Below are 113,234 nucleotides of genomic sequence, written 5' to 3'. Positions count from 1 at the left end.
GAGCGTCGTGTCTCAAACGATGTGAACTGCCGATAATGTATTATCGATGCGCCAGTTCGGCGTCTTCTTCGCTATCGAGGATGGTTTTATCGGTCTGCTTCAGCCACTGGCTGGTCAGCGTACCAGCGGTCATTGAGCCGCTCACGTTCAGTGCGGTACGGCCCATATCAATCAACGGTTCGACGGAGATTAACAGCGCGACCAGCGTGACCGGTAAGCCCATGGCAGGCAGCACAATCAGCGCGGCGAAGGTCGCGCCGCCGCCAACGCCGGCAACACCCGCCGAACTTACGGTAACGATACCCACCAGCGTGGCTATCCATACGGGGTCTAAGGGGTTGATGCCGACCGTCGGCGCAACCATTACCGCCAGCATCGCAGGATAAAGACCGGCGCAACCGTTTTGACCGATGGTTGCGCCAAAAGAGGCAGCAAAGCTGGCGATGGACTCCGGCACGCCCAGGCGGCGGGTTTGCGCTTCGACATTTAGGGGAATGGAGGCGGCGCTGGAGCGGCTGGTAAAGGCAAATGTCAGCACCGGCCATACCTTGCGGAAATATTTCAGCGGGCTAATCCCGTTCACGCCCAATAGTATGCCGTGAACCACAAACATTATCGCCAGACCAAGATATGACGCTACCACGAAGCTTCCAAGCTTAATGATGTCCTGCAGGTTAGAGCCGGCAACCACTTTAGTCATCAGCGCCAGTACGCCGTAAGGCGTAAGTTGCATCACCAGACGCACCAGCTTCATCACCCAGCTTTGCAGGGTATCGATAGCAACAAGCACGCGCTCGCCTTTTGGCGCATCATCTTTCAGCAGTTTGAGCGCGGCAACGCCCAGAAACGCGGCGAAAATCACCACGCTGATAATAGACGTAGGGTTTGCGCCAGTCAGATCCGCAAACGGGTTTTTCGGCACAAAAGAGAGCACCAGTTGCGGCATGCTGAGATCGGCCACTTTGCCGACATAACTCGTCTCAATGGCATTCAGACGCGCGGTTTCCGCGCCGCCCTGAACCAGTCCTTCCGCCGTCAATCCGAACAGGTTGGTTACCAGCACGCCCACCAGCGCCGCGATAAGGGTAGTAAATAGCAGCGTGCCAATAGTCAGAAAACTGATTTTTCCCAATTGAGAGGCATTATGCAGTCGTGCCACGGCGCTTAAAATAGAGGCGAATACCAGCGGCATCACAATCATTTGCAGCAATTGCACATAACCGTTGCCGACAATATTGAACCACTGAATGGAGTCTTTTAACACCTGACTGTCAGCGCCATAAATGGTGTGCAGGGCCAGACCAAAGATCACGCCCATCACAAGGCCGACAAGTACTTTTTTAGCCAGACTCCACTGTTTATGACGGGCCTGCGCCAGTACAAACAGCAGAATGACGAACACCGCAATGTTCGCGATTAATGGAAAATTCATCCCCGTTCTCCTGATTTTTTTATTATGAAGCGCTGTGTTTTAGCGATTCTGTTGGCGCAAGATTAGCAGAACTGTGAGCTGGCTCTTATATTCAAATGGAATGGTTTATGCCAAAAATGACTTTGGCGTTGATTTACTAATCAATCTGGTGATTTATAAAACGATTGAACTGCATTTGCAGGATAGTGATCATCTGCGAAGACCAGCGTATGGCACTATTTTCCGGAATCGACTGCGGCATCCACACCGCCCAGGCAAACAACGCCATACATAAAAATCGCTCCAGTTGATTGCCTTTGCGCGGCGCCAGAATAGGCAGGCGGAAACGCCAGCGGCACGGCCACAGTAAGGGAACGCCCGCGGGCGTGAGCATATCCGCGACGATATGGCTTAAATAGCCGAGTACCATGCCTTGCAGCGCATCCGCCGGGATAATCCACGTATCCGGTACCTTGAGATAAAAGGTCGCCAGTAGGGCAAAGACCGCCAGCAGGCTATGGGTAAACCCCCGGTGACCGAATGCTCGGGCGATCGGTTTCGATACCCATTTCAGGCGCTGACCCAGAAAAGATTTGGGGTGGTCGATATCCGGCAGCAGGCAGGTCAAAATAGCCGAAGGAATAATATGCCACCAGTCGCCCTGCGCAAGGACAGGCGTTAACTCGGCATTCTTGGCGAAAACCGCGCTGGCTATAGAAAAAAGAAGATGTCCTTCCGCCGTCATGATAAAACCCACCAAACTGTCAATTCATACAGTATAGGGTTTTTATACAGTAGGCGGAAGTGGTGACGTTGTAACTCTTTGTCTCTGTCAAAGCCGCTTGCCACCTGGCTCAGCGGCTAATCGACGGTTGACTTCGTTTCGGAAACATCTTAACCGAGTAGATGCGTCGCCGTCAGCCCCGTCAGCGAGTTAAGTTTGACATTCGCCAGCGCAAAGCGCGGATCGTGCTGGCTCTCTTCTGCCGGCACTACAATAGCGCGCATTCGTGCCGCCTTTGCCGCGATTAAACCATTCACCGAGTCCTCCAGCGCCACGCAGGTTAATGGATCAACGCCTAATTTGGCCGCACAATCCAGATAGACCTGTGGGTGCGGTTTGCTGTAGGGCAATTTTTCCGCAGAAGCCAGTGCGTCAAAACTGTCGCGTAGTTCAAACATGGTGAGCACTTTTTCCAGCATATGTAGCGGCGATGCCGAGGCCAGCCCTACTAATAGCCCCTGCGCTTTGCACAGCGCCACGGCCTCACGCACGCCCGGCAAAAGAGGGCGTGTCTCTTCGATAAGCGTAATCGCGCGGGCAATAACACGGTTTGTCACTTCCTGGCGATCGGGGCCGTTCCACGGTTGCTGCGCAAACCAGAGGTCCACAACCATATCAATGCGTAGCCCAAGCGTGTCGGGCATCTCATGGCGTCGAGTAATATCTACGCCTAAACTTGCTATCACATCCAGTTCAGCGCGATCCCAGAGCGGTTCGGAATCGATCAGTAGTCCATCCATATCGAAAATTGCCGCAAGAATTTGACGCGGGGTTGACATCACAACCTCTCCTGTTGAGATTAAAAAATAACGGATTAAGCGTTCATTATGACTATGTTCTTAGTATATCGCCCTTAAAGATCAGGCGAAAATGGGAATCAACAGGTAGACTTAGGCCAAAACGACGCGTCTTTATCAAGGGGAACTCATGACGTATCAACAAGCTGGACGCATTGCAATCCTAAAAAGAGTTGTAGGGTGGGTTATTTTTATTCCAGCGCTGCTTTCTACTCTCATTTCAGTCCTTAAATTTATGTATGCGCACAGTGAAAAGCAGGAGGGGATAAATGCGGTAATGCTGGATTTTACCCACGTAATGATAGACATGATGCGCGTGAATACACCGTTTCTGAATGTTTTTTGGTACAACTCGCCGACGCCAAATTTTCAGGGAAGCCTGAATATCGGTTTCTGGCTGATTTTTATCCTGATTTTTGTCGGGCTGGCGATGCAGGATTCCGGCGCCAGAATGAGCCGCCAGTCGCGTTTTTTACGTGAAGGCGTGGAAGATCAGTTGATTCTGGAAAAAGCAAAAGGCGCGGAAGGGTTAACGCGTGAGCAGATAGAGTCACGTATCGTGGTGCCGCACCATACCATCTTTTTACAGTTTTTCCCGCTCTATATTTTGCCAGTCATTATTATCGTGCTCGGCTACTTTTTCTTTTCTTTATTAGGTTTCATGTAATCTGAAAAATGCCGGATAGCGTGTGGTATGCGAAGCGTATCCGGCATAGATCCGTACCTATACCGCAAGCAACCGATCCATCGCTTTTTGCGCAATGACCAGTTGTTGACCGCCAAACAGCCTTGCCCGATTAAGCAGGGTGTAGAGCTGGTAAATCGGCTGCCTGTCGAGAAAATCCAGCGGTAACGGCGAAACGGACTGATAGCCGTCATAAATCTGCGGTGGCTGATCGGTATGCAGCGGCAGCATTGCCAGATCACATTCTCTGTCGCCCCAATAGCAGGCTGGATCAAAGATATAGGGGCCGTCAGGGCCAAGCGCGCAGTTCGCTGACCATAGATCGCCATGCAAAAGAGAAGGCTGTGGTTGATGCGACGCCAGACGTTGCTGAACATGTTCAACAATGGCGTCAATATTACCAAAGGTAATGCCTTTTTCCGCGGCGAGTTCAAGCTGCCAGCCAATGCGCTGTTCGGCGAAAAAAGTCGACCAACGGCGCTGCCAGGTATTCGGCTGCGGCGTGGTAGAGAGCGCGTTGTCAAAATCGAGACCGAATTGTGGTTGATCGCTCCATTGGTGCAGGCGGGCTAGCTGTTGCCCAAGAATAAACGCATTATGGGCATCCAGCGGGCGGGGCGGGAGATAGTCCATGACTAAAAAGCTGTAATCCCGATCCGAACCTACCGCCCATACCTTAGGCACAACAACGGTTTTACTGCGGGAGAGTAGCTCCAGCTGATCGGCTTCAGCGGTAAAACCGCGAAGCATTTCTCGTTCATCGCACTTCACGAAAAAATCATGGCCTGCATAACGTAAATGCCATGCGGCATGAACTTCTCCGCCAGGCAGTTCATTACGCAGTTCGATTTCGCCTTCACCGACTTGCTCGCTTAAAAGACGACTGATAGCTTGCCACATAATGTCTCTCCCCACGTTGTCAGCCAGATCATAAGGTTAGCGCAAAAATGCGGTTAAAAAATACGAACTAACGCACATCGCGGACGTGCCGCGGCGGGAATGGCACTTATTGTGCGTTTTTACTCCACTCCTCCCAGGTCGCTACGGTAATGTCGACATCCTTATCTAACGCGCTTTTCGCCAGTCCGGCGACAAGCGCTTTGATTTCATCAGCGCTCTGAGTGCTAATAAAGCCGAATGTATTGGTGCCGAGTTCATGCACATTTCCTTCATCGTCCGTTAACGTCAGCAAAAAACCGCTGCGCGTCAGATGGTTATTGAGTTCGTTAATCTCGGTCAGGGAATCTTCATGGAAGGTTACGGTAATCACATAACGGGTAATATCGCCACTGGCCATCGTTCACCTCGTTGGAAGTAAATGTGTTTTTAACAGAGGCGGATACGCCGCCCGTCAACCGATTTTCCGATTTCCCCCTCGGCGAGGGGGAGGCGATTATTGCGCGGAAAGATAGGCGTATATTTTTTGGGTATCGTCACGAGAACACAGACGCGTACCCTGATTGAGCGTAGCGGCGCTGCCTGCCGCCACGCCAAAGCGCACCATCTCTTCCAGCGACGCGTCTTGCGCCAGTTTTAACGTCATAGCACCCACCATACTATCACCTGCGCCGACGGTACTTTGACTTTTCACCGGGGGAGGAACAACCTGGATGCAATTCTCGCTGTCTACACCCAGCGCCCCTTGCGGCCCCAGAGAAACAACTACCCGGCGCGCTTTGCCGCTTTGCACTAATTCCCTGGCCGCTTTACGCACATCATCAGGCTGCGTCAGATCACGATTGACCAACGCGCTCAATTCTTTCAGGTTAGGTTTCACCAGTTCGATATCGCCAAGCGCCAGCGCGGCAGTGAGCGCGTCGCCAGAGCTATCAATAATGCAGCGAATACCTTGCTTTTGCGCGGCGGAAATCAGTTGTGTGAGTTTCTCGACCTTAACGCCGGGCGGAAGGCTGCCGCTGATAACCAGGATTGCCCCGGATTCAATTTCCAGCACCTGTTCTTCAAGCTGGCGAAATTCGTCATCGTCCAGCGTGGCGCCGGGCATAACAAAACGATATTGCTCGCCGCTGGACTCGACGTGGACGTGCAGGTTCTGACGCGTCCAGTCTTTCGCATCGACGGTAACAACGGGGACATTTTCGTCAGCCAGTAGTGCGACCAGGTGTTCGCCGGTAGCGCCACCGGCCGGAAAAATCGCGGTCGCGGTGCCGCCAAGATGCGCAATGGCGCGAGCGACATTAATACCGCCGCCGCCGGGTTCGAATACCGGCGCGGAGCACCGCAGTTTACCTTCGGGATAAATTTGCGGCGTGATTGTTGCGCTATCGAGAGAGGGCGCAAGCGTCAACGTATAGATACGTACCATCGTTACCTCCTGTTAGGCTGATTTCAGTCTGGCACTTAATCCCCGGAAAGTGAAGGAATTAACGATATGATTTTCCGAATCTTTATTTAAAAAAGTACGGTATAAAGATATATAAATAAATTAATGCTTTGGGAGGGTTCTTATTCAAAAAATGAAATAGTAATTGATTGCTATGTTATTCGGGGCTTCTTATAATTCGCTACCTTTCCAGGGGCGTTTGTCATTGATCCCTATGAAAGTTTCCGGGACCGTCGTGGTCTCTTTTTTAGTTGTACGGACTCTTTATAAATGAAGCTTTTGAAGACAGTACCCGCTGCAGTTATGCTGGCGGGTGGCGTGTTCGCGTCTCTGTATGCTGCCGCCGATGATTCCGTTTTTACTGTCATGGATGATCCCTCTACCGCGAAGAAACCTTTTGAAGGTAATCTGAATGCGGGTTACCTTGCCCAGTCAGGCAATACCAAAAGTTCTTCCTTAACGGCTGACACAGCGATGACCTGGTACGGACAACGTACCGCCTGGTCATTATGGGGCAATGCCAGCAATACCTCCTCTAATGATGAACGCTCTTCAGAAAAATATGCGGTAGGCGCGCGTAACCGTTTTAATATGACGGATTATGATTATGCCTTTGGCCAGGCCAGTTGGCTGACAGACCGTTTCAACGGTTATCGTCAGCGCGACGTACTGACCGCCGGTTACGGGCGGCAGTTCCTTAATGGTCCAGTGCACAGCTTTCGTTTTGAATTCGGTCCGGGGGTTCGCTATGACGAACATACGGACGATACCACTGAAACGCAGCCGCTGGGTTATGCTTCCGGCAGCTATGCCTGGCAGTTAACTGACAATGCTAAGTTTACGCAGGGGGTGTCAGTATTTGGCGCAGAAGACACCACACTAAATTCGGAAACGGCCCTCAATGTCGCCATTAACGAACATTTTGGCTTAAAGGTGGGGTATAATTTGACGTGGAACTCGCAGCCGCCTGAATCAGCGCCTGAACATACCGATCGTCGCACTACGGTAACGCTGGGCTATAAGATGTAATCTTGCTCCGGGTTACGTTGCGTAACCCGGTTATTCCGTAGCGACGTCTCAGAAGAAGAAGGTGATGTCGCCGTTTATATAAGAATAGTCGTCTCCGGTGCGAAATTCCGACGTGACTTTGTTTAAAGAAAGAGAAAATGCGACGGGAGAATAGCCGATGGTAGCACCGACGCGATATTCATCCACGGTTTTATTAATGTCCACCGTTTCCATTTTTGTTTGCAGCGTTTTCCCCTGTAACGTGTAGTTTTTATCAACTTCCCTGCGCTCAACGCCAGCAAATACCTTATATATCAATCCCTCTTTTTGACTATGCATTAACCCTCGGCGGGACAGTAACCCAAACCCATTATCAGAGTTGAAGGTCTTATCATTTCCCAGCGCAACGGTTGCGCCGTAACCCAAATACTGGAAGAGATTGCCGCCGACAGCAGATATCTCTGGATAGAGGCCCACATTGACGCCAAGAATATCAATACTTGGTGTAAGGGACACCATTCCTTTTGCCGTATAACCATAACGGTTTTCAATTTGATCCTGCCAGGCGGGATATTTTTCTGCGCCTATTATTCGGTGCGCTCGATTCTGAACTTCCTGACCGCCTGCGTCAGGACCAATAACACCGATATCGGTACCAAAACGATAACGTAGCCAATTCGTGGCTAATGAATTCCACTCCAGTCCGGTATGAAGAAATGCGCTGAAGGCACGGTCGCCTTTGACGGCTTCGGGTTTTCTCTTGTTAGCGCCTGACGGAGAATAAATATCTTGGGCGATATGAAAAGAGAGCTGACTGGCGTCTGTGAGATCGTGGCTGTAACCTAAAAATAGCCCGACGGTATAATCACCCCGGTCTGCAGCCTGGCGCCCATAAAGGGCATTTAAGGATGGTTGAAATATACCTGCATCATCATTCGCCACTGAAATAGCAAGGCTACTGGCATTAGCCATTGTGGTCGTACTGAGTATGGCGGCAAGCATCGTTGCGCAATAGCTGTATTTGTTCACTTTTTACCCCTGAATATGAAAGTGAATAATCTTATTTTCACAAAGCAATAAGCACAGCGGCATGATGCGCAGTGCTTATTAAACCGCTAATATAACTAAACTCCTGCCAGCAGCGAGTCATTGAGAGGATACGTTGTCTTAATGTTGAAAAATGGTGTTAAAAAATCTGCGCCAGATGTTATTGAATACCCATTTTCTCATTCACTATCTGAGTGCGAACAACGGTTGGTTTCACGATTATGCATATAATATGATGCCCTTCGGTATCAACATGAATATCATGTTGTATTCTTTTAAGCTCATTTTCTTTTATGATTTTAATGTTTACCTGTTATTAATTTTTGCTGTGGTAGAGTTGTCCTTAATGATGAGGTCACTTAACGACTGGTAGGTTAATATAACCAAATTCTTACCTCCTTAATTATTAGGGTGGTTATTATTAAGGAATGCAGAGTGTATAAAACCATTAACCTATTAAAATTACTGCCCGTAATTTTATTAAGCGCATGTGCAACATCGTATCACCCCCAGGATACAACATCGGCACCCGAGTTACCCCATCGTAAAATACTCGCTCAGCAACCTGATAACTGTAGCGTTGGTTGCCCTCAAGGAGGAAGTCAACAAACAATCTACCGCTATGCGTATACGCTCAATAATAATAGCGCCACGAAATTTGCCAACTGGGTTGCCTATAGCGTGACAAAAACCAGCCAGGCAAGCGGTCGCCCGCGAAACTGGGCGCAAGATCCCGATTTATCGCCCTCGGATACGTTGGCACCTTCCGCCTATAAAAATGCCCATGCACTATTAAAAGTCGATAGGGGACATCAGGCGCCGTTGGCGGGATTGGGCGGCGTATCTGACTGGCCGTCGTTAAATTATTTATCGAATATTACGCCGCAGAAATCCGCCCTGAACCAGGGGGCATGGGCTTCACTGGAAAACCGGGTGCGCGAACTTGCCAAACAGGGTGATATATCCGTAGTACATGTGGTGACCGGTCCTCTTTTTGAACGGCATATCGCTACATTGCCAGAAGATGCTACGGTAGAAATTCCCAGCGGGTACTGGAAGGTTCTATTTACCGGAACGGCGCCGTCAAAAAGTGAAGGAAATTATGCCGCGTTTATCATGGATCAGAATACGCCCCGTTCAGCAAGTTTTTGCGACTATCAGGTTACCGTGGACACTATCGAACGTAAAACGAAGCCAGTGCTGACGTTGTGGTCTGCCTTGCCTGAAGCGGTAGCCAGCGAGGTGAAAACAACAAAGGGGAACCTGGCGCAGAAGTTAGGTTGTCGATGAGAAGCGCTATGCGGAACGTAGAAAGATAACGGGGAAATCCTGTCAAAGACCTTGATTTGATACAGAGTGATGCAATCTCCCTTTTATTAATGTTACCATCGTCATGCCGGACGAAAATATCGATTTTCGTCTGTGCCGAAGGTTGTGCGCCAATTTAGCAATTGTTGGTTAGATGGATACACAACTCACTGTCAATAAATTAATTTTCTCTTTGTATGTGATCTTGCGTATGGGTCACCACTGCAAATAAGGATATAACATGCCTGTTATTACTCTTCCTGATGGCAGCCAACGCCATTATGACCGCCCTGTAAGCCCGATGGATGTTGCGCTGGACATTGGTCCTGGCCTGGCGAAAGCCACCATTGCGGGCCGTGTGAACGGCGAGCTGGCTGATGCTTCCGATTTGATTGAAAATGATGCGACGCTTTCCATCATCACCGCAAAAGATGAAGAGGGTCTTGAGATCATTCGTCACTCTTGCGCGCATCTGTTAGGTCATGCCATCAAGCAACTCTGGCCGCACACGAAAATGGCGATCGGCCCGGTTGTTGACAACGGTTTTTACTATGACGTTGATCTTGACCGCACGCTAACCCAGGAAGATGTCGAAGCGCTCGAAAAGCGGATGCATGAGCTCGCCGAGAAAAATTACGACGTTATCAAGAAAAAGGTGAGCTGGCACGACGCGCGCGAAACCTTCGTGAAGCGCGGCGAGACTTACAAAGTGGCTATTCTTGATGAAAATATCGCCCATGATGATAAGCCTGGCTTGTACCATCATGAAGAATATGTCGACATGTGTCGTGGTCCGCACGTGCCGAATATGCGTTTCTGCCATCACTTTAAACTGATGAAAACCGCCGGCGCATACTGGCGTGGCGACAGCAATAATAAGATGTTGCAACGTATTTACGGTACGGCATGGGCAGATAAAAAAGCCCTGAACGCCTATCTGCAGCGCCTGGAAGAGGCCGCAAAACGCGACCACCGTAAAATTGGTAAGCAGCTCGACCTGTATCATATGCAGGAAGAAGCGCCGGGCATGGTGTTCTGGCATAACGACGGCTGGACTATCTTCCGCGAGCTGGAGGTCTTTGTTCGTTCTAAACTCAAAGAGTACCAGTATCAGGAAGTTAAAGGCCCGTTCATGATGGACCGTGTGTTGTGGGAAAAAACCGGGCACTGGGACAACTATAAAGATGCGATGTTCACCACGTCTTCAGAAAACCGCGAATATTGCATCAAGCCGATGAACTGCCCGGGCCATGTTCAGATCTTTAACCAGGGTCTGAAATCCTATCGTGATTTGCCGCTGCGTATGGCGGAATTCGGTAGCTGTCACCGTAACGAGCCATCAGGCGCTCTGCATGGTCTGATGCGCGTGCGCGGCTTTACGCAGGATGATGCGCATATCTTCTGTACAGAAGAGCAGATCCGCGATGAAGTTAACGCTTGTATTCGTATGGTCTACGATATGTACAGTACTTTTGGCTTCGAGAAGATCGTCGTCAAGCTTTCCACTCGTCCTGATAAACGTATTGGCAGCGATGAGATGTGGGATCGTGCTGAGGCGGATCTGGCGGTTGCGCTGGAAGAAAATAATATCCCGTTTGAGTATCAACTGGGTGAAGGTGCATTCTACGGTCCGAAAATTGAATTTACCCTATATGACTGCCTCGATCGTGCATGGCAGTGCGGTACAGTACAACTGGACTTCTCCTTACCGTCTCGTCTGAGCGCTTCCTATGTAGGCGAAGACAACGAGCGTAAGGTGCCGGTAATGATTCACCGTGCGATTCTTGGGTCGATGGAACGCTTCATCGGTATCCTGACCGAAGAGTTCGCTGGTTTCTTCCCGACCTGGCTTGCGCCGGTTCAGGTAGTGGTGATGAATATTACCGATTCGCAGTCTGAATATGTTAACGAATTGACGCAGAAACTACAAAATGCAGGCATTCGTGTAAAAGCAGACTTGAGAAATGAGAAGATTGGCTTTAAAATCCGCGAGCACACTTTACGTCGTGTCCCTTATATGTTGGTCTGTGGTGATAAAGAGGTGGAAGCAGGCAAAGTTGCCGTTCGCACCCGCCGCGGTAAAGACCTGGGCAGTCTGGACGTAAATGACGTGATTGAGAAGCTGCAACAAGAGATTCGCAGCCGCAGTCTTCAACAACTGGAGGAATAAAGTATTAAAGGCGGAAAACGAGTTCAAACGGCGCGTCCGAATCGTATTAATAGCGAAATTCGCGCGCAAGAAGTTCGCTTAACAGGTCTGGAAGGCGAGCAGCTTGGTATTGTGAGTCTGAGAGAAGCTCTGGAAAAAGCTGAAGAAGCCGGAGTAGACTTAGTCGAAATCAGCCCTAACGCCGAGCCGCCGGTTTGTCGTATAATGGATTACGGCAAATTCCTCTATGAAAAGAGTAAGTCTTCTAAGGAACAGAAGAAAAAGCAAAAAGTTATCCAGGTGAAGGAAATTAAATTCCGTCCTGGGACAGATGAAGGCGACTATCAGGTAAAACTCCGCAGCCTGATTCGCTTTCTCGAAGAGGGCGATAAGGCCAAAATCACGCTGCGTTTCCGCGGTCGTGAGATGGCCCACCAGCAAATCGGTATGGAAGTGCTTAATCGCGTGAAAGACGATTTGCAAGAACTGGCAGTGGTCGAATCCTTCCCGACGAAGATCGAAGGCCGCCAGATGATCATGGTGCTTGCTCCTAAGAAGAAACAGTAAGGCCTTCAAGTAACAATTCTGTGAAGCCTTCGGGCTTCACAGGTTTTGTTCGCCTATGTTTCGTTTATTAACAATGCGAAGTGGAAGTTATTAAAATGCCAAAAATTAAGACCGTACGCGGTGCTGCTAAGCGCTTCAAAAAAACCGGTAAAGGTGGTTTTAAGCACAAGCACGCTAACCTGCGTCACATTCTGACCAAAAAAGCGACTAAACGTAAACGTCACCTGCGTCCGAAAGCCATGGTTTCTAAAGGCGATCTGGGCCTGGTTATCGCGTGCCTGCCGTACGCATAAGCCGTTAACGTTTTTAACTTTTTAATTAGAATAGATACAGGAGAGCACATATGGCTCGCGTAAAACGTGGTGTAATTGCACGCGCACGTCACAAGAAAATTTTGAAACAAGCCAAAGGCTACTACGGTGCGCGTTCTCGCGTATACCGCGTTGCCTTCCAGGCAGTTATCAAAGCTGGTCAGTATGCTTACCGTGACCGTCGTCAACGTAAGCGTCAGTTCCGTCAACTGTGGATTGCGCGTATCAACGCAGCAGCACGTCAGAACGGTATTTCTTACAGCAAATTCATCAACGGCCTGAAAAAAGCCTCTGTTGAAATCGACCGTAAGATCCTGGCTGATATCGCCGTATTCGACAAAGTCGCGTTCACCGCGCTGGTTGAAAAAGCGAAAGCAGCTCTGGCATAAGCCAGTGAAAAGAGGGAGCCTGGCTCCCTCTCTTTTATTTACTGTTCAGTGAGTTGACAATTGACCTGTAACCCTTTTCAATAAAGGATATCCGGTTTTACCACATAAGGTAACGCAAGCATGAACGCTGCTATTTTCCGTTTCTTTTTTTACTTTAGCACCTGATCTCAGGAGGCTAGCGCGTGAAAAACGAAACGAAAAACAGCGCAAAAAAAGCCTCCTGATGGAGGCTTTTTTTGTACCTGAAATTGAGAGATTACGTCCAATGAACCGGTGTCTTCACCGACACAATGAGGAAAACCATGTCACATCTCGCAGAGCTGGTTGCCAATGCAGCGGCCGCCATTAACCAGGCGTCAGATGTTGCCGCGTTAGACAATGTACGCGTCGAATATTTGGGTAAGAAAGGGCATTTAACCCTTCAGATGACGACCCTACGCGATCTGCCGCCGGAAGAACGTCCGGCAGCCGGGGCAGTCATTAACGCAGCGAAAGAGCAGGTACAACAGGCTCTTAACGCGCGTAAAGCCGAGCTGGAAAGCGCAGCGCTTAATGCCCGTCTGGCCGCTGAAACCATCGATATCTCCCTGCCGGGGCGCCGTATTGAGAACGGCGGTCTGCATCCGGTCACGCGTACCATTGACCGTATTGAAAGCTTCTTCGGCGAGCTTGGTTTTACCGTGGCGACGGGCCCGGAAATCGAAGATGACTACCATAACTTCGATGCGTTAAACATTCCGGGTCATCATCCGGCCCGCGCCGATCATGATACTTTCTGGTTTGACGCGACCCGTCTGCTGCGGACCCAGACATCCGGCGTCCAGATCCGGACGATGAAAGCGCAGCAACCGCCGATCCGTATTATTGCGCCGGGCCGCGTATACCGTAATGACTACGACCAGACGCATACTCCGATGTTCCATCAGATGGAAGGCCTGATTGTTGATACCAACATCAGCTTCACCAACCTCAAAGGTACGCTGCACGACTTCCTGCGTAATTTCTTTGAGGAAGATCTGCAGATTCGCTTCCGCCCCTCTTATTTTCCGTTTACCGAACCTTCTGCAGAAGTGGATGTGATGGGTAAAAACGGCAAATGGCTGGAAGTGCTGGGGTGCGGGATGGTGCATCCGAATGTGCTGCGTAATGTCGGTATCGATCCGGAAATCTATTCCGGCTTCGCTTTTGGTATGGGGATGGAGCGCCTGACTATGTTGCGTTACGGCGTCACCGACCTGCGTTCATTCTTCGAAAACGATCTGCGTTTCCTCAAACAGTTTAAATAAAGGCAGGATAAAACAATGAAATTCAGCGAACTGTGGTTACGCGAGTGGGTTAACCCGGCAATTGATAGCGATGCGCTGGCCAACCAGATTACGATGGCTGGCCTGGAAGTAGACGGCGTTGAGCCGGTCGCGGGAAGCTTCAATGGCGTTGTGGTTGGGGAAGTGGTTGAGTGCGCCCAGCACCCGAACGCTGACAAATTGCGTGTAACGAAAGTCAACGTCGGCGGCGAACGCCTGTTGGATATCGTCTGCGGCGCGCCAAACTGTCGTCAGGGGCTGAAAGTAGCGGTGGCCACCATTGGCGCCATCCTGCCGGGCGATTTCAAAATTAAAGCGGCGAAACTGCGCGGCGAACCGTCTGAAGGGATGCTGTGCTCCTTCTCCGAACTGGGGATTTCCGACGATCACAGCGGCATTATCGAACTGCCGGCGGATGCGCCGCCAGGTACCGATATTCGTGAATACCTGAAGCTTGACGACAATACCATCGAAATTAGCGTCACGCCGAACCGTGCGGATTGCTTAGGCATCATCGGCGTCGCGCGCGATGTGGCTGTACTGAACAAAGCGCCGCTCCAGGAGCCGGAAATGGCGCCGGTTACGGCAACCATCAGCGATACGCTGCCGATTATGGTAGAGGCCGCTGATGCGTGTCCACGCTATCTTGGCCGGGTGGTAAAAGGCATCAATGTTAACGCGCCGACGCCGCTGTGGATGAAAGAGAAACTGCGTCGCTGCGGTATTCGCTCCATCGATGCGGTGGTTGACGTCACGAACTATGTGCTGCTCGAACTGGGTCAGCCAATGCATGCTTTCGATAAAGATCGCATTGATGGCGGTATTGTCGTGCGGATGGCAAAAGAGGGTGAAACCGTCGTCCTGCTGGACGGTAGCGAAGCGACATTAAATGCGGACACGCTGGTGATCGCCGATCACCATAAAGCGCTGGGGATAGCCGGTATTTTTGGCGGCGAACATTCCGGCGTGAACGGCGAAACGCAAAATGTGCTGCTGGAGTGCGCGTACTTTAATCCGCTGTCTATCACCGGTCGCGCTCGCCGCCACGGTCTGCATACCGATGCGTCTCATCGCTACGAGCGCGGGGTGGACCCGGCGCTGCAATATAAAGCGATAGAGCGCGCCACTCGTCTGCTCCTTGATATCTGCGGCGGTGATGCGGGTCCGATAATTGATGTGAGCAACGAAGCAACGTTGCCGAAACGCGCCACCATTACGCTGCGTCGCAGTAAACTGGATCGCCTGATCGGACATCATATTGCGGATGAGCAGGTCAGTGATATTCTGCGTCGTTTGGGCTGTGAAGTGACCGAAGGTCAGGACGAGTGGAAAGCCGTGGCGCCGAGCTGGCGTTTCGATATGGAGATTGAAGAAGATCTGGTGGAAGAGGTCGCCCGCGTCTACGGCTATAACAATATTCCGGACGAGCCAATCCAGGCGGGTTTAATCATGGGTACGCACCGTGAAGCCTCTCTGTCGTTGAAGCGGGTTAAAACGATGCTGAACGACAAAGGCTATCAGGAAGTGATTACCTATAGCTTTGTCGATCCTAAAGTACAACAGCTCATCCACCCAGGTGCAGAAGCGCTGCTGTTGCCAAACCCTATCTCCGTTGAGATGTCGGCGATGCGTCTGTCTCTGTGGAGTGGATTGCTGGCGACGGTGGTTTATAACCAGAACCGTCAGCAGAATCGCGTGCGTATTTTCGAAACCGGTTTACGTTTCGTTCCGGATACACAAGCCAATCTGGGTATTCGGCAGGATCTGATGCTGGCTGGCGTGATTTGTGGCAACCGCTATGATGAGCACTGGAACCTGGCAAAAGAGACCGTTGATTTCTATGATTTGAAAGGCGATCTGGAGGCTGTATTGGATTTAACCGGCAAACTGGGTGAGATCCAGTTCAAGGCGGAGATGAATCCGGCGCTGCATCCGGGACAGTCTGCGGCGATTTATCTGAAAGATGAACGTATTGGTTTTATTGGGGTTGTTCACCCTGAACTGGAACGTAAACTGGATCTGAATGGTCGTACGCTGGTGTTTGAACTGGAATGGAATAAGCTGGCAGACCGTATCGTGCCTCAGGCGCGGGAGATTTCACGCTTCCCGGCTAACCGTCGCGACATAGCGGTTGTTGTTGCAGAAAACGTTCCCGCAGCGGATATTTTATCCGAATGTAAGAAAGTTGGCGTAAATCAGGTAGTTGGCGTAAACTTGTTTGACGTGTACCGCGGTAAGGGTGTTGCGGAGGGTTATAAGAGCCTCGCTATCAGCCTGATCCTTCAGGATACCAACCGTACACTCGAAGAAGAGGAGATTGCCGCTACCGTCGCCAAATGTGTAGAGGCATTAAAAGAGCGATTCCAGGCATCATTGAGGGATTGAACCTATGGCGCTTACAAAAGCTGAAATGTCAGAATATCTGTTTGATAAGCTTGGGCTTAGCAAGCGGGATGCCAAAGAACTGGTTGAACTGTTTTTCGAAGAGATCCGTCGTGCTCTGGAAAACGGTGAGCAGGTGAAACTCTCTGGTTTTGGTAACTTCGATCTGCGTGATAAAAATCAACGTCCGGGGCGTAACCCGAAAACGGGTGAAGATATTCCTATTACAGCACGGCGCGTGGTGACCTTCAGACCCGGACAGAAGTTAAAGAGCCGGGTCGAAAACGCTTCGCCCAAAGAAGAGTAATCAGATCCAGGCATAACATCCATCAGGGTGCATTGCGGCAGATACGCTGCCATTCCGAAAGTAGATCAGCGGGATGACAGCGTATCTGTCAGCCTGAAAGATGACGCGTATAACTAAAAAGGCCGCATTGCGGCCTTTTTTCTTCATGTAACTTATTGATTCTTAATTGTTTTTGCGCTTGAACAATCCTCAAGGTGACCACGTTTTTAAATTCAGAATGCAAAAAAAGCCCACGGTTTGACGTCGTGGGCTTCGACTTTTTGACTTCGTACATACCCGGTAGAGAAAGGGTGCCTTACGATTGTCACCTTAAACAACCGAATGACGAGGGATTGCACCCCCGTCGCGGTTTCCTTACTGCTTACATTGTAAGAACGCCGCAAACTCCGCTCCCCAAAACTTCATACGCACTTCACATAACGATCCATGCAGCATGGAGAATGTGAGGACTATCACCACAAAAATTGTGATGACCAGTAACGGTTTTTGCAGCATGGTGCTTGCTCGTTTTTCGGAGAGGCACTAACCTATCACTTGCTTAGGGTAGACGGTTAGGGCCTCGGTTAACAGTAATGTTTCCGGGGCCTTTCCAGTGGACCTCCGACCAGCATCGAAGGCACCCGCGACTTGGTACACTGAATCCGGTAGGGATGTTTATGCCTTCCGGTGCGGGGAGGTCTGCCACATCATTAATCCCGATATCAGTCAGGAGATCTACGGAATGCTTGAATATATCGGGGCGTTGCTGTCGGCCAGTCTCTCACGTTCTGCGGATCAGTTTCGCAAATACTACTATGACAACGGCTCACACGCGGGCTGCATTATCCACATCGGAACAGCCGCCGTTAACCGCGAGAGCATGGAAGCGCTGAAAAAAACGTTAACGGAATCGCGGGGCGGCGGCGCGTTTAAAAACCTGCTGATCCCGAACACTGGCGGGGGCAAAGACGGGGTGTAGATCCTGCCATTCCAGCAAATCACCGCCAAAGATGAGTTTATGAATATCAAAGCGTCTTCGCGTGATGATGTGCCGACCTTTCATCGCGTACCGCCGCAATTGCTGGGTGCTATGCCGGGCGAGAAGGGATGTTTGGCGACATTGAAAAAGCAGTGCGCGTCTTCGCTATCAATGAACTTAATCCGGCAATGGAAGCCCTCAAATATATCAATGACTGGCCTGGCGAAGAGGTGGTACGGTTTAACCCTTACGCACTACTGGAACAGAACAGCGTCTGATACCTCTGGTAGGTTATCGCTGACCATGACCTGCCACACTATACAGCATCAATTTTTTTCACTATCCCTGCCTGCTTTCTGCTTATTAACCTGCCGGATCTCTGCACGTTAGCGGCCACGCCTTCACTTAATCTCTCTTTAAAAATAACGCCTCAGCATCACGCAGACAGGTGCACGCCTTAGCAATCGAATGCGAGCCAGTTCGTCGTACACAAAGGCGCTCACACGGCGATTTAGCTATGTTTTCGACGGGTTGCCTTCCAGCCGCCGTTGCGTGGGCTGTTCCCCCGTCACCTGCGCGCGGCAAACGCTTTTATTCAGGTTGCGGCGCGTAAATGTTCAGGTCATCAGTAATTCCGCTTCCTCGCCCTGGCAGACTCACCGCTGCGCGGTTCGCTAATCTGGGCTTGCGGCGAGCGGATCAGTGAACCGATCCTGTGTATTCATAAAGAGGAACCATTGACGAACGAAAAAATAAAAGTTGGTGGTAGTATTATTTGAATTATTATTTTCATTGTCAATGGCTTCCTTTCTGATATTTATCATATTACTTCTGATTGCTAATTTATTGTTTTTACGTGGTTTCTCCGTCTGCTTAGGTCGATAGCGGGAAGCATGGTTTGGCTTGAATAAAATCATCTGAAATGGGGGTTTCACCTGAGGAAGAAATTGTGGGGTAGATATTGTTGTTTTTTAAAAAATTACTATCAAATAAATTATTTGTATTTATTAGTTCTACTAACGGGACAGAAAAAATGCAGAGTAAATTAAAACTCTTACAAACATTCGTAGTTACAGTGTTTCCGATGCTAATAGCCATTTCAATCTCCTTAGTCATTTCGTAGTGTTTTCTGTATCAATTATACGTTCTATTAAATTCATATTAGAAGAATTTAAAATTGAATTCGCTAATGCAATGTTTCCTGAAGATGATATTTCAACAGTTATAGAGTTATTGTTGATATTTGGGCAGTCGACTAACTCATCCAATAGTTGACTATTAGTTATATTCAAGACTGGAACGTGGTTTGAAGAGTTTTGTGTTATTACATTGGCGCTGTTTTCTACAGTGATTGATATAGGGTTATTATCACTAATATTATTGGAACAGTCGATAATCTCATCGATCAACTCACCATTTGTTAAGGTAAAAGTGTGACCTGCGTTATTTCCAATATATGATGCACAGCCACTAGTGGTTAATTTTATTTCAATTTTTGAATTTGTTATCTCATTAGTGTCTATTATCTCATCTATTAATTCCCCTCCTGTAATAGTCATTGTCGCTGAGTAGAAAGCATTTGCGGAATTAGTGATTGTTGCATCAATTTTACTGTTTCTGATATGGTTTTTAACGTCCATTGTTTCATCGAGCAACTCCCCTTCTGTAATAGAAATTGTATTTGCAGATGTTGATACAGATGATGATATTTTGATTTTAACAGAGCTATCTGCAATGGATAAACAATCTATTAACTCATCCACTAACTCTCCTTCAACTATATTTATAGAGTTGACATGTGCGTTTGCACTGTCTTTTATTTTGATATTTATATTACTCTTGTTTTTTATTTCCCCACAATCAAGTATTTCGTCTATTAACTGACCATCATTTATAGAAATAACTCCACACTCCTTATTATCTTCTGGACAATGAATGTTAGCGCAATTTATTAATTCTACATCTAGTTTAAAATTATCAAGAGGGTTGTCCCCATCATCTATATTAATTATTTCTTTAATTAGATCGGCGTCATTAATAATTAAGCTGCTATCTTGCGCATTGAGTATGATATTGGCCGAGTCTACAATTAATATTTTTAAAGTTACATTACGTCCTATGGTTCCAGTAATGACTGAATCAATAAGGGCAGCTTGTGACTTGCTTCCATTTTGATTAATGGAGGAACCTAACGATAATCTTTTGTTAATGATGACATTTGAACATTGTGTTATTTCTATTTTAACTTTTGCATTATTTCCTATACTTGTTATAAGCGAGGGGAGTAAAGTTTTTTCGTGAGAACTCCACCGCTCTTCGTCAACAAGGGTAGTGTCATTGCCGGCAACCTTGATAAGAATGTCCTGGTTTGCAGGAATTGTTACTGGAAAAGTAACGTCGGGTTGCAATTCATATTTACAATTATTTTTTATGAAATATTCTTTTATATTGTTATTAAGTGTTGTTGTCATTTTATACCTCCTGAGTGAACGCGTTAAAACACATGGTTAATCATCTTACAAAATTTTGAGTTGCCATCATGAAACCTTGTCTTGATTGAGCGAGTACAGCATTTGAAAACTTCAATGATCAAACAAACTATTACGATTATGAGCTAATTGGTATTATCATCTGGATTAACTAAATAATGCTTAAATAACATATAAAAAGAGATGTTTAATAATATCGAGGCATTATTGTTACCTGCCACGATTTGCAGGATTGAAATTTACTGAAGATTTTTATGCTGCGAATTTTCTCCTGAAAGCTGGATACTGACTGTAGTAGGGTCAGTCCACAAATGGACAAGCGCTGCGAGCGGATTGCGGAGGACGTGAACAGGCGGTTCGATAGAGTTGATGACAATACAAAATGGAAATGGAGTGCGATTATTATTCCTGTAGGTTCCGTCATTGTGACCGCTGTTGTTGCTTTTCTGATAGCAAAATATGTTTCGCATTGATCCACAAAGTGACCGCTTCTATAGTACAATCCGTGTTTATGTGTGGTTTGTTGTTTAAGTAAGTGGTTGTTTTAAATGTAAATTATTGATTTTACCGGGACTAATATGGCAGCATTACGGCCTTTTTTCTTTCAAGTAGGGAATACCCACCGTAAAATCACGCTACCTCTTTTCAGCTAAATGGATAACATGCTGACTTTTGCCCGCCAACAACAGCGACGAAACCTTCGCTGGCTTCTGAGCCTGTCACTGCTGGTGCTACTGGCTACACTGCTGAGCTTATGCGCAGGCGAACAGTGGATTGCTCCAGGTGACTGGTTAAGCGCCCGGGGAGAACTGTTTGTCTGGCAAATTCGTCTTCCCCGTACGCTTGCGGTACTACTGGTTGGCGCTGCGCTGGCGCTATCTGGCGCCGTGATGCAGGCGCTGTTTGAAAACCCGCTTGCCGAACCGGGCCTGCTCGGCGTTTCGAATGGGGCTGGTGTTGGGCTTATTGCCGCCGTCTTGTTGGGGCAGGGGCAACTGCCAGGATGGTCGCTGGGGCTGTGCGCCATAGCCGGCGCGCTCACTATTACGTTAATTCTGCTGCGTTTTGCGCGCCGCCATCTCTCTACCAGCCGCTTGCTGTTGGCGGGCGTCGCGCTGGGCATTATCTGTAGCGCTCTGATGACATGGGCTATCTATTTTTCCACCTCTTTCGATCTGCGGCAATTAATGTACTGGATGATGGGAGGATTTGGCGGCGTTGACTGGCAGCAGAGCTGGCTGATGATTGCGCTCATCCCGGTGCTGATCTGGATATGTTGCCAGTCGCAACCGATGAATATGCTGGTGCTAGGGGAAACCTCGGCCCGTCAGCTCGGCCTGCCGCTGTGGTTCTGGCGCAATCTGTTGGTCGTCGCTACCGGCTGGATGGTGGGCGTTAGCGTGGCGATGGCGGGGGCGATTGGATTTATTGGCCTGGTTATTCCGCATATCCTGCGTTTATGCGGTTTAACCGATCATCGGGTTTTACTTCCCGGCTGTGCGCTGGCCGGGGCTATCGCCCTGCTATTAGCTGATGTGGTCGCCCGGCTGGCGCTGGCGTCGGCTGAACTGCCTATCGGAGTTGTCACCGCCACGTTGGGCGCGCCGGTGTTTATCTGGCTGTTGCTCAAATCCGCGCGTTAGCGCATTGGTAAACAACTGTTTTCATCATTCGCAGTCTATGATTAAAGGCTAACGATGAAACCCACTATTTTACCGACATCAGGGAGACACCATGCAAAACTCGCTTCTTAATACTCACGTTACGACGATTGATGGAGAGGCCACTACGCTTGAAAAATACGCCGGAAAAGTGCTGCTCATTGTGAATGTCGCCTCCAGATGCGGTTTGACGCCACAATATGAACAGTTGGAAAATATCCAGAAAGCGTGGGCAGATCAGGGGTTTGTTGTGTTGGGCTTCCCCTGCAACCAGTTTATGGGGCAGGAGCCAGGCAGCGAAGAAGAGATTAAAACCTACTGCGCCAGCACCTGGGGCGTAACATTCCCGATGTTCAGCAAAATCGATGTGAATGGCGAAACACGCCATCCTCTGTATCAAAAACTGATAGCCGCTGCGCCAACGGCCGTTGCGCCGGAGAAGAGTGGTTTTTACGAACGGATGGTGAGCAAAGGGCGTACGCCACTCTATCCGGATGATATTCTGTGGAATTTTGAAAAATTTTTGGTAGGCCGGGATGGTCAGGTGGTACAGCGTTTCTCACCGGATATGACGCCTGAAGATCCCATTGTGATGGAAAGTATAAAAATCGCGTTGGCAAAATAATGTCTCAATTGATGCAATTAAAGGATGTCGCCGAGAGCACCCGCCTGGGGCCGCTTTCCGGCGAAGTAAGTGCAGGAGAGATTCTTCACCTTGTTGGGCCGAACGGTGCCGGGAAAAGTACTCTGCTGGCGCGTATGGCGGGGTTAACCTCCGGTGAGGGGAGTATTAGATTTGGCGGAGCGTTGCTGGATACATGGGCGGCGGCAAAGCTTGCCCAACACCGTGCTTATCTTGCGCAACAGCAAAATCCGCCGTTCGCCATGCCAGTCTGGCATTACCTGACATTGCATCAACCTGACAAAATGCGAACCGGGCAGCTTAACGAGGTGGCCGATATGCTTGGATTGGGCGACAAACTGGGGCGAAGCGTCAATCAGCTTTCCGGCGGCGAGTGGCAGCGTGTTCGCCTTGCTGCTGTCGTACTACAAATTCATCCCGACGCTAATCCGGTCGGTCAGTTATTGTTACTTGATGAGCCGATGAATAGCCTTGATGTTGCGCAACAAAACGCTCTGGACCGGGTATTGCATCAATTGTGTCAGGCTGGAATCGCGATTGTAATGAGCAGTCATGATCTGAACCACACGCTGCGCCATGCGCATAAAGCCTGGTTACTAAAGCGCGGTAAACTCATTGCCTGCGGCCGCCGGGAGGAGGTGCTCACCCCCTCTTATCTGGCGCAAGCTTACGGAATGTGCTTTCGACGACTCGACGTCGAGGGGCATCAAATGCTCATATCGGCCACTTAAGTGAAATCGTTTCTTGAAAAGCAGGTAATTTCGACGCTAAATTAATACCAGAATAAAAACAGAGGATTGTTGCGGCATGCGTTTTTGGCTTCTTGTTATCACAGCATTATTCCTGGCAGGATGCAGTACTCATCAGGCACCGGCACCAAATGCCAGGTTATCAGACTCGATTACCGTCATTGCAGGTCTTAACGATCAGTTGCAGTCCTGGCGCGGCACGCCATATCGCTATGGTGGTATGAGTCGCAGAGGCGTGGACTGTTCCGGTTTTGTGGTCGTCACTATGCGCGACAAGTTTGATTTGCAGTTGCCGCGCGATACGCGTGAACAATCAAAAATTGGCACCAGAATCGATAAAGATGAATTGCTTCCCGGAGATTTGGTTTTCTTTAAAACCGGTTCGGGCGAAAGTGGTTTACACGTTGGTATTTACGATACAAATAATGAGTTTATTCATGCCTCTACCAGCCGTGGCGTGATGCGTTCATCGCTGGATAATGTGTACTGGCGGAAAAGCTTCTGGCAGGCACGACGAATTTAATCTCGCAGGCGACATAATTTTTATGGTCTATTTTTAGCATATCGCTGGTTGAACTTATGACGTCTGCTGTCATCCTATATAATGATATAACCGTAGCATTTACAAACATACTTCTATTAAAAATGGGCATGTTCACGCCCTGTTAAAAGTACAACGTTGGATATTGGTTTATAATCAGAGTAAGTTAAAAAAGGAACCGGTTTACCGGTAAAAAGAAAAATGATGACGCTTCAATTAGTATCTGAAGTTACGTCTGTTTCCGTCCGTAGTGACTGGATGGCGAATAACGCCCTAACTATGGGACTGGCGTAATGATTGCTTCACTTGATGAGCTTTACCATTCCGAACTCTTTTTCCTTCCTGCAATGGATAAAAACGCTCGGCTTGCTGGCTTAGAAATTATTGCGACGTTTGCTACTGAAGACGGTGCTGTGCGGATGCCGACTGAGTTGGTAGTGCCACGCCTTTCGGTGGAGGAACAATACTGTCTGTTTGTTGAAAAACTTGCACTGTTAGAAACGTGCCAACACTTTTTTATTCAGCATAAACTTATTGCATGGCTTAATTTACCCCCCGCAATTAGTGGCTTATTATTATTAGATAGCGAACTTTTTTCCAGGGCGGCGCGTTTTCCGTTTCTTGAATTGGCTATAAATGAGAATTATCCTGGATTAAACCAGGGTAAAGAGAATGAAACGTTAGCCAATCTGGCAATGCATTTCCCATTAATGCTGGCAAATTTTGGGGCAGGAGAAGCGTCAACTAAAGCTATTTTCGATGGGCTTTTCAAGCGAGTCATGTTGGATAAAAATTTTATTCAGCAGCGTGCTGAAATGATCTCATTCGAACCGTTCATGCACGCTATAGTTGCACAGATCTCCTCTAGCTGCGAATCTCTGATGATTGCCGGCATTGATAATGAGGCGATGTTTGCACGCGCTGCGCCATTGGGATTTAGCGCATTTCAGGGAGGACTATGGCCTCCGGTGCCGGTAAGCCAGCTAATTAAACTCGTTCAGTGATAACCTTTCTGTTTGCCGGTGTTTAACCGGTGATTAACCGTCTACACTGGAGACAGGAGGCCCTATGACCCTGTCTTTTACTGCCCGTTGGCGCGATGAACTGCCAGCAACGTATACCGCGCTTTTACCCACACCGTTAAAAAATGCGCGTCTGATTTGGTATAATGACAAACTGGCGCAGCAGTTAGCCATTCCCGCTTCGCTATTTGACGTTACAAACGGCGCTGGCGTTTGGGGCGGTGAAATCTTATTGCCCGGCATGTCGCCTGTCGCGCAGGTATATAGCGGGCATCAGTTCGGCGTCTGGGCCGGGCAACTCGGTGATGGACGCGGTATTTTGCTGGGCGAACAGCTCCTGGCGGATGGCTCGGTCCTCGACTGGCATCTGAAAGGCGCCGGATTAACACCCTATTCGCGAATGGGGGATGGACGCGCCGTCCTGCGTTCAACTATACGAGAAAGCCTTGCCAGCGAAGCCATGCATTATCTGGGTATCCCCACTACACGCGCGTTATCTATCGTAACCAGCGATACGCCTGTTCAGCGAGAGACGCAGGAAGCGGGCGCGATGTTAATGCGACTGGCGCAAAGTCATATGCGTTTTGGTCATTTCGAACATTTCTACTACCGCCGTGAGCCGGAAAAAGTTCAGCAACTGGCCGATTTCGCTCTTCGTCATTACTGGCCGCAATGGCAGGATGCGCCGGAAAAGTATGATTTGTGGTTTGAAGAGGTGGCGGCGCGTACCGGAAGACTCATCGCCGAGTGGCAAACCGTCGGTTTTGCGCACGGCGTTATGAATACGGATAACATGTCGATTCTGGGGCTGACCATCGACTATGGTCCCTTTGGTTTTCTCGACGACTACGATCCTGGCTTCATTGGTAACCATTCCGATCATCAGGGACGTTACCGCTTCGATAATCAACCGGCGGTGGCGCTGTGGAATTTACAACGTCTGGCGCAGACATTAACCCCTTTTATTGAGATCGACGCTTTAAACAGAGCGCTGGATCGCTACCAGGATGCGTTGTTAACGCACTACGGGCAGCGAATGCGACAGAAGCTGGGCTTCTTTACCGGGCAAAAAGACGATAACGTTTTACTGAATGAATTGTTTAGCCTGATGGCGCGCGAAGGGAGTGATTATACCCGTACATTTCGGATGTTAAGCCATACGGAGCAACAGAGCGCCTCATCGCCGTTGCGGGATACGTTTATCGATCGCGCGGCGTTCGATGCCTGGTTCGACCGCTACCGGGCGCGATTGCGCACAGAGGCGGTGGATGACGCGCTGCGTCAACAGCAGATGCAAAGCGTGAATCCCGCGGTAGTATTGCGCAACTGGCTGGCGCAACGCGCGATAGATGCGGCTGAACAGGGAGACATGGCGGAACTGCATCGGTTGCATGAAGTTTTACGACAGCCTTTTACCGATCGAGATGATGACTATGCCAGCCGACCGCCGGAGTGGGGAAAGCGGCTGGAGGTCAGTTGTTCAAGTTAGCCTGACGCCAGCAGAATAGTCTGCTGGCGGGAGCGTTATTTGGTTAACAGTAGCTTGCCGGCCTGAGTTTTGCGCAACAGATACTCCTGACCGTTGTGATCGATAATGACTTTGCCGTCCGGACCTAATAGCGCCTGACTGTTGACGCGCCGTTCAGCGGCAGGGAGAAGCGTTTCATTGGCTATTTCCTTAGGGTGGGGCAATTCGGTGTTATCCATACGCGGCATGATGTTTATCAATAATCAAACTCACAATGATTATTATTATCAATAATTAATGCGGTAACAGCAAGTGCTAATTCTGTGAGGGAAGCGTACGCGCGTAGAGAAAAGGGCAGGCAAAGCGTCGAAGAAATGCCCATCCCGGCAGGATGGGCGGGGTATTAAAAGCGGCTGTCTACCGCAGCGGCGAGTTTTTCCAACAGAACTTCCGTATCTTCCCAGTTCAGGCAGGGATCGGTAATGGACTGACCATACACTAATGGTTGGCCGCTGATAATTTTTTGCGTGCCTTCCCGCAAAAAACTCTCTGCCATAATCCCGGCAATCCCCGTGGAACCATTACGAATCTGCTGGCAAATATCATCACATACGTCCAACTGGCGGCGATGCTGTTTTTGACAGTTGCCGTGGCTGAAGTCGACGACCAGATGTTCCGGCAGATCAAATTCATGCAACGTATCGCAGGCGGCGGCAATATCTTCAGCGTGGTAGTTCGGTTTTTTACCGCCGCGCATGATGATGTGCCCATACGGATTTCCACTCGTCTGGTAGATAGTCATCTGTCCGTCTTTATCCGGCGAGAGAAACATATGGCTGGCGCGGGAGGCGCGAATGGCGTCAACGGCAATGCGAGTGTTGCCATCCGTACCATTTTTAAAGCCGACCGGGCAAGAGAGCGCAGAGGCCATTTCCCGATGGATCTGGCTTTCGGTGGTACGCGCGCCAATCGCTCCCCAACTGATCAGATCGGCAATAAACTGGCCGGTGACCATATCAAGAAATTCTGTGGCGGTCGGTACTCCCAGTTCGTTCACCTGCAATAGCAAGCGACGCGCCAGTTCAAGCCCATGATTGACGCGGTAACTTCCATTCAAGTCGGGATCGGAAATCAGGCCTTTCCATCCCACTACGGTGCGCGGTTTTTCAAAATAGGTGCGCATTACGATCTCCAGACGTGCCTGATGCTTTTGGCGTTGCGCCTGGAGCTGCGTTGCGTATTCCATGGCAGCATTCAGATCGTGAATCGAACAGGGGCCAATAATGACCAGTAGCCGTGGATCTTCACCATTTAAAATTTTTTCTATCCGGCGTCGGGAGTCGGTGACGTGACTGGCGACGGAGGTAGATACAGGATACCGCTGCGCGAGTTCGGTCGGTGTCACCAGGCTGTCGATACGCGCAGTACGGAGTTCGTCGGTTCTGTTCATTACAAGTCTCAGAAATTTGTTGCTTCAACGGCAGGACTACCGGGAAGTGATGGGCATCACGATAAACCAATCCCTGCTGATTTCAAGTGCGAGGCGTGTCACACCCCGCAGGCAGAACGGCATGATAACAAAAAACAATCCATTGAACTAGTTTATTAGTACATTCTGCGATTAAGCCCCATAATGTCGAGAATTTTGGTGGCTATCTCTTCAACGGAATAATTGGTACTGTTCAGGCAGGGGATCTGATTTTTGCGATACAGCGCTTCGACTTCCGCCACTTCCATGCGGCACTGACGCAACGAGGCGTAGCGACTGTTTTCACGGCGTTCTTCGCGAATAGCCGCCAGGCGTTCAGGGTTAATCGTCAGTCCGAACAGTTTATGTTGCAAAGGTTTTAACGATGTCGGCAGCGTCAGATTATCCATGTCATCGGCGATAAAAGGGTAGTTAGCCGCGCGAATACCAAATTGCATCGCCAGATAGAGGCTGGTGGGCGTTTTTCCACAGCGCGAAACGCCAAGTAAAATCACCTGGGCTTGATCGAGGTTGCGCAACGAAATGCCATCATCATGCGCCAGGGTATAATCGATAGCGGCAATACGGGCGTCATACTTGTTCAGATTACCCGGATTAAGCCCATGAGTACGATGAGCGATCGGCGTCGGGTCCAGTTTCATCTCCTGCTGAAGCGGCGCCACCAGCGCCTGGACGATATCCTGGCAGAACCCTTCGCTCTGTAAGATGATGGCGCGAATTTCAGGTAAAACAATCGAGTAAAACACCAGCGGGCGAACGCCGGTTTGTTGATAAATGGCGTCAATTTGGTCTTTGACGGCGCGGGCGCGACTTTCGTTTTCCACGAATGGCAGCGTGATGCTGCTGATCGTCACCGGAAACTGCGACATAACCGCGTGACCCAGAACCTCGGCGGTGATGGCGGTACCATCAGAAATATAGAAAACATGGCGATCAACAACATTATCCATTCTGTTCATCCTGAAGAGTAAACATAATTATCTGAAAGCATAAATTAAAAGTAACGGGAAACGTATAAATTGTCGCTTATTTTATAAAATGACATATGCTTTTTATAATTAATGAAAAGTGCGTTTCATTTCCTGGAAACGCAGTTTATACCGAGGGTTATTAAGGGAATGCCGCGCCATGCGTGGGTTTGCGCAAATACGTAAACAATCTGAAAAAATGAAAAAATAAATTTGCTTGAACGATTCACCGTTTTTTTCGCGGGTTTAAGTATGCCAGGATAAATACGCAATTATGTGTTTCTTAAACTCGTTCATTTATCACAAAAGGATTGTTCGATGTCCAACAATGGCTCGTCACCGCTGGTGCTTTGGTATAACCAACTCGGCATGAATGATGTAGACAGAGTTGGGGGCAAAAATGCCTCCCTGGGTGAAATGATTACTAACCTTTCCGGCATGGGCGTATCCGTACCGAATGGTTTTGCAACTACTGCTGATGCGTTTAACCAGTTTTTGGATCAAAGCGGCGTAAACCAGCGCATTTATGAACTGCTGGATAAGACGGATATTGATGATGTCTCCCAGTTGGCGAAAGCGGGCGCGCAGATCCGCCAGTGGATTATCGACACTCCTTTCCAGCCGACGCTGGAAAACGCTATCCGCGATGCCTATGCGCAGCTTTCGTCGGATGATGAAAATGCCTCTTTTGCCGTACGCTCCTCCGCTACGGCGGAAGATATGCCAGATGCTTCGTTTGCGGGTCAGCAAGAAACGTTTCTTAACGTTCAGGGCTTCGATGCGGTACTGGTAGCAGTGAAACACGTATTTGCTTCTCTGTTTAACGATCGTGCCATCTCTTATCGCGTTCACCAGGGATATGATCATCGCGGCGTAGCGCTTTCCGCTGGCGTGCAGCGAATGGTTCGCTCCGATCTCGCCTCGTCAGGGGTGATGTTCTCTATCGATACCGAATCCGGCTTTGACCAGGTGGTCTTTATCACCTCGGCATGGGGTTTGGGTGAAATGGTGGTGCAGGGCGCGGTTAACCCGGATGAATTTTATGTGCATAAGCCAACCCTGGCGGCAGGCCGTCCGGCCATCGTGCGGCGCACCATGGGGTCAAAAAAAATCCGCATGGTTTACGCCGCCACTCAGGAACACGGCAAGCAAGTGAAGATTGAAGATGTGCCGCAGGAACAGCGCGACATTTTCTCGCTCACCAACGGAGAAGTGCAGGAACTGGCGAAACAGGCGGTGCAGATTGAGCAGCACTATGGTCGTCCGATGGATATCGAATGGGCGAAAGACGGTCATACCGGTAAGCTCTTTATTGTGCAGGCACGTCCGGAAACCGTGCGCTCTCGCGGCCAGGTGATGGAGCGTTATACGCTACATGCGCAGGGGAAAATCATTGCCGAAGGTCGCGCCATTGGTCATCGTATCGGCGCGGGTACGGTGAAAGTTATTCATGATATCGGCGAAATGAACCGTATTGAGCCTGGTGATGTCCTTGTCACCGACATGACCGACCCGGACTGGGAACCGATCATGAAAAAAGCGGCGGCGATTGTCACTAACCGTGGCGGGCGAACCTGTCACGCGGCGATTATCGCCCGCGAATTGGGCATTCCGGCGGTAGTCGGCTGTGGCGACGCCACCGAACGCATGAAAGATGGCGAAAAAGTGACCGTCTCCTGCGCGGAAGGTGATACCGGTTATGTTTATGCTGACATGTTGGATTTCAGCGTAAAAAGCTCCAGCGTAGATACCATGCCAGAGCTACCGCTGAAGGTAATGATGAACGTTGGCAACCCGGACAGGGCATTTGACTTTGCCTGCCTGCCGAATGAAGGTGTAGGTCTGGCGCGACTGGAATTCATCATTAACCGTATGATTGGCGTTCACCCGCGCGCGCTGCTGGAGTTTGACGACCAGGATGCCGCGCTGCAAAACGACATTCGTGAGATGATGAAGGGGTTTGACTCGCCGCGTGAATTTTACGTTGGTCGACTGACGGAAGGGATCGCGACGTTAGGCGCGGCCTTCTACCCGAAACGCGTCATCGTTCGCCTGTCTGACTTTAAGTCCAACGAATACGCCAACCTGGTCGGCGGCGAACGCTATGAGCCGCATGAAGAAAACCCGATGCTGGGCTTCCGCGGCGCGGGTCGTTACGTCGCAGAAAGTTTCCGCGATTGTTTTGCGCTGGAATGTGAAGCGGTGAAACGCGTGCGCAACGATATGGGCCTTACCAACGTCGAAATCATGATCCCGTTCGTGCGGACGGTCGACCAGGCGAAAGCGGTCGTCGAAGAGCTGGCGCGTCAGGGGCTCAAACGCGGCGAGAATGGGTTGAAGATCATCATGATGTGCGAGATTCCGTCCAATGCCTTGCTGGCTGAACAGTTCCTCGAATATTTTGATGGATTCTCGATTGGTTCTAACGACATGACACAACTGGCGCTGGGGTTGGATCGCGATTCCGGCGTGGTTTCCGAACTGTTTGACGAGCGTAATGACGCGGTGAAAGCGCTGCTGTCGATGGCGATTCGCGCGGCAAAAAAACAGGGCAAATATGTTGGAATTTGCGGTCAGGGGCCGTCTGACCATGAAGACTTTGCTGCCTGGCTGATGGAAGAGGGGATCGACAGCCTGTCGCTGAACCCGGATACCGTGGTTCAGACCTGGCTGAGTCTGGCGGAACTGAAGAAGTAAACCGCGGCCAGATAACGCTATGCTTATCCGGCCTGCACAAGAAACATGTTGTGTAGGCCGGATAGGGCGTATGCCGCTCGACGCCGGCATTATGCCGGGTCAGGCGTTGTGCAGAATCATTAATACGCTGCGTAGATCATTAACGGCGATTTGCCCCGGCGCCGAAGCCTGCTTCACCGCGCCAAACGTGGCGGCAGAGCCAAACACTTCCCCTGCCAGACGTGAAATGACACCCTCTTTCGCCATCGACATAGTAATTACCGGACGGTCGGCGTAGCGTTGCTGCATCTCCAGCGTGGCAGTGAGTAACGTTAATACATCATGCTTGCTTTGCGGCATAACGGCAATCTTGGGAATATCCGCGCCGAGCGCTTGCATTTTACGTAGCCGCCGAACCATTTCCTCTGCGGACGGCGTCTGGTGAAAATCGTGGTTAGACATCACGACATAAACATTATGCGCGTGGGCATAATCGACAGTGGCTTTAACGTCAGCATCACCGGTAAATAGCTCAAGATCGATCATATCGACCAGGCCGCTGTCGATTGCGGCACGATTAAGCGCGAGATAATGCTGAGTGGTTATCGTCTGCTCGCCGCCTTCTTTGGCGCTGCGGAAAGTAAACAGTAACGGAATGTCAGGCATCGCATCGCGGATAGCACGCGCAGCGGTAAGAACGGATTGAGTCGATGCGATATCCATAAAGTGATCCACGCGCCACTCCAGAATATCGAATGTGGCTTCGCGGTAGGCCAGCGCTTCCGCTTTCACGCTGTTGATGTCTCTCCCCATCAACGACACGATAATTTTGGGCATCCCTTCGCCAATGATAAGATTTTTTACGGTGACGGTTTTCATGCGTGTCCTGTCGGTTTTTTTTCTTCTCGCCATTATGAACGGTGAGGCTGGCCGCTTGAAGTAAAAAAAAAGCCCATCGTGGGAGACGGGCAAAGACTACACACAGCAATTCGTTGTTTCACTCAGGGGATTTCCATGCTTATAAATCAATGCGTTGATTTATAACCGTGTGCTAATAGTAGGCATGAGCACTTTTTGCGTCGATCAGATTCGTCTCAATAGTTTAAAAACTGTAACGAATTTGAGACAGAAATGAGATGTGGTGGGGAGCAGACAGGCGAATCAAAATGGGGAGTGCGTTGAATTGATAAACGTCGCTAAAGCATCGGGCGGCGATGCCGCCCGACTGGATTATGACTGTTTGTTGGCTTCCTCGATTTCATCCAGCTCTTCAAGGATCTCCTCTGGTTCATTCGTTGGCGCCGGAATTTCATTTACCCACGCGGAGAACAAACGCCAGGTCACGGCCAGAAGCACCGGTCCAATAAACAGACCAATCATGCCGAATGCAATCAGGCCACCGATCACTCCGGAAAGGATCAGAAGCAGCGGTAAATCGGCGCCCATGCGGATGAGTACCGGGCGAATCACGTTATCCAGAGTGCCGACGACGGCGCTCCATACCAGCAGTACGGTGCCCCAGGTGGTGTCGCCTGTCCAGTAAAGCCAGATAATGGCTGGAATCAGTACCGGCAACGGCCCTAATTGAACCAGACACGAAAGGATCATCACTACCGTCAACAGGGTAGCGTAAGGCACGCCGGAAATCGCCAGCCCGACGCCGCCAAGTACTGCCTGTACCAGCGCGGTGACAACCACGCCAAGCGCCACGGCACGGATCGCCTGGGCAGCCAGCAGAACCGCCGCATCGCCGCGTTTAGCCGCGAGACGACAGGCAAAATGGCGTATTCCCATCGCCACTTGTTCGCCGCGCCAGTAAAGCAGGGCGCTAAACAACAGCATCAGGGCGCAGTGCATCATAAAGCGTCCTATATGCGCCGCCTGACCGACAAACCAGGTCGTGGTTGTGCCAATATAAGGCCGCACTTTCGCCATAATAGCGCTACCGCCCATATCCAGCAGACTATGCCATCCGGCATACAGTTTGGCGCCAACCAACGGAATATTATTTAACCATGCAAGATCGGGTAGCGTCATATCGCCGCCAGTCACTGCATGGATGAGCGGGCCGCTACCATCGACAATGCTGTTAACCAGCAAGGCGACGGGAATAACGAAGAGCAGCACTAACAGCAACGTCATGACCAGTACGGCAAGCGAGCGGCGGCCCCACAATATTTTTTGTAATTTCAGCAAAACGGGCCAGGTCGCGATAACAATCGTACCTGCCCATGCAAACCCTAAAATAAAAGGCTGTACTATCCACAAACAGGCCACAATCATGATGGCTAAAAACAGCACCGATAGCAGCACTTGCGCAATATCCCTGGGCTGACGAACATTTACCATAAATACTTTTCACCTTTGTCTTTGCGCCAGAACGTTGGCGCGACGTGAACATGCAAACCACACCCTATAATGATGAGCAATTTCAGCGGTTTTTAACAGGCCGATTCTGCATGTAATTCTGTTGGGCGCACAGGAAAAAAATGTGATACAACAAATAACGCAACACGCAAACGATTAAGCATCCCTTCCTGTGCGTAGACCGCTCGCGCTCGCCGGGTTGGGCGCCACCGTTCACAACATAGACCGCAGGAAAGGGTCAATATAATGATTCCACAAATTTCTCAGGCACCCGGCGTCGTTCAGCTGGTGCTCAATTTTTTGCAGGCGCTGGAGCAGCAAGGGTTTACGGGCGATACGGCAACCAGCTATGCCGACCGTCTGACAATGTCGACCGATAACAGTATCTACCAGCTTCTTCCCGATGCTGTTGTGTTTCCTCGTTCTACGGCGGATGTCGCGCTTCTTGCCCGTCTGGCGGCGGAGCCGCGCTTTACGTCGCTGATATTTACCCCGCGAGGCGGCGGTACTGGCACTAATGGCCAGGCGCTAAACCAGGGCATTATTGTTGATATGTCCCGCTATATGAACCGCATTATTGAAATTAATCCTGAAGAGGGATGGGTGCGGGTAGAGGCGGGAGTTATAAAAGATCAGCTTAATCAGGCGCTAAAGCCGTATGGCTATTTTTTTGCGCCGGAGCTTTCCACCAGTAATCGCGCAACGCTGGGCGGTATGATTAATACCGATGCTTCCGGTCAGGGCTCGCTGGTCTATGGAAAAACGTCAGATCACGTCTTAGGCATACGGGCCGTATTGTTGGGGGGCGATATCCTTGACACGCAATCGATGCCCGTAGAGCTTGCCCAGACGCTGGGTGAAAACACGACGACGCCAGGCCGCATCTATCAGACCGTCTATCAGTCCTGCCTGGAAAATCGTCAACTTATCCTCGATAGCTTTCCAAAGCTCAATCGCTTCCTGACAGGCTACGATTTACGCCACGTCTTTAACGATGACATGACCCGCTTCGATCTCACCCGCATCTTAACAGGGTCGGAAGGGACGCTGGCGTTTATTACTGAAGCCCGGCTGGATATTACCCCGATACCCAAAGTCCGCCGTCTGGTGAATGTAAAATACGACTCCTTTGATTCCGCGCTGCGTAATGCCCCTTTTATGGTTGACGCGCGCGCCTTATCCGTCGAGACGGTCGATTCTAAAGTCCTTAACCTCGCGCGGGAAGATATTGTCTGGCACTCCGTTAGCGAATTGATTACCGATGTGCCGGATAAAGAGATGCTTGGCCTGAATATCGTGGAATTCGCGGGTGACGATGAAGCGCTTATTGACGGACAGATCGAGGCGCTGTGCCACCGGCTGGATGGCCTGATGGCGCGTGCGGAAGCGGGTGTGATCGGCTGGCAACTTTGTACCGATTTGACGGGTATTGAGCGTATTTACGCGATGCGTAAAAAAGCGGTAGGGCTGCTGGGTAATGCGAAAGGTGCTGCTAAACCGATTCCTTTTGCGGAAGATACCTGCGTGCCGCCTGAACATCTGGCCGATTACATCGCCGAATTTCGCGCCCTGCTGGATGGTCATGGATTAAGCTACGGCATGTTCGGTCACGTGGATGCCGGGGTGCTGCATGTGCGTCCGGCGCTGGATATGTGCGATCCGCAGCAGGAACTGTTGATGAAACAGATCTCCGATGAGGTCGTCGCGCTGACCGCCAGATACGGCGGGCTGTTGTGGGGCGAGCATGGAAAAGGCTTCCGTGCGGAATACAGCCCGGCCTTTTTCGGGGAAGTCCTGTATGGCGAGCTGCGCAAAATAAAAGCGGCTTTTGATCCGCACAATCGACTTAACCCGGGTAAAATTTGTCCACCGCAGGGGATAGAGGCGCCGATGATGAAGGTGGATGCGGTAAAACGCGGCACCTGGGATCGTCAAATCCCGCTGGCGGTACGGCAGACCTGGCGCGGCGCTATGGAGTGTAATGGTAACGGCCTGTGTTTTAATTTCGATGCGAAAAGCCCGATGTGCCCGTCGATGAAAATTAGCCTTAACCGAATCCACTCGCCGAAAGGGCGGGCGACGCTGGTGCGGGAATGGCTCCGTCTATTGGCCGATCGCGGCGTCGATCCGTTGAAGCTGGAAAAGGATCTGCCGGAAAAACGCGCCAGCTTGCGCACGCTGATTGCCCGTACCCGGAATAGTTGGCACAGACGCAAAGGCGAGTATGACTTTTCCCATGAAGTTAAAGAGGCCATGTCCGGCTGTCTGGCGTGTAAAGCCTGCTCGACCCAGTGTCCGATTAAAATCGATGTTCCGGAGTTTCGTTCACGTTTCTTACAGCTTTACCATACGCGTTATCTGCGTCCGGTTCGCGATCATCTGGTGGCGACGGTCGAGACCTATGCGCCGCTGATGGCGCGTGCGCCAAAGACCTTTAACTTTTTTATTAACCAACCGATGGTTCGTAATCTGGCGAAAAAACATATCGGTATGGTGGACTTACCGCTGCTTTCCGCCCCCTCGTTGCAACAGCAACTGGTGGGCCATCCGTCCGCCAATATGACGCTTGAACAACTGGAGCGCATGAGCGCTGAGCAAAAAGCGAAAACGGTACTGGTGGTTCAGGACCCGTTTACCAGCTACTACGATGCTCGGGTCGTGGCGGATTTTATCCGCCTGGCGGAAAAACTGGGCAGGAGACCGGTATTGTTGCCGTTCTCGCCGAATGGTAAGGCGCAGCATATTAAAGGTTTTCTTAATCGCTTTGCGAAAACGGCGAAAAAAACCTCTGAATTTCTTAATCGGATCGCCGCGTTGGGGATGCCGATGGTGGGCGTCGATCCGGCGCTGGTGCTATGTTATCGCGACGAATACAAACTGGCGCTGGGCGAACAGCGCGGCGATTTTCATGTGTTGCTGGTGAATGAATGGTTGGCGCAGGAAATAAATGCAAGACTGTCCGTCAAGGTGAGCGGCGAACCGTGGTACTTTTTTGGCCATTGTACGGAAGTCACGGCTTTACCCGGCGCGCCTGCGCAGTGGGCCGCCATCTTCGCCCATTTTGGCGCGAAGCTGGAAAATGTCAGCGTAGGCTGTTGCGGTATGGCGGGTACTTATGGACATGAAGTAACCAATCATCAAAATTCGCTGGGAATTTATGAGCTATCCTGGCATCAGGCGATGCAACGTCTACCGCGAAACCGTTGCCTGGCAACCGGTTATTCCTGCCGAAGCCAGGTCAAACGCATTGAAGGTACGGGCGTGCGTCACCCGTTGCAGGCATTACTGGAGATTATGGGATGATCTGGAAACGCGAAGTGACCCTCGATGCGCTAAATGCGATGGGGGAAGGGAATATGGTTGGCCTGCTTGATATCCACTTTGAGCATATTGGGGATGATACGCTGGAAGCGACAATGCCCGTCGATCATCGCACCAAACAACCGTTCGGCTTGCTGCATGGCGGAGCGTCTGTGGTACTGGCGGAAAGTATCGGTTCGGTCGCAGGCTATCTGTGTACGCAGGGGGAGCAAAAGGTGGTGGGTCTGGAGGTGAATGCCAACCATGTACGGTCGGCACGTCAGGGGCGCGTGCGGGGCGTCTGTAAAGCGTTGCATATCGGGGCTCGCCATCAGGTCTGGCAGATAGACATCTTTGATGAACAGGGACGTCTGTGCTGTTCTTCGCGTCTTACTACAGCGATTGTGTGACGTTGTCACCGTAAAAGTGTGATGCATATTGCTTTTGGTCAAAATATGCGCAGAAAAAGGTGATATACTGTGCACGTTTACACATAAGCGAGGATGATATGTCTACTGATTTAGACCCAACCCAACTGGCGATTGAATTCTTACGCCGTGATAAAACCGAACTTTCTCCCGCGCAGTATCTGAAACGTTTAAAACAGCTGGAGTTAGAGTTTGCCGATCTCCTCACCCTCTCTGCAACCGAACTGAAAGAAGAGATCTATTTCGCCTGGCGGTTGGGCGTGCATTAATAAAGTCTGTGTAGGCCGGATAAGGCGTTCGCCGCCATCCGGCTATGTTGCCAGGCAATCTCACCAGACAATTTCATCTGGTAATATGCAATCCCCTTGATTTTGTTTAAAAAAACACAGATCGCCATTTGTGCTAAAAAGGCGTGCTCTCTTTATGAGATTATTCTTATGCCCCTTCAAGAGCTAAGCCATTAAGAGTGCCGGAGATAAGCGCCGGATGGGGCCGGAACCCTTAAGCCTGTATTGAACAGACTTAAGGGTTTTTCTTTTCCCGGGCGCGCAAAAAACTAAGGTCTATCAATAACCGCTGGCATGTCGTCAGCCGTGTTATTGTTCAAAATACGGTTAGCCAGCACACCTGACATCATCGATCCGTTAACGTTCAGTGCCGTGCGGGCCATATCAACGATAGGTTCGATGGCAATAAAAATACCGACCAGCGCAACGGGAAAATTCAACGTCGACAGGACAATCAGCGCCGCGAACGTACCGCCGCCGCCGACGCCGGCTACGCCAATGGACCCCAGCGCAATAGCGGGCAACATCGCGACCAGAAAATGCAGCGAGAGCGGATCAATTCCGATGGTGGGCGCAATCATCGCCACCATAATAGCCGGATAAATCCCGGCACAGCCATTTTGTCCCATACTGGAGCCAAACGAAGCGGAAATATTGGCAATGGTGCTTTGTACGCCAAATTTTTCCTGAGCGGAAATGGCCAGCGGAATAGAGGCTGCGCTGCTGCGGGAAACAAACGCAAAGGTTAAGACAGGCCAGACCATTCTGAAATAACGTGCTGGATTATTACCGCTGAGGACCAGCAAAATGGCGTGCACGATAAACATCATTAAAATCGCAATATAACAGGCGCCGATAAAACCAAGTAAGCTGGCGAATTGTTCAAGGCGGTATGATGAAAATACGGTAGTCATTAATGCCATGACGCCATAGGGCGTTAATGCAATAACGATACGTACCATCTTCATCACCCAGATCTGAATAGCGTTAATGCCTGCGCTTAATTTCTGACCTTCTTGCGGCGCCTCTTTTTTGACTTTTAACAGGGCGATCCCCGCTATTAGCGTGAAGATAACGATTCCGATAACGGAAACACTTCTGGCCCCCGTAAGATCAAGAAAAATATTCGTCGGGATCAGCGATGTTATCAACTGGGGAATCGACACGGCGGCAGTTTTGTTGACTTCTTCGGTGGTCAATGTTGACGGCATGTGCACAAAAGCGCTGGCGTCAAGTCCCAGTATATGAGCGGTCAGTAATCCGATAAAACCGGCAATCATCACCAGGCATAACATGCACCCGACGATCGTCAGCGACATTTTTCCGATGCCGGCGCTATTTTCCAGTTTATTGATGGCAGAAATAATAGAAATAAAAATTAGCGGTATAGCGACCAGTTTTAACAGGTTGACGTAACCATTGCCGACGATGCTGTACCATTCGATAATAGTTTTAGTGTGATTTGCTGAAATAAAATGCAGGGATAAACCAATAACAGCCCCTAAAAAGATAGCGATAAAAACGCTTTTCGACAGGGAGTCGCTTTTTTGATTAATTCTGAAGATGACCCACGAGAAAACCAAAAAAAGTGCGATATACGCGAGCGTGACAACCATATTTTAAGCCTCTTGCCTCATTCAGCACCTGAAATGCCGGAAAGAGTTAACATAAACCTATAGCCCAAACTGAGTTATAGAACCGTTGCGGATTATAAAGAGTGGAACGCCAGGTATCCATACAAAAAATGGGGTTCTGACCTCGCAGCCCAACAACGTCGACAGCCTATTAATTAAATAGTCATTTTCTATACATCTTTTCGTTTTTGACCTGTCAGAACGGTCAATATCTTTTAACTCATTAAATATCAACATATTAAATGAATTTTTGTCTGTCTTATGGCCTGGCGGACAGGGTCTATGCTTAATAAAAGGCGCTCAATCTGACCGTTTGTCGGAAAGCCCCTGTGGTTAAGGGGTTGAAGTGATAATCATTATCACTAACATGCTGTTATATCCTGGTGATTAAGAACGCGAGGTAACCCTATGGAATTGCATTCAGGAACGTTTAACCCGGAGGACTTCCCCTGGCAAGGGCTGACGTTAACGCCAGCGGCGGCGACGCACATACGTGAACTGGCGGCAAAGCAGCCGGGCATGTTGGGCGTGCGGTTAAGCGTAAAACAGACGGGATGTGCCGGATTCGGCTATGTTCTGGATACCGTTCGGGAACCGGATAAAGACGATCTGGTTTTTGAAGTCGAAGGTGCAAAGCTCTTCGCGCCGTTACAGGCGATGCCTTTTATTGACGGAACAGAAGTGGATTACGTACAGGAAGGGCTGAACCAGTTATTTAAATTTCATAACCCCAAAGCCCAGAATGAATGCGGCTGCGGCGAAAGTTTTGGGGTATAGGCGGTACTATGTCTCGTAATACTGAAGCAACGGAAGAGGTCGGCATCTGGACAGGCGGACGCCTTAATTACAAAGAAGGATTTTTCACGCAATTACCCACTGATGAACTGGCAAAAGGCATCAGCGAAGAGGTGGTGCGTGCGATTTCCGCAAAGCGTAACGAACCTGAGTGGATGCTGGAATTTCGTCTCAATGCCTATAGAGCCTGGCTGGAAATGGATGAACCGCACTGGCTGAAGGCGCACTACGATAAACTGAACTATCAGGACTACAGCTATTACTCTGCGCCATCATGCGGAAACTGCGACGATAGCTGCGTTTCCCAGCCGGGAGCCGTACAGCAAACAGGCGCGAATACTTTTCTGAGTAAAGAGGTTGAAGACGCCTTCGAGCAGCTTGGCGTTCCCGTTCGCGAAGGGAAAGAGGTCGCCGTAGATGCGATTTTTGACTCTGTCTCCGTGGCGACCACATACCGTGAAAAACTGGCGGAGCAGGGCATTATTTTCTGTTCTTTTGGTGAAGCGATACACGATCACCCTGACCTGGTCAGGAAATATCTTGGCACCGTCGTTCCGGGGAACGATAACTTTTTTGCCGCGCTGAATGCGGCGGTCGCTTCCGATGGGACGTTTATCTATGTTCCCAAAGGCGTGCGTTGCCCAATGGAGCTATCCACTTATTTTCGCATTAACGCCGAGAAAACCGGTCAGTTTGAGCGCACGATTCTGGTGGCAGATGAAGGCAGCTATGTGAGTTATATCGAAGGATGCTCCGCGCCCGTACGCGACAGTTATCAACTCCACGCCGCGGTAGTGGAAGTCATCATCCATAAAGACGCTGAAGTAAAATACTCCACCGTACAAAACTGGTTCCCGGGCGACAACAACACGGGCGGCATTCTGAACTTTGTGACCAAGCGTGCGTTGTGCGAAGGGGAAAACAGCAAGATGTCCTGGACTCAGTCGGAAACCGGTTCGGCGATTACCTGGAAATACCCGAGCTGTATTCTGCGCGGTGATAATTCTATCGGCGAGTTCTATTCCGTGGCGCTGACCAGCGGACATCAGCAGGCTGACACCGGCACCAAAATGATCCATATCGGTAAAAACACGCGCTCGACCATTATCTCAAAAGGCATTTCCGCCGGGCACAGCCAGAACAGCTACCGTGGGCTGGTAAAAATTATGCCGACGGCGACCAACGCCCGAAATTTCACACAATGCGACTCCATGTTGATTGGCGCGGACTGCGGCGCGCATACGTTCCCGTATGTTGAATGCCGTAATAACAGCGCGCAGCTAGAGCACGAGGCGACAACATCACGCATCGGTGAAGATCAGCTTTTCTATTGCCTGCAACGCGGCATCAGCGAAGAAGACGCTATTTCGATGATCGTCAACGGTTTCTGTAAAGACGTTTTCTCGGAACTGCCGCTGGAGTTTGCCGTTGAAGCGCAAAAACTGCTGGCGATTAGTCTTGAGCACAGCGTCGGTTAATGATTAAGGAAAACCCATGTTAAGCATCAAAGAGTTACAGGTCAGTGTGGAAGAAAAAGCAATTTTGCGTGGCCTGAATCTGGAGATTCGCCCCGGCGAAGTTCACGCCATTATGGGGCCGAACGGTTCCGGAAAAAGCACGCTCTCCGCTACTCTGGCGGGACGTGAAGATTATGAGGTCACTGGCGGCTCGGTTACGTTCAAAGGTAAAGATCTGCTTGAACTGTCGCCGGAAGAACGGGCGGGCGAAGGGATTTTTATGGCCTTCCAGTACCCGGTAGAAATCCCCGGCGTCAGTAACCAGTTTTTCCTGCAAACCGCGCTGAATGCCGTGCGCGCCTACCGAGGGCAGGCGTCGTTGGATCGCTTTGATTTTCAGGATCTGATGGAAGAAAAGATCGCATTGCTGAAAATGCCGGAAGATTTACTGACCCGTTCGGTAAACGTCGGTTTTTCCGGCGGGGAGAAAAAGCGCAATGATATTTTGCAAATGGCGGTGCTGGAGCCGGAACTGTGCATCCTTGATGAGTCTGACTCCGGACTGGACATCGATGCGTTGAAAATTGTGGCGGAAGGCGTCAACGCGCTACGCGACGATAAACGCGCTTTTATTATCGTGACCCACTATCAGCGCATACTGGACTACATCAAGCCCGATTACGTCCATGTCCTCTATCAGGGGCGAATTGTCCGATCCGGCGATTTTACTCTGGTCAAACAACTGGAGGAGCAGGGTTATGGCTGGCTTACCGAACAGCAGTAAAGCGCTACAACAATGGCAGCATCTCTTTGAAGAGAAAGGAGAAAGTCGAACTGAGCAGGCAAGACAACATTTACAACAGATGTTGCGTCTGGGATTGCCAACGCGTAAACATGAAGACTGGAAATACACACCGCTGGAGGGCTTAACTCATAGCCAGTTTATCCAGCAGTTTGCGACTATCAGCGCCGTACAGCGTGATGCGTTGGCGTTGCAAATCGATGCCGTGCGGCTGGTGTTTGTCGACGGGCGGTTTATGCCAGAGCTCAGTGATAGCACGCAAAACAGCGGATTTGACGTTAGCGTCATGGATGAGCGCCAGACGCTTGCCGCGCCGGTACAGCCCGAGGTTTTTCTGCATCTGACGGAAAGCCTGGCGCAATGTGTTACGTATATACAGGTACGGCAAAATCAGCGTCCGACCAGACCGCTACTGTTAATGCATATCACCCAGGGCGTGGCTGGCGACGAGCTAAACACTGCGCATTATCGCCACCATCTGGCGCTGGCGGAGGGCGCGGAGGCGACGGTTATTGAGCATTATGTCAGCCTTACAGAGGCAAAACATTTTACCGGCGCGCGTCTGACGATGAAGGTTGCAGGGAATGCGCAACTGCGCCATATCAAACTGGCGTTTGAAAATGCGTCCAGCTATCACTTTGCGCATAACGATCTTCTGCTGGCGACAGACGCCTCGGCGTTTAGCCACAGTTTTCTGCTGGGCGCCGCAGTACTACGTCACCACACCAGCACACAACTGAATGGCGAAAACGCGACGCTTCGACTTAATAGCCTGGCGATGCCGGTAAAAAATGAAGTCTGCGATACGCGGACATGGCTGGAACATAACAAAGGCTACTGTAACAGCCGCCAGTTGCACAAGACCATCGTCAGCGACAAAGGACGCGCGGTCTTTAATGGTCTGATCAACGTGGCACAACACGCCATTAAAACCGATGGTCAGATGACCAATAATAACCTGCTATTAGGGAAACTGGCCGAAGTCGATACCAAACCGCAATTAGAGATCTATGCCGATGACGTGAAGTGCAGCCACGGCGCGACGATCGGGCGTATTGACGATGAGCAGATGTTTTATCTGCAATCACGCGGCATCAGGCAGCAGGAGGCGCGGCACATGATTCTTTACGCGTTTGCCGCAGAGTTAACGGAAGCTATCCATGATAGCGCCCTTAAACAGCAGGTACTGGCGCGAATTGGCCAGCGACTGCCCGGAGGCTTAGCATGACATTTTCTGTTGAAAAGGTACGGGCGGATTTTCCCATATTGCAACGTGAAATTAACGGCCTGCCGCTGGCTTACCTGGACAGCGCAGCCAGCGCCCAAAAACCCAATCAGGTGATTGACGCTGAATCTGCCTTCTACCGTCACGGCTACGCTGCGGTACATCGTGGTATCCATACGTTAAGCGCGCAGGCGACCGAAAGCATGGAGAATGTGCGTAAGCAGGCGTCGCGGTTTATTAACGCCCGCTCCGCAGAAGAACTGGTTTTCGTGCGCGGTACGACGGAGGGCATTAACCTTGTCGCCAACAGTTGGGGAACGGAAAATATTCGCGCCGGGGATAACATTATTATCAGCGAGATGGAGCATCACGCTAACATCGTTCCCTGGCAGATGCTGTGCGAGCGCAAAGGCGCTGAACTGCGCGTGATCCCATTGAATCCTGACGGTACGCTACGGCTGGAGATTTTAGCAACGCTGTTCGATGACCGAACCCGACTGTTGGCCATTACCCATGTTTCCAACGTGCTGGGGACGGAAAACCCGCTGCCGGACATGATTGCGCTGGCGCGCCAGCATGGGGCGAAAGTGCTGGTGGATGGCGCACAGGCTGTGATGCATCATGCTGTTGACGTCCAGGCGTTGGACTGCGATTTTTACGTTTTTTCCGGCCATAAACTCTACGGGCCGACCGGCATCGGTATTCTGTATGTTAAAGAGGCGTTGCTGCAAGAGATGCCGCCGTGGGAAGGGGGCGGGTCGATGATCGCGACTGTTAGCCTGACGCAGGGAACGACATGGGCGAAGGCGCCCTGGCGTTTTGAAGCGGGAACGCCGAATACTGGCGGTATCATCGGTCTCGGCGCGGCAATTGACTATGTGACGTCGCTGGGCCTGGATAAGATTGGCGATTATGAGCAGATACTGATGCACTATGCGCTGGAGCAACTGGCGCAGGTGCCTGATATTACGCTATATGGTCCGGCGCAGCGGTTGGGCGTCGTCGCTTTTAACCTGGGTAAACACCATGCTTATGACGTTGGCAGCTTCCTTGATAATTACGGTATCGCGGTACGAACGGGGCATCACTGCGCGATGCCGCTCATGGCCTGGTATGGCGTGCCGGCAATGTGCCGGGCTTCGCTGGCGATGTATAACACCCATGAAGAAGTGGACCGACTGGTGGCAGGATTAACGCGTATCCACCGTTTATTAGGATAACAGTGAGGTTTTATGGCTGCGCTACCGGATAAAGAAAAATTGCTGCGTAACTTTATGCGTTGCGCTAATTGGGAAGAGAAATATTTATATATTATTGAGTTGGGGCAGCGCCTGGCGGAATTAAATACGCAGGATCGTAATCCGCAAAATACGATTCAGGGCTGTCAGAGCCAGGTGTGGATCGTGATGCGGCGAAACGCTGGCGGCATTATCGAATTGCAGGGCGACAGCGACGCGGCGATCGTCAAAGGCCTTATGGCGGTGGTGTTTATTTTGTACCACCAAATGACGGCGCAGGATATTGTGCATTTTGATGTACGGCCATGGTTTGAAAAAATGGCGCTTGCACAGCACCTCACGCCTTCCCGTTCTCAGGGGCTGGAAGCAATGATTCGCGCAATTCGCGCTAAGGCCGCCACTCTTAGCTAAACTATACAGACAGCGTTCTACCTGATGTCAAATCCTTTGCCGGACGGCGACGTCGCTTTATCCAGAGTGGACAGAGCGTGTATTTTGTTGTTCTGATAAGCGAAGCGCTATCAGTCGTCGCAGGGGGCATCACCAGGAATACAGGAGGTTTGGTATGAAACGTGCGTCTTTCGTTACTCTTACATTTATCAGCGCGTATAGCGCGTTACAGGCGGCCTGGGCGGTTGATTATCCATTGCCGCCCGAAGGCAGCCGTCTTATTGGTCAGAATCAAACCTATACCGTACAGGAAGGTGATAAAAACCTGCAGGCTATCGCCCGGCGTTTTGATACGGCGGCGATGCTCATTCTTGAAGCGAACAATACGATTGCGCCGGTGCCTAAGCCTGGTACGTTAATTACCATTCCCTCGCAGATGCTATTGCCGGATGCGCCCAGGGAAGGCGTTATCGTCAATCTCGCGGAGCTACGGTTGTATTATTACCCGCCGGGAGAAAATCGCGTTCAGGTGTATCCCATCGGCATCGGTTTGCAGGGACTGGAGACTCCCGTCATGGACACCCGGATAGGGCAAAAGATCCCCAACCCGACGTGGACGCCGACGGCGGGCATACGCCAACGTTCGCTTGAGCGGGGGATCACGCTACCGCCGGTGATCCCTGCCGGGCCAAATAACCCGCTGGGACGCTATGCGCTGCGTCTGGCGCACGGTAATGGAGAATATCTTATTCATGGCACCAGCGCGCCGGATAGCGTTGGCCTGCGCGTGAGCTCCGGTTGCATTCGCATGAATGCGCCTGACATTAAAGCGTTATTTGCGCAGGTCAGAACGGGGACGCCGGTAAAAGTGATTAACCAGCCGGTGAAATTCTCTGTCGAGCCGAATGGCATTCGTTATGTAGAGGTGCACAGGCCGCTATCACCGGAAGAAGAGCAAAACGTGCAGACGATGCCTTACGCGCTGCCTACGGAGTTTACCTCGTTCAGAAACGCGGAAGGGGTGGATAGTCGCCTGGTCGATAAGGCGCTATACCGGAGAGCCGGGTATCCTGTCAGCGTGAGCGCCAGGCAGACGTCGGGGGCAAATACGACAGCAGTCGAATCCGCTCAGAACGGTTTTGTCGGGGAAGAGGGGCAAACGCGCGCGACGCAGTAGCTTTCGCGGCAAACAGACGGACAAAAAAATGGCGCACAATGTGCGCCATTTTTATTACGCAGGTACTATTACTTACGGTATTTAGTAGCCTGGTTGTCCAGACGCTGGTTAGCGCGAGCTGCGTCGTCTTTAGCAGCCTGAACGTCGGAACGCATTGCGTTCACGTCGTTGCTCAGCTGGTCAACTTTAGCGTTCAGAGTCTGAACGTCAGAAGACAGCTGATCGATTTTAGCGTTGCTGGAGCAACCAGCCAGCAGAGTAGAACCCAGGATTACCGCGCCCAGTACCAGTTTAGTACGATTCATTATTAATACCCTCTAGATTGAGTTAATCTCCATGTAGCGTTACAAGTATTACACAAACTTTTTTAGGTTGAGAATATTTTTTTGATGGGAATGCACTTATTTTTGATCGTTCGCTCAAAGAAGCATCGAAAAGCATGAAAGTCCCTAAAAACCGAAATAAAACAGGGGGCTTCCATCGGATTCTTCTTAGATAATCTGCAATTAGATAGTAAAATCCGATTTGATTTTTTATTAATAGCAGCTATCGATTAAATAAAAAAAGCGCCGCGAGGGCGCTTTTTTAAACAACTTAATTCACATAACAATTATTACAGTACGTGAACAGAGGCGGTGTTAGTGGTGCCGCTTGGAACCAGCGCGCCGGAGACCATCACTACAACGTCGCCTTTCTGGGCGAGGCCGCTTTGCAGGGCGACATCTTTGCCCAGACGGTAGAAATCATCAGTAGAATTAATTTCTTTCACCAGCTGCGACACCACGCCTTTGCTCAGCACTAACTGACGGGCGGTCACTTCATTGGTAGTCAACGCCAGGATGGTGGCGTCCGGGAAGTATTTACGCACGGCGCGAGCGGATTTACCGCCCTGGGTCGCTACCACGATCAGCGGCGCTTCCAGTTTCTCGGCGGTTTCTACCGCGCCGCGGCATACCGCTTCCGTAATGCGCAGTTTACGGCTGTCGTTGTTGTAATCCAGACGGCTGCTCATGACGCGGTCGGTACGTTCGCAGATGGTCGCCATGATAGAAACGGCTTCCAGCGGGTATTTTCCTTTTGCAGATTCGCCGGACAGCATAACTGCATCCGTACCGTCGAGGATGGCGTTCGCAACGTCGCCTGCTTCCGCGCGGGTCGGACGCGGATTTTTGATCATGGAATCCAGCATCTGAGTCGCCGTGATCACGACTTTACGTGCGCGGATACATTTTTCGATCATCATCTTCTGCGCGAAGATCACTTCTTCAACCGGGATTTCTACACCCAGGTCGCCACGCGCAACCATGATGCCGTCGGAAGCTTCGAGAATTTCATCGAAGTTGTTCAGGCCTTCCTGGTTTTCGATCTTGGAGATAATCTGGATGTTTTCGCCGCCGTGGGTTTTCAGATGCTCGCGAATTTCGACAACATCAGAACGTTTACGGATAAAGGAAGCCGCAACAAAGTCAACGCCCTGTTCGCAACCAAAGATCAGGTCCTGTTTGTCTTTTTCAGCCAGTGCGGGCAGAGCGATAGAAACGCCCGGCAGGTTAACGCCTTTGTTTTCGCCCAGATCGCCGTTGTTCAGCACCTTACAAATCACTTTATTGCCTTCGATGGCGGTTACTTCCATACCGATCAGACCATCGTCAACCAGTACGGTGTTGCCAACTGACAGATCGGAGGTGAAGCCTTCATAGGTGACGGCAACGATTTCATTATTACCGATCACGGATTTGTCGGTGGTAAAAGTAAAGGTCTGACCCGCTTTCAGAGAAACGTCGTTGCCGCCCTCCAGTTTAATGGTGCGGATTTCTGGTCCTTTAGTATCAAGCAGAATAGCGGCTTTTTTACCGGTCTTGCTCATCACGTTGCGCAAGTTCTGGATACGCTGACCGTGTTCTGCATAATCGCCATGAGAGAAGTTCAGACGCATCACGTTCATGCCCGCGTCCAGCATTTTGGTTAACATCTCTTCGGATTCGGTTTTCGGACCGATAGTACAAACAATTTTCGTCTTTTTCATGACAGTCTTAGTCTTTAAGTTGAGGAGGATATGAAAATCTGGCTTCAGGCGCGCATGGCCCGGAAGCTAAGCCTGTGTTGCTAAAGTGATGATGCCTCGCTCTAAGGATAGGTGACATCGAAAGAGCGTGCAGAGGAATGTGTGCTCGCGTTTCAGCCCAACGGAAAGGGGATAGTTTTAGTCGTTGAGTTTTACAGTCCAATGCGCTGAAACCATTCAAGAGACAATTGGCGCGCATTATACGCTGAAATTTACATAAAAGGAAAATGAAAACCCTGTTTCACAGGACATCTGTGCAGATCCACAACGGTTTGTTATTACAATGTTTACAATGTATCTGGCGATGACGCCGCCCGATCATGGTCGGCGTTGCGCAACAGGGAGTATTGTTGCGTATGATGTCAATCAAGCAACTTTTTGCCTTCCAGGTCGATGGCGATGTTTTGGTTGTGCGCTTTTCGATAGCACAGAATCGCTATCCCGATCGCCGCCCAGCTAATTCCGAGTATCAAAGCGTGAATGTTCATGTTTAAACAGACGTAGCCGATGACGATCATCCCCATGATTGGCGAAATAACATGGGCAAAAATGCGCCGCTGGGCTTTCATCCGGAAATTAAACAGAATAAACACACACAGGTTCACGACAAAAAAAGCGAAAAGTGCGCCAAAGTTCACCAGCGTGGAGATAGATTCAATCTTGCCGGAAAACAGGTAGCTGAGCAGCAGGGTGACGCCGCCGGTAAACAGAATGGCATAATCCGGCGTTTTACGCGTGGTATGGATGTGAGCGAGGAAGGCGGGCAACATTCGGTCGCGCCCCATTGAAAATAGCACTCTGGACACCGCCGTTTGCGCAGTAATAATGTTGCCGACGGCGCACACAAACGCCACGATGATGGAAAACGCCACTTTAAGCCAGATACCGCCAACGTTGCCGGCAATGGTGAAAAATGCTTCATTCGTCGCATTACCTTCCGCGAAGCGGTCGACGTTACCGGTGGCGAAAGCCGCAAACGCCACAACGATAATAAACAGTACCGTCGCTAAAACTAACGCTAACAGCGTTGCTTTACTGACGGCGCGCCCCCCGCCTTCGCTTTCTTCACTTAATGTACTGATAGCGTCAAAGCCGAGAAAATTCAGCGCAGCTACCGAAATCGCCGTCGCGATTAGTCCGGGGGTGAACCACTGTGAATCGAAAAAAGGCCGGAAGGAAAGCGTTATCTGACTACTGTCCAGCATCATCAGACGTACAATCAGTAGAACGAAAATCGCCAGAATACTGAGTTGAATAACGACCAGTAACTTATCGAATTTCGCCGTTTGCTGTATACCGAGATAGTTGATTCCGGTGCCGATAGCCACATAAATCAACGGCCAGACCCAGACCGGGATTTGCGGTAAAATAGCGTGGACCGCGACGCCGCCCAGCACTGCCACGAGTGTAGGGAACAAAAGATAATCCAGCAATAATATCCATCCGGTAAGAAACCCTGCGGCGGGATTAATGCATACGCCGGCATACGCATAGGCTGAACCCGACGATGAAATATGCTGCGATAAGGTAGAGTAGCTGTATGCAGTAAAAAACATCGCAATAGCGCCAATAATATAAACCAGTGCAACCATACCGTGCGAAAGATTATAAACGACGCCATAAAGAGAGACTGGCGCGATAGGCACCATAAACACCAGACCATAAAGCACTAAATCAGTGAGAGACAATTTTTTGACTTTTTTCATGATAAATACCTTAATGGCTTTTTATGCCAGGTCGCGTAAAAACGCGCTTACCGCTGCGAGGCAGGGCGCGATATTTTCTTCATGCGGGTTATGGCTGCTGTGGGGAATAGTGACCGCGCGGCAGTCTGAAATGTGAGAGAGAAGCGGAGAGACGACGCGCTCGGTTGCCTGATCGTTTTCGCCGCGTAGCACCAGAACAGGGCAACGTATCTGGCGCAAATGGGGCGTAATATCCCAGTTGGCAAGCTTGCCATTTACCGCCAGTTCATTGGTTCCCCATAAAATGTGATAACCCGTAGGGTCGGCGGCGAACTGCGCATTAGAGATCTGAACATGAACGGTTTCTTCCGCGAGGGTATAAACGTGTCTGGCATAGTAAGCGACGAGCTGTTCTGGTGGGTTTTGATAAATGACGGCGGGCATAATGACGTCTTTGATATTGTCATCGGACATCGGCGCCAGGGCGTTAAAGAGCCGCATGGCTTCCTGTTGCCACAGGGCGATACTGGCCGGTGAACTGGCCAGTATCGCCCCGCGAAGCCCGGCAGGCTGTAAGCAGGCGTGCTCTGCGGCAAGCATTCCACCCCAGGAATGTCCCAGTATAGAATACCCGAGCCCAATACCCAGGTGATCAATTAATTGGGTTAATTGACGGAGGTAACGCGCAATAGTCCAGAAAGACGCATCGGCATGAGGAAAATGTGTTGAACGACCGCAACCATATTGATCGTAAAATATTACCATGCGCCCGTCATCAGCCAGACGACGATAATTTAATAAATAATCAAAGCCGCCAGAAGGGCCGCCATGAAGGATAATTAGCGGCGTGAGTAATGATTTTCTGTTGCCATAAATTCGATAGCTCGTCAATATGCTTTCAGAAAACATTTCGCCATAGAGATAAGTATTATTCATATTTTTAACTACTCAGTGTGTGGCAGGGAAGGCGAAATCCATGTTCGCCTGGGTAATATTATTTTTTTATCGCGAGTAGAACGTTACACCAGAATGTGGCGTAGTGTTCCCATTGCAGAAATTGTGGGCTTCCCCAGTGCGGCGAACAATCACTGGCAAAGCAACATACTTTCCCTTTATTATAGGTGCCCATAACTAACAGCGGATCGCCATTAATTTTAGCAAGGGTATGACTTTTTTCTTTGGCGATAAGCTTGTTATAGCCTAACAGCGGCGGCCATTCGCTAAACGGCTGGGTAATAACGTGTTCTACCGCTGTATTTACTGCTTTACATCCTTGCGGTAATTCTACGCGGTCATCTACGTCCAGCATATCAACCGGCAATACCTCCGCCAGAATTGTATTTTTATAATTGGCTTTCGCTTCTATTCCGGTAAAGGATAAATACCCGCCGATCATCAACAGGCCGCCGCCCTCAGCAACATAATCTGCGATAAGTTGTAACGCATCAGGAATAATATTCATAGTATAAAACGTTCTGTTTTGTAACAGGAAGGTATTGCTACCAATATCACTGATGACGATCGCATCATAGCAGGCTAACGCTTCGGCGGTTTGTGGAAAACGAGTTTGCACAATATGGGCAGGCATATAGTCCACATCGATATTACCCTGGCGTAAGCAGGATAATAAATAGTCTGCGCCTTCTTCATATTTGTTCGATGTAAAGCTATCAAAACCTTTAGAGTGAATCATATGAATGTGCCATGACTCGCCAATAAATAAAATTTTCATTATGTCACCTGTTAATTAATGTTAATTACTTTATTAGATTGGGTACGCATTCGATGTAAAACCTGCAAGTGCTGAGGCATACTCGACGCACCGACTTGTTCCACCGCCAGAGAAGCGAAAGCGGAGGCATATTGAATGGCAGCGACCAGGTCTGCTTGTCGCGCCAGCGCGGCGGCTAAAGCGCCATTAAAAGCGTCGCCGGCCCCAGCGGCATCTTTTACCACGGCGCTCCACGCAGGAATATACAACGTGCGGGCGTGCTCACAGAGCAGAGAACCACGGGCGCCAAGGGTAATGATGACTTTTTTCACCCCGGATTGCAGAATAATATTTCCGGCTTTTTTCCCATCATTAATATCAGTAATGGTTACGCCGGATAAAAAAGAGGCTTCAGTTTCATTCGGCGTGATGATGTCAATATCAGATAATAAATGCGTCACCTGTTTTGTATAGGGGGCAGGATTCAGGAGAATTGTTTTATTTTCTTGTTTTCCCAACCGAATAAACTCAGTCAGTGCTTCAATGTTTGTTTCGAGCTGCATTAACATAACGTCAGACTCGGCGATATAACGGTATTGTTCGTTAATCTCTTGCGTGGTGAGCATCATATTGGCGCCAGGATAGATGGCGATAATATTATCGCCATCAACGGAGGAGACATAGATCAATGCGCTGCCGGTTGGCGCTTTATCTGTTTGATATGCGCTGTATGAGGCGATGCCTGATTGAATAATATGATTCATCGCAAATGCGCTGAACTGATCCTTGCCCACTTTAAAAATAAAATGTGCCGCAGCACCGGCATTGTTTGCCGCCAACGCCTGGTTGGCTCCTTTACCGCCAGGATAGAATCCAAAATGACTGGCCAGAATGGATTCTCCGCTTTGCGGAAACCACGGCACGGTTGCTGAGACATCAATATTAAATGAACCTAAGACACATACCTTGCCTGCTTTTTTGTGCTTTCCCGGCGCAGTTTTGCATCCTGATGGATTGGCGTGGCGATAGTGCTGGAGATATCAATCTTATTTTCAGTGATAAGCTTACTAAGCGCGTCATGGTTTAAAATCCCTCCGCCATAGCAACGCTGAAGCATACCGGATTTCTGAAAAAAGCGCAGATCGGAACGAATAGTCTCCTGGCTGACCTTATAAAGGCCTGAAAGTTTACTGACGCTAACACTATTATCTTTTATCAGTAAATTAATGATGGCATGACGTCTTTCTTCTTTAAAAATATTGCCTCCGGGTAGTGAGTTGAATTGTATTTATGGCAATGTTGTCATGCGGTGAATTCAATCACAGATTATGCGCTGAACCGGAAGTAACCCCAAATAAGTGTAAATAACCAGAAGCGCAGGCAATGTGTTAAATATTAATTGCTTACAGAAGGGGGGAATAGTTTTATGAGTGTTGTCATATATTTTCTATGTAATATGACGGCATGAACTTAAAATAGTTGGGCTTGCACGATTCAGTGAGTATACGAAGCCGGACAGCGTTCGCTTATCAGTCGATGAAATAAACGATGTCGCTCTCCGGCCCCGGGGTTATATACGCTCGATTTTTGCCGGCAGCCCCTGACGTACCGCTGCGCCGGAAACCCAGTCGAGCCACGTATTGTTGACGGTTCTTGTCGGATCGGCAAAACCCAGATCGTTAAGGTTTATGCCTGCCCTGATTTGCGGATCATACGGCATGGGCGCGCCGTCCAGAGAGTGCTGCGCTGCGCCCATCTCGCGGTGGCCATATCCGTGTTCGATGGCGATGACGCCAGGCATCACGCCATTTAACAAACTGATTTGCGCCACGACCTGACCGCCCGGCGTAATGATCCGTACCCGATCGCCATGTTGCAGTCCATAACGCTCGCCGTCTTGTGGATTCAGCGCCACCAGGTTTGCTGGCTTCACATGGTGTAAGCGCGGGATGACGGCAGTTGAGCTGGACATGGTATTGGATTTAAATGAAATCAGTTTCAGCGGCCACTGCCCAACGGGAAACTGGTCGTCAATCGCTCGTCCATCCGACAAACGTGCCGGATACCAGACCGGGCAACCGCTGAAGCGCTCCCCGGTGATGGCGTGACGATGGGCGGCGACATCCGCATTCCAGACCTGTAAGGGTTTTTCCCAGGCGTTACCCAATCGTTGATCCGTATAGCCGCTACCCTCTGGCGCAAACCGGCCACCACGGGAGTAGATAAACGCTACGCGACTGACCTCATCAGGTTTAAGCGTGTGCTGAATCGCTGGCAGAATGCGGGTGACGCCGGTAAGCGTAATATCTTCCTGATTTGCCGGCGCAACTGGCGTCTTGCCCATAAAGGCGATATTAGCGGCTACGCGCAGATAGAAGTCTTCCGCCCGGTTCAGTGGAAAAGCGTTGCCCTGCGAATCGGTTATCGCCCGGTCGCCGAAGCCGGGCAGACGGAGCCGTTTTGCTACCGCAATACAAAATGCTTCCATTGAGACAGGTTGCCCGTCCGCCGTTCGGCGGGTGGCGGGGGCGACAACCGGCCAGCGGGCGGTAGTGGCTTTACTGGCTACGCCGCCCCAGGGCGCCGTAAAGCCCCAGCTCTCAAAATTATGCGTATCCGGCACAATGTAGTCCGCCAGCGCCGTCGTTTCATTCATAAAGGCGTCAATCGCGATAAAGAGCGGCAGTCGACGAGGGTCTTTTAGTTTTTCTTCCGCGACGGCGCGTAGACCGGGAACACCGTAAAACGGGTTACTCATATTGGAAATCCAGGCCTTAAGCGGATAAGGATAGCCTTCGAGCGCAGAGGTCAACAGTTCGGTAAGCTGGCCTGCCACAAAGGGATACCATGGCGCTTTGGCTGGATAAGGGGATTGCCCGGCGGCAATTTTGTCGCGGTACTCTTCCGATGTTTCATAAGCGGTTTTGCTACGGGCAATACTTAACCCGGACGGTTTCACTTTTCCGGCAAAACTGTTCATGTTGTAGCGGGGGCCGTCGCTTACGCCGTTGAATTTGCCACCGCCGACAAAGACGCCGCCGGACAGGCTGAGGTTGCCGATCAGCGCGTTAAGCATCATGACCGACCAGGCGTTATAAAACCCATTGCCGGCCATCATGCCGCCGTGACTGATGACCGCGGCTTTACGTCCGTGACCGGTAAAGGTTTCCGCCAGCGCGATAATTTGCGCTTCCGGCACGCCGCACTGTTCGCTGTATTGCGCCAGCGAGAGTTTTTCTGCCGCCTCTTTCAGGCGTTGCAACCCGCTCTTCACCGTGACCCGTTGGCCATCAGCGAGCGTAACGTACTGCGTCACGAAAAGCCGCGCCTGTTGACAGGTGGACGCAGCGACCAACTCGCCGTCGGTATTAAGCACGACGGGGGTCTCTTCGCCATCGGGCGTAAGATGCCGCAGCGTCAGGTGTTGTCCGGCAAGCGTCGGAAGTTCATCCGCAATGACCAGGTGCGTGGCGTTGGTCCAACTTTGCTCTCCGGCCTGCTGCATCGCCTGTACGCCGGGAATCGCCAGATAATCAGCATTATAACGTTGATTATCCATGATCCAGCGGATCATCCCCATTGCCAGCGCCGAATCGCTGCCGGGCAGGACCGGTTGCCAGCGACCGCGAGGATCGGCCTGCACAGTTGATAACGGTAGCGCGGGGGCGACCACGACGTATTGAAAATTCTCACGCAGCCGGGCGCTCGCCAACTGGCGCGCCTGGCGTTTAAATGGATTGCCGGACTGTGCCGGGGAGGTGCCCATAAATAGCGCAAACTCTACGTTTTCCCAGTCGGGTTTGACATGCGGGTTTTTATCCAGATCACCCATCAGCGCCCCGGAGCCAGCCCGGTAAGCCAGTCCACAGTAGGCGCCATGCGCGCCGAAATTTTTGCTGCCGAAGCTATTTAGCGCAAAACGACGCAGAAACGCATCGCGGCCTTCGTCGCTGGTATTCGTGACCAATAACTGATTGGTTTTTGGCCCGAAACTGGGGTGCTTTGCGTCGATTGGCGTATCCGGCGCATGAATAGCGCGCAGTCCGTCCACATGACCTTCGCCAAACAGATCGCCGCCTTCCACAACTTCTTCAATAAGCTGCTCAAAGCTGATGCGCTGCCATTTCCCTTCGCCGCGTTTACCCACGCGTTTCATTGGTTCAAGCAGTCGTAGCGGACTGTACAGGCTTTCCAGCAGCGTGGCGCCGCGCGCGCAGGCGGTTGAGCGGGCGTCAAGACCGCTTTCTCCCGCCAGTTGCTCCATGGCTTTGCTAAAAGGGACGGACGGATCAATCGGGTGTTCCTGCGACAAGGGGTGATATGGATTGCCGGCGATGCGAATCACTTTGCCATCTGCATCAACCCGGGCGCGGATACCGCACTGTGTCCAACAGCCGAAGCATTGCGTCATGGCGATGGTTTGTTGTGGGTTTTGCTGCCAGTGCGTTTGCGCCTGCGCCTCCGGAATTAACGCATTGCCAAAGATGCGGTCGCGCGTTACCTTGCCGGACGTCCCGTTTAACAGGCCATCAATTGCGCGTTTCGCCACATCACGGTAGCTCAAACCAAAAGTGACCATCCCACCGACGGCGAGACCGACTTTTAGCCACTGACGACGGGTTAAATTAGCCATGTTGTAATCTCCTGGTGAGTCCGTTCAGCGTTTCACGAATAATAATCAGTAGCGCGATCCACAGGCCGAAGGTGCCGAGAATAGCCAGCCAGCCATCCGTTCCGCCTGGTAACGAGTAAGGGTTAAATTGCGCGTTGAACTTGGGTACGGTTTGTACCTGAATCAACAATGTCCAGCGCATCAGCCAACATAACGCCAGTGCACTCAGAACCAGCAGGACGCGTCTTAGCTGCGATAAGGGATGACGTAGCGCCAGGCTACAGAACAGCAGTGTTAATACCCACAGCGCTATCCAGCCGACAGCGTAATATTTGGCTGACAGGGCGACGGTAATCCACTGACGGATTGCCGTGCCGGAAAGGGTATCGCCGCTGACCCACATGGCCACAAGCAGCCCCAGCGCCGCCAGCGTCCAGATTTGTCCCCACAGTATTTTTGGCAGCCTTACCGAGTCGCGTCGGGCGGCGACAATCATCAGGGCGAAGAATGCCTGTAAGGCGCTAAGAAACATCGCCACGGGGAAGGCGTAGCTAAACCAGATCGGGCGCGCCAGCACAACGGAGACTTCGCGGCCGGTATAAATCAGCAGACCCACCGCGCAAAGCGCGCTGGCTAACGCCAACCATTTAGTGACGTTGTAACTTTTATTCAATAATCGTTTCATCTGCTGCGCCAGGAACCACAGGGCGAGAAATCCGGTAAACAGCGGCAGGAATAATGCTCCCCAGGGCATCCACGACCAGGGGGTCGGCCAGGCATAGAAATGCCAGACGCGCGCGGTCTGGTGCAGATCCGCCGTCAGCGCCAGCGGTGCGGTAATCGCACAGGTAATGGCAATCAGTAATGCCCGATTTTCTTCTGTCGCGGCGTCTTTTTTCCGCCAGTGAAGATAACAGGCAAACAGTGCGGCGCAGGCGGCAATGCCAATAAAAAAGAAATATTGTACTGCCCACGGTAGCCAGCTAATGTCCTGCGGGTGAGCCAGCACTTCTTCAATGATGAGTGAATGCGTCATTCAAACCTCCTGCCAAAGCGCGGGCTGCGCACGGCCCATTAAGGGGGTGACAAAGGCGTTGTCCAGACCCAGGTAGAAAACATGGGGCGACGTGCCGTTTTCCGGCTTTAATACCTTGATAGCGTCGCGATGTTGATGAAGCATGGTGGCGATGCGGCTATGGGGATCTTTGATATCGCCAATAATACGCGCGCCGCCGACGCAGGACTCTACGCAAGCGGGTAGCAGCCCGGCTTCCAGACGATGGACGCAAAACGTGCATTTATCGGCAGTTTGCGTTTCATGATTGATAAATCGGGCGTCGTAAGGACACGCTTGTACACAGTAGGCGCAGCCGACGCAGCGTTTGTTATCCACCACCACAATGCCGTCTTCCCGCTGAAAGGTGGCTTGTACCGGGCAGACCGGCACACAGGGAGGGTTATCGCAATGGTTGCACAGACGCGGTAATAGCACATTCGTGACCTCCTGGCTGCCTTCACGCTGGACCTGGTATTGGTTCACTGTCGTACGAAACGCGCCCTGCGGCGTTTGATTTTCAATAGTGCAACTTACGGTACAGGACTGGCAGCCGATACAGCGTCGCAGGTCGATAAGCATGGCGTAGCGGTGTTGGGGAGAGCCTTCATGTCGCTCCGGCGAAAAAGGAAATTTCGCTTCAGCCAGCGGAACCAGTGAGGCGCCAGCGGTCAGGACGCCAAGTTGCTGGAGAAATTGCCGTTTACTGCTGTCCATATTGACTCCCGTCCACATTGCCAACAATGAAACATTTGTCACGATGTTGGTTCATGTGTAATGAATAAAGAATGTCGATGATTTACAGTGTAAAAATCGAGACGGGGAGAGCTCTATTGTGGTTAACCACATACCCGGCTTGTTGTTGATCTAAAACAACATAATTGACAGGGATATTGGGGTGAGAGGTAAAACCGTAAGTCGCCTGGCGGTGTTGGCGGCAGTAGGGCTAATTTGTCATGGCGCATGGGCAGGGACGTGGAACATCGGTATTTTGGCCATGCGCGGCGAGGCGTCTACGCGCAGCCACTGGCAGCCGTTGGCAAAGACATTAAATCAACAGCTTCCCGGCGAAACCTTTCACATCCAGCCGCTGGATCTGCATCAAATGCAGGAGGCCGTTAACCGGGGAACCGTGCAGTTTGTGATAACCAACCCGGCGCAATTTGTCCAACTGAACAGCCATGCGCCGCTCCGCTGGTTGGCTTCCCTGCGCTCTACGCGCGATGGGAAAACGATTGGCAATGTCATTGGTAGCGTGATCCTTACCCGGCGCGATAGCGGGATCACCACGGCGCACGATCTGATCGGTAAGACAGTCGGCGCGATTGATGCTCAGGCATTTGGCGGTTATTTATTAGGCTATAAAGCGCTCAGCGACGTGGGCTTACGCCCGGAGCGCGATTTCCATCTCCGTTTTACCGGGTTTCCTGGCGATGCCTTAGTCTATATGCTGCGCGAAAAAGCGGTGCAGGTGGCAATTGTGCCGGTGTGCCTATTAGAAAATATGGATCAGGAAGGATTGATTAATAAAAAGGATTTTATCGCGCTGCTTTCCCGACCGACGACCCTTCCTTGTTTAACCAGTACGCCGTTATATCCTGACTGGTCGTTCGCGGCGCTACCCGCGGTAAGTGATGCGCTGGCGGATCGCGTAACGCGGGCGCTATTCAACGCGCCCGCCGCCGCGTCATTTCACTGGGGCGCGCCTGCGTCAACCAGTCAGGTGGAAGCGTTGCTGCGTGATGTTCGTCAGCACCCTCAGCAGCGTCGACTGTGGCTGGATGTCAAAAGTTGGTTAATTCAACATCAGTTGATGGTTGGCGGCATGACGCTGGCATTTCTGTTGCTCACGCTCAATTATATTTGGGTCATGCTGCTGGTGCGTCGACGCGGAAAACAACTGGAACGTAATAGCGTGGTACTCCATCAGCATGAGCGGGCGCTGGAGACCGCCCGGCAAATGAGCGTGTTAGGTGAAATGACCTCCGGATTTGCCCATGAACTTAATCAACCGCTTTCCGCGATTCGACATTACGCCCAGGGGTGCCTGATTCGGTTGCGCGTTGCAGATGAACAGCATCCCTTGCTGCCGGCGCTGGAACAAATTGACCAGCAGGCGCAACGCGGTGCGGACACTTTGCGTAACCTGCGTCACTGGGTCAGCCAGGCGCAGGGCAACCCGGTGCTGACCGAAGAGTGGAAGGTGATAGCCATTCGCGAGGCGATTGATCACGTCTGGCAACTGTTGCGTATGGCGCAGCAGTTTCCGTCAGTGACTCTGCATACCGAGGTTAGCGCCGCGCTGCGCGTAACGCTGCCGTCAGTGCTGCTGGAACAGGTGCTGGCGAATATCATTCTTAATGCGGCTCAGGCAGGCGCCACCCATTTATGGGTCGTGGCTGAACGCACTGAAAATGGCGTCAGCATTGTTTTACAGGATAACGCCGGGGGAATCGATCAGGCGCTATTACGTCAGGCTTTTCAGCCGTTTATGACCACTCGCAAAGAGGGGATGGGCTTAGGGCTGGCGATTTGCCAGCGGCTGGTGCGGTATGGTCGTGGCGATATCAGCATCAGGAACCAGACCGCACCGGACGGCCTGGCGGGAACGGTAGTCACGATACATTTCTTACATGAAAATGGAGGCAGGGATGGCGATAATTCATCTATTGGATGATGATACGGCGGTTACTAACGCGTGCGCGTTTTTACTGGAAAGTCTGGGATATGACGTAAAATGCTGGAGGCAGGGGGCGGATTTTTTGGCGCAGGCCAGTCTCTATCAGACCGGTGTAGTATTACTGGATATGCGAATGCCGGTCCTGGATGGACAGGGCGTTCATGATGCGTTGCGCCAGTGCGGAAGTACCCTGGCGGTTGTTTTTCTTACTGGACATGGCGATGTACCGATGGCCGTGGAGCAGATGAAACGCGGCGCTGTCGATTTTCTGCAAAAACCGGTATCGGTAAAACCGCTACAGGCGGCGTTGGAGCGTGCGCTGACGGTTTCATCGGCAGCGGTGGTGCGTCGTGAGATTATGCTTTGTTACCAGCAATTGACGCCGAAAGAGCGTGAACTGGCCAGCCTGGTGGCAAAAGGATTTATGAACCGTGAAATTGCGGAAGCGATGAATATCGCGGTGCGTACCGTAGAGGTGCACCGCGCCAGAGTAATGGAAAAAATGCAGGCCGGTAGCCTGGCGGAACTGATTAGGCGTTTCGAAAAACTGGCCTCGCCAGAGACCAGAATACGAACAACGTATGATTCATGAATAATAAACTGCGTCATTTCTTTGATTTGCATCAAATTTTGTTTAATAGCGAAGACTGTTATATTCTGTTGGTTTGAGCTGGCGACGAGTAAAACGTATGGCAAAACCGACAAAAGATGACGAACTGTACCGCGAGATGTGCAGAGTGGTGGGCAAAGTCGTGCTGGAAATGCGCGATCTGGGGCAGGAGCCGAAGCATATAGTTATTGCGGGTATGTTACGAACCGCGCTGGCGAATCAACGTATCCAACGTAGCGCGTTAGAAAAACAGGCTATGGAAGCGGTGATTAACGCTCTGGCGGGGTCATAGCCAGTATCATGGTGGAAACGGCCTGTTGGCAATAACGAAATGATAGTAGTATCGCCTTTGAGCATTCGCGATATTGTCATCACGGCGGGCTATTTGCCCGCCGTTAGCGATGCGTAGGGTTATCAGGTGATGGCTAAACGCAACCCTAACGTACCAGGGTACGGCTCAAAATAATTCTGCGTGCGCAGATAGTCATCCGGATGTTCCGCCAGGTAGTGCTTCAGTAGCGTTAACGGCGCGAGGATCGGTAGCTGGCCCGCGCGATAGCCGAGAATCACCTCGCGCAATTCCACGCGTTGCCTGCTGTTCAGCGCGCGGTGAAAATAGCCCTGGATATGCATCAGCACATTGGTGTGATTTTTACGTGAAGCGGGATGGCGCAAGATAGCCATTAGTTTTTCCCGGTAGCAGACAAAGAAGGCATCCAGATCGTCCCACTCATGCAGATGCGCAACAAAAGGGCCAATTTCGCGGTAGCCAGCCTGGTGGTGCGCGAGAAGCTGTAGTTTGTATCGGCTATGAAATGCGAGCAAACTGTGACGACTCAGGCCCTGCGCGCGTAGCGCATTTAATTCATGTAGCGCGAAGATGCGTGCGATGAAATTTTCGCGTAATACCGGATCGTGCAGACGACCATCTTCTTCTACCGGCAGCCAGGGATATTTGGCCATTATTGCGGCGGTAAACAGTCCGGTACCAGTTTTGCGGCCCCGATTACCCTTTTCATCATACAGGCGAACGCGCTCCATTCCGCAACTGGGCGATTTTGCACACACAATAAACCCCGTCAGTTCGCCCATCGTTGGTAAAAACCGATCGGCAAAGGCGTTCATCCGATCGGTGACGTCATCGTGCGGGACATGACTATAGCGCATCCGAATGTCGCCGCAGGTCATCTGGATAAGACGCAGCGCAGGGCGAGGAACGGGCAGGCCGATCGCAACCTCCGGACAGATCGGTTTGTAGGTCACCCACGGCGCCAGAGAGTTCATGAGGAAATCCATACGTTTATGTCCGCCATCAAAGCGTACCGCGGCGCCAGTCAGACATCCGCTAATGCCGACTACGGGTTTATTATTCATGATTTCCCCCTCATTGAAAGCACGACGACTGACGCCGAATGGCGCAAGATGTTATCTTGCATTGATTTAAAACTTACACAATTTTGTTTTTTTGTCTAAGTTTTCGTGAGGATTATTTTTTATGTATTGGAATATCAATGAGATAGAATGAAGGTGGAAAGTGCATTTAAGGGCTTATAGCGTGATAACCTCAAGCGAAACGACAACGTTGCGCCATTGGGCAAGCTGCTTTTTCTGCCCGGCAGTGAGCTTTCCGGTAGTCACCAGAAACCATTTTCTCTGGGCGAAAAGTTCGGGCGCCAGTACGGCTGGTGGGGAAGGAAGAACATCGATCCGCAACCCTTGTCCGGTACGTGTCAACGCTTCCAGCCAGATTTCGCACTGATCTGAGAGATGCCAGCCGCTAATAAATGCATTGTAGCCTGGCGCTTTTCTATCGCCTTCAAGACAAAAAGAGGTGTAAGAAATAATGATGCCATCCAGTACTTCGCGCAGCGTCATCACGGCGGGAAGATGCGCTGACACTTTGCTGCGCAACGGACGTAATAAGTAGGTCACCAGTTCCGCTCGGGGATATTCGCGGCCGCAGTCATAAATCAACTGCCGTAGCGCGTCAATTCGCCCTTCGTGGAGATGTTGAAGCATCGTTTCCTGGATCGTTATCCAGTTATCGCCCAGGCGAATGATTGGACGCGACAGCAAAGGTTTGACCTGGCTTATCGGCACGCCTTTTCTCATCCAGTCGAGGATACTAAGCGCTTGTCGAACATCGTCATCGCTGTACAAGCGATGTCCGCCGTCAGTACGCTGCGGTTTCAACAAACCATAGCGTCGCTGCCATGCCCTGAGCGTAGTGGCATTGATACCGCATAGTCTGGCAAATTCGCCGATAGAATACGACATGATGAAGCCCATTAAATAAAGGGATTTTACTATATCACGACTAACCGGAGATTAAGGTAGTGATAAATTGTGTGGCATAGTAGGGCATCCGCATGGCTTCTGTAGATGATGAGCAATACTGAATGGCGTAAGGCTCATCAAAATATGACAAAATGCTCAATACCATAGGATACCCCTGGCTAATTCTCTATTAAATTCATTCTTCGGGCGCAGTTAAGTAATTCTGTCACTTTATGAACTTGTAGCTTTCTCATCATATTCATTCGATGCGTTTCGACGGTTTTTATACTGATATGTAACTTTTCGCTGATCCCTTGATTGGTATACCCCTCGTCAATAAGTTTCAGAACCTGTCGCTCGCGTAAAGTGAGTAGTTGATGACTGGTGGTGTCAGCGTTTAATTCAGCCAGGATAGCTTCCCGATTCAACGTCGGATCAAGGTAACGCTTGTTTACTGCTACCGTTTGTAACGCCGCTAACAGAACCTGCTGGCTACTGCTTTTTAAAACATAACCATTAGCACCTGCGGCCAACGTTTTAATGGTCATATGCTCTTGTTGATATGCAGTGTAAACCAGAATATTCATTGCTGGCCAACGCTGGTGTAATTGGGGAATGATATCCAGACCATTGATTCCCGGTAAGCTAAGATCAAGGATAAGTATGTCAGGCTCATATGCACAACAAGCATTATAAACCTCAAGACCATTTTTAACATGTTCTACAATTTTAAAATGAGGCCAGGGTAATAAGGCATTTATAATACCGTTAACGATGATTTCATGATCGTCCACTAATAAGATTTTATACTCTTTCATTTTGCTGCCTCCGCGAAAATTAAGATAAACATTAAGTGATGGTTTAGTTTTTGAAGATCATACGTACTTTCTGACGTAAGTCGGTTAGTTCCTCTATAGTGATGATTTTCCCCATATTTACGCGATTCTCAATGTCTGCTACATAGGATGCCAATTCAGTCTGCCCTGCTTGACCTAAACAGCCTTTTAATGTGTGAAGTAACTGATCGATTTTTTTTCCAGTAGACACAGCATTCTCAATATCAGCTAACAAGAGATCCAGTGACTGGAAAACCTTGCTATTAATGACTATATCATCTGTCGCCAGTAGCGCTGAACAGCGGTTCGGATCTTGCTCCTGCAATTCGATATTTCGTAAAAGCTGGTATTCTGCAGCGAGACTGATATAGCGAGCCAGGGTAGCCAGGGTCACAGGTTTTGTAATGTAATGATGTATCCCATTTTTTTTACAACGACTAATATCTTCTGACGCTACGCTAGCTGATAGCGCCACAATCATGCAATAAGGATCTAAATTAGCCGGGTTATCATGCCATAATTGTACACACTCAATGCCATCTATTTCTGGCATTCTAATATCCATCAGTACTAAATCGAATCGCTGCTGTTGCGATAAAGCCAGAGCCTCGTTACTACTGGCTGCAATGGTGACATTTTGGCCCAGACTGACAAGCATTTTGCCGATGATATCCCGATTAATATCGGCATCATCAACCAGAAGAATTTGCAACTGCCAGGGTTGTACCAAAATATTTATGTTTGGTGTATTCGGTATACACAATATTAACTGTTGTGCCAGATTGTAGAGTTTTCCAGGAAAATACAGAAGTTCTGCATTGAAAAGCGCATTTTGCTGGTGGGGTAGTTCACCGCGTATCCCCCAGCAAGCAAGTTGACGATGTAGGCTGATAGGGGCTGGCAATGTCCCTTTTATTGGTTGCGGCGGCTGGTATTTTTGTAAGGATAATACTAGCGATACACAGGTTCCAACTCCGGGAATACTCTTTAGTTTTAGTTTACCGCCCATCAGTTTAGCCAGGCTTGAAGCAATAGTTAGTCCAATGCCCGTACCTTGCGAATTTGTGTCCGCTTGATAAAAAGCAGTAAAGATTTGAGATTGCTGTTGCATTTCAATCCCTTTACCACTATCGCTAACCAGAAATATTAATTGTTCCGCATGACGCTTAACCGTTAGACGTATCCCTCCGGTTTCGGTAAATTTCACTGCGTTTCCGAGTAAATTAACCAGAATTTGACGTAAACGGATACCATCGGTATGGAAATAAAGCGGGACGTGTTGGCCGACAAAGGTACGTAATGATAACTTCTTGCTTTGCGCTGGTCCCTGGATGGTTTGCATTGTCTGGTCCAGTAACGGTAGTAACGCCGTTTCTTCCATATGCAATGTGAAATGACCAGACTCGATGCGTGAAAAATCCAGCAGATTATTAATAATAGTTAGCAAAGACAATGTACAGTACCTGGCTGTATCTGCTAATCCTTGCTGTTTTATGTTTAAAGGGGTGGTTTGTAATAATTCAATCGCACCGAGTACGCCATTCATTGGGGTACGTAACTCATGACTTATTACCGTAAGATGAATACTTTTACGTTTGCTTGCTTGTTCGGCTTGTTTTTTTGCCTTATTTAGAGCCTGGGTGCGTTCTACGATTTTGCTTTCCAGATTGTCGTATTGTACTTGTAGGGTATCAAGTAGTTGGTTAAAAGCGCAGGCAATACTGCCTAATTCATCCTGTCTTTCTTCTGGCAAACGTGTGCTTAGCGGCTCAGTTGCAGTTTTATTGATGACATCGACAAAATGCCATAACGGTTTGGCCAGTGAGCGATGAAGTAACCAACAAAAAGCCGACGTCATCAACACCAACTCTGTTAACGTAAAGGGGATTTGTTGAAGGATAGTTTTTAAGATGCGGCTAAATAAATTATCGTATGGGTATAGAATAACCTGGCTCCATCTGGGGCCATGCAGGGGCGTGCGTAATATTAGAAAACCGGGAATCTGTTGCCATCCGTCATGCAGCGTTACATGTTCTAACAGTGTACGTATTTTTTTAGATGTGTATGAAAACGGTAATAAGTGGTTATTCTGATCTATCCATACTTGAATACTATCATCTAATTGTGGATGGCTATTAGACATGAGATCATGAAGCTCAATAGTCATTCCAAAAAATACTCCCTGCTGAGCGGAAAACGCAACGGAAACACTCCATCCTATGCCGTTTATGTATTCTGGCTTACTCCAGTAGAAGTCTGCATGGGTTGGGTATAAAGGAAAACGTATTAGTCTCATAAGCTGTAGAGTAGAGTATCCTGGAGAGTTATCAGCCGGTAATAATGGGATTTCATTTTTATGGTTAAGAATAAAGCTATCGTAATGATAACTTCTTTTATCGATATTATAGGATGGAAGAAAGACACGATGCTTATCCCGGTTTAGCGTCGGTGTGCAATTTGGGGAATCGACAGACAGGTGCCGACTAAGCCCAGGGAAGGTATCGCTATGGCGATTAATAGTAGCTAATAAGCATTGATACATTAATTTTTTGGCGTCACGCTCAGCTTCTTCAAAACGTTGATTGATTAGTACAATATTCATTCTGGAGATAATGGATAAGTCATCTATTATATGCTGTCGTTTCTGAACCATTGATATATAAGCCGCTGAAAATACAGATAGCATCCAAATAGTTATTATTGTTAATGAAAATAAAAAGGTTAACCTGGTTACTAAAGATGTTTGCAGCGTATTCTTGAGATTCAGCAAATTCATAATGCTTTCCTTAAGTTGCCAGTTGCAAAATCTTTGGCACTTGATCACTATCGCAGTACATATAGTTTCAATAGAAGATTAATCGAGTGTGTTATCATTAGGTAGATAAATTTCTTCATATATAATCCACTCGATGACTACAATTACTTTCTAATACGAGGTAGCGCAAAAACATCGTAACAGTTTATTTGATAAATAATTTTTCTAATTGTAATAAGTCGTGTCAGTGGCAAAAATATAATTGTGAATCTATAGGGAAATCTGAGTGATAGGAGTGCGCCGAACAATGTATATGTAGACAATATCCTGATATTGTATAAGAAGAGTATCGTTGAAATAAATGTGAATCAGGCTTTTTACGGATGTGGTTGTGAGCGAATTTGATAGAAACTCTTTTTTATGTATGAGGAGGGGTTCATGCTGGCTGTTTTAAAAGGCATTCCATTGATCCGGGATATTAAGACTGAAGGTAATAGTCGATTCTGGATAATGACTATTGATGGACATCCTGCCAGGGGAGAACTCTTCTCAGAAGCGTTTTCTATTTCTTTGTTCTTAAATGACCTGGAAAGCTTACCTAAGCCTTGTCTTGCCTATGTGACACTACTGCTTGCAGCACACCCAGACATCCATGATTATGCTATACAGCTCACAACGGATGGAGGATGGTTAAACGGTTATTATACCACAAGTAGTGACGCTGAGCTTATTGCTATCGAGATAGAAAAACATTTGGCTTTAACTTGTGTTTTAAAAAATGTAATACGCAATCGTCATAAACTTTATTCGGGTGGGCTATAAAATGATAGCAAATAGAAGCTTAATCTTAATGTTACTATTTATACTCAGTACGGCAAAGAGTGATGAGCTATCATGGAAAGGTAATGACTTTACCCTCTATGCCAGACAAATGCCATTAGCAGAGGTTTTACATCTTCTTTCAGAGAACTATGATACAGCTATTACTATTAGTCCATCAATAACAGCCACATTTAGTGGGAAGATTTCTCCAGAACCGCCAGTGGATATTCTGAATAACCTGGCAACACAATATGATCTACTTACCTGGTTTGATGGCAATATGCTATATGTATATCCCACATCATTATTAAAACATCAGGTTATCACTTTCAATATCTTACCTACTGGACGGTTCATTCATTACTTACGTAGCCAGAATGTCCTTTCATCACCGGGATGCGTGGTTAAAGAAATTGCCGGTACTAGCGCAGTGGAGGTGAGCGGTGTTCCCAGTTGTCTGACTCGCATTACTCAATTAGCTTCAGTACTGGATAATGCGTTAGTCAAACGAAAAGATAGTGCGGTAAGTGTGAATATATACACACTTAAGTATGCTACTGCGATGGATACTCAATACCAATATCGAGATCAAGCTGTCGTGGTCCCTGGCGTTGTGAGTGTATTACGTGAGATGAGTAAATCTGGCGTACCGGCGGCATCTCCGAGTGATGGTTCACCCGCGACACAGGCATTACCTATGTTTGCTGCCGATCCACGACAAAATGCAGTGATCGTTCGTGATTATGCGGCCAATATGGCGGGGTATCGGAAACTCATCACAGAATTAGATCAACGCCAACAGATGATAGAGATTTCTGTGAAAATTATTGATGTTAATGCTGGAGATATTAACCAGTTAGGAATCGACTGGGGGACGGCAGTGTCGCTGGGTGGGAAGAAGATTGCTTTCAATTCGGGTCTGAATGACGGTGGTACTAGCGGTTTTTCAACGGTAATCAGCGATACTTCAAACTTTATGGTGCGTTTGAATGCACTGGAAAAAAGTTCTCAGGCTTATGTACTTTCCCAACCATCTGTCGTTACTTTAAATAATATCCAGGCTGTACTGGATAAGAATATTACTTTCTATACTAAACTACAGGGGGAAAAAGTGGCTAAGCTTGAATCCATCACGACGGGTTCTTTGCTGCGCGTTACGCCTCGGTTATTAAACGATAATGGCATGCAAAAAATAATGCTGAATCTCAATATTCAGGATGGTCAACAAAGTGATACACAAAGCGAAACAAATCCGCTACCCGAGGTGCAAAATTCTGAAATTGCTTCGCAAGCCACATTATTGGCCGGACAAAGTCTATTGCTGGGAGGATTTAAACAAGGTAAGCAAATCCGTTCGCAAAATAAAATTCCTTTATTAGGCGATATTCCTGTCTTAGGGCATTTGTTTCGCAATGATACGACTCAAGTACATAGTGTAATCAGGCTTTTTTTAATTAAAGCTTCAGTAGTAAATAATGGCATATCTCATGGCTAATCCGACGAGTTCCTGGAAAATACGTTTTTTAGATCGCCTTTTACAAGGCCGGGAAGTATGGCTGAATGAAGGACGCCTGTCACTGGGGGAGAAGGGGTGTGATATTTGTATTCCGCTTACTATAAATGGAAAGATTGTACTGAGAGAACAGGAAGAGAGTTTGTTTGTTGATGCAGGGAAAGCCAGGGTTAGAGTTAATGGACGCAGATTCAATCAAAATAAGCCGCTACCGTCCAGTGGGGTTTTGCAGGTTGCGGGGATTGCTATGGCGTTTGGTAAATCGGATTGTGATCTTGCCAGTTACCAAATACCGATTTCCAGATTACGGCATTGGTGGTTGGCTGGCGTATTCTTGATTTTCATCGGTGGAATGGGGGCCTTGTCAAGTATTGGTGGTCAGCCTGAAACGGTAAATGATTTACCTTTGCGGGTTAAGCTTTTATTAGATAAAAGCAACATTCATTATGTCCGGGCACAATGGAAAGAAGATGGAAGCCTGCAATTGTCAGGTTATTGCTCGTCAAACGAACAGATGCAAAAGGTGAGAGCGACGCTCGAATCATGGGGGGTTATGTACCGGGATAGTGTAATCTGTGATGACTTATTGATACGAGAAGTGCAGGATATTTTGATAAAAATGGATTACCCCCATGCTGAAGTATCCAGCGAAGGGCCTGGTAGTGTGTTAATTCATGATGATATACGGATGGATCAGCGATGGCGTAAGGTTCAACCGTTACTTGCAGATATCCCCGGGCTGTTGCACTGGAAGATTAGTTATTCTCATCAATCTCAGGGGAATGATATTATTGCTGCGATAATAGAGAACGGTTTAGTGGGCCTTGTTAATGTTACGCCAATACGGTGCTCTTTTGTTATCAGTGGCGTACTGGATGAATCTCATCAACGTATTCTGCAAGAAATGCTGGCAGCATTAAAGAAAAAGGACCCTGCTCTTTCTTTAATCTATCAGGATATTGCGCCTTCTCATGATGGAGGAAAATATCTGCCCGCACCAGTAGCTGGCTTTGTGCAGAGCCGTCATGGTGATTATTTATTACTAACCAATAAGGAGCGTTTACGCGTAGGGGCGCTGTTACCCGATGGGGGAGAAATTGTCCATCTGAGTGCCGATGTGGTAACGATTAAAAATGATGATACTTTGATTAACTATCCATTAGATTTTAAGTGAGTGAAATATGACAACTCTGACTCAGTTAGAAGACTTGCTGCTTCATTCGCGTGAAGAGGCCAAAGGAATAATTTTACAATTAAGGGCTGCCCGGCGGCAATTAGAAGAGAACAACAGTAAGATACAGGACCCGCAGCAATATCAGCAAAACACCTTATTGATTGAAGCAATCGATCAGGCTGAAAATATCATCAACACCATTTATTATCGTTACCATAACTGTGCGCTTGTGGGAGGAAGTGAAAAAACGCTTAGTTAGCACGTTAATTTCTCTATCGTTATATAGGAGGATAATGATGATAAAGAAAAAGGCTGCTTTTAGTGAATATCGCGATTTAGAGCAAAGTTTTATGCAGCTAAATCACTATCTTAAAAAATTTAATCAAATCAGGGCTAAGGTGAGTCAACAGCTTTCTGAAAGGGCGCAGTATCCCAAAAAAAACAGTGAGACAGATCCTATCCTTGATAAGTTATTTCCACAAGGCGTGACCGGGGTTAACCAGGAGGCCGAGAGAGACTTAAAGAAAATAGTAACTTTGTTTAAACAACTTGAAGCACGGCTGCAACAACTTAATACTCAATCCCTGGTGGAGATACCGCCAGGCAAAACAAAAAGGTAAAGCCCAATGTCTTCAGGAAATGTCTTTTGGGGAAATCATAACCCTATTGTATTTAATAATGATTTTGGCGTCAGCAATACAGATACCGGGAGTCAGGATGACTTATCCCAGCAAAATCCTTTTGCCGAAGGGTATGGTGTTTTACTTATTCTCCTTATGGTTATTCAGGCTATCGCAAACGATAAGTTTATACAGATCCAGAAGAACGCTGAACGTGCCAGAAATACCCAGGAAAAGTCAAATGAAATGGATGCGGTTATTGCTGAAGCAGCCAAAGGAGATGCCAAAACCACAGAGGAGGTGCCTGAGGATGTAATTAAATACATGCGTGACAATGGTATTCTCGTTAATGGTATGACCATTGATCAATATATAGCTAAATATGGTGTTAAGGGGAAACTGGATAAAGGCGGCCTGCAGGCAGTCAAAGCGGCTCTGGATAATGACGCCAACCGGAATACCGATCTTATGAGTCAGGGACAGTTAACAATTCAAAAAATGTCTCAGCAGCTTAATGCTGTCCTTACCCAACTGACGGGGCTTATCAGTAAGTGGGGGGAGATTTCCAGTATGATAGCGCAGAAAACGTATTCATGAAAAAAGAGCCGACCTTACAGCAAGCCTATGACACGATACGATTTTTCCGGCGTGGCGGCTCGCTGCGTATGTTGTTAGATGAGGATGTGACACAGCCGCTTAATACTCTGTATCGCTATGCCATGCAGCTTATGGATGTAAACGAGTTCGCCGGCGCAGCGCGACTTTTTCAATTGCTGACGATATATGATGCCTGGTCATTTGACTACTGGTTTCGGTTAGGGGAATGCTGCCAGGCTCAAAAACTCTGGGGAGAAGCGATATACGTCTATGGACGCGCGGCACAGATTAAGCTGGATGCGCCGCAGGCGCCCTGGGCCGCAGCGGAATGCTATCTCGCGTGTGATAACGTTCGTTATGCAAGGAAAGCGTTAAGGGCCGTGGTGCGTATTTGCGGCGAGGCCAGTGAACATCAAATCCTCCGACTGCGTGCAGAAAAGATGTTACAGCAACTTTCTGACAGGAGCTAAGAATGAATCGAATCCACAGTAATGGCGATAGCGCCGCGGGAGTAAACGCCTTATTACATCATCATTTAAGCAATGTCAGTTGTGTTTCCTCGGGATCGCTGGGAAAACGCCAGCCGCGTGTAGATTTTACTTGTGACAATGCCAGAGTAGCGTGTGAGGCAGCAGGGAAAATTAGCCTTCCAGAGGCAAACAACGCGTTGAAGCAACTGCTTAATGCCGTCCCCGGAGATCATAATAGCCCATCATCATTGCCTGACTTTATGCAGATGAATCCCACGGTTTTATCAATGATGATGACGACATTAATAATTAGCGTCTTCGGTAGTAGCGCTCAATCGTTATGCCAACAGCTTGATCGAGCAACTGAGGTGCAAAATACAGTACGTGATAAGCAGGTGAAGGAGTATCAGGAGCAGATCCAGAAAGCGATAGAGCAGGAGGATAAAGCACGTAAAGCGGGCATTTTTGGCGCTATTTTTGACTGGATTACCGGCATATTTGAAACCGTGCTTGGCGCCTTAAAAGTGGTGGAAGGTTTTCTGTCCGGTAATCCCGCAGAAATGGCTAGCGGTGTAGCCTATATGGCCGCAGGTTGTGCAGGAATGATTAAAGCCGGAGCCGAAACAGCAATGATGTTCGGTGCTGACCACGATACCTGTCAGGCGATTATTGACGTTACAAGTAAAATTCAGTTTGGCTGTGAAACTGTCGCGCTGGCACTGGATGTTTTCCAGATTGGCCGTGCTTTTATGGCGACGAGAGGCTTGACTGGCGCCGCTGCAAAAGTGCTTGACTCCGGTTTCGGCAAAGAAATCGCTGAACGTATGGTAGGTGCAGGCGAAGCAGAAATGGAGGCGTTGGCTGAAGAGTTTAGCGACGCGGTGAGCGAAAAATTTTCCCAACAATTTGAGCCGCTGGAACGTGAAATGGTGATGACGGATGAGATGGCACAGGAGTCTGCCGAGTTTTCTCATGACGTAGAACAAAATATGACGCGAAGCGCAGGAAAAAGCTTTACCAAAGCAGGGGTGAAAGCCATGGCGAAAGAAGCGGCAAAAGAAGCCATGGAAAAATGTGCGCAAGAAGGGGAAAACTTTCTGTCAAAAAGTTTTCGTAATAAGGTCCTCTTCAATATGTTTAAAAAAATTATGAATGCATTACTGAGGGATTGTTCATTTAAAGGCTTACAGGCTATCAGATGTGTAACCGAGGGAGGTAATCAGATAAATACAGGCGTGGTTAAAGTAGAAAAAGCGAAGCTCGAAAAAAAAATAGAGCAATTAATGGCTCAGCAATGGTTTCTGGATTTCATAATAGAACAAATGGAAGGCCAAAAAAAGATGGAACAAAAACGCTTACAGGCGCTTTATAAAGATAGCGGCATAGCGCTTAAAGATGCATTAGATACCATTGATAATTATGGTAGCGTTCAGTCGAAAATGGCTGGCTGGCGCGCTTAATCCGAGGATAAAAATATGGAAGCGAGTAACATAGCACCAGCATCACCAATGACTTCCTTGTTAGCGCCTTCTTCGGCTCAATCTCAATCCGGGGAGAGAGTGGATACGGAATCATTGCTTCTGTTATTTGATGTAATTTGGACGAAGCTAATAGAGCTTGCCAAAAAGCTGCGCGATATTATGCGTACCTATAATGAAACAAGGCAGAGGTTGACTTGGGAACTGCAGGTCAATGTCTTACAGACGCAAATGAAAACGATTGATCAAGCGTTTACAGCATCAATGATTACTGCGGGTGGCGCAATGTTCTCAGGAGTGCTGACGATAGGACTCGGGGCTGCAGGCGGGGAAACCGGCCTTATATTAGGTCAAGCCATGGGACACACTGCTGGGGGCGTCATGGGCCTGGGGGCTGGTGTAGCGCAACGTCAAAGCGATCAAGATAAAGCGATTGCCGACCTGCAACAAAATGGGGCCAACTCTTATAACAAAAGCTTGATGGATATTATGGATAAAGCGGTTGAAATCATGCAGCAAATCATGGGTATGGGGACGTCAATGGTCGATATTCTTGCTCAAATGCTCCGGGCATTAACGAGGTAAAAATAGTGCAAGAAATAGAGCAATGGTTGCGCCGGCATCAGGTGTTAACTGAGCCTGCATATTTAGGGGAAACCTCTATATTGCTTGGGCAGCAGTTTATATTATCGCCTTACCTGGTGGTATATCGTATTGAGGCAGAGGAAATGATTATTTGTGAGTTAAGGCGCCTGACGTCCGGGCAGCCCCGACCACAGCAATTGTTTCACTTACTGGGGCTTTTACGCGGGATATTTGTTCATCACCCGCAGTTAACATGTTTAAAGATGTTAATAATCACCGATGTTCTGGATGAAAAACAATCATTGTTACGCAGGAAATTATTGCGCATCCTGACAGTAATGGGAGCGACCTTTAGCCTGCTGGATGGCGATAGCTGGACAATTTTATCCGCCGAGCATCTTACCCAGCGGCGTTTTTAAATGACATCCCTGGCGTAAACCTCTATTAAGGGAAAAATAGCAATCAATAGGTATGATGATGAGTGAAAATCAGAAAAACAAAGTACCGGAAGAAATTCTGGAACAGCTCTTATCTGTTGATCCAGAAACCGTCTATGCCAGAGGTTATGCCTCATGGCAGGAGGGGGATTATTCGCGCGCCGTAATCGATTTTAGCTGGCTGGTGATGGCCCAGCCATGGAGTTGGCGTGCCCATATTGCATTAGCTGGCGCCTGGATGATGCTTAAAGAATACTCAACGGCCATCAATTTCTATGGCCATGCATTGATGCTGGATGTCAGTCATCCAGAACCGGTTTACCAAACAGGCGTCTGTCTCAAAATGATGGGGGAATCAGGGCTGGCGAGGGAGGCTTTCCAAACTGCAATCAAGATGAGTTATGCGGATGCCTCATGGAGTGAGATTCGCCAGAATGCTCAAACAATGTTTGACACTCTTATTGCTTAAATAACAGGGCGAAATATGGAGGTTCATATTCCACCAGCGGCAAGCAATATAGCCGGGAATAATAGTATTCCTTCCGATATGCAAGCGGAGGGGACATCGTTTCCTCCCCCTGAAATTCCAGTCCCTGATGCCCCCATAACATCTGTGTTGCTTACGCCTGAACAGGTAAAGCAACAGAGGGATTATGCTATGCATTTTATTCAATACACTATTCGTGCGCTGGGTGCGACAGTCGTGTTCGGATTATCGGTCGCTGCAGCGGTAATTTCTGGCGGGGCAGGGTTACCCATTGTTATTCTTGCGGGTGCTGCGCTAGTGATTGCCACCGGGGATGCTTGCTGTGCGTATCATAATTATCAATTGATATGTCAGCAAAAGGAGCCGTTACAAACTTCCAGTGATAGCGTTGCTCTTGTGGTCAGTAAGCTGGCGTTAAAATGTGGAGCAAACCTTACCTGCGCTAACACCCTTGCCAACTGTCTTTCTTTATTAATACGTTCAGGAATCGCTATTTCTTCCTTGGTTATACCCTTACTATTTCCACTGCCTGCCGCTGAAAATATCGCGGCCTCTTTGGAGATGGGGACTGTCATTACCTCCGCTAGTCTGACAGCGATAGGTGCGGTACTGGATTATTACCTTGCCCGAACCCCAAGTGCCGATCAGGAAAATACTTTTGATGAGTTTCCTGCCGATCCCAGTGTGTTATTGGCGGAAAAAATTATAGAGTCCTGTCAATCAGTTACTCTACCTGCATCAATGGAAAGTATGGGTAATCAATATTGTGGAGTCGGAGAACCATGAAACCTGTTAGCCCAAATGCTCAGGTGGGAGGGCAACTTCCTGTTTATGCGCCTACGGATTCATCTCCATGTCCCTCATTGCCGCATCCGGAAACCACCAGGGATGTAGAAATCGGTAGAATAGATCCTCAACAAGGAAAAGAACGATTATTGACCGGGCTTGCTAAACGAATGATAGCGGTTTTTCCAAAAGAAATTTTTAGTTGGCAAATGGTCATTTTGGGCGGACAGGTTTTATGTTGTTCCGCCGGAATAGCGTTAACAGTGCTAAGCGGTGGAGGCGCACCACTCCTGGCCCTGGCGGGAGTTGGCCTTGCTATTGCCATTGCGGATGTCGCCTGTCTTATCTATCACCATAAACATCACTTGCCTGTGGCTCACGATAGTATAGGAAACGCCGTTTTTTATATTGCTAATTGCTTTGTCAATCAACGAAAAAGTATGGCCATTGCTAAAGCTGTCTCTCTGGGAGGTAGATTAGCCTTAACCGCGACGGTGATGACGCATTCATACTGGAGTAGCACTTTGGGACTACAGTCTCATTTATTAGAGCGTATTAATGATATTACCTACGGACTAATGAGTTTTACTCGCTTTGGTATGGATGGGATGGCAATGACCGGTATGCAGGTCAGTAGCCCATTATATCGTTTGCTGGCTCAGGTGATGCCAGAACAAAGTGCGCCGGAGTGACCATTTTCAGGTATATACCTGATGCTCATCTATTTCTAAATTTTGATATGTTGCCAGTATCCTTACGATGTATTTATTTTAAGGAAAAGTATTATGGATATTGCACAATTAGTGGATATGCTCTCCCACATGGCGCGCCAGGCGGGACAGGCCATTAATGACAAAATGAATGGCAATGATTTGCTCAACCCAGAATCAATGATTAAAGTGCAATTTGCCTTGCAGCAGTACTCTACATTTATTAATTACGAAAGTTCAATGATCAAAATGATCAAGGACATGCTTAGTGGAATTATTGCTAAAATCTGAAATTATTAGCGACGATGTTCGACGGTTGCTACTGGAAATTATGTTTGCTGGCGTTAACCATAGTCTTGTTTCCCAGGTACATGCGATGTTGCCAGCGCTATCTGTTATTGTTCCGGATAAAAAATTACAGTTGGTATGCCTGGCATTATTGCTGGCGGGATTAAATGAACCGCTAAAAGCCGGGGAAATTTTAGCGGGTATTGATTTACCAGAGGCTATGGCGTTACGTTTGTTATTTCCTGCGCCAAATGAGGAGTTTAAAAATTGAATATTTCTGATATCAGCAGAGGAATGCCTGTAAACACTCAATCTTCTGTAATGTCCTCTACGGAGGCAGGTCAGGAGCAAATTAATCTTTTTAAACAATTAATGACAGATGATGTGTCAGTCAATAACGCCAATGTCTTACTACCTCCTGTTATGCTGACCAGGCAAATGGATTATATGGAATTGACCGTGGGTGTAGATTTTCTTGCCAGGATATCAGGCTCAGCATCACAAGCGCTTAATAAGCTGGTAAGTATGACATGAAGGTTCATCGTATAGTATTTCTTATTGCTTTGGCGTTCCTTCTTACGGCATGTGATGTGGATCTTTATCGTTCATTACCGGAAGATGAGGCGAATCAGATGCTGGCATTACTAATGCAGCATCGCATCAATGCGGAAAAAAAGCAGGAGGAGGATGGCATTACCTTACATGTCGAGCAGTCGCAATTTATTAATGCGGTTGAGCTACTTAGACTTCATGGCTACCCGCATCACCAGTTTACGACGGCAGATAAGATGTTTCCAGCTAATCAGTTAGTGGTATCACCCCAGGAAGAACAGCAGAAGATTAATTTTTTAAAAGAGCAAAGAATTGAAGGAATGCTGAGTCAGATGGAGGGAGTGATTAATGCAGAAGTTACCATTGCACTACCGGATTATGATGAGGGAAGTCATTCTTCTCCGAGCTCTGTCGCCGTATTTATAAAATATTCACCTCAGGTCAATATGGAGGCCTTCCGGGTAAAAATCAAAGATTTAATCGAGATGTCAATCCCTGGGTTGCAATACAGTAAGATCAGTATCTTGATGCAACCTGCTGAATTCAGGATGGTACCTGACGTACCAGCGAGACAAGCGTTCTGGATTATGGACGTTATCAATGCCAATAAAGGAAAGGTGGTGAAGTGGTTGATCCAATACCCTTATCAGTTGATGTTATCGATGACAGGACTGCTATTGGGGGGCGGCATCCTGATCGGCTATTTTTTCCTGAGACGCCGTTTCTGAGCCGACCTGACCCGGAGGTTTTGCAACTTTATCGTTATTTCTGGCAGCCTGCTCGCTATGCTGTACCGGAATGGCTGTGTAAACTGGGCTTTCATCCTTCCAGTTGCTGGCGTTATGGCGATCGACCAGAGTTGGATCGCCTGCTTAATAGATCATTGTATAGACTAAGGAGAAGTTCTGTTATCCCAGCCCGGTTGAATGACAGGCAAAAACGTCAGGTTCGTCTTGCGCCGCGTATATCTGCATTTGCATTTGGACTGGGGTTATTCAAACTCAGGTGCAGTGACTATTTTATGCTGCCAGAGTATCGGCAATTGCTTCTACAGTGGTTTAGCGAGGATGAGATCTGGCAACTATATGGTTGGTTGGGGCAAAGAGATGGCAAATTACTTTCTCCGCAAGCGATGCAACAAACAGCGTTGCAAATCGGTACCGCCATTCTTAATCGGGAAGCGTATGACGATGTGGTTTTACATGCGTTATTAGTGTTATTACCCCCCCCACTGCGTGTACTTTGGCCGAAGACTTCTCTTACCGAGATTATCTTTATGGAGCATTTACTATGAGTTTCACTTCACTCCCGTTAATGGAAATTAACCATAAACTGCCGGCTCAAAATATTATTGAATCACACTGGGTAACTTTACAATTAACTTTATTCGCGCAAGAGCAACAGGCCAATAAAGTTTCACAAGCTGTAGTGAATGCTGCTTACCGGAAGGCTGAAAAAATCATCCGGGACGCCTATCGTTACCAGCGTGAACAAAAAATGGAGCTACAGCAGGAAATATCGCGGTTGCGTAAAGATACGCTGGAAAAAATGGAGGTGGAGTGGTTAGAACAATATGTAAAACATCTACAAGAAGATGAAAGTCAATTTCTTTTATTGGTCGATCAAGCTGAGCATCATATTAAAAATAGTATAGAACAGATTCTGATGGCCTGGTTCGACCAACAGTCGGTAGACAGTGTTATGTGTCATCGTCTGGCACGCCAGGCCACGGCTATGGCGGAAGAGGGGGGGCTTTATTTGCGTATTCACCCTGAAAAAGAGGCATTGATGCGTGAAACTTTTGGAAAACGGTTTACGCTGATTATCGAGCCTGGTTTCTCTACCGATCAGGCTGAGCTTTCCTCAACTCGATATTCAGTTGAATTTTCACTCTCTCGCCATTTCAATGCGTTACTGAAATGGCTACGTAACGGTGAAGATAATAGAGGTAGTGATGAATATTAAAGTTAATGAAATAAAAATAACGCCTCCTACAGAGTTTACCCCTGGTCAGCTTATAGAGGAACAAGAGGTTACCTCGCCTTCAATGTTGGCTCTTCAGGAATTACAGGAAACGACGGGGACTGCGCTCTATGAGACGATGGAAGAAATAGGGATGGCGCTGAGTGGTAAACTCCGGGAAAAATATAAATTTATTGATGCTGAGAAACTGGAGCGCAGACAGCAGGCGTTGCTGCGTTTAATAAAACAAATACAGGAGGATAATGGCGTAACATTGCGTCCGCTTACCGAAGAAAATGGCGATCCTAATTTGCAGAATGCGCATCAAATTATCTCTCTTGCAATGGCGCTTACTGCTGGCGGGTTGTCAAAAAAGAAAAAACGAGATTTGCAATCGCAACTGGATACGCTCACAGCGGAGGAGGGATGGGAACTTGCCGTTTTTAGTTTAATGGAACTTGGCGAAGTGGATACTGCTACGCTGGCCTCTCTGAAACGTTTTATGCAACAGTCGATAGACAACGATGAAATGCCCTTATCGCAGTGGTTTAGACGCGTGGCTGACTGGCCGGATCGTTGTGAGCGGGTCCGTATTTTGCTAAGAGCAATAGCATTTGAACTTAGCATATGTATCGAATCCTCGCAGCAAAGTCGTTTGGCTGCAGCATTAGTACGTTTGCGTCGTTTGCTGTTATTCCTTGGCCTTGAAAAAGAGTGCCAACGTGAGGAATGGATTTGCCAGTTGCCGCCTAATACATTACTGCCGTTGCTACTTGATATCATTTGTGAGCGTTGGCTTTTCAGTGATTGGTTGCTTGACAGACTTACCGCTGTAGTTCCTTCATCGCGGATGTTTAATCGGTTACTCCAACAACTTGATGCGCAGTTTATGCTGATACCAGATAATTGTTTTAACGATGAAGATCAACGTGAACAAATCCTCGAAACTCTTCGTGAATTAAAGGTAAATCAGGTTTTATTCTGATACCAGGTTTTCAACATTTCGGTAAATTTGTTTTGTGGCTCATCATTGAGGCGACAGAATGGATTGGGATCTCATTACTGAACGTAATATTCAGCTTTTTATTCGATTATCAGGGTTAACTGAACGGCCTTTATCACCAAATATGTTCTGGCGGCAAGGACAATATGAAACCTATCTAAACTATCAGAATGGTCGTGTTCACTTATGTCAGATACTCCAGCAGACCTTCTTAGACGAAGACCTGCTGTTTAAAGCGTTGACTAACTGGAAACCTGCGGGGTTTATGGGCATTCCTCAACGATTATTTTTGTTGCGCGATGGGCTTGCGATTAGTTGTTCTCCTCCTCTCTCTAGCTCTGCCGAGCTCTGGTTACGATTACATCATCGACAAATAAAATTCCTGGAGTCGCAATGCGTTCACGTTTAGGTGAGGGAATCAGGGCGCAACAGTGGCTCAAAGTATGTGCGGGTCGGCAGGATATGGTTCTGGCGACGGTGTTATTAATCGCTATTGTGATGATGTTGTTACCTTTACCGACCTGGATGGTCGATATCCTGATTACTATCAACCTTATGTTTTCAGTGATCCTGCTATTAATCGCCATTTATATTAGCGACCCACTCGATTTATCTGTATTTCCGTCTTTATTACTTATTACCACGTTATATCGTTTGTCACTCACAATTAGCACGTCACGGTTGGTATTGTTGCAACACAACGCCGGTAATATCGTAGACGCTTTCGGTAGGTTTGTCGTAGGGGGAAATCTCACCGTTGGGTTGGTCGTATTTACTATCATTACTATCGTACAGTTTATTGTCATTACAAAAGGTATCGAGAGGGTAGCGGAGGTCAGCGCACGTTTCTCACTTGATGGTATGCCAGGCAAACAAATGAGTATTGATGGCGATCTGCGTGCCGGAGTCATTGATGCAGACCACGCCCGTAAATTAAGACAGCACGTCCAGCAGGAAAGCCGCTTTCTCGGCGCGATGGATGGTGCGATGAAATTTGTTAAAGGTGATACGATTGCCGGTATTATTGTCGTACTGGTGAATATTATCGGTGGTATCATAATCGCTATCGTACAATATGATATGTCGATGAGTGATGCTGTTCACACTTATAGCGTACTTTCAATCGGGGACGGTTTATGTGGGCAAATTCCATCCCTGCTTATTTCACTTAGCGCGGGGATTATTGTTACCCGTGTTCCTGGCGAGAAACGCCAAAATTTGGCGACAGAGTTGAGTTCTCAGATTGCCAGACAACCTCAGTCACTCATATTAACCGCTGTTGTTTTGATGCTCCTCGCTTTTATTCCAGGCTTCCCTTTTATCATTCTCGCTTTTTTTTCAGCTTTGTTGACGTTGCCAATTATCCTCATTCGCCGCAAAAAAACGGTGGTCTCCGTAAGTGGAGTAGAGCCGCCGGAAAAAGATAGTATGGCTCCCGGTGCATGTCCCCTAATCTTACGTCTTACACCGATGTTACATTCTGCTGACCTGATACGTGATATTGATGCCATGAGATGGTTATTATTTGAGGACACCGGGGTCCCTCTTCCTGAAGTTAATATTGAGGTTTTGCCTGAGCCCACCGAAAAATTGACGGTACTGCTATATCAGGAACCCGTATTTAGTTTATCTATTCCCGCCCAGGCGGATTATTTATTGATGGGCGCGGACGCTAGCGTGGTGGGTAACAGCCAGACGTTACCGAACGGAATGGGGCAGATCTGTTGGCTTTCAAAAGACATGGGCCATAAGGCGCAAGGTTTTGGGCTGGACGTTTTCGCGGGCAGCCAACGTATCACTGCCCTACTAAAATGTGCATTACTTCGTTATATGGGAGAGTTTATTGGTGTTCAGGAAACGCGTTATCTGATGAATGCAATGGAAAAAAACTACTCTGAACTGGTAAAAGAGCTTCAGCGTCAGTTACCCATCAACAAAATCGCTGAAACTTTGCAGCGGCTTGTATCAGAACGGGTTTCTATTAGAGATTTACGCCTTATTTTCGGCACGTTAATTGACTGGGCGCCACGTGAAAAAGATGTCCTGATGTTGACAGAATATGTCCGTATCGCGCTTCGTCGTCATATTCTACGTCGTCTTAATCCGGAAGGAAAACCGTTGCCGATTTTGCGGATCGGCGAGGGTATTGAGAATCTCGTGCGTGAATCCATTCGCCAGACGGCAATGGGGACCTATACTGCGCTGTCGTCTCGTCATAAGTCGCAGATTCTGCAACTGATCGAGCAAGCGCTCAAGCATTCAGCCCAATTGCTCATTGTCACCTCTGTCGACACCCGACGTTTCTTGCGAAAAATTACAGAAGCCACCTTGTTCGACGTACCGATTTTGTCTTGGCAGGAATTAGGAGAGGAGAGCTTTGTACAAGTGGTGGAAAGTATTGACCTTAGCGAAGAGGAGTTGGCGGACAATGAAGAATGAATTGATGCAACGACTGAGGCTGAAATATCCTCCCCCCGATGGTTATCGGCGATGGGGCCGAATTCAGGATATTAGCGCAACGTTGTTAAATGCGTGGTTGCCTGGGGTATTTATGGGAGAACTGTGCTGTATAAAGCCAGGCGGAGAACTTGCTGAAGTCGTGGGGATTAACGGCAGCAAAGCATTGCTATCTCCTTTTACGAGTACTACCGGACTGCACTGTGGGCAGCAAGTGATGGCCTTAAGGCGACGTCATCAGGTTCCTGTGGGAGAAGCGTTATTAGGGCGAGTCATTGATGGTCTTGGTCGTCCCCTTGATGGCCGCGAACTGCCAGAAGTTTGTTGGAAAGACTATGATGCAATGCCTCCTCCCGCGATGGTTCGACGGCCTATCACTCAACCATTAATGACGGGGATTCGCGCTATAGATAGCGTTGCGACCTGTGGCGAAGGGCAACGAGTGGGAATTTTTTCTGCTCCAGGCGTGGGTAAAAGTACGCTTCTGGCGATGTTGTGTAATGCCCCTGGTGCAGATATTAATGTTCTGGTTTTAATTGGTGAACGTGGACGAGAAGTCCGCGAATTCATTGATTTTACACTGGATGAAGAGACGCGAAAACGTTGTGTTATTGTTGTCGCAACCTCTGACAGACCAGCCTTAGAGCGGGTGAGAGCGCTGTTTGTGGCTACCACGATAGCGGAGTTTTTTCGCGATGATGGAAAGCGAGTCGTCTTGCTTGCCGACTCACTGACGCGTTATGCCAGGGCCGCAAGGGAAATTGCTCTGGCCGCCGGGGAGACCGCTGTTTCTGGAGCATATCCACCTGGCGTCTTTAGTACATTGCCACGACTTTTAGAACGTACAGGAATGGGAGAAAAAGGTAGTATTACCGCGTTTTATACGGTACTGGTTGAAGGCGATGATATGAATGAGCCGCTGGCGGATGAAGTCCGTTCACTGCTTGATGGACATATTGTGCTATCCCGGCGGCTTGCAGAAATGGGGCATTATCCTGCAATTGACGTGTTGGCAACGTTAAGTCGCGTTTTTCCAGTCGTTACCAGTCATGGGCATCGTCAATTGGCGATAACGCTGCGGCGACACCTGGCGCTCTACCAGGAAGTTGAGCTGTTAATACGCATTGGGGAATACCAGCGAGGGGTTGATATTGCGGCTGATAAAGCCATTGATACGTATCCGAATATTTGCACATTTTTGCGACAAAATAAGGATGAAGTATGCGGACCCGAGTTACTAATAGAAAAATTACAACAAATACTCACCGAGTGATCCTGGAAACCTTGCTGGGAATAATAGCGCGACGTGAAAAGCAATTACGCGGCAAACTTGCCGTACTTGATCTGCAACAACAGGCGCTTATTTCTGAACAACAGATTTGCCAGACGCGTACTTTAGCCGTGAATGCCAGATTGAAAGAGTTAATGGATTGGCAAGGAACGTTATCTTGTCATTTACTGTTGGATAAGAAACAACAAATGGCCGGGCTATTCACTCAGGCACAGAGCTTTTTGACCCAGCGGCAGCAGTTAGAGAATCAATATCAACTGCTTGTCTCCCAGAGAAGCAAATTACAGGAGAATTTCAATGCGCTTATGAAAAAAAAAGAAAAAATCACTATGGTATTAAACGATGCGTATTACCAAAGTTGAAGGAAGTCTTGGGGTGCCACGTAAATCTTATCAGGATGATAACGAGGCGGAAGCGGGACGTACGGACTTTGAGCAACTCATTTACCAGGCGTTACCCGTTAGTGAGAATAACCTTACCTTGTTGAATAAGAATGTAGTTTTCACGCAACGCTTTCGCGTTATTGGCGGTTATCTTGACGGTGTAGAATGTGAAGTATGTGAATCAGGAGAGCAAATTCAACTTAAAATTAATGTTCCTCATCATGAGATTTATCGTTCGATGAAAATGCTAAAGCAGTGGCTGGAATCTCAGTTGCTGAATATGGGGTATGTAATCTGCCTGGAGATATTCTATGTTAAGAATAGCGAATGAAGAGCGTCCGTGGATGGATATACTCCCAACGGAAGGTGCTACCATTGGTGCGCTGACATTGAGTATGCAACAATATCCGGTACAGGAAGGGACGTTATTTACCATAAATTATAATAATGAGCTGGGTAGGGTATGGATTGCAGAACAATGCTGGCAGCGCTGGTGTGAAGAGTTAATTGGCACAGCTAATCGATCAGCTATCGATCCTGAATTGCTATATGGAATAGCTGAATGGGGGCTGGCGCCATTATTACAAGCCAGTGATGCGACCCTCTGCCAGAACGAGCCTCCGACATCTTGCAGTAATGTACCACATCAGCTAACGTTGCATATCAAATGGATAGTTGAGGAACATGAGTTTCATGGCATTATTTTTAAGTGGCCAACTGCGTTTTTGCGAAATATAGTCGGAGAGTTTTCTGCTGACCGTCAACAGATTTATCCAGCTCCTCCCATAGTGGTTGCCGTATATTTGGGTTGGTGCCAGCTTACGTTAACTGAACTTGAGTCTATCGAAATCGGAATGGGCATTCGGATTCATTGCTTTGGTGATATCAGGCTCGGTTTTTTTGTTATTCAATTACCTGGGGGTATATATGCCAGGGTTTTGCTGACAGCGGATAATATGATGAAATTTGATGAATTAGTACAAGATATCGAAACGCTGCTTGCGCAAGGGAGTCCATTGTTAAAGAGTGATGGAGAGTCTTCTATCGAACTCGAGCAGATACCGCAAAGTGTGCTCTTTGAGATCGGTCGTGCGAGTGTAGAAATCGGACAATTACGAAAACTTAAAACGGGGGACGTTTTGCCTGTAGGGGGATGCTTTGCACCAGAAGTGACGATAAGGGTAAATGGTCGTGTTATTGGACAAGGTGAGTTGATTGCCTGTGGGAATGAATTCATGGTGCGTATTACACGTTGGTATCTATCCCAAAATACAGTATAAACCTGATAAAAAAACAATATGCAAACGGTATAATTAATTTCCGGTCGTGTCATGAGATTAATATATGTCCTTACCCGATTCGCCTTTGCAACTGATTGGTATATTGTTTCTGCTTTCAATACTGCCTCTCGCTATCGTAATGGGAACCTCTTTTCTGAAACTGGCGGTGGTATTTTCGATTTTACGAAATGCTCTGGGTATTCAACAAGTCCCCCCCAATATTGCACTTTATGGCCTTGCGCTTGTACTTTCCTTATTCATTATGGGACCGACGCTATTAGCTGTAAAAGAGCGCTGGCATCCCGTTCAGGTCGCTGGCGCTCCATTCTGGATGTCTGAATGGGACAGCAAAGCATTAGCGCCTTATCGACAATTTTTGCAAAAAAACTCTGAAGAAAAGGAAGCAAATTATTTTCGGAATTTGATAAAACGAACCTGGCCTGAAGACATACAAAGAAAAATAAATCCTGATTCTTTGCTGATATTAATTCCGGCATTTACTGTGAGTCAATTAACGCAGGCATTTCGGATTGGATTACTTATTTATCTTCCTTTTCTGGCTATTGATCTACTTATTTCAAATATATTGCTGGCTATGGGAATGATGATGGTATCGCCTATGACCATTTCATTACCGTTTAAGCTGCTGATATTTTTACTGGCTGGTGGCTGGGATCTGACACTGGCGCAATTAGTACAGAGCTTTTCATGAACGATTCTGAGCTGACGCAATTTGTAATACAACTTTTATGGATCGTTCTTTTTACTTCTATGCCCGTGGTGTTAGTGGCATCGCTAGTTGGTGTCATCGTAAGCCTTGTTCAGGCCCTGACTCAAATACAGGACCAAACGCTACAATTCATGATTAAATTATTGGCAATTGCAATAACCTTAATGGTCAGCTATCCATGGCTTAGCGGCATTCTGCTAAATTATACTCGTCAAATAATGCTACGAATTGGAGAGCATGGTTGAATGACGCACCAGCTCAATGAATGGCTTATTGTATTGGCTGTGGCTTTTATTAGACCATTAGGCCTTTCTTTATTACTTCCACTGCTAAAAACTGGTAGTTTGGGGACCGCGCTTTTACGTAATGGCGTTCTTATATCTCTTACCTTTCCCGTATTGCCGATTATTTATCAACAACATATTTTTATACATGTTGGTAAAGACTACAGTTGGTTGGGGTTAATTACAGGAGAGGTAATTATTGGCTTTTTGATTGGATTTTGTGCAGCGGTACCCTTTTGGGCAGTTGATATGGCTGGGTTTCTGCTTGATACTTTACGGGGGGCGACAATGGGTACAATATTCAACTCCACAATGGAAGCTGAAACCTCACTCTTTGGCTTGCTTTTCAGTCAGTTTCTGTGTGTGATTTTTTTTATAAGTGGTGGTATGGAATTTATATTAAACATTTTGTATGAATCCTACCAATATTTACCTCCGGGGCATGATTTATTATTCGGCCGCGAATTCCTTAAATATATACAGATAGAGTGGAGAACACTTTATCAACTATGTATCAGCTTCTCTCTTCCTGCCATAATATGTATGGTATTAGCTGACCTGGCGTTAGGTCTTTTAAACCGCTCAGCGCAACAATTGAATGTGTTTTTCTTCTCAATGCCGCTCAAAAGTATATTGGTTCTACTAATGCTCTTGATATCATTCCCTTATGCTCTTCATCACTATTTGATTGAGAGCGATAAATTTTATATTTATCTGAAAAATTGGTTTCCAGCAGTATGAGCGAAAAAACAGAGCAACCCACAGAAAAGAAATTACGTGACGGCCGTAAGGAAGGGCAGGTAGTCAAAAGCATTGAGCTAACGTCATTGTTCCAGCTTATTGCGCTTTTTTTATATTTTCATTTCTTTACTGAATATATTATCTTGAGGTTTATTGAGTCAGTGACTTTTACATTACAATTAATAAATAAACCATTTGCTTATGCATTAACGCAATTGAGTTATTCTTTAGTGGATTCATTGACTTCTGCAATTCTGTTTCTGGGAGCAGGGATAATAATTGCCACTATTGGTAGCGTGTTTCTTCAGGTGGGGTTGGTGATTGCCAGTAAAGCCATTGGTTTTAAAAGCGATCATATAAATCCTGTAAGTAACTTTAAGCAGATATTCTCTTTACATAGCGTAGTGGAATTATGTAAATCCAGCTTGAAAGTTATCATATTATCTCTTATTGTTGTCTTTTTCTTTTATTATTATGCCAGTACTTTTCGGGCGCTACCGTACTGTGGGTTAGCCTGTACCCTGCCTGTGGTTTCGTGTTTAATAAAATGGTTATGGGTAGGGGTGATGGCTTTTTATATAGTCGTTGGCATACTGGACTATTCTTTCCAATATTATAAGATTAGAAAAGATCTAAAAATGAGTAAAGATGATGTAAAACAGGAGCATAAAGATCTGGAGGGCGACCCTCAAATGAAAACACGGCGTCGGGAAATGCAGAGTGAAATACAAAGTGGTAGTTTAGCTCAATCTGTTAAACAATCTGTTGCGGTAGTTCGTAATCCAACGCATATTGCAGTTTGTCTTGGCTATCATCCCACCGATATGCCAATACCACGCGTTCTGGAAAAAGGTAGTGATACTCAAGCTAACTATATTGTTAACATCGCAGAACGCAACTGCATTCCTGTTGTTGAAAATGTTGATCTGGCCCGCTCATTATTTTTTGAAGTGGAACGTGGAGATAAAATTCCTGAAACTTTATTTGAACCCGTTGCAGCTTTGTTACGTATGGTGATGAAGATAGATTATGCGCATTCTACTGAAACATAATAAATGCCTTCGGTATACCTCTTCAAACCACTGCGAATATTAAGATAGGCAATAGAGTGTAGAACAGATAATTGATTTGTTTGGCGATAAAGGTGAGATACTGAATATAATATTTTTTAACCTGGAATAAACACCAGATAGCGCCTTATAAAATCAAACAATCGCGAAAGATAATGGATTGGTGCGTCTGAATGGACTCGAACCATCGACCCCCACCATGTCAAGGTGGTGCTCTAACCAACTGAGCTACAGACGCATTAAAATGATGGTGCGTTCAATTGGACTCGAACCAACGACCCCCACCATGTCAAGGTGGTGCTCTAACCAACTGAGCTATGAACGCAACGTTGTAGGTGACAACGGGGACGAATATTAGCGTCACAACCGCAATGAGGCAAGAGGGAAATCGCAATTTTCTTCCTGAAATCACCTGATTGCGGTGGAAATATGCAACATGTCGAGAAAATAGCCGCCATGCGACGGCTATTGCCGTATTATCGCGCAGCGCGCTGCAAAATAATGGAGGACGGCTGACGTTGTAGATAGCGCATCCGTAGCATCATTAACACCGCCGCCGAGGTCAGGCCGATGATGAACCCCATCCAGAACCCTGCCGGTCCCATGCGATCAACCACCAGATCCGTTAACGCAAGGATATAACCGCTGGGTAAGCCTAACACCCAGTAGGCGGTAAAAGTGATAAAAAAGATGGAACGCGTATCTTTATAACCGCGCAGAATACCGCTGCCGATAACCTGAATAGAGTCGGAAATCTGGTAAACCGCAGCGAGCAGCATTAATTGCGCGGCAAGCGCCACGACCTCGGGGTTGTCATTGTAGAGCAAAGCAATATGCTTACGCAGAGTGACGGTAAAGATCGCAGTAACCACAGCCATACAAACGCCGACGCCTAAACCGGTGCGTGCTGCGGTTTGCGCACCCAACGTCGAGCCCTGGCCCAGACGATAGCCCACTCGAATCGTTACCGCCGCAGCCAGCGACATCGGCAGTACGAACATCAGCGAGCTAAAGTTAAGCGCAATCTGATGACCTGCGACATCCACAATACCTAACGGCGAAACCAGCAGCGCGACAACCGCAAACAACGTGACTTCAAAGAACAGCGCCAGCGCAATCGGCAGCCCCAGTTGAATCAGGCGTTTCATGACGACGCTATCGGGTTTGCCAAAGCCTTTTTCATTACGAATATCACGCATTGAACGCGCGTGTTTAATGTAAGAAAGCATGGCGATAAACATCACCCAATAGACTGCCGCAGTGGCAACGCCGCAGCCGATGCCGCCGAGTTCCGGCATACCAAAATGCCCATAGATGAATATATAGTTCACCGGAATATTGACCAGCAGGCCCAGAAATCCCATCACCATACCCGGTTTGGTTTTGGCCAGACCTTCGCATTGGTTTCGCGCTACCTGAAAGAAAAGGTATCCCGGCGCGCCCCACAGTAGCGCGCGAAGATAGCCCACGGCTTTATCGGCCAGCGCCGGATCAATATTATGCATGGAGCGGATAATGTATCCGGCGTTCCACAGGACGATCATCACCAGCACAGAGACAAAGCCCGCCAGCCAGAATCCTTGTCGAACCTGATGCGCGATACGCTCACGACGGCCGGAGCCATTGAGCTGTGCAATCACAGGCGTCAAGGCCAGCAGTAAGCCGTGTCCAAACAGAATGGCGGGAAGCCAGATAGAGGTGCCGATAGCGACGGCCGCCATGTCCGTAGCGCTATAGCCTCCTGCCATGACGGTATCGACGAATCCCATTGCGGTCTGAGCCACTTGCGCAAGGATCACCGGTATAGCTAACGCTAATAACTGACGCGCTTCACTGGTATACTTCTGCACGTATTCACCTTTTATTTTGTTGTTATATGAAAGACTAAAAAGCCGCCGTAGTGGCAGCCAAAAGAAATAGCAGGGGAAATTTCAGTCTATTGTAGCGGGGTATTACTATTTCTCCAGTGAAAAAACAGTTGTTGACGGGGCATTGCTGGCAAGCTGTTTTTCCACCTGCTATTGTGCTGAGCAGTTCTGCTTTTATTTATTTCAGGAGTTGAAGATATGTTTACGGGGATCGTACAAGGTACCGCGAAACTGGTATCGATTGATGAAAAACCCAACTTTCGCACCCATGTGGTGACGTTACCGGACTACATGCTGGAGGGGCTGGAGACGGGGGCATCCGTGGCGCATAATGGATGCTGTTTGACCGTGACTGAAATAAACGGCAATCAGATAAGTTTTGATCTGATGAAAGAAACTCTGCGCATCACCAATCTGGGCGCGTTGAAGGTGGGTGACGAGGTCAACGTAGAGCGCGCCGCTAAATTCAGCGACGAAATCGGCGGACATCTGATGTCGGGGCATATTATTACGACGGCGGAGATCGCGAAAATCCTGACATCCGAAAATAACCATCAGGTATGGTTTAAGGTGCAGGATGCGTCACTGATGAAGTATATCCTGTACAAAGGCTTTATCGGCGTCGACGGTATTAGTTTGACCGTCGGCGAGGTAACGCCAACGCGCTTCTGCGTGCATCTGATTCCGGAGACGCTGGAGCGTACTACGCTTGGCAGAAAAAAACTGGGTGAACGTGTGAATATCGAGATCGATCCGCAAACGCAGGCGATTGTCGATACCGTAGAACGCGTACTGGCTGCACGAGAAAATGCGGTCAGAAATCAGGCCGACATTGGCTAACGGAAAATAAAAACCCCCGCATGAAATGCGGGGGCGGTGATTAGCGAGGAACGCGCAGACCGTTTTCAACGCCGCGTGTAAATACGACCTGCCAAAGCTGGATATCACGGGCGCGAAACGCACCGGCGCAGGCGTTGAGATAATAACTGAACATACGTTTGAAGCGCTCGTTATAATTGCCCGCAATTTCCGGCCAGGCATTGATAAAGCGCTCATGCCACGCCATCAGAGTCGTGTCGTAGTCGGCGCCAAAGTTATGCCAGTCTTCCATTACAAAGTGTGATTCGCTGGCCTCGGCGATTTGACGAACAGACGGCAAGCAACCGTTGGGGAAAATATACTTATTGATCCACGGATCGACATTATGATCGGTTTTTTTAGAACCAATAGTATGGAGCAGGAAAAGACCATCCGGTTTTAAATTCCTGTCGACAACCTCAAAATAGGTGTTGTAGTTTTTCGGCCCGACATGTTCGAACATGCCGACGGAGACGATTCGGTCAAACTGATCGTTAAGGTCACGATAATCTTGCAGGAGAATGGAAACATCCAGACCCTCACAACGCGTCTGCGCCATTTTTTGCTGTTCAGCGGAGATTGTTACGCCCACCACGCTAACGCCATAATGGGTCGCCATATATTGCGACAGGCCGCCCCAGCCGCAGCCGATATCCAGCACACGCATCCCTGGCTGTAGCTGTAGCTTTTCGCAAATTAATTTCAGCTTGGCTTGCTGTGCAGCTTCAAGCGTATCGGCATCTTTCCAGTAGGCGCAAGAATATTGCATATAGGGATCAAGCATACGGGAAAAAAGGTCATTACCAAGATCGTAATGTTCCTTGCCGACAATCCAGGCGCGTTTTTTACTTTGTAGATTAATCAGACGCGCGCCGAGGATGCGGAGCGTATCTTTAACATGGTGGGGGAGTTGATTTTCAAGACCGGCACGTAAGACTTTGCTGAAGAAAATATCCAGACGCTCGCATTCCCACCAGCCATCCATGTAACTCTCACCTAATCCCAACGAGCCTTCCTGCAGGACGCGTTTAAAAAAATCGGGATTCTTAACACGAATATCAGACGGGGCGGAACCATTAATTGTAATATCCGCACGACTTAACAATTCGTTGGCGATTCGGTACCAGTTATCATCCGGTACGCTGACTTCTTCTATACACGATGAACTCATAGCTTCTCCATCACTGGACGGTGATCAGAACCTTAAAACAGCGTAGACGCTTTTTTGGCTTTGTGAGAAATCCCACGGACAATTCCGTGAGCCAGTTATCCGACGTAGAACAGAGGAAGGGAGGAACCCTTGCCGAAAAGGCCATCCGTGGTGAATCGGGAACGCTCCGGTTCCCGTTAATGCCTAATAATTATCGTAATATAAACAACCGGGAATCAGTATAGGCCGCAATTTTTGATGATTCAACCGAAAATTGTTAGCGTGCTAATTACTCGGGATTAACAAACCTCTAGTGAGACTTCTCGTGGGCGACATCGGCATGCGCAAATCCGGCCTCATTGCACGCTGCATGAGACTGCATTTTGTAGCCTAACGCCGCCAGAACAACGGTAAAGAGCATTACGCTGGTGGTGGTCAGCAGCGGCGTGCTGATGAGCCATGAAACCACCAGGCTTGCCAGGAAACATAACCCCAGTTGCAGCGTATTTTGCAGCGCCGCAGCACGCCCCGTGGCTTGAGGGAAAGGGCGTAACGCTTGCGCGACGACGATAGGGTAGATTGCGCCATTAGCAATCGCCATTACGCAGAACGGAATCAGGATCTCCACCAGTGAGGCATTATTCAGGAAGCCCGCTCCCCAGGTGGCGATAACGCTCAGCGCATACAGCCCTAACAGCCACGGAAGCAATTGGTAACCCTGCCATTTTTGTAGCGCCGCGCGGCAGCCATATCCGCCAATCAGAAAAGCGATGGTTTGAGGAACATAGCTCAGGCCAATCACTGCCGGGCTGTAACCCATCGCGCTGAGAATGAACGGGGAACCCGTTAACCACGCAAAAAAGCTGGCGGAACAGGCGGCATAAATCAGTACATTACCGCGATAGGTTTTAGAGCGTAGCAACGTCGCAAAAGTGAGTTTATCCTGTCCCTCGGCATGTGCTTTTACCGATGGTTTTAAGCGCAGCGCTGGCAACATCAGCAACAACGTAATCGCAAACAGAGTGGCGAAAATCGCCTGCCATGAGAAATGCGTCAGTATCCAGCTTCCCAGTAAGGGCGCAAGCGCCGGGGATAGTCCTACCAGTGGCATGATAGTGGCGAAGATACGATTAATTTTTTGCGAAGGATAATAATCGGTCACCAGCGCTTGCCAGATTACCGTTGCCGCACAAACGCCGACGGCCTGCACAAAGCGTAGCGTCAGCAGTGCTGCCGCGCTTTCTACCCACAGCATCCCCAGACTTCCGAGCGCAAAGATGGATAACCCCAGCAGTAAAATCGGTTTACGGCCATAACGATCCGATAGCGGTCCCCAGAGTAGTTGTGCGACGGCAAAGCCAGCTAAAAACAGGCTGAGGCTGGCGCTGACAGCGGCAGCAGGCGTTTGTAAATCCGCCTGTATGGCGGCAAACGCGGGCAGGTACATGTCCGTAGCCAGAAACCCCAGCACGCTAAGACCGGCTAACCAGACTAAAAAACCTTTTCCAGGTTGCATATTTGTTTCTCTTTCTTATCAGACAGACATTGTCGCAGAGTGTAGGGAGTGAAATTACGGTTGTGAAACGTTAATATTTGTCCAGTGAATTCAAAATTTTTGTAGGCAAATTATGTGGTCGGAATACTCGCTTGAAGTGGTTGACGCCGTGGCGCGCAATGGCAGTTTTAGCGCGGCGGCGCAGGAACTGCACCGTGTGCCTTCGGCAGTCAGTTACACCGTTCGTCAGTTAGAGGAGTGGCTGGCCGTACCGCTTTTTGTACGACGTCACCGTGATGTTGAACTTACGCCTGCTGGCGTCTGGTTTTTAAAAGAAGGGCGTTCTGTTATCAAAAAAATGCAGATCACTCGTCAACAGTGTCAGCAAATTGCTAATGGCTGGCGCGGGCAGTTGGCTATTGCGGTGGATAATATCGTCAGACCAGAACGTACCCGGCAGATGATCGTCGATTTCTATCGCCATTTTGACGATGTGGAACTGCTGGTTTTTCAGGAGGTGTTTAACGGCGTCTGGGACGCGCTCTCCGACGGGCGAGTCGAACTGGCTATTGGGGCGACGCAGGCGATTCCGGTAGGGGGACGTTATGCTTTTCGGGATATGGGTACCCTGAGCTGGAGTTGCGTAGTGGCAAGCGATCACCCGCTGGCGGCGATGCCGGGACCGTTAAGCGATGATACCCTGCGCAACTGGCCGTCGCTGGTCAGAGAAGATACCTCGCGAACCTTACCGAAACGGATTACCTGGTTACTGGATAACCAAAAAAGGGTTGTAGTACCGGACTGGGAGTCATCGGCAACCTGCCTGTCAGCAGGATTATGCGTGGGAATGGTGCCGACGCACTTTGCCCGACAGTGGATAGACAGCGGAAAATGGGTGGCGCTGACGTTAGAGAATCCGTTTCCCGATGCGGCCTGTTGCCTGACGTGGCAGCAAAACGAGGCCTCGCCCGCGCTGGCATGGCTGCTGGATTATTTGGGCGATAGCGAAACGTTGAATCGGGAGTGGTTGCGGGAGCCTGAAGAGGCTCCCGACAGCGGGGATTAACGTCGATAGTCGCGGAACGGGCCGTCAGCGACCGAGCGACGCTCAACCAGGCGTGGATGAACTTCAATAGACTGTGACTCTTCGCGCTTATTGACGATGCGATCCAATAGCATATTAAATGCGGTTTCGCCTAAAGAGTCTTTGGGCTGGTGAATCGTCGTCAGCGCCGGGGTAAAGAAGCGGGCGTTACGCACATTGTCATAACCGATCACCGAAACGTCCTGCGGTACGCGAAGCCCCATTTCGTCTGCCGCGCAAAGCGCGCCCATCGCCATAATATCGCCGCCGCAGAAAACGGCGGTAGGGCGATGTGACTGCGATAAGATTTGCTGCATCGCGTGGTAACCGGACTCCGGCTCGAAGTCGCCCTGAACAATCCAGTTGTCTGGCACGTTGATCAACGCCTCCTCCATTGCCTTCATGAAGCCTGCCAGCCGACCCGCGCCGGTGTTGCGCTCCAGCGGACCGGGAATAACGCCGATATCCCGGTGACCGCGTTCAACCAGATAACGACCCGCCATATAGCCGCCTGCAAAGGCGTTATCAATCACCGTATCGGTAAAATCGGCCTTCGCTTCACCCCAGTCCATCACCACCATCGGAATATGGCGATACTCTTCCAGCATGGAAAGCAGAGGTTCCGGGTACTCAGAACACATCACCAGCAGGCCATCCACGCGCTTTTGCGCCATCATGGACAGGTAGGCGCGCTGTTTTTCCAGGTTATTCCAGGCGTTGCCCAAAATCAGCGTATAGCCTTTCTGGAAGCAGTTTTTTTCAACCGCCTCGATAATTTCTGCAAAATAGGCCGCTTCGCTGCTGGTCGCCAGTAAGCCTATCGATTTGGTATGGTTGACCTTCAGGCTACGCGCGACGGCGCTGGGAGAGTAGTGCAGCTCTTTAATCGCCGCCCAGACCGCGTTACGCGTTTCTTCAGCGACAAAACGCGTTTTGTTGATTACGTGTGATACAGTTGTAGTGGAAACGTTTGCTCGTTTCGCTACATCTTTAATTGTTGCCATTACATTTCACTCCAGACCCTCGCTAAGCTCCTGAGAAACGCCAGGTAAACGTTTGCCTACACACACCCTAATCGCAACGTCAGGGTTGCGGCATGCCGGAAAAACGACACGGAACGTCAGGAAGGGGTCAATGGCCGTTACGCTAATTCAGTAAGCCTGGAATTTTGTCTGATCTTGAGGAAAAGGGGAAGCGTTAAAAACAGTTATCAATATAAAACATGAGAGATTTTTGTGCGGGAATGTGCAAAAATGCGCTATATCACTTTTTGTGTGGGAATAAAAAGGAGAAAACTTGATGAGTACCGACCTGAAATTTTCGTTGATCACTACGCTTATTGTTCTGGGCTTGATTGTCGCAGGTGGATTAACGGCCGCTCTGCACTGATTTCCTCTCTTCTGAGGGAGGGCGTTTCCTCTATTCTATCCCTCTCTAAAACGCAGAAGGCGTACCTTCTGCGTGCTCAGACTTATGCGGCGAGATTTTTCGCGACAAATTCCCAGTTAACCAGCGCCCAAAAATGCTCCAGATAGTTTGGACGGGCGTTGCGGTAGTCGATGTAATACGCGTGTTCCCACACATCAACCGTCAGCAACGGCGTCGCATCTGTGGTCAGCGGCGTACCGGCATTTGAGGTAGAGACGATAGTCAGTTTGCCATCAGCGCCTTTTACCAGCCATGTCCAGCCGGAACCAAAGTTTTTGATAGCGGCATCTGTGAACTGCGTTTTAAATTCCGCGAAGCTGCCAAAAGATGCCGCGATAGCATCAGCCAGTTTCCCGGTCGGTTCGCCGCCAGCATTTGGTGCCAGGCAGTTCCAGTAGAACGTATGGTTCCACACCTGAGCGGCGTTATTAAAGATGCCGCCTTCGGAAGCACGCACGATCTCTTCCAGCGATTTGCCTTCAAACGCCGTGCCTTTGATCAAATTATTAAGATTGGTCACGTAAGTCTGATGATGTTTGCCATAGTGATATTCCAGCGTCTCAGCAGAAATATGCGGCGCCAGAGCATCTTTGGCATACGGTAATGCAGGTAATTCGAACGACATTGCTTCTCTCCTTATTATTAATATTGCGCACGCACAATAACCCTGGTGCGCGTAAGGATAGGGTAGCAAATTGAGCGGGGGCGCAAAAGAAGAAGTTATCCTGTCGTTAAACGACAGGATAAAATATTAGCGAATTGTTTTAGGGGTCATCACCCGGCGGGCGCCGACATAATGGCGCTGCCAGTATTCTTCGTTCAGCGAGGTGATCTTAATTTCCTGACCGCTGCGCGGAGACTGGATAAACTTACCGTTGCCGACATAGACGCCAACGTGATCGGCGGTGCCGCGCCCCTGCGTACGGAAGAACACCAGATCGCCGTTTTTCAACTCGCTGCGCTCAATGGGCGCCGCGTCACGCAGGTGATACATCTCATTCGCCGTTCGGGGGATACGGATCTTCACTAAATCTTTATAGGCATAATAAACCAGACCGCTGCAATCAAAACCGGTGCGCGGCGACGCGCCTCCCCAGTGATACGGCTTACCAATCTGATTCATGAGCTTGGACATCGCGGTTTTCGTCGCTTTTTGTACTTTAGTCCGATGCGCATCGGCAATAGAGAGCGGCAATGTTCCTTTCCCCTTCACGCAGTGCGGCTTACGGCCTTTACGCGTCGTGCATTTTTCCGTCACGTCGAGGGCGGCGATTGACGTGGGCGCGGTTCTGTTACGGCGATGAGTCGTATGACGAGATTTCGTGGAAGCGATGGTACGTTTTGGCGTAGAAGCGGAAGAAGAACGGCTGGTTTTTGAGGTTGTTTTTACGTTTTTTTTGTTGGTCTTACTGATCTGTTTGGGCGTTGTGCTTTTCTTTTTATCTGCCGTTTTAGTGACATGAGAAACAGCAGGCGTCGCTTTGGCTTGCCTGGAAGCATGGGCCATTGGCGTAAAAGGGAGAGTAGTAAAAAGTAAAGCACAGAGCGTGATCGAGATTTTGTTTATCCGCGCCACTGAGCAATCCTCTGTTAAAGGCAGGCGATCATGCCTGCGTATGATTTACAAAACCTGATAATTCTAATCTACAAAAGCACAGATTGGTAATTGCTTTTGGTTTCTGAAGCTGTGTTTCGTTAACAGATGTAAAAAAAATAGCAATTAATGCTAAACACGAACGCGTTATCTACGAATCACTGCGTGGCAACCCGCTTAAAAGATATTTTGTATGCAACTTATTCCCGCAGACGGTAAAATAATAAGGCATGATGAAAATGTTATTTTCCGTTGCCAGCCTGACCCGTTACAATGACAGGCTTCGGTCGTAAAAGAAGTTAAGGAAGCGAGACAATGAGCACCACTATCGAAAAAATCCAGCGCCAGATCGCTGAAAACCCGATTCTCCTGTATATGAAAGGTTCACCAAAACTGCCAAGCTGTGGTTTCTCTGCGCAGGCCGTTCAGGCGCTTTCCGCCTGTGGGGAACGTTTTGCCTATGTTGATATCCTGCAAAACCCGGATATTCGCGCAGAATTACCGAAATACGCCAACTGGCCGACATTCCCACAACTGTGGGTGGATGGCGAGCTGGTCGGCGGGTGTGATATTGTGATTGAAATGTATCAGCGTGGCGAGTTGCAGCAGCTTATTAAAGAAACTGCCGCAAAATATAAAACTCAGGAGCCGGACGCAGAATAATCTGTGAAAGGGGAAAGCGACCTGTAAAGGTCGCTTTTTTACCGTCATAGTGAGCAAAAGCGGCGTCGTTAGCCACGTTATTTGTCTGTCGGCAAGGGTAACGGCCAGCCGCCCAGGCGCTTCCAGCGATTGACGATTTCACAAAACAGCACCGCTGTCCGCTCGGTATCATACAAAGCAGAGTGGGCCTTTTCGCCGTCAAACTCCATACCCGCCGCCAGGCACGCTTTTGACAACACCGTTTGTCCCAGCGCCAGTCCGCTCAATGCCGCGGTATCAAAGGTGACGAACGGATGAAACGGGTTACGTTTCAGCGAGGCGCGCTCTGCGGCGGCCATCATAAAACTGTGATCAAAAGTGGCGTTATGCGCGACCATAATGGCGCGGCTACAGCCACTTTCTTTGATACCTTTACGCACCATTTTGAAAATAGCATGTAGCGCCTCATATTCACTCACCGCGCCGCGTAGTGGGTTAGAGGGATCGATACCGTTAAACGCGAGCGCTTCCGGCTGTAAGTTGGCTCCAGCGAACGGCTCCACATGGAAATGCAGCGTCATGTCCGGCATCAGCCAGCCTTGTTCATCCATTTTCAGCGTGATGGCGGCGATTTCGAGCAGCGCATCGGTTTTAGCGTTAAACCCTGCAGTTTCAACGTCGATGACGACAGGATAAAAACCACGAAAACGGTCGCACAGACCGGAAAGTTGAGCGTTATCGGACATCTGAGTCTCTTAATACGAAAAAATGCAGCGCGCATTATGGCAAATTTTACGCCGGGATGCAGTAAAACAACGGGCACAGTGACCTGCGCCCGACGGGGAATCAGTTACCCAGACCGCGGCCTGCGTCTTTAGCTTCAATCAATTCGATTTTATAGCCATCCGGATCTTCAACGAAGGCGATGATGGTTGAACCGCCTTTCACCGGCCCTGCTTCACGGGTCACGTTGCCGCCGTTCTGACGAATACGTTCACAGGCTTCAGCGGCATTGTCAACGCTCAGCGCGATGTGCCCATACGCATTGCCCATGTCGTAGCTCTCAACGCCCCAGTTATAGGTAAGTTCGATGACCGCTTCTTCCGTTTCCGGACCATATCCCACAAAGGCCAGCGAGTATTTGTATTCCGGATTCTCACTGGTACGCAGCAGTTTCATGCCCAGAACGTTAGTGTAAAAAGCGATGGAACGCTGCAAGTCGCCGACGCGCAGCATAGTATGCAATAAACGCATTTTCGTTGTCCTTAAAATAGTCAAGATATTCAAAGTATAGCGGCGATGTGAGGCCGCTATCAATGGAATTACAGAGTAGGGTAGTCAGTGTAGCCTTCCTCGCCGCCGCCATAAAAACTTTCGGGACGCTGTGGATTGAGTTTCGCGTTACGTTGCAGACGCGCCACCAGATCCGGGTTAGCGATGTAATCGCGACCAAACGCTACGGCGTCAATCAGCCCTTTTTCGATCAGCGTTTCCGCTTTTTCTGGCGTATAGGCGCCAGCGCCGATGATGGGACCGGGGAAACACGCGCGGATTTTTTTACGGAATGCTTCGCTATAAGGCGTGCCGCCCGCCCAGTCTGGTTCAGACATATGCAGATAAGCAATGCCGCGTTTGCCTAACGCTTCAATAAGATAGAGGGCATCGGCTTCTTCATTTGGGCCGTTATCGACATTCTGGAAAGTGCCGACAGGAGAAAGGCGGATGCCGATACGATCCGCGCCCCATTCCTCAATGCCGGCATCAAGCACTTCCAGCACCAGACGGGCGCGATTCTCTACGCTGCCGCCGTACTGATCGGTACGGTGATTAGAAGAAGGTGAGAGGAACTGATGTAGCAGATAACCGTGCGCGGAGTGCAGCTCCACCAGATCGAAGCCTGCTTCTCGGGCATTGGCGATAGCCTGGCGGAAGTCGTTGACGATCCCCTGGATCTCGTGAGTATCCAGCGCGCGCGGTGTGGAAGTTTCTACGCGGATTGCCTGACCGTTTTCATCACGCAAAGAGGTGCGGGTTCCCGCATTGATAGCGGATGGCGCGACAGGCGCTTGTCCGCCTGGTTGCAGGCTGGCGTGTGAAATACGGCCTGTATGCCACAGTTGTACCGCAATATGACCGCCCTGAGCATGCACTCCCTGAGTGATTTTTTTCCAGGCAGCGATCTGCTCATCGCGGTGTAATCCCGGCGCGCCGGCGTAACCTTTCGCCTGTGCGGAGATTTGCGTGGCTTCGCTGATGATCAATCCGGCGCTGGCGCGTTGACGGTAATATTCCGCCATTAACGGCGTAGGAATATCGCCCGGTTCAATACTCCGCAAACGCGTCAAAGGCGCCATAAATACCCGGTTTGTCGCCGTGATGGCGCCCACCTTGAGGGGGGTAAACAGTTTTGCTGATGACATAGTGGCTCCTGGTATAAGTAGACCGGTCGTCTTGTAATAAAGGAAATGAAAACGCCTGTTACTGCTCAGGCGTTGTAATGATGGTCTTAACATGCGCCAACGCATTTTCCAGCGGCGCGGCGCTACGGGATATTTTGGCCTGTAAATTGGCGCCCAACCACAGGGCGTAAAGCACCTGCGCCTGTGGCAACGGCTGGCCGGTGAAATGTAAACAGTGGCTATTGCGACCGTTTTCCAGCGCGCGCGCGAGCAGTGCAATGATCTCCTGCGCCCCTTTATCCATAGTAGAGCGCATATCCTCCGACAGATCGCAGACTTCCGCTGACAGTTTCACCGTCAGGCAGCCGCTGATGGTGCCTTGCTGACAAAACTGATTCAACGTTTCCTGATACCAGGTGAGAAGACGATCGCGATGATTACCGGGACCGGAGGTAAAGTGCGCCGTAAGACGCTGATGATAGCAGGCGTAATGTCGCTCCAGCATGGCGACGCCGAAGGCTTCTTTCGAGCGAAAGTAGTGATAAAACGATCCTTTAGGCACCTGAGCGGTTTTGAGTAACTCGCTAAGACCCATGCCGGTAAAACCCCGTTGCATACATAGTTGCTCACCGGTGGCCAGCAGATGTTCGCGAGTATCGTATTCGGTTTGCTTATTCATGACAGGCAGTATAGTAGACCAGTCGGTCTACAGCAAGCAGAGTTGCCATAATGCCAGTTAGCGTCTTCAATAGTCATAAGCGTCAAACGTTGAGGAGGGGATGTGGCCGAGCAGTTGGAGTTTTTTCCTGTAGCAAGCCCATGTCGCGGTATCTGCCAGTCTGATGAGCGTGGCTTTTGTCGGGGATGTATGCGCAGTCGCGACGAACGCTTTAACTGGCAAAAAATGAGCGATGCCGAGAAACAAAATGTACTGCGGCTTTGTCGCCAGCGTTTCTTGCGTAAAATACGCGCAAACAAGCCCCTCCCAGCGGAAGATCCTCAACAACCCTCACTCTTTTAAACGCGGAATTGCGTATACTCAACCTCATTATTCTCTATGAGGAATCTGTTATGGTTCAGCGTGTCACCATCGCTCCACAAGGCCCGGAGTTTTCGCGTTTTGTTATGGGTTACTGGCGTTTGATGGACTGGAATATGTCCGCGCGTCAGTTAGTGAGTTTTATCGAAGAACATCTGGATTTGGGCGTCACTACCGTTGACCATGCGGATATTTATGGTGGTTATCAGTGCGAAGCAGCGTTTGGTGAGGCGTTAACGTTGGCGCCGTATTTGCGGGAAAGACTGCAAATCGTTACCAAATGCGGTATTGCGACCACCGCCAGAGCGGAAAATAAACTCGGTCATTATATTACCGATCGCCACCATATTATTCTGAGCGCAGAACAATCATTAAAAAATCTGGCGACAGATTATCTGGATATGTTGCTAATCCACCGTCCCGATCCGTTAATGGATGCGGATGACGTGGCCGAGGCGTTTCAACATCTGCACCAAAGCGGCAAAGTACGCCATTTTGGCGTCTCTAATTTTACGCCAGCGCAATTTACGTTGCTGCAATCGCGCCTGCCTTTTACCCTGGCGACCAACCAGGTGGAGATCTCGCCAGTTCACCAGCCTTTGTTGCTGGACGGCACATTAGATCAATTACAGCAACTGCGTATTCGTCCGATGGCCTGGTCATGTCTTGGCGGCGGTCGGCTGTTTAATGATGAGACTTATCAGCCATTACGACAGGAGCTTTCCGTTATCGCGCAAGAACTCAACGCCAGTTCTATTGAACAGGTGGTCTATGCCTGGATTTTACGTTTGCCGTCGCAGCCGCTGCCGATTATTGGCTCGGGTAAAATCGAACGCGTACGCGCTGCGGTAGAAGCGGAAACGCTGTCATTGTCGCGTCAACAGTGGTTCCGAATCCGCAAGGCGGCATTGGGCTATGACGTGCCGTAATCGCCAACTCGTTGACTTTCCGTTCATGTTTCCGCCAGTGGTTTACACTTAACAGGCTACCACTTGTAACGGAGGTTTTATGAAGCGATTAAGTTTAGCAATGGTGACGCTGCTGGCCTGTGCGGGTGCGCAGGCCGCAAGCGAGAAAGTAGAGATGAATCTGGTGACGGCGCAAGGCGTAGGACAGTCTATCGGCACCGTGGTCATCGATGAAACCGAAGGCGGCTTAAAATTTACCCCGCACCTTAAAGCGTTACCGCCTGGCGAGCATGGTTTTCACATTCATGCCAAAGGTAGCTGCCAGCCCGCGATTAAAGATGGCAAAGCGGTTGCGGCAGAAGCCGCTGGTGGTCATCTGGACCCACAAAATACCGGCAAGCATGAAGGACCGGAGGGCCAGGGACATCTGGGCGATCTCCCGGTGTTAGTCGTTAATAATGATGGTATCGCTACCGAACCGGTTACTGCGCCGCGTCTGAAGTCTCTTGATGAAGTGAAAGATAAAGCGCTAATGATCCATGTGGGCGGCGATAATATGTCCGATCAACCGAAACCGCTTGGCGGCGGCGGGACGCGTTACGCCTGCGGCGTCATTAAATAACCCGGAGACAGCGTTCCCTGCGCTGACGCCTGCTCCAGCTGTGACAGCGAACAGTGTAAACGCCAGATAATCGCCGCCAGCTCATGCGCTGCGGGTTGATGATGATGCGCGAGCGTGTCACAGATACGCTGTAATTCCTGTAGCGTGGCGGCAAGCGGACGTTGTTGCACGCCGCGCTCGCTCATCACATCGCGCAGCAGGGAGATACAAATATCCCGCACCCGGGAAAGCGGATCGGAACGCGACTCCCAGGCGCGTAGCTGCCACACCACATGCGAGCAGTTCAGCAATACCACTCCCCAACGTAATAACCACCGGCGCGCCAGCGCATCCTGGCTGTTACTGAGCTGACTGACGTGATGATAGGTTAGCGATTCAAACTCGCTTTCGCTATGGGAAGGGTGACGGCTAAGCTGATCGACGAAATCCCGGCGTAGCGCGCGGATATGGCGGCGACTTTTTACGGCATCGGAACCGGGACGCAAAATCGCAAACGCCAGCCAGGAAATCGCGACGCCGACGATCTTAGCGGTATTATCGTTAAGGAAGTCGGCGAAATCGTACACTGGCGGATTGGTCACGGCGATGAACGAGCCCATAAAGACAATAAGCTGCCCCCACAGTCCCGCCAGCTTAGGCATCTGTAGTTTAAGCAGTTGCATCGTGACGAACAGCGGAAAAAGGAAAAGTAAGAATTGCCACAGATCGGTGATTTGCACCATCAGGCCAAATTTCACCACGAAACTGAATAAGGACAGCAGCACTAAAGTTCGCATCAATAAGGAGAGCGACTTAAACGGCGTGGCGACGATGGAGTAGAGGACGCAACTGATCGCCGCCAGTGTTAATGCGCCGGACCCTGATTCCCATTGTGCGCCAATACTCCAGGCGCCAATAACCGTGAGCGTACAAAAGGTACGCACACCGCTCCAGATGGCCTCTGCGTTATCCGTATGCCGCGCAAGGCCAGGAGTGCGGCGGATGTTGATTTTATCCACCGGCGCACCGTTTTCGATTAGATATAACTGGCGGCTGCTGCGCAGGTATAACTGGCAAAAATAGCGTAATCGCTGCCAGAACGCGAGGCGACGATAATCCTGTTCATCCTGCGGGCGTAGCGGCGCAATAATCCGCGCCACGGTGTAGCTGTCCGCGCGCGGTTTCGCCAGCGCAGCTAAGAGTTGTTCAATGACTTCGCGGCTGTTTTCCGGCGGCGTCGGCCAGTTTAAAAGCATTCTACGCAGACTGGAGATCACGCTGGTTAGCCGTAATTGCTGATGTAACAATGAATTGAGCAACGCATTCTGGCGGCGAAAACGGTAATGACTCCAGAAAGCCTGAATACGCAACAGGTTCATGGTCAGGATTTGCCCAATGACGCCCTCATGCGCTGAGCGGATGGCGTCGGTGGTATCCGGCTGCCAAAGTAGACTGGCATGTTCCAGCAAGCGCGCATGCATGTTTTTCAACGCGGTGAGCAGGGCGGTGCCATCCGACGTGCTGGGCAGAATCATCATCATCATGCCGCCGCAGAGGATGCCGACGATAACTTCACATACGCGCGCCTGGGCGATATCCCACAACTGCGTGATTTCTACAATATTGACCATCGGGAACGCGATGATCGCCGCCGTGTAGCCGGACAACTGGAAAGCATAAGCGGCATTATTGGTAAAATGCGCGCAGGCCCAGGTACAAAAACCGATCCAGGCGGCCATGCTAAACAAGAACAACCAGGGTTCATTTAGCGTATGGCCGGCAATAATCAACGCAGCGGTCGCGCCGAGTAAACTCCCGGCAATACGCCCCAGACTTTTACTGATTACGCCGCCTACGGTCGGAAAGCTCACCACTGCGGCCGAAGTCATCGCCCAGTAGGGCTCATCCAGATTGAGATAATAAGCGAATGTCAGCGCGAGACACATGGCAATAGTATTACGCAACGCGTAACGCCACTGGCCGGAGGTTGCTTTAACCCAGGGCGTATTTCGCAGTGCCGGCAGGGAGAGTTTCATTACCGGTGTCCAATCGCCACGCTACAGGTAGTGCCGGAGACCAGCGTGATATCCTGCGGCAAAGCGTCAAATTCGATACGCACCGGAACGCGTTGCGCCAGACGTACCCACGGCACGTTGGGTTTGATATCTGGTACTAAACCGGAATCGCTCTCCACGCTTTGGTCGTAAATAGCGCGCCCGATACTGCCAACGTGACCCTGTAACTTAATATTGCCACTATACAGCGTTATTAATGCTGGCTCCCCTTCGTGAATATGGCGTAGTTTGGTTTCTTCGAAATATCCCATTACATAAAATGAATGGCTATCTACCAATGCGAAAAGCGGCTTACCGGTACTGGCATAATCACCGGTACGCGTGGAAAGGTTGGTCACCCAGCCGGATACCGGCGCTTTTACTTCTGTCTGGCTAAGCTGCCACTGCGCCTGTTTTAACGTTGCCAGTGCGACATCTACGCTGGCTTGCATCGCTTTAACATTCAGATTGGCGCTATCCAGATCTTCAGCAGAAATGTAGTTACGCGATAAATGTCGACGTCGCTCGGCTTCATTATTCGCTTTTGCCAGATCGGAGTGCGCTTTGGCCAACTGCGCCTGCGCGTTAAGTTCCGCAATATGGAAGGGCGTTTTATCAATGACAAAAAGAATGTCCCCCGCGTTGACGAACTGATTATCTTTGACATTGAGTTGGGTAATGCTGCCAGAGACCTGCGGCGTTACGCTGACCTGTTCCGCGCGGATTTTACCATCGCGCGTCCACGGCGACTGCATATAGTAATTCCATAACCACCACGCGGCCAGAACGGCGATGACGGCGACAATGAGAGTAGAAAAATATTTTATTGTTTTTAATGACATATTTACCACGCGATCAGTAAAACGAGGCCCAGACACACGCAAAGCGTAAAGAGGGAGAGATCCATTAACAGGGGATGCCAGATTTCACCAGAGTATATCCATTCACGCAGGAGTCGGTGAATAAACAACCAGATAACGAATCCAAGCGCGAAGGCTTTAAAGAACGGCGGAAAGTAAACAGATGCTCCCAACATGAGATCTTGTAAGGGCAATCCTGTGGCGTTGAGTATACACTTCACAAGCAATGTTCCTTTGCGTCAGACGACGATGCTTTAGTTTTAGCCAAAACCGAAGCTATAGGTGCCGATTGCGCACTATGTCTGAAAAAATGTCTATTGGTAAGCAAATTTAGCAATACATTTGTTTTGAGAATGCAAATACTGCACACTATTCTAAAATCAGTATAATAACTTAGCAAGCTAATTATAAGGAGATGAAATTGGAATCGCCACTAGGTTCTGATCTGGCACGGTTGGTGCGCATTTGGCGTGCTCTGATTGACCATCGCCTCAAGCCTCTGGAATTGACGCAGACACATTGGGTCACGCTGCACAATATTCATCAATTGCCGCCTGACCAGTCGCAGATTCAATTGGCTAAAGCGATAGGCATTGAGCAGCCATCGCTGGTACGCACGTTGGATCAACTTGAAGATAAGGGGCTAATTTCGCGGCAAACCTGCGCTAGCGATCGTCGCGCTAAGCGCATTAAACTGACTGAGAAAGCGGAGCCGCTGATCACCGAGATGGAAGCGGTCATTCATAAAACGCGCGGTGAAATTTTGGACGGGATTTCTTCAGAGGAGATTGAGCTTCTGATTAAACTTATCGCCAAACTTGAACACAACATTATGGAATTGCACTCTCACGATTGAGGCGCAGGGGCATACGTGTGGTCATGTGACCACACGTAAAGCCTGTTTTAGCGTGGAGAGACAGTAACCTGGCTGCCGTTGCTGGCCAGCACGACACGCTGACCTGCCGCGAAACGCGTATTTCCTTGTTTCTGCACAACCATAATGGTGTTGCCATCGTCTTTACGAATTTCCAGTTCCACACCCTGGGTTTTATTCATTGCGCCCTGGACGCCCTGGCCCGCTACGCCGCCAGCCACCGCGCCTGCCGCGGTCGCCAGTGAACGACCAGTACCGCCGCCGATAGTGTTGCCGAGGAATCCGCCCAACACCGCGCCGCCGATAGCGCCAATCACGTTAGAATCATCACCGCCCTGAATTTGAACCGGACGAACGTTAACGATAGTACCGTACGTTACATTCTGAACTTGTTTAGCCTCGGATGCGGTATACACATCGCCCGAAAGGCTATCATTGTTAACACATCCAGCTAAGGATAACCCCATCAGTGAAACGGCCAGTACACGTTTAATCATTTACCAATCTCCTGTTCTTCACGAAACGCTATTTCAGCATCCCTATAGCTAAATTATATGGCATTTATGCAGTTAAGGTCATATCTTCTGCTGAAAGAATGTAAAAATCATAATCAGAAGTTCATTAACTAACCTTAAACGAAGTGGGAAGCAAGAAAAGATAGGTTATTGATATCCGTGGACGGCACGGCAAAAAACGTGACGCAGGCATAGCATGTCAAAATACGTTATGCCGAGTGTTAAGGCTTAACCCAGCTTAAAAGGAAGAGGTATGAAATCGGGCCGTTTTATTGGCGTTATGTCCGGAACCAGCCTTGATGGCGTTGATGTTGTACTGGCGGCAATTGATGAAACAATGGTTGCGCAACAGGCAAGTCTCACCTGGCCTATTCCCGTTCATCTGAAAAAAGGCATTCTTGATATTTGTCAGGGGCAGCCGCTTACGCTCTCGCAACTCGGTCAGCTTGATACCCAGTTAGGCCGGCTTTTTGCACAGGCGGTTAATGCGCTGTTAGCGCAACAACGTTTGCAGCCGCGGGATATCGTCGCCATTGGTTGTCATGGGCAAACGGTCTGGCATGAACCGAGCGGAGATGCCCCGCATACTCTGCAAATTGGCGATAATAATCATATCGTCGCCCATACGGGGATTACGGTGGTCGGCGATTTTCGGCGGCGGGATATTGCGCTGGGCGGACAAGGCGCGCCGCTGGTGCCCGCTTTTCATCACGCGCTGTTGGGACATCCGACGGAAAAACGGATGGTCCTGAATATCGGCGGTATCGCCAATTTATCTCTGCTTTTCCCCGGGCAGGCGGTGCGCGGATACGATACGGGGCCGGGCAATATGTTGATGGATGCGTGGATTTGGCGGCAATGCGCGCAGCCCTACGACAAAGACGCGGCATGGGCGAAAGAAGGTCAGGTTATTCTTCCATTGCTGCAAAAAATGTTGAGCGATCCGTACTTTGCTGCGTCGGCGCCCAAAAGTACAGGACGCGAATACTTCAACTATGGCTGGTTAGATCGTCACCTTATGGCTTTCCCCGGCGCAGGCGCGCGCGATGTACAGGCCACGCTGGCTGAGCTGACGGCGGTCTCCATCGCCCAACAGGTGCTGCTCAACGGCGGCTGCGAGCGGCTGATGGTCTGTGGCGGCGGAAGCCGGAATCCGTTAGTGATGGCTCGTCTGGCAGCGCTGTTGCCGGGTATCGAGGTTTCGACCACCGATAAGGCGGGGATCAGTGGCGATGATATGGAGGCGTTGGCTTTTGCATGGCTTGCATGGCGAACCCTCGCGGGCCTGCCGGGAAATTTACCTTCCGTGACGGGCGCTACAGAAGCCAGTGTTTTAGGCGCTGTTTACCCTGCTAACCCAAGAACTCAGAGTTAACTGAATTTTTCCCGGACGATATATCGGTAAACTAGGAAGGTCAGGAAGGGGCGTTTGCCCCTCCAGAAGCAGGAGAGCTTTCGGGATATACCTATGAAAAAGATAGTAATAATGTGTTTACCTGTGCTTCTGACCGGCTGTAGCGTTTATCAACAATTTGTTGAACGTATGCAAACGGATACACTGGAATACCAGTGTGATGAGAAGCCGCTTACCGTTAAAGTCAATAACCCGCGTGAAGAAGTCAGTTTTGTTTATGACAATAAGCTGCTGGCCCTGAAGCAAGGAATCTCGGCCTCGGGCGCGCGTTATACCGACGGGATTTATGTTTTCTGGTCGCAAGGTGAGCGTGCCACAGTCTATAAACGAGACAGAATTGTGCTAAATAACTGTCAGTTACAAAATCCGAAGCGTTGAGATTTTCATTACGGGGGCGCACAATAGCGCCACCCACTGATTATTTCTGATCAACGCCATGTCTGATAACGACCAATTGCAGCAGATCGCGCATCTGCGCCGTGAATACACGAAAGGCGGCTTGCGTCGCCGCGATTTACCCGCTGAACCGTTAATCTTGTTTGAGCGCTGGCTTGGGCAGGCGTGCGACGCCCGGCTGGCCGATCCGACGGCAATGGTTGTAGCGACCGTAGATGACAAGGGGCAACCGTACCAGCGTATTGTGTTGCTCAAGCATTATGACGAAAAAGGCCTGGTCTTTTATACCAACCTGGGAAGCCGCAAGGCGCATCAAATTGAGCACAATCCGCGTATCAGTCTGTTATTTCCCTGGCATATGCTTGAACGCCAGGTGATGGTGACAGGCAAAGCCGAGCGTCTCTCCACACTTGAGGTGGTGAGGTATTTCCACAGCCGTCCGCGTGATAGCCAGATCGGCGCATGGGTCTCTAAACAATCCAGCCGCATTTCCGCGCGCGGTATCCTTGAAAGCAAATTCCTGGAGCTCAAGCAGAAGTTTCAACAGGGCGAAGTTCCGTTGCCCAGCTTCTGGGGCGGTTTTCGCGTGAGTATCGAACAGATGGAGTTCTGGCAGGGCGGCGAACATCGTCTGCACGATCGCTTTTTATACCAACGCGACGACGGCGCGTGGAAAATCGACCGTCTTGCGCCCTAAAGATGCAAAATTCTTGTTTTAAGCACTGGTGCGGATGAATCCGCCGTTTTATGCTATGTCTCTTTCGCGTCTGGCGAAAAGTCGTGTACCGGCAAAGGTGCAGTCGTTTTATACATGGAGATTTTGATGGCAAGCAGTAACTTGATTAAACAATTGCAAGAGCGGGGGCTGGTAGCCCAGGTGACGGACGAAGACGCGTTGGCAGAGCGACTGGCGCAAGGCCCGATCGCGCTCTATTGCGGCTTCGATCCTACCGCTGACAGCTTGCATTTGGGGCATCTGGTTCCATTGTTATGCCTGAAACGCTTCCAGCAGGCAGGGCATAAACCTGTTGCGCTGGTAGGCGGAGCGACCGGTCTGATTGGCGACCCGAGCTTTAAAGCCGCCGAGCGTAAACTGAACACTGAAGAGACCGTTCAGGAGTGGGTGGCGAAAATTCGTAAACAGGTTGCCCCATTCCTGGACTTTGATTGCGGCGAAAACTCCGCCATCGCGGCCAATAACTATGACTGGTTCGGCAGCATGAATGTGCTGACTTTCCTGCGCGATATCGGTAAACATTTTTCCGTTAATCAGATGATCAACAAAGAAGCGGTGAAGCAGCGTCTGAACCGTGACGATCAGGGTATCTCTTTCACGGAGTTCTCTTATAACCTGCTACAGGGGTACGACTTCGCTTGTCTGAATAAACTGCACGGCGTTGCCTTACAGATTGGCGGTTCTGACCAGTGGGGGAACATCACTTCCGGTATCGACCTGACCCGTCGTCTTCACCAGAATCAGGTATTTGGTTTGACCGTTCCGCTGATCACCAAAGCTGACGGCACGAAATTTGGTAAAACCGAAGGCGGCGCTGTCTGGCTGGACCCGAAGAAAACCAGTCCGTACAAATTCTACCAGTTCTGGATTAATACCGCGGATGCCGATGTTTATCGTTTCCTGAAATTCTTCACTTTTATGGACATTGAAGAGATCAATGCCCTGGAAGAAGAAGATAAAAACAGCGGTAAAGCGCCGCGCGCTCAGTATGTGCTGGCCGAGCAGGTGACGCGTCTGGTTCACGGCGAAGAGGGGCTGGTTGCGGCAAAACGTATTACTGAAAGCCTCTTTAACGGCAACCTGGGCGAACTGAGCGAAGCGGATTTTGAGCAACTCGCTCAGGACGGCGTGCCGATGATCGAACTGGAAAAAGGCACCGATCTGATGCAGGCGCTGGTAGACGCCGAACTCCAGCCGTCGCGTGGTCAGGCGCGTAAGACTATCGCCTCCAACGCAGTCACTATCAATAGTGAAAAACAATCCGATCCTGAATACATCTTTAACGATGAGGACCGTCTGTTTGGCCGCTATACCTTATTGCGTCGCGGCAAAAAGAACTATTGTCTGATTTGCTGGAAATAAGGCATTAAGTAACAGGGAGTGAGAAATCACTCCCTTATTTTTGATGTTCAGGTAAAAAAATGAAGAATATCCTCGCTATCCAGTCCCATGTTGTTTTCGGACATGCGGGCAACAGCGCTGCCGAATTTCCCATGCGTCGTCTTGGCGCGAATGTTTGGCCGCTGAATACCGTTCAGTTTTCTAACCACACGCAATATGGTAAATGGACCGGCTGTGTCATGCCGCCCAGCCATCTGACTGAGATTGTCCAGGGGATTGCGGACATTGGTCAGTTAGCGCACTGCGACGCCGTACTTAGCGGTTACCTGGGATCTGCCGAGCAGGGAGAACACATTCTCGGTATTGTGCGCCAGGTTAAAGCGGCAAATCCGCAGGCAAAATATTTCTGCGATCCTGTGATGGGGCATCCGGAAAAGGGCTGTATCGTGGCGCCCGGCGTCGCAGAGTTCCATGTGCGTTATGCGCTACCCGCCAGCGATATTATCGCGCCTAACCTGATTGAACTGGAAATTCTCAGCAAACATAGCGTTAATAATGTGAATGACGCCGTGCAGGCGGCGCGTGAACTGATTGCTCAGGGGCCAGAGATTGTACTGGTAAAACATCTCGCCCGTGCCGGTTACAGTTCAGAACGCTTTGAAATGCTGCTGGTGACAGCGCAGGAAGCCTGGCATATTAGCCGTCCGCTGGTGGATTTCGGCTCACGTCAGCCGGTTGGCGTTGGCGATGTCACCAGTGGTTTATTGCTGGTCAAACTTTTGCAGGGCGCGACGTTGCAGCAGGCGCTGGAGCACGTTACGGCGGCAGTATATGAGATTATGATCGCCACCAAAACGATGCAGGAGTACGAACTGCAGGTCGTGGCGGCCCAGGATCGGATCGCTAATCCTGAACATTACTTCAGCGCAACGCGGCTCTAATTATTGCTGCTGAAAAGATGCCGGATGGCGGTACTGCGAGCTATCCGGCAACATGACATTAATTCAGTCCTTCCGCTTTAAGCGCTGCCGCAATGGTCGGTCTTTCCGCGACACGCTGCATATAACTTTCAATATGCGTTAACCCGTCCATATTCAGTTTTACGCCATATGCCCAACGCAATACGGTAAACAGATAAGCGTCTGCGATGGTAAAACGCTGGCCGCAAATCCACTGGTCGTCTGAAAGCGACTCATCAACATACTGAAATTTCTTTTCCAGACCGGCGCGAACGGCGGGTTTAAGCATTTCCGGCGTGTCAGGGCGGAACAGCGGGGTAAAACCTTTATGCAGTTCCGTTGCAATATAGTTGAGCCATTCCAGCGTATGATAGCGAGCAAGGCTACTTACAGGCGCCAGAAGCTGTCGGTCGGGGACGCTGTCGGCGAGGTACTGCATAATGGCGACGCCTTCAGT

At 49.3% G+C, this 113,234-nt stretch carries 118 protein-coding genes, 2 tRNA genes, 1 other RNA gene, 2 pseudogenes and 1 other annotated feature (1 of these 124 only partly in view); of the genes and pseudogenes, 75 read left to right on the top strand and 48 right to left on the bottom strand.

Annotation, left to right across the window (positions count from 1 at the left end; genetic code table 11):
- Positions 1–40: 40 nt before the first annotated feature.
- From tcyP to hxpB, 3 genes are all read right to left on the bottom strand, one after another.
- On the bottom strand, positions 41–1,432 hold the full coding sequence (gene tcyP, locus AC3G3F_RS17390; RefSeq protein WP_488395411.1) for a cystine/sulfocysteine:cation symporter: 1,392 nt from the start codon (positions 1,430–1,432) through the stop codon (positions 41–43).
- Positions 1,433–1,568: 136 nt separating this feature from the next.
- The gene (locus AC3G3F_RS17385; RefSeq protein WP_024149668.1) at positions 1,569–2,168 is read right to left on the bottom strand and encodes a metal-dependent hydrolase; all 600 of its coding nucleotides are present in this window, start codon (positions 2,166–2,168) and stop codon (positions 1,569–1,571) included.
- A 137-nt stretch (positions 2,169–2,305) separates the two neighbouring features.
- Positions 2,306–2,974: a hexitol phosphatase HxpB gene (gene hxpB, locus AC3G3F_RS17380; protein WP_488395409.1), complete on the bottom strand. Its 669-nt coding sequence runs from the start codon at positions 2,972–2,974 to the stop codon at positions 2,306–2,308.
- Between the two features lie 148 nt (positions 2,975–3,122).
- Between hxpB and AC3G3F_RS17375 the strand changes: the two genes are divergently transcribed.
- On the top strand, positions 3,123–3,659 hold the full coding sequence (locus AC3G3F_RS17375; RefSeq protein ID WP_000222158.1) for a YniB family protein: 537 nt from the start codon (positions 3,123–3,125) through the stop codon (positions 3,657–3,659).
- A 57-nt stretch (positions 3,660–3,716) separates the two neighbouring features.
- Here the strand turns inward: AC3G3F_RS17375 and AC3G3F_RS17370 are convergent, their stop codons facing one another.
- From AC3G3F_RS17370 to pfkB, 3 genes are all read right to left on the bottom strand, one after another.
- Positions 3,717–4,577, bottom strand: a complete 861-nt coding sequence (locus AC3G3F_RS17370; RefSeq protein WP_053509395.1) for a fructosamine kinase family protein — start codon at positions 4,575–4,577, stop codon at positions 3,717–3,719.
- Positions 4,578–4,683: 106 nt separating this feature from the next.
- Positions 4,684–4,974 carry a type V toxin-antitoxin system endoribonuclease antitoxin GhoS gene (locus tag AC3G3F_RS17365; protein ID WP_023248020.1) on the bottom strand — a complete coding sequence of 97 codons (291 nt, stop codon included), beginning with the start codon at positions 4,972–4,974 and terminating at the stop codon, positions 4,684–4,686.
- 96 nt (positions 4,975–5,070) lie between these two features.
- Complete coding sequence (gene pfkB / locus AC3G3F_RS17360; RefSeq protein ID WP_023248021.1) at positions 5,071–6,003, bottom strand: 6-phosphofructokinase II; 933 nt, start codon at positions 6,001–6,003, stop codon at positions 5,071–5,073.
- Between the two features lie 288 nt (positions 6,004–6,291).
- Here pfkB and AC3G3F_RS17355 point away from each other — a divergent pair, with 288 nt between their 5' ends.
- A complete protein-coding gene (locus AC3G3F_RS17355; protein ID WP_023248022.1) occupies positions 6,292–7,050 on the top strand; it encodes a DUF481 domain-containing protein in 759 nt (252 codons plus the stop codon).
- A 48-nt stretch (positions 7,051–7,098) separates the two neighbouring features.
- Here AC3G3F_RS17355 and AC3G3F_RS17350 read toward each other — a convergent pair whose 3' ends face one another.
- Complete coding sequence (locus AC3G3F_RS17350; protein ID WP_023248023.1) at positions 7,099–8,058, bottom strand: lipid A deacylase LpxR family protein; 960 nt, start codon at positions 8,056–8,058, stop codon at positions 7,099–7,101.
- A gap of 453 nt (positions 8,059–8,511) precedes the next feature.
- Between AC3G3F_RS17350 and AC3G3F_RS17345 the strand changes: the two genes are divergently transcribed.
- The 9 genes from AC3G3F_RS17345 to ihfA all read left to right on the top strand — a co-directional run bounded on the left by AC3G3F_RS17345 (position 8,512) and on the right by ihfA (position 16,793).
- On the top strand, positions 8,512–9,366 hold the full coding sequence (locus AC3G3F_RS17345) for a DNA/RNA non-specific endonuclease (protein ID WP_053509389.1): 855 nt from the start codon (positions 8,512–8,514) through the stop codon (positions 9,364–9,366).
- Positions 9,367–9,625: 259 nt separating this feature from the next.
- Positions 9,626–11,554: a threonine--tRNA ligase gene (gene thrS, locus AC3G3F_RS17340; protein ID WP_023248026.1), complete on the top strand. Its 1,929-nt coding sequence runs from the start codon at positions 9,626–9,628 to the stop codon at positions 11,552–11,554.
- Between the two features lie 3 nt (positions 11,555–11,557).
- Positions 11,558–12,100, top strand: a complete 543-nt coding sequence (infC, locus tag AC3G3F_RS17335) for a translation initiation factor IF-3 (RefSeq protein ID WP_001574431.1) — start codon at positions 11,558–11,560, stop codon at positions 12,098–12,100.
- A gap of 95 nt (positions 12,101–12,195) precedes the next feature.
- On the top strand, positions 12,196–12,393 hold the full coding sequence (gene rpmI / locus AC3G3F_RS17330) for a 50S ribosomal protein L35 (protein WP_001124225.1): 198 nt from the start codon (positions 12,196–12,198) through the stop codon (positions 12,391–12,393).
- Positions 12,394–12,443: 50 nt separating this feature from the next.
- Positions 12,444–12,800: a 50S ribosomal protein L20 gene (gene rplT, locus AC3G3F_RS17325; RefSeq protein ID WP_000124850.1), complete on the top strand. Its 357-nt coding sequence runs from the start codon at positions 12,444–12,446 to the stop codon at positions 12,798–12,800.
- A gap of 115 nt (positions 12,801–12,915) precedes the next feature.
- Positions 12,916–13,040, top strand: a sequence feature (Phe leader region).
- Positions 12,921–12,965, top strand: coding sequence for a pheST operon leader peptide PheM (gene pheM, locus AC3G3F_RS17320; protein ID WP_001386830.1), 45 nt, complete (start codon positions 12,921–12,923; stop codon positions 12,963–12,965). (Overlaps the previous feature by 45 nt.)
- A 62-nt stretch (positions 13,041–13,102) precedes the next feature.
- Positions 13,103–14,086 carry a phenylalanine--tRNA ligase subunit alpha gene (gene pheS / locus AC3G3F_RS17315; protein WP_000018570.1) on the top strand — a complete coding sequence of 328 codons (984 nt, stop codon included), beginning with the start codon at positions 13,103–13,105 and terminating at the stop codon, positions 14,084–14,086.
- A gap of 15 nt (positions 14,087–14,101) precedes the next feature.
- Positions 14,102–16,489: a phenylalanine--tRNA ligase subunit beta gene (gene pheT / locus AC3G3F_RS17310; RefSeq protein ID WP_488395406.1), complete on the top strand. Its 2,388-nt coding sequence runs from the start codon at positions 14,102–14,104 to the stop codon at positions 16,487–16,489.
- Positions 16,490–16,493: 4 nt separating this feature from the next.
- Entirely contained in the window at positions 16,494–16,793 is a 300-nt protein-coding gene (gene ihfA, locus AC3G3F_RS17305) for an integration host factor subunit alpha (RefSeq protein ID WP_001229266.1), read from the top strand.
- A 354-nt stretch (positions 16,794–17,147) separates the two neighbouring features.
- Here ihfA and AC3G3F_RS17300 read toward each other — a convergent pair whose 3' ends face one another.
- Positions 17,148–17,288, bottom strand: a complete 141-nt coding sequence (locus AC3G3F_RS17300; protein WP_023248028.1) for a Hok/Gef family protein — start codon at positions 17,286–17,288, stop codon at positions 17,148–17,150.
- A gap of 154 nt (positions 17,289–17,442) precedes the next feature.
- Between AC3G3F_RS17300 and AC3G3F_RS17295 the strand changes: the two are divergent.
- Positions 17,443–18,029 (top strand): annotated as a pseudogene (locus AC3G3F_RS17295) (phage portal protein); the annotation flags it as partial.
- A 595-nt stretch (positions 18,030–18,624) separates the two neighbouring features.
- Here AC3G3F_RS17295 and AC3G3F_RS17290 read toward each other — a convergent pair.
- On the bottom strand, positions 18,625–18,849 hold the full coding sequence (locus AC3G3F_RS17290; RefSeq protein ID WP_488395404.1) for a hypothetical protein: 225 nt from the start codon (positions 18,847–18,849) through the stop codon (positions 18,625–18,627).
- 14 nt (positions 18,850–18,863) lie between these two features.
- Positions 18,864–20,222: a hypothetical protein gene (locus tag AC3G3F_RS17285; protein ID WP_070789758.1), complete on the bottom strand. Its 1,359-nt coding sequence runs from the start codon at positions 20,220–20,222 to the stop codon at positions 18,864–18,866.
- A gap of 680 nt (positions 20,223–20,902) precedes the next feature.
- On the opposite strand from AC3G3F_RS17285, the gene btuC reads away from it, so the two are divergent.
- From btuC to selO, 6 genes are all read left to right on the top strand, one after another.
- Complete coding sequence (gene btuC / locus AC3G3F_RS17280; protein ID WP_023248031.1) at positions 20,903–21,883, top strand: vitamin B12 ABC transporter permease BtuC; 981 nt, start codon at positions 20,903–20,905, stop codon at positions 21,881–21,883.
- 91 nt (positions 21,884–21,974) lie between these two features.
- A complete protein-coding gene (locus tag AC3G3F_RS17275; RefSeq protein ID WP_023248032.1) occupies positions 21,975–22,526 on the top strand; it encodes a glutathione peroxidase in 552 nt (183 codons plus the stop codon).
- On the top strand, positions 22,526–23,275 hold the full coding sequence (btuD, locus tag AC3G3F_RS17270) for a vitamin B12 ABC transporter ATP-binding protein BtuD (protein ID WP_023248033.1): 750 nt from the start codon (positions 22,526–22,528) through the stop codon (positions 23,273–23,275). The genes AC3G3F_RS17275 and btuD overlap by 1 nt, the downstream gene beginning before the upstream one ends.
- A gap of 76 nt (positions 23,276–23,351) precedes the next feature.
- Positions 23,352–23,816, top strand: a complete 465-nt coding sequence (locus AC3G3F_RS17265; RefSeq protein ID WP_023186823.1) for a C40 family peptidase — start codon at positions 23,352–23,354, stop codon at positions 23,814–23,816.
- 311 nt (positions 23,817–24,127) lie between these two features.
- Complete coding sequence (ydiV, locus tag AC3G3F_RS17260) at positions 24,128–24,838, top strand: anti-FlhDC factor YdiV (protein ID WP_023248034.1); 711 nt, start codon at positions 24,128–24,130, stop codon at positions 24,836–24,838.
- 64 nt (positions 24,839–24,902) lie between these two features.
- Complete coding sequence (gene selO / locus AC3G3F_RS17255) at positions 24,903–26,345, top strand: protein adenylyltransferase SelO (protein ID WP_488395403.1); 1,443 nt, start codon at positions 24,903–24,905, stop codon at positions 26,343–26,345.
- A 35-nt stretch (positions 26,346–26,380) separates the two neighbouring features.
- On the opposite strand, the gene hemP is transcribed toward selO, so the two are convergent.
- The 3 genes from hemP to ppsR all read right to left on the bottom strand — a co-directional run bounded on the left by hemP (position 26,381) and on the right by ppsR (position 28,763).
- On the bottom strand, positions 26,381–26,572 hold the full coding sequence (gene hemP, locus AC3G3F_RS17250) for a hemin uptake protein HemP (RefSeq protein WP_023248036.1): 192 nt from the start codon (positions 26,570–26,572) through the stop codon (positions 26,381–26,383).
- 155 nt (positions 26,573–26,727) lie between these two features.
- The gene (gene aroH, locus AC3G3F_RS17245) at positions 26,728–27,774 is read right to left on the bottom strand and encodes a 3-deoxy-7-phosphoheptulonate synthase AroH (protein WP_023248037.1); all 1,047 of its coding nucleotides are present in this window, start codon (positions 27,772–27,774) and stop codon (positions 26,728–26,730) included.
- A gap of 155 nt (positions 27,775–27,929) precedes the next feature.
- Entirely contained in the window at positions 27,930–28,763 is an 834-nt protein-coding gene (gene ppsR / locus AC3G3F_RS17240; protein WP_023248038.1) for a posphoenolpyruvate synthetase regulatory kinase/phosphorylase PpsR, read from the bottom strand.
- Between the two features lie 336 nt (positions 28,764–29,099).
- On the opposite strand from ppsR, the gene ppsA reads away from it, so the two are divergent.
- Complete coding sequence (gene ppsA / locus AC3G3F_RS17235) at positions 29,100–31,478, top strand: phosphoenolpyruvate synthase (RefSeq protein ID WP_023248039.1); 2,379 nt, start codon at positions 29,100–29,102, stop codon at positions 31,476–31,478.
- Between the two features lie 99 nt (positions 31,479–31,577).
- On the opposite strand, the gene aroD is transcribed toward ppsA, so the two are convergent.
- From aroD to ydiK, 3 genes are all read right to left on the bottom strand, one after another.
- On the bottom strand, positions 31,578–32,336 hold the full coding sequence (aroD, locus tag AC3G3F_RS17230; RefSeq protein WP_053508108.1) for a type I 3-dehydroquinate dehydratase: 759 nt from the start codon (positions 32,334–32,336) through the stop codon (positions 31,578–31,580).
- Positions 32,337–32,397: 61 nt separating this feature from the next.
- Positions 32,398–32,505, bottom strand: an RNA gene (gene rprA / locus AC3G3F_RS17225) — antisense sRNA RprA.
- A gap of 182 nt (positions 32,506–32,687) precedes the next feature.
- Positions 32,688–33,806, bottom strand: coding sequence for an AI-2E family transporter YdiK (gene ydiK, locus AC3G3F_RS17220; RefSeq protein WP_023248041.1), 1,119 nt, complete (start codon positions 33,804–33,806; stop codon positions 32,688–32,690).
- Positions 33,807–34,070: 264 nt separating this feature from the next.
- Here ydiK and ydiJ point away from each other — a divergent pair, with 264 nt between their 5' ends.
- The 3 genes from ydiJ to AC3G3F_RS17205 all read left to right on the top strand — a co-directional run bounded on the left by ydiJ (position 34,071) and on the right by AC3G3F_RS17205 (position 37,821).
- A complete protein-coding gene (gene ydiJ, locus AC3G3F_RS17215; protein ID WP_053529791.1) occupies positions 34,071–37,127 on the top strand; it encodes a D-2-hydroxyglutarate dehydrogenase YdiJ in 3,057 nt (1,018 codons plus the stop codon).
- Complete coding sequence (gene menI / locus AC3G3F_RS17210; protein WP_023248043.1) at positions 37,124–37,534, top strand: 1,4-dihydroxy-2-naphthoyl-CoA hydrolase; 411 nt, start codon at positions 37,124–37,126, stop codon at positions 37,532–37,534. Before ydiJ ends, menI begins: the two co-directional genes overlap by 4 nt.
- Positions 37,535–37,632: 98 nt before the next feature.
- Positions 37,633–37,821, top strand: coding sequence for a YdiH family protein (locus tag AC3G3F_RS17205; protein WP_001537749.1), 189 nt, complete (start codon positions 37,633–37,635; stop codon positions 37,819–37,821).
- Positions 37,822–38,108: 287 nt separating this feature from the next.
- Here AC3G3F_RS17205 and AC3G3F_RS17200 read toward each other — a convergent pair whose 3' ends face one another.
- Positions 38,109–39,455 carry an L-cystine transporter gene (locus AC3G3F_RS17200; protein ID WP_023248044.1) on the bottom strand — a complete coding sequence of 449 codons (1,347 nt, stop codon included), beginning with the start codon at positions 39,453–39,455 and terminating at the stop codon, positions 38,109–38,111.
- A 426-nt stretch (positions 39,456–39,881) separates the two neighbouring features.
- Here AC3G3F_RS17200 and sufA point away from each other — a divergent pair, with 426 nt between their 5' ends.
- From sufA to ldtE, 7 genes are all read left to right on the top strand, one after another.
- Positions 39,882–40,250: a Fe-S cluster assembly scaffold SufA gene (sufA, locus tag AC3G3F_RS17195; RefSeq protein ID WP_023248045.1), complete on the top strand. Its 369-nt coding sequence runs from the start codon at positions 39,882–39,884 to the stop codon at positions 40,248–40,250.
- An 8-nt stretch (positions 40,251–40,258) separates the two neighbouring features.
- Positions 40,259–41,746 carry a Fe-S cluster assembly protein SufB gene (gene sufB, locus AC3G3F_RS17190; protein WP_053508102.1) on the top strand — a complete coding sequence of 496 codons (1,488 nt, stop codon included), beginning with the start codon at positions 40,259–40,261 and terminating at the stop codon, positions 41,744–41,746.
- Between the two features lie 16 nt (positions 41,747–41,762).
- Positions 41,763–42,509, top strand: a complete 747-nt coding sequence (gene sufC, locus AC3G3F_RS17185; protein WP_023248047.1) for a Fe-S cluster assembly ATPase SufC — start codon at positions 41,763–41,765, stop codon at positions 42,507–42,509.
- Positions 42,484–43,755 (top strand): Fe-S cluster assembly protein SufD, encoded by a 1,272-nt coding sequence (gene sufD / locus AC3G3F_RS17180; protein WP_053508100.1) that lies wholly within the window; start codon positions 42,484–42,486, stop codon positions 43,753–43,755. Before sufC ends, sufD begins: the two co-directional genes overlap by 26 nt.
- On the top strand, positions 43,752–44,972 hold the full coding sequence (sufS, locus tag AC3G3F_RS17175; protein WP_023248049.1) for a cysteine desulfurase SufS: 1,221 nt from the start codon (positions 43,752–43,754) through the stop codon (positions 44,970–44,972). The genes sufD and sufS overlap by 4 nt, the downstream gene beginning before the upstream one ends.
- 12 nt (positions 44,973–44,984) lie before the next feature.
- Positions 44,985–45,401 carry a cysteine desulfuration protein SufE gene (gene sufE, locus AC3G3F_RS17170; RefSeq protein ID WP_023248050.1) on the top strand — a complete coding sequence of 139 codons (417 nt, stop codon included), beginning with the start codon at positions 44,985–44,987 and terminating at the stop codon, positions 45,399–45,401.
- 154 nt (positions 45,402–45,555) lie between these two features.
- Positions 45,556–46,557 carry a L,D-transpeptidase LdtE gene (gene ldtE, locus AC3G3F_RS17165; protein ID WP_488395397.1) on the top strand — a complete coding sequence of 334 codons (1,002 nt, stop codon included), beginning with the start codon at positions 45,556–45,558 and terminating at the stop codon, positions 46,555–46,557.
- Positions 46,558–46,625: 68 nt separating this feature from the next.
- On the opposite strand, the gene lpp is transcribed toward ldtE, so the two are convergent.
- The 10 genes and pseudogenes from lpp to ttrB all read right to left on the bottom strand — a co-directional run bounded on the left by lpp (position 46,626) and on the right by ttrB (position 58,401).
- Complete coding sequence (gene lpp / locus AC3G3F_RS17160; protein ID WP_001082307.1) at positions 46,626–46,862, bottom strand: murein lipoprotein Lpp; 237 nt, start codon at positions 46,860–46,862, stop codon at positions 46,626–46,628.
- Between the two features lie 308 nt (positions 46,863–47,170).
- Positions 47,171–48,583, bottom strand: coding sequence for a pyruvate kinase PykF (pykF, locus tag AC3G3F_RS17155; RefSeq protein WP_023248052.1), 1,413 nt, complete (start codon positions 48,581–48,583; stop codon positions 47,171–47,173).
- A 7-nt stretch (positions 48,584–48,590) separates the two neighbouring features.
- Complete coding sequence (gene ynhH / locus AC3G3F_RS17150; protein ID WP_418895915.1) at positions 48,591–48,821, bottom strand: protein YnhH; 231 nt, start codon at positions 48,819–48,821, stop codon at positions 48,591–48,593.
- A gap of 163 nt (positions 48,822–48,984) precedes the next feature.
- A complete protein-coding gene (locus AC3G3F_RS17145; protein ID WP_053508097.1) occupies positions 48,985–50,328 on the bottom strand; it encodes an APC family permease in 1,344 nt (447 codons plus the stop codon).
- Between the two features lie 21 nt (positions 50,329–50,349).
- On the bottom strand, positions 50,350–51,243 hold the full coding sequence (locus AC3G3F_RS17140) for a proline iminopeptidase-family hydrolase (RefSeq protein WP_070803556.1): 894 nt from the start codon (positions 51,241–51,243) through the stop codon (positions 50,350–50,352).
- A 58-nt stretch (positions 51,244–51,301) separates the two neighbouring features.
- Complete coding sequence (locus AC3G3F_RS17135; protein WP_121767726.1) at positions 51,302–52,039, bottom strand: glutamine amidotransferase; 738 nt, start codon at positions 52,037–52,039, stop codon at positions 51,302–51,304.
- 11 nt (positions 52,040–52,050) lie between these two features.
- Positions 52,051–53,276 (bottom strand): annotated as a pseudogene (locus tag AC3G3F_RS17130) (ribokinase).
- Positions 53,277–53,588: 312 nt separating this feature from the next.
- Positions 53,589–56,651, bottom strand: a complete 3,063-nt coding sequence (gene ttrA / locus AC3G3F_RS17125) for a tetrathionate reductase subunit TtrA (RefSeq protein WP_063390395.1) — start codon at positions 56,649–56,651, stop codon at positions 53,589–53,591.
- Positions 56,644–57,666 carry a tetrathionate reductase subunit TtrC gene (gene ttrC / locus AC3G3F_RS17120; protein WP_023248058.1) on the bottom strand — a complete coding sequence of 341 codons (1,023 nt, stop codon included), beginning with the start codon at positions 57,664–57,666 and terminating at the stop codon, positions 56,644–56,646. Before ttrC ends, ttrA begins: the two co-directional genes overlap by 8 nt.
- A complete protein-coding gene (gene ttrB / locus AC3G3F_RS17115) occupies positions 57,667–58,401 on the bottom strand; it encodes a tetrathionate reductase subunit TtrB (RefSeq protein WP_488395395.1) in 735 nt (244 codons plus the stop codon).
- Between the two features lie 181 nt (positions 58,402–58,582).
- Between ttrB and ttrS the strand changes: the two genes are divergently transcribed.
- From ttrS to fumD, 3 genes are all read left to right on the top strand, one after another.
- Positions 58,583–60,361: a tetrathionate respiration histidine kinase TtrS gene (ttrS, locus tag AC3G3F_RS17110; protein WP_077950775.1), complete on the top strand. Its 1,779-nt coding sequence runs from the start codon at positions 58,583–58,585 to the stop codon at positions 60,359–60,361.
- Complete coding sequence (ttrR, locus tag AC3G3F_RS17105; RefSeq protein ID WP_023248061.1) at positions 60,336–60,956, top strand: tetrathionate respiration response regulator TtrR; 621 nt, start codon at positions 60,336–60,338, stop codon at positions 60,954–60,956. Before ttrS ends, ttrR begins: the two co-directional genes overlap by 26 nt.
- A 97-nt stretch (positions 60,957–61,053) precedes the next feature.
- Positions 61,054–61,266, top strand: a complete 213-nt coding sequence (gene fumD / locus AC3G3F_RS17100; RefSeq protein WP_023248062.1) for a fumarate hydratase FumD — start codon at positions 61,054–61,056, stop codon at positions 61,264–61,266.
- Between the two features lie 122 nt (positions 61,267–61,388).
- Here the strand turns inward: fumD and mlrB are convergent, their stop codons facing one another.
- From mlrB to AC3G3F_RS17080, 4 genes are all read right to left on the bottom strand, one after another.
- Positions 61,389–62,348 carry a transcriptional regulator MlrB gene (gene mlrB / locus AC3G3F_RS17095; RefSeq protein ID WP_023248063.1) on the bottom strand — a complete coding sequence of 320 codons (960 nt, stop codon included), beginning with the start codon at positions 62,346–62,348 and terminating at the stop codon, positions 61,389–61,391.
- Between the two features lie 174 nt (positions 62,349–62,522).
- Positions 62,523–63,251 (bottom strand): MerR family transcriptional regulator, encoded by a 729-nt coding sequence (locus AC3G3F_RS17090; RefSeq protein WP_023248064.1) that lies wholly within the window; start codon positions 63,249–63,251, stop codon positions 62,523–62,525.
- A gap of 179 nt (positions 63,252–63,430) precedes the next feature.
- Complete coding sequence (locus AC3G3F_RS17085) at positions 63,431–64,069, bottom strand: two component system response regulator (RefSeq protein WP_023248065.1); 639 nt, start codon at positions 64,067–64,069, stop codon at positions 63,431–63,433.
- 43 nt (positions 64,070–64,112) lie between these two features.
- Complete coding sequence (locus AC3G3F_RS17080; RefSeq protein ID WP_053529785.1) at positions 64,113–66,863, bottom strand: two component system sensor kinase; 2,751 nt, start codon at positions 66,861–66,863, stop codon at positions 64,113–64,115.
- Positions 66,864–67,262: 399 nt separating this feature from the next.
- Between AC3G3F_RS17080 and spiC the strand changes: the two genes are divergently transcribed.
- From spiC to AC3G3F_RS16930, 30 genes are all read left to right on the top strand, one after another.
- Positions 67,263–67,664 (top strand): SPI-2 type III secretion system protein SpiC, encoded by a 402-nt coding sequence (spiC, locus tag AC3G3F_RS17075; protein WP_053508089.1) that lies wholly within the window; start codon positions 67,263–67,265, stop codon positions 67,662–67,664.
- Between the two features lies 1 nt (position 67,665).
- A complete protein-coding gene (locus tag AC3G3F_RS17070) occupies positions 67,666–69,159 on the top strand; it encodes an EscC/YscC/HrcC family type III secretion system outer membrane ring protein (protein WP_023248068.1) in 1,494 nt (497 codons plus the stop codon).
- Positions 69,140–70,351: a type III secretion system inner membrane ring subunit SctD gene (gene sctD, locus AC3G3F_RS17065; RefSeq protein ID WP_023248069.1), complete on the top strand. Its 1,212-nt coding sequence runs from the start codon at positions 69,140–69,142 to the stop codon at positions 70,349–70,351. The genes AC3G3F_RS17070 and sctD overlap by 20 nt, the downstream gene beginning before the upstream one ends.
- A 7-nt stretch (positions 70,352–70,358) precedes the next feature.
- Positions 70,359–70,610 (top strand): type III secretion system chaperone SsaE, encoded by a 252-nt coding sequence (ssaE, locus tag AC3G3F_RS17060; RefSeq protein WP_023248070.1) that lies wholly within the window; start codon positions 70,359–70,361, stop codon positions 70,608–70,610.
- A gap of 34 nt (positions 70,611–70,644) precedes the next feature.
- Entirely contained in the window at positions 70,645–70,971 is a 327-nt protein-coding gene (gene sseA / locus AC3G3F_RS17055) for a type III secretion system chaperone SseA (RefSeq protein WP_023248071.1), read from the top strand.
- A 6-nt stretch (positions 70,972–70,977) separates the two neighbouring features.
- Positions 70,978–71,568, top strand: coding sequence for an SPI-2 type III secretion system translocon protein SseB (gene sseB / locus AC3G3F_RS17050; RefSeq protein ID WP_023248072.1), 591 nt, complete (start codon positions 70,978–70,980; stop codon positions 71,566–71,568).
- Positions 71,565–72,038, top strand: coding sequence for a CesD/SycD/LcrH family type III secretion system chaperone SscA (gene sscA, locus AC3G3F_RS17045; RefSeq protein ID WP_488395390.1), 474 nt, complete (start codon positions 71,565–71,567; stop codon positions 72,036–72,038). The genes sseB and sscA overlap by 4 nt, the downstream gene beginning before the upstream one ends.
- A gap of 2 nt (positions 72,039–72,040) precedes the next feature.
- Entirely contained in the window at positions 72,041–73,498 is a 1,458-nt protein-coding gene (locus tag AC3G3F_RS17040; RefSeq protein WP_488395388.1) for a type III secretion system translocon protein, read from the top strand.
- A gap of 15 nt (positions 73,499–73,513) precedes the next feature.
- Positions 73,514–74,101, top strand: a complete 588-nt coding sequence (gene sseD / locus AC3G3F_RS17035) for an SPI-2 type III secretion system translocon protein SseD (protein ID WP_023248075.1) — start codon at positions 73,514–73,516, stop codon at positions 74,099–74,101.
- A gap of 2 nt (positions 74,102–74,103) precedes the next feature.
- On the top strand, positions 74,104–74,520 hold the full coding sequence (gene sseE / locus AC3G3F_RS17030; RefSeq protein ID WP_024149672.1) for a type III secretion system effector protein SseE: 417 nt from the start codon (positions 74,104–74,106) through the stop codon (positions 74,518–74,520).
- Positions 74,521–74,572: 52 nt separating this feature from the next.
- On the top strand, positions 74,573–75,007 hold the full coding sequence (locus AC3G3F_RS17025; protein ID WP_023248077.1) for a SycD/LcrH family type III secretion system chaperone: 435 nt from the start codon (positions 74,573–74,575) through the stop codon (positions 75,005–75,007).
- A gap of 15 nt (positions 75,008–75,022) precedes the next feature.
- Positions 75,023–75,811, top strand: coding sequence for a type III secretion systems effector SseF (gene sseF / locus AC3G3F_RS17020; RefSeq protein WP_063390402.1), 789 nt, complete (start codon positions 75,023–75,025; stop codon positions 75,809–75,811).
- Positions 75,808–76,503, top strand: coding sequence for a pathogenicity island 2 effector protein SseG (gene sseG / locus AC3G3F_RS17015; RefSeq protein WP_023248079.1), 696 nt, complete (start codon positions 75,808–75,810; stop codon positions 76,501–76,503). Before sseF ends, sseG begins: the two co-directional genes overlap by 4 nt.
- A gap of 93 nt (positions 76,504–76,596) precedes the next feature.
- On the top strand, positions 76,597–76,812 hold the full coding sequence (gene ssaG / locus AC3G3F_RS17010; protein ID WP_023248080.1) for a type III secretion system needle filament protein SsaG: 216 nt from the start codon (positions 76,597–76,599) through the stop codon (positions 76,810–76,812).
- Positions 76,790–77,080 (top strand): EscG/YscG/SsaH family type III secretion system needle protein co-chaperone, encoded by a 291-nt coding sequence (locus AC3G3F_RS17005; RefSeq protein ID WP_024149673.1) that lies wholly within the window; start codon positions 76,790–76,792, stop codon positions 77,078–77,080. The genes ssaG and AC3G3F_RS17005 overlap by 23 nt, the downstream gene beginning before the upstream one ends.
- On the top strand, positions 77,077–77,343 hold the full coding sequence (gene sctI / locus AC3G3F_RS17000) for a type III secretion system inner rod subunit SctI (RefSeq protein WP_023248082.1): 267 nt from the start codon (positions 77,077–77,079) through the stop codon (positions 77,341–77,343). The genes AC3G3F_RS17005 and sctI overlap by 4 nt, the downstream gene beginning before the upstream one ends.
- Positions 77,340–78,089 (top strand): EscJ/YscJ/HrcJ family type III secretion inner membrane ring protein SsaJ, encoded by a 750-nt coding sequence (ssaJ, locus tag AC3G3F_RS16995; protein WP_023248083.1) that lies wholly within the window; start codon positions 77,340–77,342, stop codon positions 78,087–78,089. The genes sctI and ssaJ overlap by 4 nt, the downstream gene beginning before the upstream one ends.
- Positions 78,086–78,655: a type III secretion system domain-containing protein gene (locus tag AC3G3F_RS16990; RefSeq protein WP_072162076.1), complete on the top strand. Its 570-nt coding sequence runs from the start codon at positions 78,086–78,088 to the stop codon at positions 78,653–78,655. Before ssaJ ends, AC3G3F_RS16990 begins: the two co-directional genes overlap by 4 nt.
- Positions 78,652–79,326, top strand: coding sequence for an SPI-2 type III secretion system apparatus protein SsaK (gene ssaK / locus AC3G3F_RS16985; protein ID WP_023248085.1), 675 nt, complete (start codon positions 78,652–78,654; stop codon positions 79,324–79,326). The genes AC3G3F_RS16990 and ssaK overlap by 4 nt, the downstream gene beginning before the upstream one ends.
- Positions 79,316–80,308 carry a SepL/TyeA/HrpJ family type III secretion system protein gene (locus AC3G3F_RS16980; protein WP_053508083.1) on the top strand — a complete coding sequence of 331 codons (993 nt, stop codon included), beginning with the start codon at positions 79,316–79,318 and terminating at the stop codon, positions 80,306–80,308. The genes ssaK and AC3G3F_RS16980 overlap by 11 nt, the downstream gene beginning before the upstream one ends.
- 58 nt (positions 80,309–80,366) lie before the next feature.
- Entirely contained in the window at positions 80,367–80,735 is a 369-nt protein-coding gene (locus AC3G3F_RS16975; protein WP_088733986.1) for a type III secretion system apparatus protein, read from the top strand.
- Entirely contained in the window at positions 80,720–82,765 is a 2,046-nt protein-coding gene (gene ssaV, locus AC3G3F_RS16970) for an SPI-2 type III secretion system apparatus protein SsaV (protein ID WP_488395384.1), read from the top strand. The genes AC3G3F_RS16975 and ssaV overlap by 16 nt, the downstream gene beginning before the upstream one ends.
- Positions 82,755–84,056, top strand: a complete 1,302-nt coding sequence (gene ssaN, locus AC3G3F_RS16965) for a SctN family type III secretion system ATPase SsaN (RefSeq protein WP_053508079.1) — start codon at positions 82,755–82,757, stop codon at positions 84,054–84,056. Before ssaV ends, ssaN begins: the two co-directional genes overlap by 11 nt.
- Positions 84,057–84,058: 2 nt before the next feature.
- Positions 84,059–84,436, top strand: coding sequence for an SPI-2 type III secretion system apparatus protein SsaO (gene ssaO / locus AC3G3F_RS16960; RefSeq protein ID WP_024149674.1), 378 nt, complete (start codon positions 84,059–84,061; stop codon positions 84,434–84,436).
- Complete coding sequence (ssaP, locus tag AC3G3F_RS16955) at positions 84,417–84,788, top strand: SPI-2 type III secretion system apparatus protein SsaP (protein ID WP_023248091.1); 372 nt, start codon at positions 84,417–84,419, stop codon at positions 84,786–84,788. The genes ssaO and ssaP overlap by 20 nt, the downstream gene beginning before the upstream one ends.
- Positions 84,769–85,737, top strand: a complete 969-nt coding sequence (locus AC3G3F_RS16950) for a YscQ/HrcQ family type III secretion apparatus protein (RefSeq protein ID WP_053529777.1) — start codon at positions 84,769–84,771, stop codon at positions 85,735–85,737. Before ssaP ends, AC3G3F_RS16950 begins: the two co-directional genes overlap by 20 nt.
- Before the next feature lie 64 nt (positions 85,738–85,801).
- The gene (gene ssaR / locus AC3G3F_RS16945) at positions 85,802–86,449 is read left to right on the top strand and encodes an SPI-2 type III secretion system export apparatus protein SsaR (RefSeq protein WP_023248093.1); all 648 of its coding nucleotides are present in this window, start codon (positions 85,802–85,804) and stop codon (positions 86,447–86,449) included.
- Positions 86,446–86,712, top strand: a complete 267-nt coding sequence (gene ssas / locus AC3G3F_RS16940) for an SPI-2 type III secretion system apparatus protein SsaS (protein ID WP_023248094.1) — start codon at positions 86,446–86,448, stop codon at positions 86,710–86,712. Before ssaR ends, ssas begins: the two co-directional genes overlap by 4 nt.
- The gene (locus tag AC3G3F_RS16935) at positions 86,713–87,492 is read left to right on the top strand and encodes an EscT/YscT/HrcT family type III secretion system export apparatus protein (protein ID WP_053508075.1); all 780 of its coding nucleotides are present in this window, start codon (positions 86,713–86,715) and stop codon (positions 87,490–87,492) included.
- Positions 87,489–88,544, top strand: coding sequence for an EscU/YscU/HrcU family type III secretion system export apparatus switch protein (locus tag AC3G3F_RS16930; protein WP_023248096.1), 1,056 nt, complete (start codon positions 87,489–87,491; stop codon positions 88,542–88,544). The genes AC3G3F_RS16935 and AC3G3F_RS16930 overlap by 4 nt, the downstream gene beginning before the upstream one ends.
- Positions 88,545–88,723: 179 nt before the next feature.
- Here AC3G3F_RS16930 and AC3G3F_RS16925 read toward each other — a convergent pair.
- From AC3G3F_RS16925 to mdtK, 3 genes are all read right to left on the bottom strand, one after another.
- Positions 88,724–88,800, bottom strand: a tRNA-Val gene (locus AC3G3F_RS16925).
- 10 nt (positions 88,801–88,810) lie between these two features.
- Positions 88,811–88,887, bottom strand: a tRNA-Val gene (locus tag AC3G3F_RS16920).
- A gap of 151 nt (positions 88,888–89,038) precedes the next feature.
- Positions 89,039–90,412: a multidrug efflux MATE transporter MdtK gene (gene mdtK, locus AC3G3F_RS16915; RefSeq protein WP_023248097.1), complete on the bottom strand. Its 1,374-nt coding sequence runs from the start codon at positions 90,410–90,412 to the stop codon at positions 89,039–89,041.
- Positions 90,413–90,628: 216 nt separating this feature from the next.
- Here mdtK and AC3G3F_RS16910 point away from each other — a divergent pair, with 216 nt between their 5' ends.
- The gene (locus AC3G3F_RS16910; protein WP_000493968.1) at positions 90,629–91,270 is read left to right on the top strand and encodes a riboflavin synthase; all 642 of its coding nucleotides are present in this window, start codon (positions 90,629–90,631) and stop codon (positions 91,268–91,270) included.
- Positions 91,271–91,310: 40 nt separating this feature from the next.
- On the opposite strand, the gene cfa is transcribed toward AC3G3F_RS16910, so the two are convergent.
- Positions 91,311–92,459, bottom strand: coding sequence for a cyclopropane fatty acyl phospholipid synthase (cfa, locus tag AC3G3F_RS16905; protein ID WP_023248098.1), 1,149 nt, complete (start codon positions 92,457–92,459; stop codon positions 91,311–91,313).
- Between the two features lie 289 nt (positions 92,460–92,748).
- The gene (gene punC / locus AC3G3F_RS16900; RefSeq protein WP_063390404.1) at positions 92,749–93,954 is read right to left on the bottom strand and encodes a purine nucleoside transporter PunC; all 1,206 of its coding nucleotides are present in this window, start codon (positions 93,952–93,954) and stop codon (positions 92,749–92,751) included.
- 112 nt (positions 93,955–94,066) lie between these two features.
- Here punC and punR point away from each other — a divergent pair, with 112 nt between their 5' ends.
- Positions 94,067–94,999: a DNA-binding transcriptional activator PunR gene (gene punR / locus AC3G3F_RS16895; protein WP_023248100.1), complete on the top strand. Its 933-nt coding sequence runs from the start codon at positions 94,067–94,069 to the stop codon at positions 94,997–94,999.
- Here punR and purR read toward each other — a convergent pair.
- Positions 94,996–96,021: an HTH-type transcriptional repressor PurR gene (purR, locus tag AC3G3F_RS16890; protein WP_000190992.1), complete on the bottom strand. Its 1,026-nt coding sequence runs from the start codon at positions 96,019–96,021 to the stop codon at positions 94,996–94,998. The genes punR and purR overlap by 4 nt on opposite strands.
- Before the next feature lie 295 nt (positions 96,022–96,316).
- On the opposite strand from purR, the gene cydH reads away from it, so the two are divergent.
- Positions 96,317–96,406, top strand: coding sequence for a cytochrome bd-I oxidase subunit CydH (cydH, locus tag AC3G3F_RS16885; RefSeq protein WP_000102276.1), 90 nt, complete (start codon positions 96,317–96,319; stop codon positions 96,404–96,406).
- 82 nt (positions 96,407–96,488) lie between these two features.
- Here cydH and sodB read toward each other — a convergent pair whose 3' ends face one another.
- The gene (gene sodB, locus AC3G3F_RS16880; RefSeq protein ID WP_070803546.1) at positions 96,489–97,070 is read right to left on the bottom strand and encodes a superoxide dismutase [Fe]; all 582 of its coding nucleotides are present in this window, start codon (positions 97,068–97,070) and stop codon (positions 96,489–96,491) included.
- A 126-nt stretch (positions 97,071–97,196) separates the two neighbouring features.
- The gene (locus tag AC3G3F_RS16875) at positions 97,197–98,021 is read right to left on the bottom strand and encodes a C40 family peptidase (RefSeq protein WP_023248102.1); all 825 of its coding nucleotides are present in this window, start codon (positions 98,019–98,021) and stop codon (positions 97,197–97,199) included.
- A 333-nt stretch (positions 98,022–98,354) separates the two neighbouring features.
- Here AC3G3F_RS16875 and grxD point away from each other — a divergent pair, with 333 nt between their 5' ends.
- Positions 98,355–98,702 (top strand): monothiol glutaredoxin 4, encoded by a 348-nt coding sequence (grxD, locus tag AC3G3F_RS16870; protein ID WP_000108176.1) that lies wholly within the window; start codon positions 98,355–98,357, stop codon positions 98,700–98,702.
- A 77-nt stretch (positions 98,703–98,779) separates the two neighbouring features.
- Here grxD and rnt read toward each other — a convergent pair whose 3' ends face one another.
- The 4 genes from rnt to AC3G3F_RS16850 all read right to left on the bottom strand — a co-directional run bounded on the left by rnt (position 98,780) and on the right by AC3G3F_RS16850 (position 101,759).
- Entirely contained in the window at positions 98,780–99,427 is a 648-nt protein-coding gene (gene rnt / locus AC3G3F_RS16865; protein ID WP_001282270.1) for a ribonuclease T, read from the bottom strand.
- 100 nt (positions 99,428–99,527) lie between these two features.
- A complete protein-coding gene (gene gloA / locus AC3G3F_RS16860) occupies positions 99,528–99,935 on the bottom strand; it encodes a lactoylglutathione lyase (RefSeq protein WP_001237787.1) in 408 nt (135 codons plus the stop codon).
- Positions 99,936–100,003: 68 nt separating this feature from the next.
- The gene (nemA, locus tag AC3G3F_RS16855) at positions 100,004–101,101 is read right to left on the bottom strand and encodes an N-ethylmaleimide reductase (RefSeq protein WP_488395378.1); all 1,098 of its coding nucleotides are present in this window, start codon (positions 101,099–101,101) and stop codon (positions 100,004–100,006) included.
- A gap of 58 nt (positions 101,102–101,159) precedes the next feature.
- Entirely contained in the window at positions 101,160–101,759 is a 600-nt protein-coding gene (locus AC3G3F_RS16850) for a TetR/AcrR family transcriptional regulator (protein ID WP_023248104.1), read from the bottom strand.
- 102 nt (positions 101,760–101,861) lie between these two features.
- Between AC3G3F_RS16850 and AC3G3F_RS16845 the strand changes: the two genes are divergently transcribed.
- The 3 genes from AC3G3F_RS16845 to sodC2 all read left to right on the top strand — a co-directional run bounded on the left by AC3G3F_RS16845 (position 101,862) and on the right by sodC2 (position 103,649).
- Complete coding sequence (locus AC3G3F_RS16845; RefSeq protein WP_001663937.1) at positions 101,862–102,101, top strand: DUF1289 domain-containing protein; 240 nt, start codon at positions 101,862–101,864, stop codon at positions 102,099–102,101.
- 50 nt (positions 102,102–102,151) lie between these two features.
- The gene (locus AC3G3F_RS16840; RefSeq protein WP_023248105.1) at positions 102,152–103,048 is read left to right on the top strand and encodes an aldo/keto reductase; all 897 of its coding nucleotides are present in this window, start codon (positions 102,152–102,154) and stop codon (positions 103,046–103,048) included.
- A gap of 79 nt (positions 103,049–103,127) precedes the next feature.
- A complete protein-coding gene (gene sodC2 / locus AC3G3F_RS16835; RefSeq protein WP_000826818.1) occupies positions 103,128–103,649 on the top strand; it encodes a superoxide dismutase [Cu-Zn] SodC2 in 522 nt (173 codons plus the stop codon).
- On the opposite strand, the gene AC3G3F_RS16830 is transcribed toward sodC2, so the two are convergent.
- From AC3G3F_RS16830 to AC3G3F_RS16820, 3 genes are read right to left on the bottom strand one after another with little or no spacing between them, the layout of a single operon-like run.
- Positions 103,625–105,664 (bottom strand): FUSC family protein, encoded by a 2,040-nt coding sequence (locus AC3G3F_RS16830; protein WP_023248106.1) that lies wholly within the window; start codon positions 105,662–105,664, stop codon positions 103,625–103,627. The two genes, sodC2 and AC3G3F_RS16830, sit on opposite strands and share 25 nt — an antisense overlap.
- Positions 105,664–106,524 carry an efflux RND transporter periplasmic adaptor subunit gene (locus AC3G3F_RS16825; protein ID WP_053529773.1) on the bottom strand — a complete coding sequence of 287 codons (861 nt, stop codon included), beginning with the start codon at positions 106,522–106,524 and terminating at the stop codon, positions 105,664–105,666. Before AC3G3F_RS16825 ends, AC3G3F_RS16830 begins: the two co-directional genes overlap by 1 nt.
- Before the next feature lie 2 nt (positions 106,525–106,526).
- Entirely contained in the window at positions 106,527–106,763 is a 237-nt protein-coding gene (locus AC3G3F_RS16820; RefSeq protein WP_023248108.1) for a DUF1656 domain-containing protein, read from the bottom strand.
- 194 nt (positions 106,764–106,957) lie between these two features.
- Between AC3G3F_RS16820 and slyA the strand changes: the two genes are divergently transcribed.
- Complete coding sequence (gene slyA, locus AC3G3F_RS16815) at positions 106,958–107,398, top strand: transcriptional regulator SlyA (RefSeq protein WP_077918455.1); 441 nt, start codon at positions 106,958–106,960, stop codon at positions 107,396–107,398.
- A gap of 47 nt (positions 107,399–107,445) precedes the next feature.
- Here slyA and slyB read toward each other — a convergent pair whose 3' ends face one another.
- Positions 107,446–107,913, bottom strand: a complete 468-nt coding sequence (slyB, locus tag AC3G3F_RS16810) for an outer membrane lipoprotein SlyB (protein ID WP_023248110.1) — start codon at positions 107,911–107,913, stop codon at positions 107,446–107,448.
- 271 nt (positions 107,914–108,184) lie between these two features.
- Here slyB and anmK point away from each other — a divergent pair, with 271 nt between their 5' ends.
- The 5 genes from anmK to pdxY all read left to right on the top strand — a co-directional run bounded on the left by anmK (position 108,185) and on the right by pdxY (position 112,759).
- Entirely contained in the window at positions 108,185–109,306 is a 1,122-nt protein-coding gene (gene anmK / locus AC3G3F_RS16805) for an anhydro-N-acetylmuramic acid kinase (RefSeq protein WP_053529772.1), read from the top strand.
- 87 nt (positions 109,307–109,393) lie between these two features.
- Positions 109,394–109,723 (top strand): C-type lysozyme inhibitor, encoded by a 330-nt coding sequence (gene mliC, locus AC3G3F_RS16800; RefSeq protein WP_023248112.1) that lies wholly within the window; start codon positions 109,394–109,396, stop codon positions 109,721–109,723.
- Positions 109,724–109,781: 58 nt separating this feature from the next.
- Entirely contained in the window at positions 109,782–110,438 is a 657-nt protein-coding gene (gene pdxH, locus AC3G3F_RS16795) for a pyridoxamine 5'-phosphate oxidase (protein WP_023248113.1), read from the top strand.
- Positions 110,439–110,564: 126 nt separating this feature from the next.
- Positions 110,565–111,839 carry a tyrosine--tRNA ligase gene (gene tyrS / locus AC3G3F_RS16790; protein ID WP_053529771.1) on the top strand — a complete coding sequence of 425 codons (1,275 nt, stop codon included), beginning with the start codon at positions 110,565–110,567 and terminating at the stop codon, positions 111,837–111,839.
- 59 nt (positions 111,840–111,898) lie between these two features.
- Positions 111,899–112,759 carry a pyridoxal kinase PdxY gene (pdxY, locus tag AC3G3F_RS16785; RefSeq protein ID WP_000789736.1) on the top strand — a complete coding sequence of 287 codons (861 nt, stop codon included), beginning with the start codon at positions 111,899–111,901 and terminating at the stop codon, positions 112,757–112,759.
- A gap of 58 nt (positions 112,760–112,817) precedes the next feature.
- Here the strand turns inward: pdxY and gstA are convergent, their stop codons facing one another.
- On the bottom strand, positions 112,818–113,234 hold the 3' portion of the coding sequence (gene gstA / locus AC3G3F_RS16780) for a glutathione transferase GstA (RefSeq protein ID WP_053529770.1). It continues 189 nt past the right edge of the window; the window shows 417 of its 606 coding nt (coding positions 190–606); its start codon lies off the right edge, out of view — the gene reads right to left on this strand; the stop codon is at positions 112,818–112,820.

Source organism: Salmonella sp. FC25216 (genome assembly GCF_057751355.1).
Note: the sequence above shows the minus strand (reverse complement) of the source record. Positions and strands in the feature narration are given on the sequence as shown.

What these genes read in the sequence shown, in the direction of transcription:
- tcyP (WP_488395411.1), bottom strand. Translation starts at nt 1,432, where the DNA reads ATGAATTTTCCATTAATCGCGAACATTGCGGTGTTCGTCATTCTGCTG.
- hxpB (WP_488395409.1), bottom strand. Translation starts at nt 2,974, where the DNA reads ATGTCAACCCCGCGTCAAATTCTTGCGGCAATTTTCGATATGGATGGA.
- AC3G3F_RS17375 (WP_000222158.1), top strand. Translation starts at nt 3,123, where the DNA reads ATGACGTATCAACAAGCTGGACGCATTGCAATCCTAAAAAGAGTTGTA.
- AC3G3F_RS17370 (WP_053509395.1), bottom strand. Translation starts at nt 4,577, where the DNA reads ATGTGGCAAGCTATCAGTCGTCTTTTAAGCGAGCAAGTCGGTGAAGGC.
- AC3G3F_RS17365 (WP_023248020.1), bottom strand. Translation starts at nt 4,974, where the DNA reads ATGGCCAGTGGCGATATTACCCGTTATGTGATTACCGTAACCTTCCAT.
- pfkB (WP_023248021.1), bottom strand. Translation starts at nt 6,003, where the DNA reads ATGGTACGTATCTATACGTTGACGCTTGCGCCCTCTCTCGATAGCGCA.
- AC3G3F_RS17355 (WP_023248022.1), top strand. Translation starts at nt 6,292, where the DNA reads ATGAAGCTTTTGAAGACAGTACCCGCTGCAGTTATGCTGGCGGGTGGC.
- thrS (WP_023248026.1), top strand. Translation starts at nt 9,626, where the DNA reads ATGCCTGTTATTACTCTTCCTGATGGCAGCCAACGCCATTATGACCGC.
- rpmI (WP_001124225.1), top strand. Translation starts at nt 12,196, where the DNA reads ATGCCAAAAATTAAGACCGTACGCGGTGCTGCTAAGCGCTTCAAAAAA.
- rplT (WP_000124850.1), top strand. Translation starts at nt 12,444, where the DNA reads ATGGCTCGCGTAAAACGTGGTGTAATTGCACGCGCACGTCACAAGAAA.
- pheS (WP_000018570.1), top strand. Translation starts at nt 13,103, where the DNA reads ATGTCACATCTCGCAGAGCTGGTTGCCAATGCAGCGGCCGCCATTAAC.
- pheT (WP_488395406.1), top strand. Translation starts at nt 14,102, where the DNA reads ATGAAATTCAGCGAACTGTGGTTACGCGAGTGGGTTAACCCGGCAATT.
- ihfA (WP_001229266.1), top strand. Translation starts at nt 16,494, where the DNA reads ATGGCGCTTACAAAAGCTGAAATGTCAGAATATCTGTTTGATAAGCTT.
- AC3G3F_RS17300 (WP_023248028.1), bottom strand. Translation starts at nt 17,288, where the DNA reads ATGCTGCAAAAACCGTTACTGGTCATCACAATTTTTGTGGTGATAGTC.
- AC3G3F_RS17290 (WP_488395404.1), bottom strand. Translation starts at nt 18,849, where the DNA reads ATGGCTATTAGCATCGGAAACACTGTAACTACGAATGTTTGTAAGAGT.
- AC3G3F_RS17285 (WP_070789758.1), bottom strand. Translation starts at nt 20,222, where the DNA reads ATGACAACAACACTTAATAACAATATAAAAGAATATTTCATAAAAAAT.
- btuC (WP_023248031.1), top strand. Translation starts at nt 20,903, where the DNA reads ATGCTGACTTTTGCCCGCCAACAACAGCGACGAAACCTTCGCTGGCTT.
- AC3G3F_RS17275 (WP_023248032.1), top strand. Translation starts at nt 21,975, where the DNA reads ATGCAAAACTCGCTTCTTAATACTCACGTTACGACGATTGATGGAGAG.
- btuD (WP_023248033.1), top strand. Translation starts at nt 22,526, where the DNA reads ATGTCTCAATTGATGCAATTAAAGGATGTCGCCGAGAGCACCCGCCTG.
- AC3G3F_RS17265 (WP_023186823.1), top strand. Translation starts at nt 23,352, where the DNA reads ATGCGTTTTTGGCTTCTTGTTATCACAGCATTATTCCTGGCAGGATGC.
- ydiV (WP_023248034.1), top strand. Translation starts at nt 24,128, where the DNA reads ATGATTGCTTCACTTGATGAGCTTTACCATTCCGAACTCTTTTTCCTT.
- selO (WP_488395403.1), top strand. Translation starts at nt 24,903, where the DNA reads ATGACCCTGTCTTTTACTGCCCGTTGGCGCGATGAACTGCCAGCAACG.
- hemP (WP_023248036.1), bottom strand. Translation starts at nt 26,572, where the DNA reads ATGCCGCGTATGGATAACACCGAATTGCCCCACCCTAAGGAAATAGCC.
- aroH (WP_023248037.1), bottom strand. Translation starts at nt 27,774, where the DNA reads ATGAACAGAACCGACGAACTCCGTACTGCGCGTATCGACAGCCTGGTG.
- ppsR (WP_023248038.1), bottom strand. Translation starts at nt 28,763, where the DNA reads ATGGATAATGTTGTTGATCGCCATGTTTTCTATATTTCTGATGGTACC.
- ppsA (WP_023248039.1), top strand. Translation starts at nt 29,100, where the DNA reads ATGTCCAACAATGGCTCGTCACCGCTGGTGCTTTGGTATAACCAACTC.
- aroD (WP_053508108.1), bottom strand. Translation starts at nt 32,336, where the DNA reads ATGAAAACCGTCACCGTAAAAAATCTTATCATTGGCGAAGGGATGCCC.
- ydiK (WP_023248041.1), bottom strand. Translation starts at nt 33,806, where the DNA reads ATGGTAAATGTTCGTCAGCCCAGGGATATTGCGCAAGTGCTGCTATCG.
- ydiJ (WP_053529791.1), top strand. Translation starts at nt 34,071, where the DNA reads ATGATTCCACAAATTTCTCAGGCACCCGGCGTCGTTCAGCTGGTGCTC.
- menI (WP_023248043.1), top strand. Translation starts at nt 37,124, where the DNA reads ATGATCTGGAAACGCGAAGTGACCCTCGATGCGCTAAATGCGATGGGG.
- AC3G3F_RS17205 (WP_001537749.1), top strand. Translation starts at nt 37,633, where the DNA reads ATGTCTACTGATTTAGACCCAACCCAACTGGCGATTGAATTCTTACGC.
- AC3G3F_RS17200 (WP_023248044.1), bottom strand. Translation starts at nt 39,455, where the DNA reads ATGGTTGTCACGCTCGCGTATATCGCACTTTTTTTGGTTTTCTCGTGG.
- sufA (WP_023248045.1), top strand. Translation starts at nt 39,882, where the DNA reads ATGGAATTGCATTCAGGAACGTTTAACCCGGAGGACTTCCCCTGGCAA.
- sufB (WP_053508102.1), top strand. Translation starts at nt 40,259, where the DNA reads ATGTCTCGTAATACTGAAGCAACGGAAGAGGTCGGCATCTGGACAGGC.
- sufC (WP_023248047.1), top strand. Translation starts at nt 41,763, where the DNA reads ATGTTAAGCATCAAAGAGTTACAGGTCAGTGTGGAAGAAAAAGCAATT.
- sufD (WP_053508100.1), top strand. Translation starts at nt 42,484, where the DNA reads ATGGCTGGCTTACCGAACAGCAGTAAAGCGCTACAACAATGGCAGCAT.
- sufS (WP_023248049.1), top strand. Translation starts at nt 43,752, where the DNA reads ATGACATTTTCTGTTGAAAAGGTACGGGCGGATTTTCCCATATTGCAA.
- sufE (WP_023248050.1), top strand. Translation starts at nt 44,985, where the DNA reads ATGGCTGCGCTACCGGATAAAGAAAAATTGCTGCGTAACTTTATGCGT.
- ldtE (WP_488395397.1), top strand. Translation starts at nt 45,556, where the DNA reads ATGAAACGTGCGTCTTTCGTTACTCTTACATTTATCAGCGCGTATAGC.
- lpp (WP_001082307.1), bottom strand. Translation starts at nt 46,862, where the DNA reads ATGAATCGTACTAAACTGGTACTGGGCGCGGTAATCCTGGGTTCTACT.
- pykF (WP_023248052.1), bottom strand. Translation starts at nt 48,583, where the DNA reads ATGAAAAAGACGAAAATTGTTTGTACTATCGGTCCGAAAACCGAATCC.
- ynhH (WP_418895915.1), bottom strand. Translation starts at nt 48,821, where the DNA reads ATGCGCGCCAATTGTCTCTTGAATGGTTTCAGCGCATTGGACTGTAAA.
- AC3G3F_RS17145 (WP_053508097.1), bottom strand. Translation starts at nt 50,328, where the DNA reads ATGAAAAAAGTCAAAAAATTGTCTCTCACTGATTTAGTGCTTTATGGT.
- AC3G3F_RS17140 (WP_070803556.1), bottom strand. Translation starts at nt 51,243, where the DNA reads ATGAATAATACTTATCTCTATGGCGAAATGTTTTCTGAAAGCATATTG.
- AC3G3F_RS17135 (WP_121767726.1), bottom strand. Translation starts at nt 52,039, where the DNA reads ATGAAAATTTTATTTATTGGCGAGTCATGGCACATTCATATGATTCAC.
- ttrA (WP_063390395.1), bottom strand. Translation starts at nt 56,651, where the DNA reads ATGGCTAATTTAACCCGTCGTCAGTGGCTAAAAGTCGGTCTCGCCGTC.
- ttrC (WP_023248058.1), bottom strand. Translation starts at nt 57,666, where the DNA reads ATGACGCATTCACTCATCATTGAAGAAGTGCTGGCTCACCCGCAGGAC.
- ttrB (WP_488395395.1), bottom strand. Translation starts at nt 58,401, where the DNA reads ATGGACAGCAGTAAACGGCAATTTCTCCAGCAACTTGGCGTCCTGACC.
- ttrR (WP_023248061.1), top strand. Translation starts at nt 60,336, where the DNA reads ATGGCGATAATTCATCTATTGGATGATGATACGGCGGTTACTAACGCG.
- fumD (WP_023248062.1), top strand. Translation starts at nt 61,054, where the DNA reads ATGGCAAAACCGACAAAAGATGACGAACTGTACCGCGAGATGTGCAGA.
- mlrB (WP_023248063.1), bottom strand. Translation starts at nt 62,348, where the DNA reads ATGAATAATAAACCCGTAGTCGGCATTAGCGGATGTCTGACTGGCGCC.
- AC3G3F_RS17090 (WP_023248064.1), bottom strand. Translation starts at nt 63,251, where the DNA reads ATGTCGTATTCTATCGGCGAATTTGCCAGACTATGCGGTATCAATGCC.
- AC3G3F_RS17085 (WP_023248065.1), bottom strand. Translation starts at nt 64,069, where the DNA reads ATGAAAGAGTATAAAATCTTATTAGTGGACGATCATGAAATCATCGTT.
- AC3G3F_RS17080 (WP_053529785.1), bottom strand. Translation starts at nt 66,863, where the DNA reads ATGAATTTGCTGAATCTCAAGAATACGCTGCAAACATCTTTAGTAACC.
- spiC (WP_053508089.1), top strand. Translation starts at nt 67,263, where the DNA reads ATGTATGAGGAGGGGTTCATGCTGGCTGTTTTAAAAGGCATTCCATTG.
- AC3G3F_RS17070 (WP_023248068.1), top strand. Translation starts at nt 67,666, where the DNA reads ATGATAGCAAATAGAAGCTTAATCTTAATGTTACTATTTATACTCAGT.
- sctD (WP_023248069.1), top strand. Translation starts at nt 69,140, where the DNA reads ATGGCATATCTCATGGCTAATCCGACGAGTTCCTGGAAAATACGTTTT.
- ssaE (WP_023248070.1), top strand. Translation starts at nt 70,359, where the DNA reads ATGACAACTCTGACTCAGTTAGAAGACTTGCTGCTTCATTCGCGTGAA.
- sseA (WP_023248071.1), top strand. Translation starts at nt 70,645, where the DNA reads ATGATGATAAAGAAAAAGGCTGCTTTTAGTGAATATCGCGATTTAGAG.
- sseB (WP_023248072.1), top strand. Translation starts at nt 70,978, where the DNA reads ATGTCTTCAGGAAATGTCTTTTGGGGAAATCATAACCCTATTGTATTT.
- sscA (WP_488395390.1), top strand. Translation starts at nt 71,565, where the DNA reads ATGAAAAAAGAGCCGACCTTACAGCAAGCCTATGACACGATACGATTT.
- AC3G3F_RS17040 (WP_488395388.1), top strand. Translation starts at nt 72,041, where the DNA reads ATGAATCGAATCCACAGTAATGGCGATAGCGCCGCGGGAGTAAACGCC.
- sseD (WP_023248075.1), top strand. Translation starts at nt 73,514, where the DNA reads ATGGAAGCGAGTAACATAGCACCAGCATCACCAATGACTTCCTTGTTA.
- AC3G3F_RS17025 (WP_023248077.1), top strand. Translation starts at nt 74,573, where the DNA reads ATGATGATGAGTGAAAATCAGAAAAACAAAGTACCGGAAGAAATTCTG.
- sseF (WP_063390402.1), top strand. Translation starts at nt 75,023, where the DNA reads ATGGAGGTTCATATTCCACCAGCGGCAAGCAATATAGCCGGGAATAAT.
- sseG (WP_023248079.1), top strand. Translation starts at nt 75,808, where the DNA reads ATGAAACCTGTTAGCCCAAATGCTCAGGTGGGAGGGCAACTTCCTGTT.
- ssaG (WP_023248080.1), top strand. Translation starts at nt 76,597, where the DNA reads ATGGATATTGCACAATTAGTGGATATGCTCTCCCACATGGCGCGCCAG.
- ssaJ (WP_023248083.1), top strand. Translation starts at nt 77,340, where the DNA reads ATGAAGGTTCATCGTATAGTATTTCTTATTGCTTTGGCGTTCCTTCTT.
- ssaK (WP_023248085.1), top strand. Translation starts at nt 78,652, where the DNA reads ATGAGTTTCACTTCACTCCCGTTAATGGAAATTAACCATAAACTGCCG.
- AC3G3F_RS16980 (WP_053508083.1), top strand. Translation starts at nt 79,316, where the DNA reads ATGAATATTAAAGTTAATGAAATAAAAATAACGCCTCCTACAGAGTTT.
- AC3G3F_RS16975 (WP_088733986.1), top strand. Translation starts at nt 80,367, where the DNA reads ATGGATTGGGATCTCATTACTGAACGTAATATTCAGCTTTTTATTCGA.
- ssaV (WP_488395384.1), top strand. Translation starts at nt 80,720, where the DNA reads ATGCGTTCACGTTTAGGTGAGGGAATCAGGGCGCAACAGTGGCTCAAA.
- ssaN (WP_053508079.1), top strand. Translation starts at nt 82,755, where the DNA reads ATGAAGAATGAATTGATGCAACGACTGAGGCTGAAATATCCTCCCCCC.
- ssaP (WP_023248091.1), top strand. Translation starts at nt 84,417, where the DNA reads ATGCGTATTACCAAAGTTGAAGGAAGTCTTGGGGTGCCACGTAAATCT.
- AC3G3F_RS16950 (WP_053529777.1), top strand. Translation starts at nt 84,769, where the DNA reads ATGTTAAGAATAGCGAATGAAGAGCGTCCGTGGATGGATATACTCCCA.
- ssaR (WP_023248093.1), top strand. Translation starts at nt 85,802, where the DNA reads ATGTCCTTACCCGATTCGCCTTTGCAACTGATTGGTATATTGTTTCTG.
- ssas (WP_023248094.1), top strand. Translation starts at nt 86,446, where the DNA reads ATGAACGATTCTGAGCTGACGCAATTTGTAATACAACTTTTATGGATC.
- AC3G3F_RS16935 (WP_053508075.1), top strand. Translation starts at nt 86,713, where the DNA reads ATGACGCACCAGCTCAATGAATGGCTTATTGTATTGGCTGTGGCTTTT.
- AC3G3F_RS16930 (WP_023248096.1), top strand. Translation starts at nt 87,489, where the DNA reads ATGAGCGAAAAAACAGAGCAACCCACAGAAAAGAAATTACGTGACGGC.
- AC3G3F_RS16910 (WP_000493968.1), top strand. Translation starts at nt 90,629, where the DNA reads ATGTTTACGGGGATCGTACAAGGTACCGCGAAACTGGTATCGATTGAT.
- cfa (WP_023248098.1), bottom strand. Translation starts at nt 92,459, where the DNA reads ATGAGTTCATCGTGTATAGAAGAAGTCAGCGTACCGGATGATAACTGG.
- punC (WP_063390404.1), bottom strand. Translation starts at nt 93,954, where the DNA reads ATGCAACCTGGAAAAGGTTTTTTAGTCTGGTTAGCCGGTCTTAGCGTG.
- punR (WP_023248100.1), top strand. Translation starts at nt 94,067, where the DNA reads ATGTGGTCGGAATACTCGCTTGAAGTGGTTGACGCCGTGGCGCGCAAT.
- purR (WP_000190992.1), bottom strand. Translation starts at nt 96,021, where the DNA reads ATGGCAACAATTAAAGATGTAGCGAAACGAGCAAACGTTTCCACTACA.
- cydH (WP_000102276.1), top strand. Translation starts at nt 96,317, where the DNA reads ATGAGTACCGACCTGAAATTTTCGTTGATCACTACGCTTATTGTTCTG.
- sodB (WP_070803546.1), bottom strand. Translation starts at nt 97,070, where the DNA reads ATGTCGTTCGAATTACCTGCATTACCGTATGCCAAAGATGCTCTGGCG.
- grxD (WP_000108176.1), top strand. Translation starts at nt 98,355, where the DNA reads ATGAGCACCACTATCGAAAAAATCCAGCGCCAGATCGCTGAAAACCCG.
- rnt (WP_001282270.1), bottom strand. Translation starts at nt 99,427, where the DNA reads ATGTCCGATAACGCTCAACTTTCCGGTCTGTGCGACCGTTTTCGTGGT.
- gloA (WP_001237787.1), bottom strand. Translation starts at nt 99,935, where the DNA reads ATGCGTTTATTGCATACTATGCTGCGCGTCGGCGACTTGCAGCGTTCC.
- nemA (WP_488395378.1), bottom strand. Translation starts at nt 101,101, where the DNA reads ATGTCATCAGCAAAACTGTTTACCCCCCTCAAGGTGGGCGCCATCACG.
- AC3G3F_RS16850 (WP_023248104.1), bottom strand. Translation starts at nt 101,759, where the DNA reads ATGAATAAGCAAACCGAATACGATACTCGCGAACATCTGCTGGCCACC.
- AC3G3F_RS16840 (WP_023248105.1), top strand. Translation starts at nt 102,152, where the DNA reads ATGGTTCAGCGTGTCACCATCGCTCCACAAGGCCCGGAGTTTTCGCGT.
- sodC2 (WP_000826818.1), top strand. Translation starts at nt 103,128, where the DNA reads ATGAAGCGATTAAGTTTAGCAATGGTGACGCTGCTGGCCTGTGCGGGT.
- AC3G3F_RS16830 (WP_023248106.1), bottom strand. Translation starts at nt 105,664, where the DNA reads ATGAAACTCTCCCTGCCGGCACTGCGAAATACGCCCTGGGTTAAAGCA.
- AC3G3F_RS16825 (WP_053529773.1), bottom strand. Translation starts at nt 106,524, where the DNA reads ATGTCATTAAAAACAATAAAATATTTTTCTACTCTCATTGTCGCCGTC.
- slyA (WP_077918455.1), top strand. Translation starts at nt 106,958, where the DNA reads ATGAAATTGGAATCGCCACTAGGTTCTGATCTGGCACGGTTGGTGCGC.
- slyB (WP_023248110.1), bottom strand. Translation starts at nt 107,913, where the DNA reads ATGATTAAACGTGTACTGGCCGTTTCACTGATGGGGTTATCCTTAGCT.
- anmK (WP_053529772.1), top strand. Translation starts at nt 108,185, where the DNA reads ATGAAATCGGGCCGTTTTATTGGCGTTATGTCCGGAACCAGCCTTGAT.
- pdxH (WP_023248113.1), top strand. Translation starts at nt 109,782, where the DNA reads ATGTCTGATAACGACCAATTGCAGCAGATCGCGCATCTGCGCCGTGAA.
- tyrS (WP_053529771.1), top strand. Translation starts at nt 110,565, where the DNA reads ATGGCAAGCAGTAACTTGATTAAACAATTGCAAGAGCGGGGGCTGGTA.
- pdxY (WP_000789736.1), top strand. Translation starts at nt 111,899, where the DNA reads ATGAAGAATATCCTCGCTATCCAGTCCCATGTTGTTTTCGGACATGCG.